Source organism: Chryseobacterium sp. RU37D (assembly GCF_900156075.1).
Classification (GTDB): domain Bacteria; phylum Bacteroidota; class Bacteroidia; order Flavobacteriales; family Weeksellaceae; genus Chryseobacterium.
This window is the reverse complement of record NZ_FTMM01000013.1, coordinates 1-89,616: the sequence shown is the minus strand read 5'-3', so window position 1 is coordinate 89,616 and position 89,616 is coordinate 1. Positions and strand designations below refer to the sequence as shown.

The 89,616-nt window shown below is 35.5% G+C and carries 82 protein-coding genes and 1 pseudogene; 29 read left to right on the top strand and 54 right to left on the bottom strand.

Annotated elements, in window-relative coordinates; translation table 11 throughout:
- The first annotated feature begins 547 nt into the window (after positions 1–547).
- Together BW926_RS08410 and BW926_RS08400 are read left to right on the top strand one after the other, a co-directional pair.
- A complete protein-coding gene (locus BW926_RS08410; protein WP_076446129.1) occupies positions 548–985 on the top strand; it encodes a DUF6526 family protein in 438 nt (145 codons plus the stop codon).
- Between the two features lie 210 nt (positions 986–1,195).
- Positions 1,196–2,299: a DNA topoisomerase IB gene (locus BW926_RS08400; protein ID WP_076446125.1), complete on the top strand. Its 1,104-nt coding sequence runs from the start codon at positions 1,196–1,198 to the stop codon at positions 2,297–2,299.
- Between the two features lie 22 nt (positions 2,300–2,321).
- Here BW926_RS08400 and BW926_RS08395 read toward each other — a convergent pair whose 3' ends face one another.
- From BW926_RS08395 to BW926_RS08335, 13 genes are all read right to left on the bottom strand, one after another.
- A complete protein-coding gene (locus tag BW926_RS08395; protein WP_076446123.1) occupies positions 2,322–3,212 on the bottom strand; it encodes a helix-turn-helix domain-containing protein in 891 nt (296 codons plus the stop codon).
- 133 nt (positions 3,213–3,345) lie between these two features.
- Complete coding sequence (locus BW926_RS08390; protein ID WP_076446121.1) at positions 3,346–5,592, bottom strand: TonB-dependent receptor; 2,247 nt, start codon at positions 5,590–5,592, stop codon at positions 3,346–3,348.
- Positions 5,593–5,634: 42 nt separating this feature from the next.
- Positions 5,635–6,516 (bottom strand): urea transporter, encoded by an 882-nt coding sequence (locus BW926_RS08385; protein WP_076446119.1) that lies wholly within the window; start codon positions 6,514–6,516, stop codon positions 5,635–5,637.
- Between the two features lie 63 nt (positions 6,517–6,579).
- Positions 6,580–7,281: a hypothetical protein gene (locus BW926_RS08380; RefSeq protein WP_076446117.1), complete on the bottom strand. Its 702-nt coding sequence runs from the start codon at positions 7,279–7,281 to the stop codon at positions 6,580–6,582.
- Between the two features lie 6 nt (positions 7,282–7,287).
- Positions 7,288–8,076 (bottom strand): urease accessory protein UreD, encoded by a 789-nt coding sequence (locus BW926_RS08375; protein ID WP_076446115.1) that lies wholly within the window; start codon positions 8,074–8,076, stop codon positions 7,288–7,290.
- Positions 8,077–8,715, bottom strand: a complete 639-nt coding sequence (gene ureG, locus BW926_RS08370) for an urease accessory protein UreG (RefSeq protein ID WP_076446113.1) — start codon at positions 8,713–8,715, stop codon at positions 8,077–8,079.
- 195 nt (positions 8,716–8,910) lie between these two features.
- Positions 8,911–9,609: an urease accessory protein UreF gene (locus BW926_RS08365; protein ID WP_076446111.1), complete on the bottom strand. Its 699-nt coding sequence runs from the start codon at positions 9,607–9,609 to the stop codon at positions 8,911–8,913.
- Positions 9,602–10,111, bottom strand: a complete 510-nt coding sequence (ureE, locus tag BW926_RS08360; protein ID WP_076446109.1) for an urease accessory protein UreE — start codon at positions 10,109–10,111, stop codon at positions 9,602–9,604. The genes BW926_RS08365 and ureE overlap by 8 nt, the downstream gene beginning before the upstream one ends.
- Positions 10,101–10,748, bottom strand: coding sequence for a hypothetical protein (locus BW926_RS08355; protein WP_076446107.1), 648 nt, complete (start codon positions 10,746–10,748; stop codon positions 10,101–10,103). Before BW926_RS08355 ends, ureE begins: the two co-directional genes overlap by 11 nt.
- A 110-nt stretch (positions 10,749–10,858) precedes the next feature.
- Positions 10,859–12,580, bottom strand: coding sequence for an urease subunit alpha (ureC, locus tag BW926_RS08350; RefSeq protein WP_076446105.1), 1,722 nt, complete (start codon positions 12,578–12,580; stop codon positions 10,859–10,861).
- Between the two features lies 1 nt (position 12,581).
- Positions 12,582–13,040: an urease subunit beta gene (gene ureB, locus BW926_RS08345; RefSeq protein WP_228403422.1), complete on the bottom strand. Its 459-nt coding sequence runs from the start codon at positions 13,038–13,040 to the stop codon at positions 12,582–12,584.
- A gap of 12 nt (positions 13,041–13,052) precedes the next feature.
- Positions 13,053–13,355, bottom strand: a complete 303-nt coding sequence (gene ureA / locus BW926_RS08340) for an urease subunit gamma (protein WP_076446103.1) — start codon at positions 13,353–13,355, stop codon at positions 13,053–13,055.
- 136 nt (positions 13,356–13,491) lie between these two features.
- Positions 13,492–13,854, bottom strand: a complete 363-nt coding sequence (locus tag BW926_RS08335) for a hypothetical protein (protein ID WP_076446101.1) — start codon at positions 13,852–13,854, stop codon at positions 13,492–13,494.
- Positions 13,855–14,250: 396 nt separating this feature from the next.
- Here BW926_RS08335 and pruA point away from each other — a divergent pair, with 396 nt between their 5' ends.
- The 4 genes from pruA to BW926_RS08320 all read left to right on the top strand — a co-directional run bounded on the left by pruA (position 14,251) and on the right by BW926_RS08320 (position 18,861).
- Positions 14,251–15,876, top strand: coding sequence for an L-glutamate gamma-semialdehyde dehydrogenase (pruA, locus tag BW926_RS08330; RefSeq protein WP_076446099.1), 1,626 nt, complete (start codon positions 14,251–14,253; stop codon positions 15,874–15,876).
- Positions 15,877–16,166: 290 nt separating this feature from the next.
- On the top strand, positions 16,167–17,333 hold the full coding sequence (locus BW926_RS08325) for a thioredoxin family protein (protein WP_076446097.1): 1,167 nt from the start codon (positions 16,167–16,169) through the stop codon (positions 17,331–17,333).
- A 111-nt stretch (positions 17,334–17,444) separates the two neighbouring features.
- Complete coding sequence (locus tag BW926_RS14365; RefSeq protein ID WP_179077992.1) at positions 17,445–17,621, top strand: hypothetical protein; 177 nt, start codon at positions 17,445–17,447, stop codon at positions 17,619–17,621.
- A 79-nt stretch (positions 17,622–17,700) separates the two neighbouring features.
- A complete protein-coding gene (locus tag BW926_RS08320; protein WP_076446095.1) occupies positions 17,701–18,861 on the top strand; it encodes a thioredoxin family protein in 1,161 nt (386 codons plus the stop codon).
- 184 nt (positions 18,862–19,045) lie between these two features.
- Here the strand turns inward: BW926_RS08320 and BW926_RS08315 are convergent, their stop codons facing one another.
- Positions 19,046–20,440, bottom strand: coding sequence for a hypothetical protein (locus tag BW926_RS08315; RefSeq protein ID WP_076446093.1), 1,395 nt, complete (start codon positions 20,438–20,440; stop codon positions 19,046–19,048).
- 704 nt (positions 20,441–21,144) lie between these two features.
- The gene (locus tag BW926_RS08310; protein ID WP_076446091.1) at positions 21,145–22,167 is read right to left on the bottom strand and encodes a 3-oxoacyl-ACP synthase III family protein; all 1,023 of its coding nucleotides are present in this window, start codon (positions 22,165–22,167) and stop codon (positions 21,145–21,147) included.
- A gap of 74 nt (positions 22,168–22,241) precedes the next feature.
- Here BW926_RS08310 and BW926_RS08305 point away from each other — a divergent pair, with 74 nt between their 5' ends.
- Positions 22,242–23,138, top strand: a complete 897-nt coding sequence (locus BW926_RS08305) for a magnesium transporter CorA family protein (RefSeq protein ID WP_076446089.1) — start codon at positions 22,242–22,244, stop codon at positions 23,136–23,138.
- Positions 23,139–23,593: 455 nt separating this feature from the next.
- Here BW926_RS08305 and BW926_RS14360 read toward each other — a convergent pair whose 3' ends face one another.
- The 8 genes from BW926_RS14360 to BW926_RS08270 form a co-directional block, all read right to left on the bottom strand.
- The gene (locus BW926_RS14360) at positions 23,594–23,776 is read right to left on the bottom strand and encodes a hypothetical protein (RefSeq protein ID WP_179077991.1); all 183 of its coding nucleotides are present in this window, start codon (positions 23,774–23,776) and stop codon (positions 23,594–23,596) included.
- Positions 23,777–23,948: 172 nt separating this feature from the next.
- Positions 23,949–25,190, bottom strand: a complete 1,242-nt coding sequence (locus BW926_RS08300) for an MFS transporter (protein ID WP_076446087.1) — start codon at positions 25,188–25,190, stop codon at positions 23,949–23,951.
- 79 nt (positions 25,191–25,269) lie between these two features.
- Complete coding sequence (rny, locus tag BW926_RS08295; protein ID WP_076446085.1) at positions 25,270–26,838, bottom strand: ribonuclease Y; 1,569 nt, start codon at positions 26,836–26,838, stop codon at positions 25,270–25,272.
- Between the two features lie 228 nt (positions 26,839–27,066).
- Positions 27,067–27,354 carry a cell division protein ZapA gene (locus BW926_RS08290; RefSeq protein ID WP_076446083.1) on the bottom strand — a complete coding sequence of 96 codons (288 nt, stop codon included), beginning with the start codon at positions 27,352–27,354 and terminating at the stop codon, positions 27,067–27,069.
- Entirely contained in the window at positions 27,354–27,656 is a 303-nt protein-coding gene (locus BW926_RS08285) for a hypothetical protein (RefSeq protein WP_076446081.1), read from the bottom strand. The genes BW926_RS08290 and BW926_RS08285 overlap by 1 nt, the downstream gene beginning before the upstream one ends.
- A gap of 139 nt (positions 27,657–27,795) precedes the next feature.
- The gene (locus BW926_RS08280; protein ID WP_076446079.1) at positions 27,796–28,578 is read right to left on the bottom strand and encodes a type IX secretion/gliding motility protein PorT/SprT; all 783 of its coding nucleotides are present in this window, start codon (positions 28,576–28,578) and stop codon (positions 27,796–27,798) included.
- A 3-nt stretch (positions 28,579–28,581) separates the two neighbouring features.
- Positions 28,582–29,313: a bifunctional demethylmenaquinone methyltransferase/2-methoxy-6-polyprenyl-1,4-benzoquinol methylase UbiE gene (gene ubiE / locus BW926_RS08275; RefSeq protein ID WP_076446077.1), complete on the bottom strand. Its 732-nt coding sequence runs from the start codon at positions 29,311–29,313 to the stop codon at positions 28,582–28,584.
- A gap of 3 nt (positions 29,314–29,316) precedes the next feature.
- Complete coding sequence (locus tag BW926_RS08270) at positions 29,317–29,886, bottom strand: hypothetical protein (RefSeq protein ID WP_076446075.1); 570 nt, start codon at positions 29,884–29,886, stop codon at positions 29,317–29,319.
- A gap of 101 nt (positions 29,887–29,987) precedes the next feature.
- On the opposite strand from BW926_RS08270, the gene BW926_RS08265 reads away from it, so the two are divergent.
- Both BW926_RS08265 and BW926_RS08260 read left to right on the top strand, forming a co-directional pair.
- Complete coding sequence (locus BW926_RS08265) at positions 29,988–31,055, top strand: 3-oxoacyl-ACP synthase III family protein (protein WP_076446073.1); 1,068 nt, start codon at positions 29,988–29,990, stop codon at positions 31,053–31,055.
- A 68-nt stretch (positions 31,056–31,123) separates the two neighbouring features.
- Complete coding sequence (locus BW926_RS08260; protein WP_076446071.1) at positions 31,124–32,329, top strand: metallophosphoesterase; 1,206 nt, start codon at positions 31,124–31,126, stop codon at positions 32,327–32,329.
- A gap of 62 nt (positions 32,330–32,391) precedes the next feature.
- Here the strand turns inward: BW926_RS08260 and BW926_RS08255 are convergent, their stop codons facing one another.
- Both BW926_RS08255 and BW926_RS08250 read right to left on the bottom strand, forming a co-directional pair.
- Positions 32,392–33,144 (bottom strand): polysaccharide deacetylase family protein, encoded by a 753-nt coding sequence (locus BW926_RS08255; protein WP_076446069.1) that lies wholly within the window; start codon positions 33,142–33,144, stop codon positions 32,392–32,394.
- An 84-nt stretch (positions 33,145–33,228) separates the two neighbouring features.
- Positions 33,229–34,194: an NAD-dependent epimerase/dehydratase family protein gene (locus BW926_RS08250; RefSeq protein WP_076446067.1), complete on the bottom strand. Its 966-nt coding sequence runs from the start codon at positions 34,192–34,194 to the stop codon at positions 33,229–33,231.
- Between the two features lie 90 nt (positions 34,195–34,284).
- Here BW926_RS08250 and ggt point away from each other — a divergent pair, with 90 nt between their 5' ends.
- From ggt to dctA, 6 genes and pseudogenes are all read left to right on the top strand, one after another.
- On the top strand, positions 34,285–35,970 hold the full coding sequence (gene ggt / locus BW926_RS08245) for a gamma-glutamyltransferase (protein WP_076446065.1): 1,686 nt from the start codon (positions 34,285–34,287) through the stop codon (positions 35,968–35,970).
- A 63-nt stretch (positions 35,971–36,033) separates the two neighbouring features.
- The gene (locus BW926_RS08240; protein ID WP_076446063.1) at positions 36,034–36,708 is read left to right on the top strand and encodes a response regulator transcription factor; all 675 of its coding nucleotides are present in this window, start codon (positions 36,034–36,036) and stop codon (positions 36,706–36,708) included.
- A 63-nt stretch (positions 36,709–36,771) separates the two neighbouring features.
- Positions 36,772–38,058, top strand: coding sequence for a sensor histidine kinase (locus tag BW926_RS08235; RefSeq protein ID WP_076446061.1), 1,287 nt, complete (start codon positions 36,772–36,774; stop codon positions 38,056–38,058).
- 69 nt (positions 38,059–38,127) lie between these two features.
- Positions 38,128–38,910 (top strand): phosphatase PAP2 family protein, encoded by a 783-nt coding sequence (locus BW926_RS08230; protein ID WP_076446059.1) that lies wholly within the window; start codon positions 38,128–38,130, stop codon positions 38,908–38,910.
- A 10-nt stretch (positions 38,911–38,920) separates the two neighbouring features.
- Positions 38,921–39,961, top strand: a complete 1,041-nt coding sequence (locus tag BW926_RS08225; RefSeq protein ID WP_076446057.1) for a sulfite exporter TauE/SafE family protein — start codon at positions 38,921–38,923, stop codon at positions 39,959–39,961.
- Between the two features lie 215 nt (positions 39,962–40,176).
- Positions 40,177–41,381: pseudogene (gene dctA / locus BW926_RS14740) on the top strand (C4-dicarboxylate transporter DctA).
- A gap of 349 nt (positions 41,382–41,730) precedes the next feature.
- Here the strand turns inward: dctA and BW926_RS08215 are convergent.
- From BW926_RS08215 to gyrB, 6 genes are all read right to left on the bottom strand, one after another.
- A complete protein-coding gene (locus tag BW926_RS08215; protein ID WP_076446055.1) occupies positions 41,731–42,582 on the bottom strand; it encodes a diacylglycerol/lipid kinase family protein in 852 nt (283 codons plus the stop codon).
- A gap of 43 nt (positions 42,583–42,625) precedes the next feature.
- Positions 42,626–43,420 carry an RsiV family protein gene (locus BW926_RS08210; RefSeq protein WP_083672285.1) on the bottom strand — a complete coding sequence of 265 codons (795 nt, stop codon included), beginning with the start codon at positions 43,418–43,420 and terminating at the stop codon, positions 42,626–42,628.
- A 215-nt stretch (positions 43,421–43,635) separates the two neighbouring features.
- Positions 43,636–44,454, bottom strand: coding sequence for an RsiV family protein (locus tag BW926_RS08205; protein ID WP_076446053.1), 819 nt, complete (start codon positions 44,452–44,454; stop codon positions 43,636–43,638).
- 48 nt (positions 44,455–44,502) lie between these two features.
- Positions 44,503–45,330: an RsiV family protein gene (locus tag BW926_RS08200; protein WP_076446051.1), complete on the bottom strand. Its 828-nt coding sequence runs from the start codon at positions 45,328–45,330 to the stop codon at positions 44,503–44,505.
- A gap of 386 nt (positions 45,331–45,716) precedes the next feature.
- The gene (locus BW926_RS14210) at positions 45,717–45,908 is read right to left on the bottom strand and encodes a hypothetical protein (protein WP_143756523.1); all 192 of its coding nucleotides are present in this window, start codon (positions 45,906–45,908) and stop codon (positions 45,717–45,719) included.
- A 465-nt stretch (positions 45,909–46,373) separates the two neighbouring features.
- On the bottom strand, positions 46,374–48,308 hold the full coding sequence (gyrB, locus tag BW926_RS08195; RefSeq protein ID WP_076446049.1) for a DNA topoisomerase (ATP-hydrolyzing) subunit B: 1,935 nt from the start codon (positions 48,306–48,308) through the stop codon (positions 46,374–46,376).
- A gap of 230 nt (positions 48,309–48,538) precedes the next feature.
- Between gyrB and BW926_RS08190 the strand changes: the two genes are divergently transcribed.
- On the top strand, positions 48,539–49,882 hold the full coding sequence (locus BW926_RS08190) for a cytochrome ubiquinol oxidase subunit I (RefSeq protein WP_076446047.1): 1,344 nt from the start codon (positions 48,539–48,541) through the stop codon (positions 49,880–49,882).
- Positions 49,879–50,883 carry a cytochrome d ubiquinol oxidase subunit II gene (locus tag BW926_RS08185; protein ID WP_076446045.1) on the top strand — a complete coding sequence of 335 codons (1,005 nt, stop codon included), beginning with the start codon at positions 49,879–49,881 and terminating at the stop codon, positions 50,881–50,883. Before BW926_RS08190 ends, BW926_RS08185 begins: the two co-directional genes overlap by 4 nt.
- Positions 50,884–50,948: 65 nt before the next feature.
- Here the strand turns inward: BW926_RS08185 and lysS are convergent, their stop codons facing one another.
- From lysS to BW926_RS08170, 3 genes are all read right to left on the bottom strand, one after another.
- A complete protein-coding gene (gene lysS, locus BW926_RS08180; protein WP_076446043.1) occupies positions 50,949–52,649 on the bottom strand; it encodes a lysine--tRNA ligase in 1,701 nt (566 codons plus the stop codon).
- A gap of 150 nt (positions 52,650–52,799) precedes the next feature.
- Positions 52,800–53,171, bottom strand: a complete 372-nt coding sequence (locus tag BW926_RS08175) for a c-type cytochrome (protein ID WP_076446041.1) — start codon at positions 53,169–53,171, stop codon at positions 52,800–52,802.
- Complete coding sequence (locus BW926_RS08170; RefSeq protein ID WP_076446039.1) at positions 53,171–53,398, bottom strand: hypothetical protein; 228 nt, start codon at positions 53,396–53,398, stop codon at positions 53,171–53,173. Before BW926_RS08170 ends, BW926_RS08175 begins: the two co-directional genes overlap by 1 nt.
- A 557-nt stretch (positions 53,399–53,955) precedes the next feature.
- On the opposite strand from BW926_RS08170, the gene BW926_RS08165 reads away from it, so the two are divergent.
- Genes BW926_RS08165 through lipB form a run of 10 tightly spaced genes read left to right on the top strand, consistent with a single transcriptional unit; the run spans position 53,956 to position 62,587 of the window.
- On the top strand, positions 53,956–55,377 hold the full coding sequence (locus BW926_RS08165) for an anthranilate synthase component I family protein (RefSeq protein ID WP_076446037.1): 1,422 nt from the start codon (positions 53,956–53,958) through the stop codon (positions 55,375–55,377).
- Between the two features lie 22 nt (positions 55,378–55,399).
- On the top strand, positions 55,400–55,990 hold the full coding sequence (locus tag BW926_RS08160; RefSeq protein WP_076446035.1) for an anthranilate synthase component II: 591 nt from the start codon (positions 55,400–55,402) through the stop codon (positions 55,988–55,990).
- A gap of 30 nt (positions 55,991–56,020) precedes the next feature.
- Positions 56,021–57,007, top strand: coding sequence for an anthranilate phosphoribosyltransferase (gene trpD, locus BW926_RS08155; RefSeq protein WP_076446033.1), 987 nt, complete (start codon positions 56,021–56,023; stop codon positions 57,005–57,007).
- A gap of 11 nt (positions 57,008–57,018) precedes the next feature.
- Positions 57,019–57,798 carry an indole-3-glycerol phosphate synthase TrpC gene (gene trpC, locus BW926_RS08150; protein ID WP_076446031.1) on the top strand — a complete coding sequence of 260 codons (780 nt, stop codon included), beginning with the start codon at positions 57,019–57,021 and terminating at the stop codon, positions 57,796–57,798.
- Positions 57,799–58,455, top strand: a complete 657-nt coding sequence (locus tag BW926_RS08145; protein WP_076446029.1) for a phosphoribosylanthranilate isomerase — start codon at positions 57,799–57,801, stop codon at positions 58,453–58,455. It abuts the gene before it with no gap.
- A gap of 31 nt (positions 58,456–58,486) precedes the next feature.
- Complete coding sequence (locus BW926_RS08140) at positions 58,487–59,059, top strand: hypothetical protein (RefSeq protein WP_076446027.1); 573 nt, start codon at positions 58,487–58,489, stop codon at positions 59,057–59,059.
- Positions 59,037–60,221 (top strand): tryptophan synthase subunit beta, encoded by a 1,185-nt coding sequence (trpB, locus tag BW926_RS08135; RefSeq protein WP_076446025.1) that lies wholly within the window; start codon positions 59,037–59,039, stop codon positions 60,219–60,221. Before BW926_RS08140 ends, trpB begins: the two co-directional genes overlap by 23 nt.
- 22 nt (positions 60,222–60,243) lie before the next feature.
- Positions 60,244–61,092, top strand: a complete 849-nt coding sequence (locus BW926_RS08130; RefSeq protein ID WP_076446023.1) for a GIY-YIG nuclease family protein — start codon at positions 60,244–60,246, stop codon at positions 61,090–61,092.
- Positions 61,093–61,824, top strand: a complete 732-nt coding sequence (trpA, locus tag BW926_RS08125; protein ID WP_076446021.1) for a tryptophan synthase subunit alpha — start codon at positions 61,093–61,095, stop codon at positions 61,822–61,824. It abuts the gene before it with no gap.
- A gap of 31 nt (positions 61,825–61,855) precedes the next feature.
- Complete coding sequence (gene lipB / locus BW926_RS08120) at positions 61,856–62,587, top strand: lipoyl(octanoyl) transferase LipB (RefSeq protein ID WP_076446019.1); 732 nt, start codon at positions 61,856–61,858, stop codon at positions 62,585–62,587.
- Between the two features lie 37 nt (positions 62,588–62,624).
- On the opposite strand, the gene def is transcribed toward lipB, so the two are convergent.
- The 8 genes from def to BW926_RS08080 form a co-directional block, all read right to left on the bottom strand.
- A complete protein-coding gene (def, locus tag BW926_RS08115; RefSeq protein ID WP_076446017.1) occupies positions 62,625–63,254 on the bottom strand; it encodes a peptide deformylase in 630 nt (209 codons plus the stop codon).
- A 152-nt stretch (positions 63,255–63,406) separates the two neighbouring features.
- Positions 63,407–64,279, bottom strand: a complete 873-nt coding sequence (locus tag BW926_RS08110; RefSeq protein ID WP_076446016.1) for a ChaN family lipoprotein — start codon at positions 64,277–64,279, stop codon at positions 63,407–63,409.
- A 201-nt stretch (positions 64,280–64,480) separates the two neighbouring features.
- Entirely contained in the window at positions 64,481–65,509 is a 1,029-nt protein-coding gene (locus BW926_RS08105) for a hemin-degrading factor (RefSeq protein ID WP_076446014.1), read from the bottom strand.
- A 120-nt stretch (positions 65,510–65,629) separates the two neighbouring features.
- Positions 65,630–66,400, bottom strand: coding sequence for a heme ABC transporter ATP-binding protein (locus BW926_RS08100; protein WP_076446012.1), 771 nt, complete (start codon positions 66,398–66,400; stop codon positions 65,630–65,632).
- Entirely contained in the window at positions 66,397–67,440 is a 1,044-nt protein-coding gene (locus BW926_RS08095) for a FecCD family ABC transporter permease (protein WP_076446009.1), read from the bottom strand. The genes BW926_RS08100 and BW926_RS08095 overlap by 4 nt, the downstream gene beginning before the upstream one ends.
- On the bottom strand, positions 67,424–68,302 hold the full coding sequence (locus BW926_RS08090) for a heme/hemin ABC transporter substrate-binding protein (protein ID WP_076446007.1): 879 nt from the start codon (positions 68,300–68,302) through the stop codon (positions 67,424–67,426). Before BW926_RS08090 ends, BW926_RS08095 begins: the two co-directional genes overlap by 17 nt.
- Positions 68,303–68,325: 23 nt before the next feature.
- Positions 68,326–69,444 carry an HmuY family protein gene (locus tag BW926_RS08085; protein ID WP_076446005.1) on the bottom strand — a complete coding sequence of 373 codons (1,119 nt, stop codon included), beginning with the start codon at positions 69,442–69,444 and terminating at the stop codon, positions 68,326–68,328.
- A gap of 12 nt (positions 69,445–69,456) precedes the next feature.
- Positions 69,457–71,559 carry a TonB-dependent receptor plug domain-containing protein gene (locus BW926_RS08080; RefSeq protein ID WP_076446003.1) on the bottom strand — a complete coding sequence of 701 codons (2,103 nt, stop codon included), beginning with the start codon at positions 71,557–71,559 and terminating at the stop codon, positions 69,457–69,459.
- Between the two features lie 95 nt (positions 71,560–71,654).
- On the opposite strand from BW926_RS08080, the gene BW926_RS08075 reads away from it, so the two are divergent.
- On the top strand, positions 71,655–72,461 hold the full coding sequence (locus tag BW926_RS08075) for a T9SS-dependent choice-of-anchor J family protein (protein ID WP_076446001.1): 807 nt from the start codon (positions 71,655–71,657) through the stop codon (positions 72,459–72,461).
- Positions 72,462–72,597: 136 nt separating this feature from the next.
- On the opposite strand, the gene BW926_RS08070 is transcribed toward BW926_RS08075, so the two are convergent.
- Together BW926_RS08070 and BW926_RS08065 are read right to left on the bottom strand one after the other, a co-directional pair.
- Positions 72,598–72,888, bottom strand: a complete 291-nt coding sequence (locus tag BW926_RS08070) for a putative quinol monooxygenase (protein ID WP_076445998.1) — start codon at positions 72,886–72,888, stop codon at positions 72,598–72,600.
- Between the two features lie 375 nt (positions 72,889–73,263).
- Entirely contained in the window at positions 73,264–73,671 is a 408-nt protein-coding gene (locus tag BW926_RS08065) for an RrF2 family transcriptional regulator (protein WP_076445996.1), read from the bottom strand.
- A 130-nt stretch (positions 73,672–73,801) separates the two neighbouring features.
- Between BW926_RS08065 and BW926_RS08060 the strand changes: the two genes are divergently transcribed.
- Entirely contained in the window at positions 73,802–74,230 is a 429-nt protein-coding gene (locus BW926_RS08060) for a DUF4268 domain-containing protein (RefSeq protein WP_076445994.1), read from the top strand.
- Positions 74,231–74,786: 556 nt separating this feature from the next.
- Here BW926_RS08060 and gldG read toward each other — a convergent pair.
- The 10 genes from gldG to BW926_RS08005 all read right to left on the bottom strand — a co-directional run bounded on the left by gldG (position 74,787) and on the right by BW926_RS08005 (position 89,520).
- Positions 74,787–76,457 (bottom strand): gliding motility-associated ABC transporter substrate-binding protein GldG, encoded by a 1,671-nt coding sequence (gldG, locus tag BW926_RS08050; RefSeq protein WP_076445992.1) that lies wholly within the window; start codon positions 76,455–76,457, stop codon positions 74,787–74,789.
- Between the two features lie 4 nt (positions 76,458–76,461).
- Positions 76,462–77,190 (bottom strand): ABC transporter permease, encoded by a 729-nt coding sequence (locus tag BW926_RS08045; RefSeq protein ID WP_076445991.1) that lies wholly within the window; start codon positions 77,188–77,190, stop codon positions 76,462–76,464.
- A gap of 100 nt (positions 77,191–77,290) precedes the next feature.
- Positions 77,291–77,842 (bottom strand): CopD family protein, encoded by a 552-nt coding sequence (locus tag BW926_RS08040; protein WP_076445990.1) that lies wholly within the window; start codon positions 77,840–77,842, stop codon positions 77,291–77,293.
- A 9-nt stretch (positions 77,843–77,851) separates the two neighbouring features.
- Positions 77,852–78,331 carry a hypothetical protein gene (locus tag BW926_RS08035; RefSeq protein ID WP_143756521.1) on the bottom strand — a complete coding sequence of 160 codons (480 nt, stop codon included), beginning with the start codon at positions 78,329–78,331 and terminating at the stop codon, positions 77,852–77,854.
- 184 nt (positions 78,332–78,515) lie between these two features.
- Entirely contained in the window at positions 78,516–79,712 is a 1,197-nt protein-coding gene (gene kbl, locus BW926_RS08030; protein WP_076445988.1) for a glycine C-acetyltransferase, read from the bottom strand.
- 152 nt (positions 79,713–79,864) lie between these two features.
- Entirely contained in the window at positions 79,865–80,530 is a 666-nt protein-coding gene (locus BW926_RS08025; protein WP_076445987.1) for a hypothetical protein, read from the bottom strand.
- A gap of 192 nt (positions 80,531–80,722) precedes the next feature.
- Positions 80,723–82,651 (bottom strand): M1 family metallopeptidase, encoded by a 1,929-nt coding sequence (locus BW926_RS08020; RefSeq protein WP_076445986.1) that lies wholly within the window; start codon positions 82,649–82,651, stop codon positions 80,723–80,725.
- An 85-nt stretch (positions 82,652–82,736) separates the two neighbouring features.
- Entirely contained in the window at positions 82,737–84,203 is a 1,467-nt protein-coding gene (dacB, locus tag BW926_RS08015) for a D-alanyl-D-alanine carboxypeptidase/D-alanyl-D-alanine endopeptidase (protein WP_076445985.1), read from the bottom strand.
- Positions 84,204–84,363: 160 nt separating this feature from the next.
- Positions 84,364–86,811: a replication restart helicase PriA gene (gene priA, locus BW926_RS08010; RefSeq protein WP_076445984.1), complete on the bottom strand. Its 2,448-nt coding sequence runs from the start codon at positions 86,809–86,811 to the stop codon at positions 84,364–84,366.
- A gap of 240 nt (positions 86,812–87,051) precedes the next feature.
- Complete coding sequence (locus BW926_RS08005; RefSeq protein WP_076445983.1) at positions 87,052–89,520, bottom strand: beta-mannosidase; 2,469 nt, start codon at positions 89,518–89,520, stop codon at positions 87,052–87,054.
- Between the last annotated feature and the right edge of the window lie 96 nt (positions 89,521–89,616).

Here is an 89,616-nt window from a genome sequence, read left to right as displayed (position 1 = left end):
GCTGGAAACTAGAGAGAATAATTTAACACTTTTTAAACTCATGTTTGATAGATGAAGGATTTGTTAGTGAACTGGTGAGTGAGTTGGGCGATTGAGCGTTGGCGAGTCTGCGACTGGAGGGTGGCAAATTTCTAAATCTTCAAGGTTTGAACGAGGATCGCTTCTAAATGCAGGCTGAGAAAGGCTTTCAGATTGCTTTAATTCAACAAAATCAGCACAGAATCAATGTGCTCTTTGCAATGATGTATGGTTTTCGTTAAACTTTTTAGAATGTTTTAAAATCAATTTATACATTTCAAAGAAAAATCTATTCCTAATTTATAATATGAATATGTAAATATGTTTTCGTTTTTGAAATAAAGGATTGCTTTATTTTCTCTGTCAGATTTTGCTGATGAAATGAATCACATATGAGCGTTTTAATATCTTATTATTATTTAAAAAATTTTAATTAGTTTCTGAAAAAATAACAATATTTAGTTACCACAAAAGAAAATTATTATTAAAAAATTAACATTTTGGAAAGGTTCTTGCTATATTATACAATATGGAAAATCAGAATTATAAAAATCATAGGAAATTTTATACTCCACACCATTTTATATATCTTCCGTTGTTGATTATAATGGAATTTTTTGGGATTTCACAAATTTTTAATGATAAAGGTAATAAGCAGGTCTGGATTTTATTTTCAATTGTTATTTTTCTGCTTTTCTATTTGGCAATTATGGTTAGACAGCATTATGCGCTGGGAATTCAGAACCGTTTGGTACGGCTGGAGTTTAAGCAGCGGTATTTTGAGATTTTCGGACAGAGATCTGATGAAGTCGATGAAAAACTAACATTTGACCAGATTGCGGCATTGAGGTTTGCTTACGATGATGAATTTAGGGAATTGCTGTATAAGGCACTTCATGAAAATATTTCAGGGAATGAAATAAAAAAATCAATCAAAAACTGGCGGGCTGACCATTATAGAATTTAGAATAATAAACACCAAAAAATAAATTATCATGAAAAAATGGAGCTTATACAGTATGACGATATTGAGTTTATTAACTCTTACAAGTTGTGAAGCGGTAGAGACAATCTTTAAAGCAGGAATGTGGTGGGGAATTATATTAGTAGTTGGCGTAATAGCTATTATTTTATGGCTATTTTCAAGGGGTAGAAACTCTTAACCAAATCAAATCTTATGGAAAATTCAGACTTAGAGATCATTTCCCATCTGAAACCCTCAAAGATTGTCAAGATTATGAAAGATCCGGAGGCTTCTGCAAAGGCGGTACATCTCATTTATACCTCCGATGCAGAAACGGCCGGTATCACTCGTAAGAAAACAGGAAAAAAATATTCTTATTACAAGAACGGCGAAAGAATTAAAGACAAAGACGAGATCACAAGAATCAACAAGCTGGTAATTCCACCGGCTTGGGAAAATGTATGGATCTGTGCTTTAGACAACGGGCATCTTCAGGCAACGGGATTCGATGTTAAAAAAAGAAAGCAGTACCGCTATCATCCTCTATGGAGTGCTTTAAGAAATCATACTAAATTTTACAGAATGCTTCAGTTTGGGTATGCGCTGCCTCAGATGAGACTTCAGATTGAGCAGGACCTAGCATTAAGGAATTTTGAAAAAAGGAAAATCCTGGCATTAATTGTAAGTTTAATGCAAAGAACCAACATCAGAATCGGGAATAATGCTTATGAAAAACTCTATGGCTCTTTTGGCTTAACAACTTTAAAGGATAAACATGTAAAAATTCAGGGACAGAAAATTACTTTTCATTTTAAGGGTAAAAAAGGCGTTATGCATGATATCGACCTTAAAAGTAAAAGATTGGCCCGTCTGGTTCAGAAATGTAAAGATATTCCCGGAAAGGAGCTTTTTCAGTTTATTGATGAGGATGGAAACCGCCATTCTGTAGACTCCGGGATGGTGAATGACTATATTAAGGAAATAAGCGGGGAAGATTTTACGGCTAAAGATTTCAGAACGTGGTCCGGAACCGTAAGCGCTTTAATTGCTTTTAAAGAAATAGGCTATGCGGAAACTCACACGGAATATAAAAAAAAGGTAAAAGAAGCCTTAGAAATTGTAGCTTCGCATCTTGGAAATACAAGTACGGTCTGCAGAAAATATTATATACATCCTTTGGTAATTAACCTTTATGAAAATAATACCATCAAAAAATATCTTGACGAGCTGGAAAAAATAGAAGAAAATGACGGTAAAGCCAACTTAGCCCAAGAGGAAAAGCTCGTTTTGAAAATTCTGGAAAATGAGAAGCTGTAAGTTTAATCAATTTGATTTTATATTATTTAGCCGGAATTCTCTCCTTTGAAAACTGTGTTCTGTACTCCTTCGGGGTTATTCCTGAAATTTTTTTGAAAAGCTGCGTAAAGTGTGAAGCCGTATGAAAATTAAGCTCATAAGCGATCTCCGCAATATCTTTACTCGAGAGAAGAAGTGCTTTGCTGTAATTAATATCAATTTCGTTTATCCATTGTTTTGGAGATTTTTGGGTGACATTTTTTACACATTTATTCAGATAGCTTTCCGTGACAGATAGTTTTTGCGCATAAAAAGCAACTCTTTTTTCATCTACATGGTACTTGAAAAGCAAATCCCTGAACCTTAGCGACAGTTCCATTGGGCGGGTGGCAGATTTATGATTCGAGTTGGCATCCATATTCAACATCTTTACCAAGATAAGGTGCAGCATGGTGATTACCACATCATTTACATTGAGATTATTCAGCCAGAGCTCCTGCTCCATGATGGGAAGAAGCTGGGTTACCATTTCGTACGTAAGGCTATTCATTTCCAAAAAAGGATTCATGAAGAAGATACTGTTTTTATACTTCGGAAGCTCCTGTTCAGATAAAATATTATTTTCGTAAGCCAGGAAGAAACCCTCAATATCATCGGAAAGCTCCAGTGTAGCAGTAATCGTTCCCTGTTTGATAAAAATAACTCCTCCTTTTTCGGCTACATACTCTTTATTTTCAAGATATTGTTTAATTCTTCCATTTGTAACAAAAATAATGAAATTAAAAGTCGTACGGTAAGGTATGACCGGCATCAGAATTCCTTTAAGGTAATTTTCTAGCCTGTAAAGCTGTATATCTGCATTATTGGCCAGAATCCGCTCCGTAATATTCGGAAGAAAAAGTTTTTTATACTGAAAATTGGAAAGTACCTCCATAAGTTTATTTAAATAATTGTGATCCTAAACAAATTAAGTGCAAAAAATCCTATTTTTTAAAATTTTAATTTAATTTTAATTTTAAGACTGTCAACAGGTTAGAAGAAGAGTCTTTATTTTAAGAATGAGAATTTTAAAACTTATAGTACAAGCCCACTTTTAGCCCAAGCGGGTTCCCGGGAGTATATGTAAGATCTGTAATAGGTTCTGCCTCATCTTTAAGGCGAGTTTCCGTAGCAAATTGCGCTTCATTCCATTTTACATTAAAAAGATTATTGATCTGAATATTGGCACCCCAGTTTTTATGGTTGTAAGACAATATTAAATCATTAACGAAATATGCTTTTGTTTTAATACTATTATCTTCAACAGCCGGTCTTTCACCCAGGTACCGATACTGCAGACCTAGAGAAAACCCTGGAAGAAAATCCCAATTTACAGAGCCTGTACTTGTCATCACCGGAGCAAGCGGAATATAATCCTCACCTTTTTGTTCTCCAATGAATCTTGCGTGAGAATAATTAATGTCTGCATTTACATAAAAATAATCCAAAGGCTGAAAACGGACTCCCAAATCAGCTCCGAAACGACGCGATTTCCCGGAAGGTTCCACCACTGCATCATCCCCGACATAGACAAATTCCTGCTGCAGGAACATATACCATAATGTGGGGGTAATAATCAAAGATTTAAAGGGATGCAGCCTTACACCGAAGTCTCCTCCTATAGAATACGGCAGTGTATTTTCATTTTTATTAGGTACAACAACACGAATATCGTTGGAATGGAAGCCCATGCCGGTTTTCAAAAACCATAAAACATGGTCATTTTGGGAAAAAGAAAAGTTTAATTTGGGACTTAATCTTGTTTTTTCCTTTGATTGCCCGGAAGGCAGCTGCTCCGTATTCATCAGATTATGAAAATTGAATATGAAATGGTCGATCCTTAAAGCGGGATTAATGATCCATCTTCCGGCTTTCCATATTAAGCCTGAGAAGGCATGGAGGTTGGTTTCCACACCAGTTGCATCTGCCATTTTCCCGACTATTAAATCTCTGTGATATACATGATTCAACTGCAATGTATTGATATCATCACTTCTGAATCCAGTACCTGAAACCCATTGTAATGAGCTCTTAGGAAACGAAAAGTTTTTCGTGTATTTTATTTCTGTGCCGTAAATATTTCTTCCATCAGTCTGCTGAATCTCGTCACCATGTTCTGGATCTTTTAAATAAAAAGTAAAATTTGAATATAGGTTAAAATTATACTTAGAATAAAATCCCATAATATCAATTTGTTCAGAATCTGAAATGATATGCTTAAAATTTATTTGAAGATTTGTCCTGGATGTTTTGCCTCCTTCCGTAGGATCTATACTCCCCCACCGGTCTATTATTCCTTGATCAACAGCCCTTTCAGGAATTTGTCCGGATGCATTCCATGAAGAATTAAAGGTGGAAAACTGAATATTAAAATAATCATTATCAGTAATCCATTGATTATATTTTCCAAAGATATTAATCCTGTTAAAATTTTGTTTTACATCAAATGGCCCGTCTGTATAGTTGTATTCCGCAGCTAAATACGCATTTTTTCTTCCTTTATCATCATCAAGAATATTGAACATTCCCAAAATTCTTTTTGAATTAAATGAGCCTCCCTCTATTTTTACTACACTGTTTTTCAACCCATTATAAGTTTGAAAATCAACATATCCAGCGGTATCAAAATCTCCTCGGTCCATATAATAAGCTCCTTTTCCGAAATCAATATTATTTACCGTTTCAGGTATCACAAAATGAAGGTCGGAATATCCCTGCCCGTGCGCATGAGAAACAATATTTACGGGCATTCCGTCAAAATTTACACTTACATCTGTACCGTGGTCGGCATCGAAACCGCGTAGAAAAAGCTGCTCTGCTTTTCCTCCACCTGCGTGCTGTGCAATAAATAATCCTGGAACTTTTCTTAATAAATCCTGAGCGGAATTAACAGGAAATTTATTAAGATCAACCTTGGTAATAGCCGCTAAAAAAGAAGAATGGCTTATGGAAACTTCAGAAATGTGATAAGGTTTGTGCTGCAAAAAGATTACTTTATTTTTATCATCTTCATTCTTAACTTCCAGTTTCATATCCTCATATCCCTGATGGCTGATTATCAGTGTGTCCGGATAAGATTTTACTATAAAATCAAATGAACCTGCCATATCAGAATGGGTATGATTGTTTCCGTGGTTATATTTTATTATTGCATCAGAAACAGGAAATTTATCCTCGGCATCTTTCAGCAGCATTTTTCTTTCTGTATCCTGAGCCCAGATTTTTCCACTGAAAACCAGCGCCAGAAATAGAGCTGCTTTTTGATTTCTCTTCATCTCAATTTAAAGTAAAAATAATTGATTTTATAAATGTATCTGCTATTGAATGTTTTTGTCAAATATTTTTTTAATTAAAAGGGTAATCCATGTTCCAGCTACAAAAGGAAAAGTAAGTACTCCGCCAAACTCAGCCAGCATATTATTATCTACTAAAAAATCATCAATAATTACTGTAATAAGCACGGAGATCACCACCCAAAGCCCATCGGTTTTCTTTTGTCCTGAAAAAACAATTGCAGAAAGCACCGCATTGAAACCAAATAACCCCATGTGAATTTTATCAATCGATTCACCATGAATATGAGAAATATACGCTCCTATCATAGAACCTGCAAAACCATACAGCGCACTAACGGGCGAACTGATATAAACAGCTATAAAAAAGATAACTCCGGATAAAATCCCTCCCTGGAAAATAACTTCTCCGAAAGCATTAAGACTGGTAAAAAATTCATCAGAAGGTCCCATTTTAGCAGAAATCATTTCTGATGGTGGAATCTTTGTAAAATGATGCACAGCAAAAATACATATCCATGTAATTATGATAAACGGAAATGTGAAAACAGGAATTTTTCTCCTGATAAAAAAATGCTGAATAACAGCTGCCAAAGCACTTCCCAGGCAGATAAGCACCCAAATCAAAACAGTCGTTTGAAATACAAAAGATAAAGCAACCCCTACAAGAGCTGCACTGAAACCATACAAACCGGCATTGATCTCAGACTCATCATATTTCAGCGTCATAGCGGTAAAAGTTCCCACTGCTGTTGCAAGTACGACCGCTACCCCGCCCTGCCAGCTTCCCATGAAAATCCCGATCAGGAAAAGAAGTCCTGTCCATCGGTTTTCCTGAAGCATAATCTGCCCGATACCTTTTAAAATATTATCTATAAAAGAGATTTTTTGAAAAAAATTATCCATAATGTGATTTAAAATTTAGGAGTTAGAGTTTAGAAGGTTGATTTAAATTATTATTGTTATTAATTACCATCCTAAAAAAACCATCCCGATTCCGCAGACCGTAACGACTGCACCACTTATTACACCCATATACCTTTCAAGTTTTTCAGTGTTGAATAATGCAGAATATCCGTAACGTCCCAAAAGAACCATTCCGAGCATGGTGAGGACTGTGGTTAAAGTAAATGAGGTGACCAAGACCAGAATTTCTGACGAAGAATGCTTTACCCCCGAATAAAATAACAGCGGGATCAGCGGTTCGCTCGGCCCCATTACAAAGATCATAAACAGAACCAATGGGGTTACTTTTATCCTTTTCTGAGGCATTACGACTTCGCTGTGATTGTGTTCGTAGACATAGACATCGTCGCCCATGACATCAAAATGTTTATGCGGCTTGTTTCTAATGGCCTGAACTAATCCGTAAATCAGATAAATTCCTCCGAAAATCAGCAAAGCCCAGCCAGAAAAATTTCCTCTCAAATTCTGAAACCATGAAATTTTATTCAGCTGCCACCCTAGGAAAACCCCGATAAAACCCAATATTAGAGAACTTAACACATGGCCAAAGCCGCAAAGCACTGTTAAAACAGATGTCTTCACTGCATTCCATTTTTTTGATTTTGAAATAACAATAAAAGGCAGATAATGGTCCGGCCCGGAAGCCGTATGTATAAAACTTATCGAAACGGCACTCAATAAAAGCGCCCAAACGGTAGTATTCATTTTTATTTAATTTAAATTCCAGAGAATATCCTGAATCTGCAGGAAGAAATGGTACATTACTTCACCGCCGTGTCCCAAAGCTCTTACGACAAATCCGCTCCCTTCCATCGCTGAAACACCTACTTCCATTTCTTCTTTAAACTGTTCTGATAATTCCACAATGGTTTCTATCAATTGATCTTTTTCAACAACAGATTTTGTACTGAAGAAAATCAAGGTTCCCTGATGGGTATAATCCTCAAGATTCCCGATCCGGCTGACAGGGATCAGATCCGGCTGAATCAGGACATTATCTTTTACAATCAGCCTATCATCATGATAAATTTCCATCAGATTCTGGAAACGTTTCAGCTTAAAAACTTCTCCGTAATGCTTTCTACCGCAGGTAATGATTTCGCTGATGATGATCTGGCTGTTTTTGCCGATATTAATTTTAGCTTTACTTTTAAAATTAGATTCTTCATGTGGCACCACCGGATGCGGAACATAGGCGAAAGATGTTTCATCTTCCATAGAAACATTCAGCTCCTGTTCTGCTTTATCCTTCATATTGAAAAGCCTTTGGTAAGACTGTGACTGGAGCTGCAGCGCGGAACCTTTTTCCAGACTGATGTTCAGATGATAATGATCCCCGTCTAAAATCCCGGGCGAAGAGCTCATTACCATCTGATATAATTTGTTGTCGTCCTTCCGCTGTCCCACAGATACTACTCTGAACGGCAGCGAAACATACAGGTCTTTTACATAAGACTTCCCGCTTTTGAATCCTGTGATGATTTTTAAATGACTATCCATTTATCTTACCAATTCCGGTTCTTCAATTTCTTCCAGAAGAGCATATTTTTTTATCCAGCCGATTACTTTTTCCAGTCCTTCATCCGTTTTAAGATTGGTAAATACGAAAGGATTTCCGTTTCTCATTCTTCTGGCGTCTCTTTCCATTACTTCGAGGCTTGCTCCTACGTGTGGTGCAAGGTCTATTTTATTGATAATCAACAAATCCGATCTTGTAATTCCCGGCCCTCCTTTTCTTGGGATTTTTTCACCTTCGGCTACGTCAATAATAAAGATAGTAACATCCGCAAGATCCGGACTGAAAGTTGCAGATAAGTTGTCCCCTCCACTTTCTATCAGGATCAGCTCTATTTCCGGGAAACGTGCAGCCATTTCATCCACCGCTTCCAGATTCATACTTGCATCTTCACGAATCGCCGTGTGAGGGCACCCTCCCGTTTCCACACCTATAATTCTTTCGTGAGGAAGGAGGCTGTTTTTGGCCATAAACTCCGCATCTTCTTTTGTGTAAATATCATTCGTGATCACGCCCAGATCATAAATTCCGAACATTTTTCTGCTCAATCGCTCTAATAATGCAGTCTTTCCTGAACCTACAGGCCCTGCTACTCCTACTTTTATGTATTTTCTGTTTTCCATTTTTTAATTTTATATAATTTTTATGTTATAGAGTTCACTTATAGAACCACCCCCGTCAAAATTTCTTTGAAATTTCGGCTGTCTCAAAAGGTAAACTAATGATGCTCTGAGAATCTCTTAAATGACAAAATTAGGAGTCCGAGAGAGGGCGTACTTTTGTGACAGCCTCAATTTTTGTCCCTTTTATATTTACCGTTACGACATATACAATCTTGAATATAACCTCTCATGCTGCATGCATCTGATGTCAAAAGAAGTGTTACAAAGCCCGATCAGATCTCTGTCAATTTCAATAGTTTCCAAAGCGGTCTTTTCCATGACCGGGTATAATGAGAATAAAATATCCTGCCCATCCAGCTGTCCGAGAGGAACGAGTTTTACTGCATTGGTAATCATTCCGGCAACCGACGTATAATAAAACCCCAATAAAGCTTCATACAAAGGAATTCTCATCAATGCTGCATACATCCCGAAAACAATGCAGTAATGCGAATTTGCTTCACCATTGTGAATGGCCTTCTCATAATCTTCCATTAGATGAAAATTTTCTCTTCTTTTAAAGATCTTGATTAAACGTAATCCTAATTTCTGACTTGCCTGGCGAATTTCTTTCGGACACTTTAAAGAATTACATTCGTTATCGAGATTTAATAATAATTTTAAATCATTATTCTCAACCGCTTCGTAGGCCAGTTTTACAAAAGCTCCGTCATTGTATTTAAGATTATACTGCAACATATTTTCAACAAATTCTTTAGCTGTAACCCTATCATGGACAATTTTCTTCTGAACAAAAGTTTCCAGTCCGTTAGAATGGGTATACCCTCCGATTGGCAGCGTAGGATCTGAAAGATGTAATAATGCTGATAAAAAATTTAAATTCGTGCTATTCATCTTTTGGGGCTGCCATTTTTAAGATTTTAGTAAAAATTGTTGAGCCTAAACTTCCGTGCCCATGCGGTTCCACATTGGATTTTAAAAGGTTTAAAAGCTTTACAAATTGTTTTTCCGGTTTGAAGCCGCTTGCTTCCAGCCATCTGAACATCGGCATTTCGAATGGAAGTAAAACTTTATCCTCCTGAATAAAGAGCGGAATATGCTTATTCCCGATTTCATAACAGACCGTTCCCATTTCCAGCAGGGATTTCGGGGACATTACGATGGCTTCAGTTTCCAGGACGTTGATGGCAATTATTTTCATTTCATCTTCAAAAAGGATATCTCCTTCCCTCAATCGTTGTCCTTCCTTCAGGAATTTTATGGCAATATCCGCCCCAAGCCTGGTTTTTTTCCGCTGAATTCTTTTTGTGGTTTCAAACCATTCAAGATCCAGATAATCAATGGGTTTTTGAGTAGGATATTCGGATAGATTACCTATTATCTGGTTAATTATCATTTTTTATCTTTTTTCTGAAATCAAAGTTTTTAGAAATCCCTACTCCAAAGGTTGATCCGCTGATTCCGGCAACAAAATTCTTTGTCCATCCCTCCTGCTTTGTTTTAGTCTGAAGCATGGAAAGTTCTGCAAATTTGAATTTTAAAGCCCAGCCTCCACCTAAAAGTATTCCTATTAAAGGATAGGCCCGAAGACGGTATCCGTTGAAGTTTTCCATCGATGACATTGCTGATGACAATTGCTGTCCCCAGACATAATGAGCATCAATCTGACCGATAAGCACAAAATATTTTCCGAGCATCACAGATGGGCTGTACCATATACCGGCCTCATTTTGTTTATATACAACACCATGATCTACAGAATTTTGCATATAAGCATAATTAATTCCGGCTGCATCATTATTGTTAAAAAAATACCCCAATCCTATTGGTGCGCTTGAAACCGTACTGCTGCTGCCTGACGGAGTCGTTAGTTTCGAATAATCTAGGGAGCCATAGACCATAAACTGTCCTTTTGGCCCGGATTCATCATTTTTCACCCTCATTCCTCCTAAAAACTGAGCATTTAAGTTTCCTGAAAGCAAAAACATTCCGGCTATAGCAATAGAAAAAACTATTTTATTTAAATATTTCATTTTAAACTTAGTTCTATAATTGTTTTAAATGTTGCCTGATAATCTTTTTGTTGTTAAAATAAATCTAACAGGTTTTTGAAACCTGTTAGATTTTATTAATAAGATTTATCTTAGAACAGGTAATATAACTGTGTTAAAGGCAGTTTGCTAGCCGGCTCACAAGTGACATATTCACCATCAACTGTTACTTTGTAGTTTTCAGGATTCACTTCAATTAGTGGAGTTTTATCGTTGTGAATAAGATCTTTTTTAGAAATATTTCTGCAATTTTTTACCGGAAGAATCATCTTTTCTAATTTGTATTCTGCAATCGTTCCGTTATCGATAGAAATTTGTGAAACGAAGTTGGCGCAGGTTCCATATTTGGCCTTTCCGTGTGCTCCGAACATATTTCTGTAAATCACAGGCTGTGGTGTTGGTATGGAAGCATTCGGGTCACCCATTTTTGCTGCGATCACAAAGCCTCCTTTTACGATCATTTCGGGTTTTACTCCAAATAATGCAGGTTTCCAGATCACTAAATCTGCTAATTTTCCCTTTTCAACAGAGCCTACATATTCTGAAATTCCGTGCGCAATAGCGGGATTGATCGTGTATTTTGCTACATATCTTTTTGCACGGTAGTTATCATTATCAGAATGTTGATCTTCTTCTAAAGTTCCTCTTTGATCTTTCATTTTGCTTGCGGTCTGCCAGGTTCTTGTAATCACTTCCCCCGGTCTTCCCATCGCCTGGGAATCTGAGCTCATGATACTGAAAACACCCATATCATGCAGAATATCCTCCGCCGCAATAGTTTCCGGACGGATTCTGGAATCTGCAAATGCCACATCTTCAGGAATATTTTTACTTAAATGGTGGCAAACCATCAGCATATCCAAATGCTCATCAATAGTATTTACCGTGTAAGGTCGGGTAGGATTCGTGGAAGCCGGAAGCACGTTTGGATACATGGCAGCCTTGATAATGTCCGGCGCGTGGCCACCACCCGCTCCTTCCGTGTGGAAAGTATGGATTACCCTGCCGTTAATCGCTCTCATCGTGTCCTCCAAAAATCCTCCTTCATTCAGAGTATCAGTATGAATCGCAACCTGGACGTCATATTTATCCGCAACTTTTAACGCTGCATCAATGACCGCCGGGGTTGCCCCCCAATCTTCATGAATTTTTACCCCTAAAGCTCCTGCTTCCACTTGTTCTTCAATCGGCTCCTCAGCTGAGCAGTTTCCTTTTCCGAAAAAACCTAAATTCATAGGGTATTCTTCAGCAGCTTCCAGCATTTTCTGCATATTGAACTTTCCCGGTGTAACGGTTGTGGCATTGGTTCCGTCATTGGGACCTGTTCCGCCTCCGATCATAGTGGTGATCCCACTGTAGAGAGAAGTTTCAATCTGCTGCGGGCAGATGTAATGAATATGGGTATCAATACCTCCTGCTGTCACGATGTAGCCTTTACCGCCGTGAACCTCCGTAGAAGCCCCGATAATCATGTTTGGTGTTACCCCATCCATAGTATCAGGATTTCCGGCTTTTCCTATACCTACAATTTTACCGTCTTTGATCCCGATATCTGCTTTTACAATCCCCCAGTGATCAATGATTACGGCACCGGTGATGCAAAGGTCAAGAACACCCTCGTTTCTTTTTGCCGTAACGTTCTGCCCCATCCCGTCACGAACGGTTTTTCCGCCTCCGAAAACAGCCTCGTCGCCGTAATGGGTGAAATCTTTTTCGATTTCGATGATAATTTCGGTGTCGCCGAGTCTTATTTTATCTCCTGCGGTAGGGCCTAGTATATTGGCATATTGTTTTCTATCTACGTTTAAGCTCATCTTATTGGTTTTTAAAGTTTAATTGTTCTGCTTTTGAAAGGCTAGCTTTTTTCTGTTCATCGGAGCTTACCGTACCATCCACAAGATTATTGAATCCTCTTGCCACTTTACTCCCTCCTATTTCTACCAATTCCACTTCTTTTTCTTCGCCCGGCTCGAAACGTACGGCAGTGCTTGCCACAATATTCAGCCTTTTTCCAAAAGCCTTTTCGCGGTCAAAGCTCATGGCTTTGTTTACTTCAAAAAAATGAAAGTGCGATCCTACCTGAATTGGTCTGTCTCCTGTATTTGTCACTTTAATTTTTACTGTTTCCCTGCCTTCATTGCAGATGATTGTTCCTTCTTTTACAAAAATTTCCCCTGGAATTACATTACGGTTTATTTCTGCTTTTTTTACTTCAAGATTCTCCAATTCATTATTGGCCGCACTTTGCTGTTTTGAATATTCTTCTGGTGTCATGATAATTGGTATTTAGCGGATTGGGTTATGTACGGTTACAAGCTTAGTTCCGTCCGGGAAAGTAGCCTCGATCTGAACGTCATGGATCATTTCGGCTACTCCGGGCATTACGTCTTCTCTGGTAAGAAGATTGGCTCCTTCCTGCATAAGTTCAGCTACTTTTTTTCCATCTCTGGCTCCTTCCAGCAGGAAATGGCTGATTAATGCTACCGATTCCGGATAATTTAGTTTAAGACCTCTGGCTTTTCTTTTTAGAGCCAGCTCTCCTGCCATAAAAAGCATGAGTTTTTCAGTTTCTCTTGGTGTTAGATGCATATTTTTTTATTTAAGATTGAACATACCTTATAGTCTGTCTTATTGGATAAGGCAAAAATAGATTCAAAAAAAGATAAGGAATCATGTAGATCTGCAGAGATTTACAAATCTGAATTCTTTAATTATAAGTTATAGATTAGCAGCCCGCAACCTGCAGTGAATGATACAAAATATATCGCGGTGTAGAAATATGAACATGGCTTTGAATAGCTGTAACCGATGCCTTAAAAGAAAAACCGGCAAAGAAATGCTTCAGCCACTCTTGTTCTAATACTGAATAATCAAATTTTACTTTTTCAAGATCATTGGAGTCCTGTATATCCGAAAGATCTGAAACAGCGTAAACTTCTGATGGGTCCTGATGATTAGATTTCTGTAGAAAGTGCTCCTTGAAAGAAACATCTTGATATGAACTGCTTTTCCCTTCATGCGCCAAAAGACCGGCACATAAAGTTGCGAAAAACAAAACAAAAGAAAACAATAAGAATCTCTTTTTCATATCATCATTGTAACAGTGTAAATTTAGAACATTGGAAAAATGTATAGTATCAAAAAAGACATTTAAAATGTTCAAAATCGGGACAAAATTTATCTTATTTTCAAATTAATATCAAATTAATCTACTCATTATCAAAACATAGCAATTAAAACAAAATATCAATTAATGCGTAATTAATATTTTATTTTACATTTTAAATATTATATTTTTCATCAGTAATTTAAATAATAAGAATAAAAGTCGTGGTTGATAGAAAATTAATCTTCCTTAAAACTAATACTAAGATCAAAATAATAACAAGTTTATTTTTACAAGAAGTATCTGCAGTTTTTTGTTTGCCTTAATTATCGTAAATTTGTATACCAACATATAATAAATAAAATAATACAACATAATATGTCTAAAGCAATTTCGCAAGTACCATTTGCAGTAAATGAACCGGTAAATTCTTATGCACCGGGAACTCCGGAAGTGAAAAGTCTTATCGCTCAATACAAAAAAATGTGGGCTGAAAAAGTGGAAATTCCAATGATTATCAACGGAAAAGAAGTAAAAACGGATAACAAAGTGCAGCTTCAGTCCCCTCAGGATCACGGCCATGATTTCGGGTTTTACTATCAGGGTACGATGCAGCATGTGGACGATGCTATCAATGCGGCACTGGCAGCAAAAAAAGAATGGAATGAGCTCGGCTGGGAACAGCGTGCAGCTATTTTCTTAAAGGCAGCTGACCTTTTAGCAGGCCCTTACAGAGACGTAATCAATGCAGCGACAATGATCGGGCAGTCTAAGAATGTCCATCAGGCGGAGATTGATTCTGCCTGCGAGTTTATTGATTTCCTAAGATTCAATGTAGAATTCATGACGGAAATGTATTCTGAGCAGCCAGTTTCTGATTCCGGAATCTGGAACCGTGTGGAATACAGACCATTAGAAGGGTTTTGTTTTGCAGTAACTCCTTTTAACTTTACCGCGATTTCCGGAAACCTGCCAACTTGTATGGCCATGCTTGGAAACGTAGTGGTTTGGAAACCGTCTGATAAACAAATATATTCAGCTAAAGTAATCATGGATGTTTTAATTGAAGCGGGGCTTCCTGCGGGGGTTATTAACATGATTTTCACTGACGGGAAAGATACGGCAGAGAAAGTTTTGGCCCATCCTGATTTTGCAGGGCTTCATTTTACAGGTTCTACCAGAGTTTTCCAGGGAATGTGGAAAATGATCGGGGATAATATCCACAACTACAGAACATATCCAAGAATTGTTGGGGAAACAGGCGGAAAAGATTTCGTAATTGCACATCCTTCTGCTAATGTAGAAGCTGTGGCTACCGCACTAGTAAGAGGTTCTTTCGAATATCAGGGACAAAAATGCTCTGCTGCTTCAAGGGCCTATATTCCTAAATCTCTTTGGGCTGATATAAAAAAAGTAATGGAAACCCAAATTAACTCGATAAAAATAGGTTCTCCGGAAGATCCTTCGAATTTTGTAAATGCCGTAATCGATACAAATTCTTTCGAAAAATGTAAAGGATATATCGACAGAGCCAATGCTTCAGGAGAGGCTGAAGTAGTAATAGGAGGAAAATGCGATAATTCTAAAGGATGGTTTGTGCACCCTACCGTGATTGAGACTACCAATCCTCATTATGAAAGCATGGTGGAAGAAATTTTCGGGCCGATCTTGTCTGTCTATGTTTATGAAGACAAAGACTGGAAAGAAACTTTGAAACTGGTTGATTCTACTTCACCTTATTCATTAACGGGTTCTGTTTTTGCACAAGATCGTTATGCTGTTAATGAAGCTTTCAAAGCTTTGGAAAATGCTTCAGGAAACTTCTATATTAATGACAAACCAACTGGCGCCGTGGTAGGACAGCAGCCTTTCGGAGGTGGAAGAGCTTCGGGAACCAATGATAAGGCCGGTTCTAAAATGAACTTATTGAGATGGACGTCTGTAAGAAGTATCAAAGAAACATTTGTTTCTCCTAAAGATTATAAATATCCATATCTTGGGTAATATATGAGTAATTATTGCCTTGATTAATAAATAAGTCCTGGATAATTCCGGGATTTTTATTTTATTAACGGATTTTAATCAAATTTATCATCATTTAGCAATGATTACAAAAAACGACAAATTCTAATAGTATCGGGATGAATGCAGATTCGCAGCCTCAGCATCTGTTAAGTAAATATAAAGTTTAACTTAAAAATGGAAAATCCACAGATGAAAGTTCTGTGGATTTTATATATATATTTCATCATATTCAATATTTATCTAAATTTGCAATAGTAAAAACAAAAAAAATGATAAAAAAAATCTTATTAACAGCTACCATTGCTGTAAGCTCAGCTATTTTCGGACAAGGTATCAAATTCGAAGAAGGTAAACTTTCTGATATACTTGCCAAAGCCAAAAAAGAAAACAAACTTGTATTTATTGATGGCTATACTTCATGGTGTGCACCCTGCAAATTAATGGTAAAAAAAATCTTCCCCCTGCAGACTGTTGGTGATTACTACAATACTAATTTTGTTAACGCAAAATTTGATATGGAAAAAGGCGAGGGCCCTTCTATTGCTAAAAAGTATAAAATCGTACAATACCCTACGTATCTTTTTCTGGATGGTGATGGTAATATAGTGCATACAGCAAATTCTTATATGGAAGAACCGGACTTTATCCAATTTGGTAAAGACGCCTTAGACCCTTCTAAACAAATTACCGCATTTACAAAAAGATTTGAAAAAGGAGAAAAAGATCCTGAATTTTTGAAAAAACTGGCTGAAATTACTGGTGATATAAGTTTAAAACAAAGAGTTTTAGATCGTTATTACACAGTAAATCCTAATATTACCAAAAGTGATTTTTTTAATTTAGCAATGAATATTAAAGGTACTGGAGATCCTTTATACCAGGTATTTCAAAATAAAAAGGCTGTATTTTTAAAAGCCGTTTCTGAAGAAGATTATAATAGCTTTGATAAGGGTATCAAAATAAGAGGAATAAAGGCAAAGGCATATAATAAATCAAATAATACATTAGATGAAAAATACTATATGGATGAAATGGAGAAAGTTGTTGGTAAGGAAGAAGCCAATAAACAACTTCTGGAGCTAAAAACAGAAATTGCATACCAAACAAAAGATTATGCAACTTTTGAAAAAGTAATTTTTGAAAAATATAAAGATTATACAAAAGCAAACCCTTCTGATTTAGGATATGTTGCAAGCATGGTTGCAAACAGCGACATTACCACAAAGTCTACACTGGAAAAGGCTATTCTCTGGGCTAAAGAGTCAAACACTAAAATGCCTGTTTTTATGAATGATTATACATTAGCAAAACTTTACAATAAAACAGGTGACAAGGCTAGCGCCAAAACATTCGCTGAAAAAGCCATAGAAAAAGCAAAAACTGAAGCTCCTGATGATGTATCTGAAATCCAAGAGCTTTTAGAAACCCTTAAATAAATTTACTAAGCATAAACTATTTTCCGCAGAATTATTTTTTGCAGGTTTTTTTATAATAAATTTTTAATTAATTCCTTATATTTGATTAACACAAATATGTAAAATAATATTATGAAAAAACTATGGATAGCCGCTTCTTTCGCTTTTTTTAGGCAGCTGCTCTCAGAAAAAAGAGAAGTATTTAAAGATGAAAACCAATACTATAAAAATCAAATAAATATAAAAACCGCAATTAGTGCGGTTTTTTTTATCATCATTTTACCTAAACTATCCGTAAAAAATAATTAAAGATATACTGTAACTAATTTTATACAACGAAGACTTATATCTCAACTTAATCATTACATTTGTAACCTATTAAAATATTATGAAAAAAACATCAATATTCTCCTTCCTTTTCATCGGAGCATTGGCTCTCGCACAAGGAATAAAATTTGAAGATTCAAATTTCACAACAATTTTAGCAAAGGCTAAAAAAGAAAATAAACTCGTTTTCATCGATGCATATACAACATGGTGCGGGCCGTGCAAGCTAATGTCTAAGAATATCTTTCCAATGCAGTCCGTAGGAGATTATTACAATGCCAATTTCATTAATGCAAAAATCGATATGGAAAAAGGCGAAGGTATCGATATTGCTAAAAAATATAACGTAAAAGCCTTCCCTACTTATTTATTTGTAGACGGAAACGGAGAGCTGGTACACAGAACATTAGGATATGTGGAAGAAAAAGACTTCATCCAGTTTGCAAAAGACGCGGGTGACCCAAGCAAAAGATTAACAGCACTAAAACAGAAGTTTGAAAACGGTGAAAAGGATCCGGAATTCCTGAAAAACCTTGCCAGCCTTACCATCTACAGCGACTCTGAATTTGCAGAAAAAGTTTTGGATCGTTACTTTAGCGCAAAAACTGAATTAGACAGAGAAGATGTGCAAATGCTGCTTTCCGTAATAAAAAATACGAGCAGCCCTTTGTATAAAACTTTCCAGTCTAAGAAAGCAGAGATCACAAAAATTCTGCCTGCAGAGAAGTATGACGGTTTTGATAAGAATATCAAGATCAACAGTATTTTTGAAAAATCTTACAATGCTAATACAAAAATATGGAACGATGGCTATTTCATGACTGAAGCTCAAAAGTTTTTAACGAAAGATGAAGCTGAAAAGATCCTGAAAAAAATAAAAGCCGGCAGAGCATTAAAAGATAAAGATCTTCCGACATACGAAAAACTGACCCTTGAACTTTACAAGGACACATCGGCCCTAAGCTCTGAAGAACTGAATTCTATAGCATGGAATTTCTTTGAAAATGTAAGTACAAAATCTTCCCTGGAAAAAGCAATTACGTGGGCTCAGGAGTCTGTAAAGAAAAATGAAAACTATGCCAATACAGATACTCTTGCCAACCTGTATAATAAAACAGGAAATAAAAAGAATGCAAAAATATGGGCCGAAAAATCTATAGAGCTGGCAAAAAAATCAGGCGAAGATACTACTGATACAGAAAAATTATTAAAACAGCTTTAATAAAGAATAAAATTAATTTATAAATTGTAACAGACATTATTTAAAAAAACTAAATCCGGAGTAAACATTCTCCGGATTTTTTATATTGTTTAAGCTTAATATTTATCTATTAAATGCTTTATTGAAGCAATAAAAAAAAACTGTTTCAGGATGAAACAGCCTTCTTATCATAAATTTAACTTGATTAGCTTCCTATTTTATAAACAAGTAGTTGAGTTGATTTACCAATTAAGTTCATACCAGGACCTGTACAGTTACCAGACTGACCTCTTCCCAAATGAATACTCCATTTTTGCCCAGCCGGAACTGTTGTAACGTATAGGATTGATCCACCATGGTTTGAAAGCCCATTTTCGTTATGCGGAGCAGTACTATGAACTCTTTGGAAGGATCCCGGTACAGGAAAATCTTCAAAATATGAGCTTACGTTGCATCCTGTAGCATTATGGGTAGACTCATAAACAAGAGTCATCTGATATGTACCCGCTGGGAATGTAATAGTACTGGTACTTGAGTCATAGGTAAGCCCTTCGATACCGTTTTTAACAACTGACATTGGAATTACTTGCTTTCCACCTATTCCTTGTGTGGTTAAGAAATCCGGAATAGTGGCATCCAATCTAAAAACAGCCGGTCTTGGAATTCCTAAATCATCGATTGATCCTAAAGATTTTACAACCCCGGTAGGATTTATTGCCAGAATCTTTTCAGTAGAAACATCACCTTGTCTCACGCCTTCCATAGTTAAAGGATCAACACTTTTTAAATGTAATAAGCTTGTAGGCGATGTAGTACCTATCCCAACAAACCCGCTGAGATTCTTGATAATCATTCTGTTGATATAATTGCCTCCATATGAAGACTTAAAAATAAAGTCTGCATTACCAAGCGTTGTTCCATCAAAAAATTCTGCTCCTATTCCCCAATGTGCATATCCTCCACCAACTGTATTTGGGTTAAATCCTATTAAAACTCCTTGCCCTATTGTAGGTGTAGCATTAGTTCCTGCTATTCTCAAGGCAACTTTAACAGCTGATCCGGATACTGGAGAAATTAAGTCTAAATCTGTAGTAGGAGCATTAGTCCCAACCCCAAGTCTGTGATTAGCCGCATCTACTGAAAGGGTTTTACCGTCAACAGAGAACGCATTCACCGAAGTACCTGTAAAAGCAAGAGTTTTGTTAGCCTGTGTTACGGTTCTATTTCCTGTAAGAGTACCATCAGAGTTGTAGATGTTTACAGATGATGCCGAACCAGAACTTGTGTTAAGCTTTACCCAAACTGATCCATCAAAATAGTAATATCCTACTGTATCGATATTTACTGCATTACCTGACTGTGTACCTTTACTTACACTATTTACATAGATTAGGGTAGAAACCGGAATTGAAACCATAGACTGGGCTCTTTCTCTGTCTACTCTCGGAACCAGTAAACCATCAACATTTTTAGTAGTACCTGTAGAATTTTTAGCAGTAATGTCTAGTGTAGAAGCTGGTGTAGATGTATTAATACCAACCTGAGCGTAGCCAAAAGTTGTAGCCGCCAAAATAATGACTGCTGATAAAGATTTTTTCATCACGATTGTATTTTGTTGTTTTCTAGGGCAAAAGTATTAAAAAAAAAATTACACAAACAATTTTTTTTCACTTTTTTTACTTTTTTTAACATAAAATTACAAATTCCTAAAAGCCAATTTAAGTTATTTTACTGTATTTACAGGGAATTTATAGATTTTTTTTTTCAACGTATAGTGACTTTATTTATGTCATACTTTTCCACTTTTATAAATAAATCTTTAAGATTAAACGATTAAATATGATTGCAATTTTAAATATTTAATAATAAATAATTTTGTAATGATAAATCCAACGAATAGTAATTGTTAAATTTTTTACCATTTTACAAATTATATTATTATCAATAAATTAGTCAAAGTAATAAAAATATGATAATTTAGAATTACCGCTTAATTTCAAAAAAAAATAATTCAATAATAACAATAAAGTCCCTATCCATAGTACTAAAAGCAATTTTTTATTTAGTATCAATTCTGTCAATCATTTTCATTTGAATAAATCTGCTTCAAGTAAAAATATCTTTGTGTATAATCTAATTGCAAAAAAAATTGTCTTTTTACACTTTTATACCAATGTAATTTATTGTCCTAAAGTCTATTTTTAGAAGTAAAATCCCCTTAAAATAAGACATCGACGTCTCTTACGAATTAAATAAAAAACCTCACCATAAAAGATGAAGTTTCAAAAAATATTAAGTCGGTTTTTAATATTCAAATAAGACACTGCCCCAAGTAAATCCACTTCCAAATGCTGAAAGAAGAACAAGATCTCCCCTTTTCACTTTGCCCATCTCAATCGCCTCAGCTAAAGCAATAGGAATTGACGCGGCGGTTGTATTTCCGTATTTCTGGATATTATTATAAATTTTTTCATCTGGCATCCCGAATTTTTGCTGTACAAACTGTGCTATTCTCAAATTTGCCTGGTGCGGGATAAACATATCGAGATCTTCAACCGTTTTTCCCGCTTTGCTCAATGCTTCAAGCATGGTTTCCGGGAATCTCGTTACTGCATTCTTGAATACGAAATTACCATTCATAATCGGGTAAACTTCTTTATTGGTGACATTTTCCGGCTCTTTTCTCATTCTGTCACTCCATCCGAATTTGGATCCCGGAAATTGTGTACAAAGCTCATCAGCATATTTCCCTTCAGAATGCATATTGACAGCCAGAATATCCCCGGCATTATCGTCTTCCGTAGCTGAAAGCACCACCGCTCCTGCCCCATCTCCAAATATTACAGAAACTCCTCTTCCTTCGTCAGTAAAATCGAGCCCGAAGGAATGAACTTCAGCACCTACAACAAGGATATTTTTATAAATGCCTGATTTTATGAAAGCATGCGCCACACTCATGGAATAAACAAATCCTGAACACTGGTTTCTCACATCCAGGGCCCCAATTGTATCACATCCCAGCATTTCCTGAAGCAAAACACCACATCCCGGAAAATAATAATCCGGTGAAAGGGTGGCAAAAACAATATAATCGATATCCTTAACAGTTAAGCCTGCATTAGCAAGAGCTTTTTCGGACGCTTTGAAACCTAGATAAGCGGTTGTTTCCTGAGGATCATTACGGTCTTTCCTATGTCTTCTTTCTTTAATACCCGTTCTTTCCGTGATCCATTCATCGTTTGTGGTCATTAATTTGGCTAGATCATCATTCGTAACAATGTTATCCGGAACATGAAATCCGATCCCTTTTATTGTACTTTTAATCATATAGTTTTTTTAATTTTGACAAAGATAGAACTTATTTAACACATCATTATTTTAAAATATTGCTATTTTTACTTATGCCAATTGAAACAATTTACAGAAACTCCCAATGTGAATGGATAGACGTAGAAGCTCCTTCTGAAGAAGATCTGAAGTTTCTTCACGAAAGATACGAGATCAACAATCTGCTTCTTGAAGATACCCTAGACCCGAACCACCTCCCAAAATATGAAGAAGACAGAGATATAAAATTTTTCCTTCTTCGTGAAAGCACTGAGCTGGAGCGCAAAAATCTAAATACCATTAGTGATATTAGTACAAAAATAGGGATCTTTCTTTTTGGGAAAACCATTATCACTATCCATAGAATGCGTACAAAATCTATTTCCGAGACCAAAAAGCAAACAACGGAAATTGAAAATGCCACACCTGTAAAGATTGCTCTAAAGATTGCTTTATTAATTATGAAAAGCTTCGATGACGAGTCTGTAAATCTTCTGGAAACAATGGATAACATCGAAAATGAAATTTTCCTTAAAAATACCAATCATACCAACCAGATTAAAAGATTATATAAACTGAAAAGGAAATCCGGACTGAATTCAAGGGTGCTTACCATTTCTACAGATGCGATCGACAAGTTTAAATTATTAGGCTTAATGGATTCTGAGGTGGTCGATTTGAAGGATAAACACAAAGATGTTGTGGCAGATTTTGATCACCTTAATCTCCAGATTACCAATCTTATTTCGATGTTTCTGGCCCTATCTGACCAGAAAGCGAACCAGGTTATGAAAGTACTAGCTATTTATTCGGTTTACTTCTTACCGATCACCTTTATTGCAGGAGTTTACGGGATGAATTTCGACAATATGCCGGAACTTCATCATAAATATGGCTATTATGCAGCATTAGGAGCTATGGCTCTGGTGGTCATTTGTACCTTTATATATGCAAGGAGAAAACAATGGTGATTTTCCGCATGAGTTATCGGGAAAACCCTATTGATTTTATTTATAATTAATTTAAACTATAGAATTAGTACATAAAAACGCGGTATTTTTATTATGTCAAATAGAAGCAACAGAACTGATACATTTGAAGCCCGCTAGCTATGATCATAATTCTCTTTAAATGATAGAGTACCAACATAGTTCCGATAGGAAGAGCATTCTTTTTGTTCCGTCCGGAGCAAAGTGGAGGCCATAACAAAAAGATATAGTGGATGTTAGGAAATAGACTCTGATAACTATTCTTAATCACCCGTGATAAAAAATTGTTCCAATTTTTCGTTCATACTCCAGAGAAGGAGATTTTTTAATGATGTATTTATAAATAACAAAAACCCTTTGACAAACAAAAGGTTTTTGCGTATTAAATGTGGAAATGTTTATTTCGAGTTGAAATAATACTTTTGATTAGCAAGTAATTACCTGCGGTCACGCGATGTATTGAACACAGTATTTCGGGCCTGTAACAGCTCCGTGCAGCTGCATCCGCAAAGGTAAAGATAGGGAGTTCCCAGAGATCCACCTCCGCCTACACCTCCTACGATGTTTTTAAGATCGTCATTTCTTAATTTCTTGGCATTTTTTAAAATATTGTTTTCCATGTGATTTGGTTTTTGGATTAAACAATATAGTTTTAGTTACTTTTCAAAGTTAAACAAATATTAACCATTCAACGCATAATTTAATATTAAATTTTATAATTAATTTATTTTGTTCAGTTTAATTGCTCTTATAACGGAAAGTGATATTTAAATATTTCTTAAACAGTTTTAATTATTCTGTAAATTCTAAATCTTTGTCGTGAGTTTCCGAAATGGTAAAGGATGAGTAAAAAGCCAGTCCAAATACGATGATTCCTACAATGGCAGCACTAATAATGACAGAAAAACTGGTCTTAAAAAAATCAAAAGCGAAAATCATCATTGGAACTAATCCGCGCACCATATTAGGAACGGTTGTAGTAGCGGTATTCCTAATATTGGTACCGAACTGCTCTGCTGCTAATGTGACAAACATTGCCCAATAGCCGGTTCCCAAGCCGAGCCAGACACAGAAAGTATAATATTTCGTTTCCGAATTGGTATTTCCGAAAAGCATGATAGCCACGCCAATTATGGTGAATACCAGCATGTAGAAAATAGCCATCTTACGGGACTTTAAAAGATGAGAGATGAAACCACTCGCCAGATCACCGACAGAAATACCTACATAAGCCCACATAATTGCTTTTCCGGGGTTAAGATCTATGATGCCTAATTCCGGTGCAAACTGATTCGCTAAAACGGCTAAAATCCCAATACAATACCAAGTCGGTAATCCTACAGCAATACACTTTAAATACCTGATTAAACGATCTTTATTGGTAAAAAATGAAAGAAAATTTCCTTTTGAGACGGATTTGTGTTCAATATTCTTATAAATTCCTGACTCCGAAACGCTGATTCTTAGAAATAATAATAAGATTCCTAAAATCCCTCCAATGATGTAGGAAATATTCCAACCGCCGGCTAATTCTACTGTTAGTTGAGCGACTACGGCACCCATCAATCCGAAACCAGCTACAACAGAAGTTCCGATGGCTCTTAAATTCTTGGGTAAACTTTCAGAAACGAGGGTAATTCCTGCTCCAAGTTCTCCGGCAAGCCCGATTCCTGCAACAAATCTCAAAGCTGCATATTGATACACCAAATGTTCTTTCGGAAAATAGGGTAAAAATCCGCAGGCAATATTCGCCAAAGAATACACTAAGATTGATCCGAATAATACAGATAATCTTCCTTTTTTGTCCCCAAAAATCCCCCAGAAAACACCACCGATGAGCAAACCGACCATCTGGCAATTGAGGATAAATGTTCCATCTACGTCCGGATTTAAGCCTAAAGCCTTTAAGCTTGGAATTCTCACAATACCGAATAAAAGTAAATCATAGATATCTACAAAATAGCCTAAAGCTGAAATAATAACAGGGATTGAAAAAATGTACTTCAGTTTTGAAGACAGAGAAAGTTCTTGCATTTTGGATTTTTAAATTGGGTAAAAATAAAAAACCTTCCAATTTCTTGAAAGGTTTTTATGAAATATCTTTATTCAGTTATTATCTTGCAATGTTTACAGCTCTCGTTTCTCTGATCACTGTTACTTTTACCTGTCCGGGATATGTCAATTCATTCTGGATTTTTTCTGAAATATCGTAAGATAATTGAGAAGCTACTTCATCATTTACCTTTCCGCTTTCTACCATTACTCTCAACTCTCTACCCGCTTGGATAGCATATGCTGAAGAAACTCCATCAAAGCTTAATGCAGCAGATTCAAGATCTTTTAACCTTTGAATGTAAGATTCCAATACTTGTCTTCTTGCTCCCGGTCTGGCTCCTGAAATTGCATCCGCTACCTGAATGATCGGTGATAACAATGAAGTCATTTCTACTTCATCATGGTGGGCTCCGATTGCATTCACAACCTCTGCGTTCTCACCATATTTCTCTGCCCACTGCATTCCTAGTAAAGCGTGAGGAAGCTCAGACTCCTGCTCTGGCACTTTCCCGATGTCGTGTAAAAGACCTGCTCTTTTTGCTAGTTTTACATTTAATCCTAATTCAGCAGCCATTGTTGCAGCAATGTTTGCGACTTCTCTCGAGTGCTGTAATAAATTTTGTCCATAAGAAGAACGATATTTCATTCTACCTACGATTTTGATTAATTCTGGATGTAATCCGTGGATTCCTAAATCAATGATTGTTCTCTTACCAACCTCAATGATCTCCTCTTCGATTTGTTTTCTTGTTTTTTCAACAACTTCTTCGATCCTTGCAGGGTGAATTCTGCCGTCTGTAACCAATCTGTGAAGGGATAATCTTGCAATTTCTCTTCTTACTGGGTCAAAACATGAAAGAAGGATGGCTTCCGGCGTATCATCAACGATAATTTCCACACCTGTCACAGCTTCTAAAGCACGGATATTCCTACCTTCTCTACCAATAATTCTACCTTTAACTTCATCAGATTCGATATTGAAAACAGAAACTGAATTTTCGATTGCCTGCTCTGTTCCGATTCTCTGGATGGTCTGGATAACGATTTTTCTGGCTTCGCTTTTAGCATTAAGCTGGGCTTCTTCCATGATGCTCTGAACATGCGCCTGAGCCTTGGTTTTTGCTTCTGCTTTCATGGTTTCTACCAATTCTACTTTTGCTTCCTCTGCAGTATAGCTAGCTATTTTTTCTAAAATTTCAACTTTTTTAGCCGTTGCAACGTCTAATTCCTGCTGCTTTCTTTCTAAAACTTCAGTTTTCTTAGCATAATCTGCTATCTGTTTGTCTAAATCCTTCTCTAGCTTTCCTGTTTTGCTAAGCTCATCGTTAAGCTTATGTTCTTTATCTTTGATTCTTTTCTCTGTCTCCTGCATTTTTTTTTCACGAGCCTGAATATCTGCATCATGCTGAGATTTCAGCTCCAAAAACTTTTCTTTAGCCTGGAGGTTTTTTTCTTTCTTTATGGATTCAGCTTGTACGGTAGCTTTTTCTATAAGGTTTTCGGCATTCTTCTTTGCATCATCTATAATAAATTTTGCCTTAGTATTCAGTGAACTTCTGGAGAAAAATATTCCTATCACCGCACCTATAACTAAGCAAATAACGCCGACTATAATGGCTGTTGTCATAATCTATATTGAGTTTTAATTGTCTTATTTAAATTAAATAAAAAAAGCCCACAATAATCCAGAGATTGAGAGTAAACTCCTAATCAACACGATTTGAACTGATTTCCACTGTCTGTAATCCGGACGAACCGGCACGCCATTCAATGGATATTTGTTCGGTAATTGTTTAGCGTTGAGTTTACCTTTAATGTGTTAGAATTATTGTAGGCAGCCTTGTGGGGAAAAAATCTATTTCCCAGTTTCATTCAACGATTGATTGATTTTTGCTAATCTTTCGTTAGTAGAATGTATTGTTTTTTCATAGTTCATAGACACCACCTCAGCATTGGTCCCTAGTTTTAGGGCACACATGGCTAAAGCATCCTGTTTGTCTCTCACATCGAAATTTTGTTCAAAATCTTTAATCATATTTTCAATTTGCTTCCCTACCTTACGCAAAGTTTCTTCCTCTGCTGCCGGTACATTCAGCGGATATACCCTTCCTGCAATATTGATGGTTATTCTTCTTACCTCCATTATAATCCACTGTTTTGAAGCTGGGCAATACAGAAATCAATTTCCTTTACCAATCTGTTGATGTGATTTTTCATCAAACGATTGTGCTCCGGGTTTCCTGATATTGCGGAATAAAGTTTTATATTTTTTTGCTCTTCTGCTAATACCTGATTTTTCTTTCTTTCCTCATCATATCTCTCCTTCAGCTCTTCATGCTCAATATTCAGTTCTGAGAATTTTCCAGCAAGATTTTTATAGTTTTTTTGTAATAATAAAATCTTTTTCTCTAGTTCTGAAAAATTGTTTTCTAAATCTTGAAGCATTTCAGGTTTGTATATTCTAACTATTAGCAAAAATAACAAAATATTAATACTAACAAAAATAAAACGCTCTATATTTTGACATTTCCAATAAAAAAGGAGATACAAAACGTATCTCCTTTACATATTTAAGTTTAATTTCTTATTCAAATTTAAGAACGAAAAATATTGCTCTTGTCTGTAAGGTAGACATTGCAGCCGTCCAGTACGGTGGTGTAGTTGCATTATCCGCCACGATCTCGTTATTCATGATAAATGTACCTCTTACCGCCGGAGTCAGCTTAAATTTATTAAAGTAAAACTGTATCCCCATTTCAGCAGACCATGCAAAATTGTGCGTTGTTGACCTGAAAACCTGTTGAAGGTTATCATCTGTAGAATTTGAATTAGACTGAAGGTTTACGATATAATTCACCCCTGCTGCAACATACGGTCTAGAGTTGTACCATCTGTTTCCGTGGAACTCCAATAGTATAGGTACATCTACCAAAGTGGTTTTAATGTCTCTTACTTTGTCTTTTTCCGTCAATGGCCTCGGAATAAAAGGATCATTTGTCAAAGTACCGGCAGCATATTGGTCATTTGATTGCGTATTGAATGTCAGTTGTCTCTGACCAAATTGTAACCCTGGTTCTAATCTTACATCCAAAAAATCATTCAGTCTCCATTTTGCGATCAAACCGGCACCGAAGCTATAGCTTTCTTTAGAGGTAACAAGATTCTGATTATTATTCATCCCGTATCTAGGATTCAAAACGATACGGTAGTCTAGCCTGTTGCCACTTAAATAAAAACCCCAGCTAAATTTCTGCTCGTCAAAGTCTTCCAACTTATCCATTCTGTTTCGGGTTCTGAATTGCGCGTTTGCCAACATTGCAATACTTACTGAGGCTAAAACCAGTGCTTTTAATAAAAATTTATTCATAGGTTACTTTGTTGCTTTATAAATTGTGGCTATACCTAAACTTAGTTTTTTATATTCAACTTTTTTAAATCCTGTATCTAAAAGAATTTGTCTCATCTTTTCCCCAAAAGGAAAAGCATTTACAGAATCCGGAAGATATGTGTATGCCCTATTATCTTTAGAAACCAGCCTGCCGATGGCAGGCAAAATGTTTTTGAAGTAAAACATGTAAAATGGTCCTAAGAAACCCTCAACCTTTGAAAACTCCAGTATGTAAACACTCTTGTTACCTTTAACCACTCTTCTTAATTCTGCCAAACCTTTGGTAAGGTTCTCAAAATTCCTTACTCCAAATGCAACGGAAACAGCATCAAATCTATTGTCCTCGAAGGGTAAATTTTCTGCATCTCCTTTTTGCATGGAAATTTTGCCGTCTAATTTAAGTTTTTTTATTTTAATAACGCCAACATTTAACATTTGTTGCGATAAATCTAAACCAATTACTTTAGCATTGGTTCCTTTTTGTATTGTAATGGCAAGATCTCCTGTTCCTGTAGCCACATCCAGCACTTCCTGCGGATTGTCACTTTTCATCCATTTCACCAGAGTATTCCTCCACAAAACATCAATTTTCAGAGATAATACACGATTCAGAAGATCGTATTTCAGTGCAATATTGTCGAACATATCCTCTACCTGGCTCTTCTTCGTAGCTTCTGAGTTGTAGGGTGTAATTTTGGTAATATCTTTTGTCAAAACTTAAAACTTGTAATATTCTTTATAATAATTAAGGTAATCCTGCTTTCTGAAGATTTTTGATCTTGATTCTACTTGCTGTATATTTTTGATTATCCTATCATAATCTTCGTTTACATTATAGTAAAAATCATCAGTATACAATTTGTTGAAGTGTCTCGCTCCTCCAAAATATGTTTTGCCGTCAATCATGGTTTTATCAAGCGCCAAAAGTAATGAATCTTTTTTAAGATTGTATCCGTAAAACTGATCATTAATATAATAATCCTGATGAGCAATATTAATCAGCCCTCGAATTTTATTCACTTCAAATGCAGAATCGAAAAGTATTTTTTTATTATGGTCGAAAACTTTAATTGAATTTTTTCCTTTATTCAATTCTACCTTTACGGTTTGCCCCCCGGCGATCGTCCCTTCCGAACCATTATTTATTTTATAATAAAATATATTCGGAGTAGGATTATCCACTACATAATAATTCTTTTTGGCTAAAAAAAGGAAGTAGATCCCAAAGGCGATTATAAATGCCACAATTGCAATAAGTAAGCCTTTTACGGACGGATTGTTTTTCATAAGATTGTAAAGTACAATTTTTGCAAATTTAATAATATTTTTAATTCTCGGTTATTAATATTAATTATTAACTTTGCATTTTTAAAAAATCATTTAAACGAATGCCTAATACGATCATTATTGGTTCTGGATCTTACCTTCCCGGCAGAATTATCGGGAGAGACTATTTCTTAGGTTCAGAGTTTTATACAGAAGACGGGGTCAAGATTGATAAGCCTGCTGAAGAAACTATTGCAAAATTTGTAGAAATTACGGAAATAGAAAACAGAAGGTTTATTGAGAATGACCTTTCCAACTCACAGATCGGTTACGAAGCTGCAAAAATTGCTATTGCAGATGCAAAAATAAATCAGGAAGAATTAGACTATATTATTTACGCAAGTAATTTCGGTGAAGTTACCGTACACGGATACGCAGACTTCATGCCGACAATGGCTGCAAGAGTAAAGAATAAATTGGGCATTAAAAACAGAAAATGTGTAACTTACGATATGCTTTTCGGATGTCCGGGATGGGTGGAGGCAATGATTCTGGCTGATAATTTGATTAAAGCTAAAGTGGCAAAAACCATCTTAGTAATTGGCGCAGAAACACTAAGCAGGGTAACGGATCCGCATGACAGGAACAGAATGATCTTCGCAGACGGTGCCGGAGCAGTTGTGGTAAAAGCTACTGGCGAAGAAAACGTAGGAATTATTGCCCACAATACGATTTGTGACAACGGTATTGAGATGGATTATCTGGCAAACGGACCATCCATCAATAAAGAATCTGACCAGACCCGTTTATTTGTAAGAATGCAGGGAAGAAAAATTTACGAGTATGCTCTTAAAAACGTTCCTGCTGCCATTAAAGAGACTATTGAAGATGCAAATCTATCTATCGAAGATATCGACAAAATCCTGATCCACCAAGCCAATGCTAAGATGGATTATGCCATGATCGAAAGACTCCACAAGCTTTATGACGTTAAAGACTATGACCACTCTATCTCTCCTATGACTATTCAGAATTTTGGAAACTCTTCTGTAGCCACTATCCCTACTATGTATGATTTAATAATTAAAGGAAAAATGGACGGTCAAACGTTTAAAGAAAAGGGTAACATTGTGATGACTTCGGTAGGTGCCGGAATGAACATCAATGCTATCGTTTATAGATTTCCTTAATAGTATTTTAATTTAAAATATAAAAAAGCACAGGGAAATTATTCTTTGTGCTTTTTTTAAACTTAATTATGCAAAGAAATTTTTTAATAATCGCATCTGTATTTCTGTTATTAGAATTTTATATCTATCAGGCTATAAGAACATTAACGGATAATTTTTGGATCAGACTCGGATATTGGGTTATAACTTTAGGCGTTTACGGGCTTTTCGCATACGAAATCACACATATCCAAAAATCAGACAGAAGTACGATGAGAATGCAGATTATGATCTCGCTGTTTTTGGTATTTATTTTACCTAAAATTTTCGTTGTTTTGTTTTTATTAATTGATGATATTTTCAGAACGGGAAGATATTTAGTAGGATTTGCAAGCCCAAGAGAAAATTTTTTTCCTGAAAGAAGAAAATTCCTGAGTCTGGTAGGATTAGGCTTGGGAGGTGTACTTTCTGCTCTTTTCATCGACGGAATCACATTTGGTAAATACCGCCACAAAGTAAGAAGAGTAAGAATTAATTTTAAAAATCTTCCGAAAAGCTTCAAGGGCTACAAAATCTTACAGATTTCAGATGTTCACAGCGGAAGCTTTTCTGATCCGAGTAAATTAGAACACGCGATTAGTTTAATTAATGAACAACATCCTGATCTTGTTTTATTCACAGGAGATATGGTGAATAATGTCGCTGAAGAATTCAAACCGTTTATTCCTCTATTTTCTAAAATTAAAGCGAAAGATGGCAAATTTGCTGTACTTGGAAACCACGATTATGGTGATTACGTAACATGGGCTTCCCTTGATGCAAAAAAGAAAAATCTAGACACCCTGATCAATTACGAAAGACAAGCCGGTTTTGATATGCTCCGAAACGAACACCGAATCATTGAGAAAAATGGCGAAAAACTATACATTCTTGGCGTTGAAAACTGGGGGTTGAAGCCTTTCCCACAATTCGGGAGATTGGATGAAGCTTTAAAAGATGTGCCTAAAGACGCCACAAAGATTTTGATGAGCCACGATCCTACCCACTTCGATTACGTGGTTAAAAAACACCCAACAGATATTCATTTAACGCTTTCGGGTCATACACATGGAATGCAGTTTGGTCTGGATTTGAAAAATGTAAAATGGTCCCCGGTACAGTACAAATATCCAAAATGGGCCGATTTATACGAAAGCGAAGGAAAAATGCTGTATGTAAACCGAGGTTTCGGAGTGTTAGGATATCCGGGAAGAGTTGGTGTTTTGCCAGAAATAACGCTTTTTGAATTGGCTTAAAAATATAGGGTTCAGAATTTTTAGGTTTAAAGTCTTTACCAAAAAAACCTAATTCCTGCAACCTAAAAAATATAATCTTTCATACGGGAAGTAGCCATTTCTTTCTCGTTGATCCAAGTAAGGAGGGCATCTAATTTGTCCTCCATTTTTTTGCCTGAATTCAGGCGTCTGTATAAAGGAATATTAAATTTATATTTGCTGAAATCTGTAAACTGCCAGGAATTCAAATAAATCAGTACAAAATCATCTTTCTTCAGGGTTTCAAAAACCATACTTTCATAATAATTCATTGGCAGCATCTGGAAAACAAAGTCATTATACGGCAGCTGGCTATACGGCGAAATACTTTCCGGAACAATACTTATTCCTTCTTCTTCGATGATCTCTGTATTTCTTTTGAGACGTTTAAAAGGAAAAAGAATATTCGCATTATCGATATTAGAAACATAGTTAAATTCTAAAAATTTTAAATCCTCATGATTCAATTTCACATCTTTCTGGCGAATCCCTTTGATCTGTTTTTCTAACAATTCCTGAACAGATTTCTTGGCATTTTCAATTTCCTTACTATTTGAATTTTTATTGTAAAAAGCAATTTCATGCCCCTTGGATGAAATTGCTTTTATCAGATCATGAAGTTTTTCTGTTAAAGAAATTTCAACAAAAAAGCTCACCTTTATATCATGAATATCTAAAATTCTTAGAATTGCTTTTGTGTTATCAATGGTAATTTTCACCTTTTCATCATTGGAAATTCTCACTTCATTTTTACAATCAGCATTTACATTTATTATATTGAAAGTCAACAACACCATTTAAACTTAATTTTAGATAAATAATTAAAATAATTGATAATCAGAAGTTAAACACAAAATTAATTAAACATTAACTTTAAATTGTTAATTTTTCCTTAATTTCACTTTAAGATTTTTGATCATATCTTTTGTCATTTCAGAAATCCCAAAATCATAAGCTAATCCCCAGTCTTTTTTCGCTACAGAATCATCAATCGAAGCCGGCCAAGAATCTGCGATCTGCTGTCTGAAATCAGGTTTATAATCGATCTCAAAACCTGGAATTTCTTTCTTGATCTCTTCCGCTAATTCTTTTGGAGTGAAAGACATTCCGCCCAAATTATAAGACGAACGAACCGTAAGACTTTCTTTCGGAGCCTCCATCAATTTCAACGTTGCGTTGATGGCATCATCCATGTACAACATCGGCATTCCTGTATTTTCTGAAATGAAACTTGTGTATTTTCCTTCTTCAATAGCTTCATAGAAAATCTCAACCGCATAATCTGTCGTTCCTCCACCTGCAGGAGTTTTCCATGAAATCAAACCAGGATAGCGGATACTTCTTACATCTACTCCATGCTTATCGAAATAATATTCGCACCACTTCTCTCCTGCCATTTTTGAAATTCCATAAACCGTTGTAGGATTTAAAACCACGTCCTGTCCCACGTTATGCTTTGGAATACCCTTTCCAAATACGGCAATTGAACTTGGCCAGAAAATCTTTTGAATAAGCCCTTCCTTTGCTAATTCACAAAAATGAAGCAATGGTTCAAGATTTAATTTCCAGGCGAAAATAGGCTGCTTTTCTGAAGTACCCGACAATAATGAAGCCAAATGATAAACCGTCGTAATCTCGTAATCTTTGATCACCTGCCTTACCAATTGGGAATTGGTAACGTCCATTCTTTCATAGTGGCCTGCAGAAGTAATTCCCTTTTGCCACCTGTCGAGACCGGATGCAACCACATTATCTGCGCCATGAATTTCAACAAGCCTGTTCGTAAGTTCGGTGCCGATTTGTCCTAAAGCACCTGTAATAAGTATTCTTTCTGTGTGGGATTCCATTTTTACTTTTATTAGTTGATGAAAAGCAAAAGTAAATATTTTGTACACTATCTTAAAACAAAATTGTAAATTCGGATACAAAAATTCCAAATGAAAAAGATTATTATTTCACTAATTCTAATTTCTACCACATTATCAGCACAATACACTGACATTACTATTGTAAAGGAAGTAAAAGTAAAGAATAAAGGTGTTGTTGTTTCCGCACATCCGTTAGCCAGTGAAGCCGGAGCAAAAGTTTTGAAAATGGGAGGAAACGCCTACGATGCAATTGTTGCGACACAATATGCTTTGGCGGTAGTTTATCCTCAGGCTGGAAACATTGGCGGCGGCGGATTTTTAGTGGGTGTAAAAAATAACGGAGAAAAATTTACCATTGATTATCGTGAAACCGCTCCAAAAAAAGCCACACACGATATGTACGTGGACAAAAACGGAAAAGCCAATACAGATCTTTCCCAAAACGGAAGGCTCGCAGTGGGAGTTCCTGGAAGTGTGGCAGGATTTTTCGCAACTTTAAAACATTGCAAACTTCCTATGGATCAATTGATTCAGCCTGCGATTGATTTAGCCGAAAGAGGATTTGCCATTACCGAGCAGGAAGCGAGTTTACTGAATTCAAATAAAGAATATTTCCAAAAGCACAATCAATCTTCAACTGTTTTCGTTAAAAATATTCCGTGGAAAGCGGGTGATCTTTTAATTCAGAAAGAACTGGCGGAAACTTTAAAATTAATTCAAAAATTAGGTTTAAAAGGATTTTATGACGGAAAAACTGCCGATCTTTTGGTTTCTGAAATGAAAAAAGGAAACGGAATTATCACTTTGGAAGATCTTAAAAACTATAAAGTAGCTGAAAGAAAACCAATTGAGTTCGATTATAAAGGAAATAATGTCGTTTCTATGCCACTACCTTCCAGTGGCGGAATTTTACTGGCTCAAATGCTGAAAATGGCGGGTTATGAAAATTTAGAAAAATATCAACAGAATTCAACAAAAGCAGTTCAGATTATGGTAGAAGCCGAAAGAAGAGCTTACGCGGACAGAGCTGAATATATGGGTGATCCGGATTTCATCCAGGACAAAACTTCCTATTTAATTTCTGATGATTATCTGAAAAACAGATGGAAAAATTTCAGTTTTAATAAAGCTACACCAAGCTCGGAAGTAGGTAAAATCATTAAACAGCCTAAAGAATCTACTCAAACGACTCATATTTCCGTGATCGACAAAGATGGAAATGCAGCGGCAGTTACCACAACATTGAATGGTTTATACGGAAGCAAAGTTGTCGTTTCCGGAGCCGGATTTTTCTTAAATAATGAAATGGACGATTTCTCCATAAAGCCAGGTGTTCCGAATATGTTTGGAGCTGTCGGCGGTGAGGCAAATTCTATTCAGCCTAATAAAAGAATGCTTTCTTCGATGACTCCAACAATTGTATTGAAAAACGGAAAACCGTATATGGTTGTGGGAACTCCGGGCGGAACAACAATTCCAACTTCTGTTTACCAATCGATTGTAGATGTTGTTGATTTTAAATTGAATGCCAATATTTCTGTTAACGCTCCTAAATTCCATCATCAATGGCTTCCTGAAACAGTTGCTTTTGAAAAGAATTTTCCTGAAACAACCATTAAAGATTTAGAAAAATTAGGCTACAAAGCTGAAAAATGGAACCAGATCGGAAGAACGGAAATCATCCTGATAGATGATAACGGAAATATTCATGCGGTTGCAGATGGCCGTGGAGATGATTCTGTGGCGGTGGAGTAACAAGGTCAAATAATAAAAACTGTATTCAAAATTTCTTCAAAATTGTATTAATACATTAGCAATATGAAAATTTTAATTATAGAAGACGAGTCGGAACTATCTAAAAGTATTGCTGAATACCTATCTGAAAAAAGCTATTTATGTGAATTCGCTTTTACTTTTCATGAGGCTATGAACAAAATAGAGACGTTTGATTATGCCTGTATCATTTTAGATATTATGCTTCCTGATGGAAATGGTCTTGCTATTTTAGAAGCTTTAAGAAAAGAAAATAAACAGGATGGTGTCATTATCGTTTCTGCAAAAAACGCACTGGATGATAAAATAATGGGACTGCAAATGGGAGCCGATGATTATCTTACTAAGCCATTCCATCTTTCTGAGTTAATGGCAAGAATCTACTCTATTATCCGTAGAAAACAATTTAATAATTCAAATACAGTCACTCAAAATGAGTTACAGATAAATCTTTTAGCCAAAACGGTTTCTATTAACAATCAAGTAATTGAGCTTACCAAAAAGGAGTTTGATCTGCTTATTTACTTCATTGGAAATAGAAACAAAGTCATTTCCAAAAGTACTTTAGCAGAACATTTGTCTGGTGATTTCGCAGATATGCTCGACAATCATGATTTTGTGTATGCGCACATTAAAAATTTAAAAAAGAAGCTTTATGATGCAGGATGCAATCATTATTTAAAAACAGTTTATGGAACCGGATACAAATGGATTTCCTAATGAAAAATTAACAAAAAAATCTATTTCAAAAAATCATAACTTATATTATCTCAACATTTTATTTTGAAACCATTATTAAGCAAAGCGACAAAGCCTTTTATCATTTATGTACTTATCGTACTGATAATAAGTATTCCTATTTATTATCTGGTAGTAAATACAGTTTGGGAAAGTGAATTGGATGAGCATAATAAAACCGTTGCAGAGAAAACCGCTTATGAATTTAACTTACTAAAGCTTTCCGATGCTGAATTACATGAAAGTATAAGGCTTTGGAACCGTATTCAACCTGAAACAAACATTGAAAGTATTCCCGAAGATGTTTCGCATAAAGACTCATATTTTACGATAAAAAAGCAAAAGAATTTTGCCATAAAACACGAAATAGAAAATTACAGATGCTTAAAAAAAACTGTTTATATTAATAATAGACCATTTCTGTTTACGGTACAGACCAACATTGAAGAGTCACAGGAAACTATCTCTGTGATTGCTGTAACAACTATTTTTTTCTTTATTGTCATTGCTTCAGGTTTATTATTTATCAATCGAAAACTCTCTGTAAGTATTTGGAAACCGTTTAGAAATACATTAGAAAAACTTAAAAAATTTAATCTGAACAACCACTATCACATTGAGTTTGAAAAAACAGATACCGTCGAATTTGAAGAACTTCATGAGTCATTACAAGAACTCATAGAACACAGTGTATCTGTATATAAGGCTCAAAAAGAGTTTACCGAAAACGCTTCGCATGAGCTACAGACTCCATTAACAATCATTAAGCACAAAATAGATCTACTGCTTCAAAATGAAAGCTTAACGGAGGAACAGTATTTGATTGCAGAGGATATCAATAAAGCTTTAACACGTAGTTCGAGAATTAACAAAAATCTTCTTCTTCTTGCCAAAATAGGTAACAGTCAGTTTAATAATTCAGAGAAAATTGAGTTTGATGTTTTAGTAAGTCAAAGTCTTGAAGTGTTTGAAGAGCATTTTAATCAGAAAAATCTTACTACCCATTCATCAATTCATCCGAAAATTGAAGTTCTTGGAAATAATGGACTTTGTGAAATTCTCATCAATAATTTATTAATTAATGCAATCCGTCATACGCTTCCCAATGGTTCAATTTCCGTACTCTTAACTGAATCTTTTTTTGAAGTTTCAAATTCCGGAACAGAAAAACTTAATACAGATTCTTTATTCAAAAGATTTTCAAGGCTGTCTTCTGATAATAACGGAAGTGGTTTAGGATTAGCCATCATCAATGAAATCTGTAGATTTCAAAAGTGGGAAATCAACTATACATTTGAAAACCACCACCATATTTTCTCTATAAAGTTCTAAATTCAAAGTTTCTCCTAAATTGGGTTGCAATTTTGTGTCATCATTAACCTAAAAGACATAAAATATCATATGAAAGGTTTAGTATCAAGCATACTCATTATTATTGTATGCTTTCAGAAAGTTTACGCACAAGACAGCTTAGAAATCAACCAAACTCAAGACAGTATAGTTTCAAAATTTAACTCAGAAGATAAAACCCATCAGTTAAGTTATAAAAAACTAATTGTACCTGCAGCTTTAATCTCTTATGGAGTTGCGAGTTTGACTATAAAAGATTTGAAACAGCTTAACTTTTCCACTCAATATGAAATCAGTGAGCATAAACCGGATCACATAAGACTGGACAATTATACGCAATATGCTCCAGGAGTTTTGGTATATGGCTTAAATGCTCTTGGAGTAAAGGGAAAACATAATTTTAAAGAAAGAACTATTATTTATGGTACTTCATTAATGATTACAACTGCCTTCATCCTTCCTCTTAAACATATTATAAAAGAAGAAAGACCTGATTTTTCTAATAATTTATCTTTTCCTTCCGGTCATACTGCCATGGCTTTTGCTTCTGCTCAGTTTATGTTCCGAGAATATAAAGACACCAATTTTCTACTAGGAATTTCCGGCTATTCATTTGCAGTTTTTACGGCTGCATATAGAATGTTGAATAATAAACATTGGCTCGGGGATGTTGTCGGAGGTGCAGGTTTCGGTATCTTATCTACAGAATTAGCTTATTGGCTATATCCTAAAATCAATCATTTTTTAGGTAGTAAAAAAGAGAAAAACCAAACCATGATTATGCCTTACTACCAAAATGGGAATACCGGAATTAGTCTTGTAAAGAACTTTTAAATCATTTGTCATGACCTTAAACATCATACTTCTATTTTTAGGAACCGTAATAGCTTTTTGGATCAGTGCAATCTGTGGTGGTGGGGCAAGTCTGATTTTAATTCCTATTTTAAATTTGCTTTTGCCAAGTTCAGTCGTTCCCTTTTCATTAACGATAGGTACTTTTACCAGTTCTGTATCCAGAATTTCTGTTTTTAAAAAGCATATTAAATGGCATATTTTCTTTTGGTTTGTTCCTTTCTCGATTCCGGCCGTATTGCTAGGAGCTTATCTTATTAAATATGTCAACCCTAATTATCTTCAATTAATTGTTGCATTTTTTCTTATTGCCAATTTACCGGAACTATTTAAAACTAAAAAATTGCAGAAAGAAAATCAAAAACCATATTTTAAATTCCTCTTAGCTGTTATAGGTTTTTTTGCAGGTTTTATTTCTGGAATTACAGGTGCAATTGGTTTATTATTCAATCGATTTTATCTTAGATTCGGGCTTAAAAAGGAAGAAATCGTAGCAACAAGAGCGGCAAATGAAGTTTTTCTCCATTTAATTAAACTCATAATTTATATTTCTCTTGGCTTATATTCTTCTACATCACTATGGTTGGGACTTACAATTGCTATTGCAACGATCCTCTCGTCTTATACAGTAAAATATATTCTTCCCTATTTAAGTGAGTTTTTATTCAAGAAAATTGGTTACGGGGCAATGGTTTTGTCCGGAATTTTATTATTACTGGGAACCTCAGATAAAATAATACAGCAAGACAAGATTTCTTTATCTACAGTTCATAAAACCTCTGAATCAGAATCTATCATTTCATGGAGAAATACTGATTTCATTATAGAATTTGCTTTTGATGACGGTTTTGAAGTAGAACGACCTATTAAATCTGATGAATTGCCCAATATTCTTAAGGAAAAATATAATGGGATAAAAAATCAATACGATACCATTTATATAGAAAAAGTTTTCTCTTTTGGCCAGCAGCCTACTTATGAATTTTACTGTTATAAAAACAATCTAATGATCAAAAAATTAGAAATACAATAGGGATAAAAGCTAAAAAGGCAAATTATTACACGTAGTTAATATTTTCGGCGCGGCTTTCAGCCGCGCCGAAACTTTTCCTGACTTTTGTCATATTTAAAGGTAAATTTCATTAATTTTCGCCTTTTAAAATCAATAAACTTTTGAAAGCAAAACAACTTTACAAGCAGCTTTATTTTCAGGTAATTATAGCCATCATTGTGGGAATTCTGTTGGGAATGTTTTATCCTGAGCTGGGTGAAAAAATGAAACCTCTCGGCGACGGATTCATCAAACTGGTAAAAATGATTATCGCTCCGGTGATTTTCATTACCCTGACTTTAGGAATCGCACACATGACCGATCTTAAAAAAGTTGGAAGAATTGCCGTAAAAGCAATGATCTATTTCTTAACGTTTTCAACTTTAGCATTAGTTATCGGTTTAGTCGTAGGAAATATTCTGCAGCCAGGCCATGGTTTGAATATCGATCCTTCTACCCTCTCCGGAGACGTTTCACAATACCAGCAGAAAGCTCATGAAACCACACTTACAGGTTTTATCATGAATATTATTCCTGAAACTCTCTTCAGTCCGCTGGTTGGAGAAAACATTCTGCAAGTGCTTTTGGTTGCGATTTTAATGGGAGTTGCTTTGGTTTTAACAAAAGAAAAAAGTCAGAAAGTAACCGAATTTTTGCAGGATCTTTCCACTCCGGTATTCAAAATTGTTCACATGCTGATGAAACTGGCACCCATCGGTGCTTTCGGAGCATGGCTTTCACTATCGGAAAATACGGGCTTCATTCTGTTCTGAATCTCATCTTTTTAGTCGGAACTTTTTACATTACTTCTGCCCTTTTCGTGATTTTGGTTTTGGGAGCTGTAGCATGGTATAACGGATTCAATATTTTCAAATTATTATATTATCTGAAAGAAGAATTGCTTTTAGTTTTAGGTACAAGTTCCTCAGAATCTGCACTTCCCGGAATTATGGAAAAGATGGAAAAAGCAGGTTGTTCCAGAGCAATTGTCGGTCTTGTTGTTCCTACTGGATACTCTTTCAATCTCGATGGAACCAATATTTACATGACATTAGCCTCACTTTTTATCGCTCAGGCTTTGAACATCCATCTTCCGATTGAAAAGCAAATTATGCTGCTTTTGGTAGCGATGTTAAGTTCCAAAGGTGCTGCAGGGGTTACAGGAGCCGGTTTTGTGACATTGGCTGCGACTTTGGCAGTCGTTCCCGAAATTCCCATCGCCGGAATGACCCTGATTTTAGGAATCGATAAATTTATGAGTGAGTGCCGTGCCCTTACAAATGTTATCGGAAATTCTGTAGCAACAGTTGTTGTCGCAAACTGGGAAAGACAGTTGGATAAAGACCAGCTCAATTATTGTTTAAATCATCCGAATAAAGTTGAGAAAAAACTGGAAGTTTAATTTTGGGAAATTTTTAATTATATCAAATTGTATATATAATTTTTTAAAGAAGCTATCTCCCGCTCTCCGCACTCGTTATTTTTATATTTTTTGGCGCGGCAGCTTCGCTGCCGCGCCAAAAAATATAAAAATGAGCTCAGACAAATGCTGCGATCAGGGCTAGGGTTATAGTAATCCCTTATTGAATAACAATTACTACATAAAGTTTTTGTCATTTCGTAGAAATCTCGACAAAGACATTAAACAAATTGCTACAAAATGAGTCTGGATTCTTATGGAATGACAAAAGTGTATATTTATTTGCTTATGGAATCCCTTTTCTCCTCCAGAAATATTTTATTCTCATTACCTAAACCAAAATATTCAGGCTCGAAGGCTGCACTTTGATATGAATTGGAGATTTTAGTTTATTGAATTCCCCGTCCAGATGCCAGTTTTTTGTATTTACTTTAAATTCGATTTCAGAAACAGGAAGATAAGTAACGTAGCCATCATCTTTCAGTCTTTTTGTAAACATTCGGAATGCGAAAAGTGGAGAATAGGTCAGCGGAAACTTTTTCACTAAAACCATATCAACCAGGCCGTCACTTTTACTTGCCTGTGGCGCAATGTAAGCGTTATTTCCAAATTGACGAGTGTTCGCAATATTGACCATTAAATATTTTCCGTTGTACTGCTGATATTTTTCATTAAAAAACTTAACCTTAATAGGTTTATAATTGAAAAATGTTTTCAGAGAAACTTTAATATAATTTTTAAATCCACGATCTGTTTTTTCAAATTCTTTTACCACTTTCCCATCGAAACCAGTTCCGGAAACATTAATAGAAAGTTTGTCATTCACCGTAAAAGTATCTATTTTTCTTGAGTTTTTTAGCCTGATTTTCTCTAGTAGCTCATCTAGATTTTTACTGAATTTAGTTTCATTAGAAAAACCATTTCCTGAACCGGCCGGAAAGATAGCCAGGATTTTATCTGTATTAATAAGATTTGAAGCAATGGTTGAAATAGTTCCGTCACCTCCTATTGCTACAAAAATATCTACATCATTAAAATGCTTTTGAATAAATTTGTCCGTTCCCAAAATCGATTCTGAAATATAATACAAAGGATTTTGCACTTTAGTTTTCAGCTCATTAAGAAACGACTGATAATTTTTTTTGGCCGAAAAAGGATTGATGATAAAAGCTACTCTTTCCATTATTACAAAAATAAAAAATGCTTCCAAACCGGAAGCATTAATATTATTTAATTTTCATTCTTTCTTTAAACGCTGGGGTAAGATCCGCTTTCAATTCCTCCAAAGGTACCGGAACCACAACATCTCCCATTGGGTAACCCGGCATAAAAACATCCAGGTTATAATGGAAATAAAGGTTCTTATCATCAAAGTAAAAATTGTTATTCGGAGAAATTTTCTTCATCGTAAGATCAGCAAACTTTATTTTTTTCTCATTTTTATCAAAATTCTTTTCAAGAAGCTGAGATAATTTTTCTTTTGATGCCGTAGTGATATCGCTTAACTGTACTTTTGTATTATTCTTAATATCAAACACCCTGTCCTGATATTCTAACGTACTTTGCGTTTTTCCGATAAGCACTTTTGTAGAATACTGGATGTGCAGGTAATCATTTACAAAAGACTTTTCCGTCATTTTAGAAATGCGTTCCCAAGTCTGTTTGTAATGAGTATCGGCTTTTTTCTGGTTGTTTTTTACAGAACCAAAATAAGCATCCGTTTCTTTTCCGAAGACATCCGTCAATCCTTTTTTGGAGAAATCGGCTAATCCTTTTTTGTCAAAATAAATACTGTCTAACAGTTTTTTATCTTTCAGACTTGGAAAGATCAACAATTTTGATGAATAATTCATCGTAACAGAATCGAAGATTTTTTCTGAATCATTAAGAGAAATTGAATCAATAGGAAAACCTTCCATCTTCCCTTCTTGCGTTTTCTGTTCTAAATTTTCTTTTTTACTGCATGAAAGAGTCATAAGCAATAAACCCGATAATAATGTAGCTTTAGTGTATTTTTTCATTTGTGAAAGTATATTCTGTAGTATTCGTGAACAAATATTATTCCATTAAAACAATAAATAACATTCTGGTTATCAATAAAAAAAGTACTCAAAAATTACTTTCTCCATATCATCAATTTAAATTAAAACTATTATCAATTTACATATTTTTATATTTCTATTTTTAACTTAAATCAACCTTTAGCGAAAACGTTAAAAAAATGAAAAATTTTCACTTAATTAATTTTCATTCTTTTCTGAAATTCAGGGTTTAATTTTCCTTTCAACTCTTCCCAGGAAATCGGGATCACAATATCTCCGATTACATAAGGTGCTACTTCTTCCTGACTGTAATGAAAATAAAGGTTCTTATCATCAAAGTAGAAATTATTCAACAAAAGCTTATTTTTTGTATCATATAATTCGTCAAAGACCATCAACGGTTTATTATTTCCGTCATTTCCTTTGCTTATCGTCTTTGATTTCTCTTTTAATAATTTTTCGATCTCATCACTAGGCATAGAAGTAATGTCAGAAAGCTCTACTTTTTTATCATTTTGTAGGTCAAAAACTTTATCTGTATAAACGTAATTGCTGTGTGCCCCACCCCAGAAAGACTCAGAACGGTATTGAATGTACATATAATTATTCTGATTGGATTTCACTTTCATTCCAAAGTCCTGCATCCAACTTTCATTATTATTAAGATAATTTTCATCATCCTTATAAAGATCTTTTAGCTTTGCATAATAATTATTTTTCTCGGTCTGTAATGCTTTTTCAAGTCCGTTTTTTGAAAAATCTTTATTTCCTTTATATTTAAAATAAATGCTGTCCAAAACTTTTTTACCCTCGAGCTCAGGAAAGAGACGTAATGATGATTTATAATTAAGCTTAACTGTTTTGAAAAGCTGCGTAGAATCTTCTACAACCAAAGAATCAATTTTGATGCTAGATTGAGATACTTCAGGTGAATTTCTTAAGGCATCATTTTTTTTACACGAAAAGAAAAAAAGAAGCATAGAAAATGCTCCAGTGGATGCGATTTTTTTCATTTTTTGTTGTTTTTGCTTTAGCAACAAAATATATACCACAAGTCACTATTATTTGATATTCATCCTCTTTTGAAAGTCAGAATTCAACTTTCCTTTCAATTCTTCCCAAGAAATAGGAATCGTAATATCCCCAGCCGCAAAAGCCGTAATTTCATATGGGCTGTAATGAAAGTAGAGATTTTTTTCGTCAAAATAAAAATTCTCTGTTACCGGAATTTTATCTACCAAAAGCATATCAGAGTTGTTTACTTTTCCGTTTTTATCGGTTGCACCGCCGCCCATTTTATTGATGTTTTTCATTAATAATTTTTCAATATCATTTTTAGGCATCAAAGTAATATCTTTAAGCTCAACCTTTTTATTGTTTTTAAGGTCAAAAACCCTTTCTGAAAACCCATAATTGTTATGGGCTCCCCCTTCATAAGAACCCCATCCGTACTGTATATGGAGATAATCATTAAGATTTGATTTTACTTCCATTCCTTTATTAGAATACCATTCCTGAGCGTAAGTCATGTCTGCGAGCCAGTCTTTTGAATCTTTTTTTACGGTATTGAAATATTCATTTTTATTCTTTTCAAGTAAAGCCTGAATCCCTTTCTTTGAAAAATCCTGAATTTTTTTATCTCCAAAATAAATACTGTCAAGCAATTTCTTATCTTTGATTGTAGGAAAAACCAGCATTTTTGAAGTAAACCTTAATTTTAATGAGTCGGTAAGTTTTATAGAGTCATTCATCTTTACAGAATCAACTGTAAATTTTGCGGGCTCCGAAATCTCGATTTTTTGATTATCTATGCTATTATTTTCAGGCTTTTTACATGCTGAAAAAGTCAGTAACGAGGAAAACGCGGCAGCGGCAATTGTATTTTTCATAAATATGATTTTCCTTTTTATATGCAAAAACCATTCAAAAATGAATGGTTTTGTAAATTATTTGAAATTTATAATCAAATCGTACTCCTATAATGATTTTTTTACAAGGCTGATCACCTAGTTTTCATGCTTTGTCGCCACACCTCAAATCTGTTTAAAGGCAGGACGGATAATCCGGACTTGAGATTGTAGTAGAAATCACTTCCAGCTTATTCGCTTTCTGCTCTATATTTCCTTTTTCGGTAGGAACCATTAAAATGTCATGATTTCCACCATTTTCAGAAGATCCTTATCAAAAGAAACCGGCGAAGTGCTTGAATTTATCACCGAAAATAGCACGAAATTTTCGCCTCATCCAGCAGGGTTTTCATATAATTAGTCAATCCTTAGCAGTCTGCATATCCTTTTTTATGAACCTCATCGTGAAGCATCGGTGGCCACTCACTAATACCTAGTGCTACAAAAATATATCTTGTTTTTGACTGCATATGCTGGTATAGTTTTTTGATTTTTTCTTCTGTCGTTCCTTGTAAATTTAAAGCTGCAACTTCCACCTTGATCGCAGATGTGGAAAACAAAACTGGCTGTAGAATACTGTTCTAATACCATAAATCACTCCAATTGCTCATGCTTCCCTGCTTTCATTCAAGATGAAATTTTGTCAAGGCAAAACTCACTTTTGGTAAAATTTTTACAGGATAAGGCAATAAAACAGCATCATCGATAGCGGGAACATTTTATATGCATATATTTTTTTCCGACATTGTCAGCTTCTGTGACGGATAGTTGTATTTTGAAGGATAAATTTTTGTTTTAAGTTCAATTCCTTATTTGTTGATGATTTTCATCTGGAAGTTCTCAAGGGAGGCATTGGCTAATGTAAACGGAACAAAATCCTGAAGGAAACCATATTTTAATCATTTTTTTGTATTTAAACAAAAAAAAAATTAAAATTTAATTATATATTTTTTAACACTTTTTGATATTTTAAAATAAAAAAGACTCCATTTCTGAAATCTTTTAATTATAATTTAAACAATTAATTATGCGTCAATTTTAGCATATTTTGCATTTTTCTCGATAAATTCTCTTCTCGGCGGAACCTCATCGCCCATCAGCATTGAGAAAACACTATCTGCCTCTACAGCATTGTCAATTGTTACCTGCTTTAGAATTCTGTGTTCGGGATTCAGTGTTGTTTCCCAAAGTTGCTCAGGATTCATCTCCCCAAGACCTTTGTATCGCTGAATTTCAACACCTTTTCCATCCGGAGACATTTCTAAGGTAAATTCTTCACGTTCTTTTTCGTTGTAGGCATATTGCTTTTTATTTCCTTTTTTCAATAGATATAAAGGTGGTTGAGCAATATAGATATATCCATTCTCAATTAATTCCTTCATATATCTGAAGAAGAAGGTTAAGATCAAGGTTGAGATGTGAGATCCATCGATATCGGCATCGGTCATGATTACGATTTTGTGATATCTTAATTTAGACATATTCAATGCCTTGCTGTCTTCTTCCGTACCTACAGAAACCCCAAGAGCTGTATAGATATTTTTAATCTCCTCGTTATCATATACTTTATGAAGCATAGATTTTTCAACATTCAGGATTTTACCCCTTAAAGGAAGAATAGCCTGAAAAAATCTGTCACGTCCCTGTTTTGCAGTCCCCCCCGCGGAATCTCCCTCTACCAGGAAGATTTCAGATTCAGCAGGATCTTTTGATGAACAATCGGAAAGTTTTCCCGGAAGTCCTGAGCCTCCCATCGGAGATTTTCTCTGAACCATTTCACGGGCCTTTTTAGCAGCTTGTCTGGCTTTTGCAGCCAATACAACCTTTTGAACAATAATTTTCGCTTCGTTTGGATTTTCTTCCAGGAAATTGGTAAGCATTTCCCCTACAATTTTATCTACAGCACCTGAAACTTCGGAATTTCCTAATTTCGTTTTTGTCTGCCCTTCAAACTGAGGTTCCATTACTTTTACAGAAACCACAGCCGTAAGCCCTTCACGAAAGTCATCCCCTGTGATTTCCACTTTTTCTTTTTGAGGAATCCCCAAATCATCTGCATATTTCTTCAAAGTTCTCGTTAAAGCACGTCTGAAACCAGCCAAGTGAGTACCTCCTTCATGAGTATTGATATTATTTACATAAGAGTGAAGATTTTCGTTGAATGATGTATTGTAACGCATCGCTACCTCAACAGGAATATCGTCTCTTTCACCTTCCATGAAAATTACATTTTCCATGATAGACTCACGGTTTCCGTCGATAAATGCAACGAATTCCTTTAGTCCGCCTTCAGAGTGAAAAACTTCAGATCTGAAAGATCCGTCTTCTAATTTTTCTCTTTCATCCGTAAGGGTAATCGTGATGCCTTTATTAAGGTAAGAAAGCTCTCTTAAACGAGTTGCCAATGTGTCGTAGTTGTAAACTAATTCCGTAAAAATAGTATCATCCGGCTGGAAAAACTGCTTGGTTCCTCTGTGATCGCTTTCTCCGATCTCTTCAACATCGGTCTGCGCTTTTCCCCTTGAATATATCTGTTGGTAGATTTTCCCATCTCTGTAAACGGTAGTGACCATTTCGTTGGAAAGTGCGTTTACACACGATACCCCAACTCCGTGAAGACCTCCGGAAACTTTATAAGAATCTTTATCAAATTTACCTCCGGCTCCAATTTTAGTCATTACAACCTCAAGAGCGGACTTTTGTTCTTTTTCGTGGAAGTCAACCGGAATACCTCGACCATTATCCATAACCTCGATTCCGTTTCCTTCTTTAATAGCAACGAAGATCGTGTCGCAGTACCCTGCCAATGCCTCGTCAATAGAGTTATCTACTACTTCATAAACCAAATGATGGAGACCTCTTACTCCCACATCACCAATGTACATTGAAGGACGCATACGCACGTGTTCCATTCCTTCCAATGCCTGAATACTACTAGCTGTATATTGTTTCTGACTCATATCAAATATTAAAAATCTTGCTGTATGCAAAGACTTACAAATATCGTGATTTTTTTCGAGGTATGAAAGTTAAAATATGTCAAAAAAAGCGGATTTTATCCACCAAAATACCAAAGAGTTTTAATCTAAAAGATCAAAGTTAAAATCTATTTCCCAAACTCATACTGTTGTAAATCATACCGAACATCTATAATTTATGCTTAAATTTATTTACTCAAAAATTGATATTTATGGACGACTTTCTTGCAGCTCGTGCACAAATGGCGATGTCACTCGGTTTTCACATCATCTTCTCTTGTGTTGGTATGGTAATGCCCTTTTTGATGGCTTTTGCCCACTGGAAATATTTAAAGACAAAAAATGAAGTCTACAAAGGTCTTACCAAAGCATGGAGCAAAGGTGTCGCAATACTTTTTGCAACAGGAGCTGTTTCCGGAACGATGCTATCTTTCGAACTCGGACTTCTCTGGCCTGAATTCATGAAACACGCAGGACCCATTTTCGGAATGCCATTTTCGTTAGAAGGGACTGCATTTTTTATTGAAGCCATCGCCATCGGATTTTTCCTTTACGGATGGGACAGATTCAATAAATGGTTTCATTGGTTTTGCGGATTTTTGGTTGGTTTAAGTGGTTTAGCTTCAGGGATTTTGGTTGTTGCAGCGAATGCCTGGATGAATTCACCTGCCGGATTCGATTATGTCGACGGACAATATGTAAATATAGATCCTATAAAAGCTATGTTTAATGAAGCTTGGCTTCCACAGGCTTTGCATATGACGGTTGCTGCATTTTGTGCGACAGGATTTGCGGTTGCTGGAGTTCATGCCTATTTAATTATGCGAAAAAAGAATGTTGAATTTCATACCAAAGCATTCAGAATCGCTGCTGGTTTTGCATTGATAGGGGCATTTGGAGCACCTTTAAGCGGTGATATCGCTGCAAAATCCGTTGCGGAAAGACAGCCGATAAAACTGGCTGCCATGGAAGCTCATTTCGAGACTGAAAAAGGGGCGGCTTTCGTGATCGGCGGAATTCCTGATGAAGAAAAAGGTGAAATAAAATATGCTGTAAAAATACCGAAGATTTTAAGCTTTTTAGTGAGTAATGATTTTAATTCTGAAGTAAAAGGTCTGAAAGATTTTCCTAAAGATGAATGGCCTCCAATTGCCGTGGTTCACTACTGTTTTCAGATTATGATCTTCTTTGGAGTGGTGATGATTATCATTGGAATGGTTTATTTTTATGCATATTTATTCAAAAAAGAATGGCTGAATAAGAATTGGTTATTAAAAACCTTTTTAATAGCCTCACCTTTTGGATATATCGCTTTGGAAGCAGGCTGGACAGTAACTGAGGTTGGACGCCAGCCGTGGATCATCTACGGAATCATGAGAACCGCAGATGCAGTCACACCAATGCCAGGAATTCAGTATTCTTTTTACTTTTTCACTGCTGTTTTCGTTTCATTATCGCTGGTTATTATTTTTCTTCTGACAAGACAGATAAGGATGGTTCCGAGATTGTATGATCCTACCGACCCTCAGTTTAACGCTAAAAATAAAAAATCATGATATACGTAGTTATAGGTTTTCTGTGGCTTTCCATATGTTTATATGTAATTTTGGGCGGAGCAGATTTCGGGGCAGGAATCGTGGAACTTTTCACCAAGAAAAAAAACCGTCCTAAGACAAAAGTTATCATGTACGAATCTATTGCGCCGGTTTGGGAAGCGAATCATATGTGGTTAATTATTGCAATTGTGATTTTGTTTGTCGGTTTTCCGGAGATTTATACCACACTTTCCACTTATCTTCATATTCCTTTGGTATTGATGCTTATCGGGATTATTGCGAGAGGAACAGCCTTTACTTTTAGACATTATGATGCAGTAAAGGACGAATGGCAGCAGGTTTACACCCAGATATTTTATTTCTCAAGTTTACTTACACCATTTTTTTTAGGACTGATTGCCTCTGCAACGATTTCAAGATCAATCAATCCAAATGCAATGGGATTTTTAGATTTATATATTTTCAGCTGGCTAAACTGGTTTGGAGTGGCTGTCGGATTATTTACCATTGCCATCTGCGCTTACCTTGCATCTGTATTTGCTTTAAGGGAAACGGTTGACAGGCTGGAACTCAATTTAATGATCAAAAAATCAAAACAAACGATGATTTTTGTCGTTATCACAGGAATTCTGGTGTTTCTTACAGCTTATCTATCTGACATTCCTTTACTGATGTGGGTTTTCTCTAAACCTTTGGGAATAATGGCTACCACGTTTGCTACCATTTGCCTAGCCCTGATTTTAAGAGCAATGAATCGCCAGAAACTGCTTCCTGTAAGAGCATTGGCAGGATTTCAGGTGATCATGATTTTGGTGGCTGCAACATATCAGCACAACCCGAATATCATATTATTTGGAAACGGACAGCATTTATCTTTATTAGAACATATTGCCGCCCCGAAAACCATTTCTGCCTTGGGATGGGCACTGATGCTGGGTTCTGTTTTTATTCTGCCGTTCTTGTTTTATTTAATGGCTTCATTTAGTAAGCAGAGGAGATAATTTTCAAAAAAAGTTCCGGCGGAAGCAAAGCTTCCGCCGGAACTAAATTATATATTTAATAAAACTTAAATTAGTTTCATCGAAAGATTTTCATCAATTTTTTCAACCTTTACTAAATTATTTTTAGTAAGATTCTTTGAAGCCTTATCCCATTTTTTACCGGACAGTTGGCTTCTTTCCTTTACTTCAGCAAGAGAAAACGGCTCTTGATGAGAATTAAGGATTTCGAGAATTACTTTTTCATCTTCGCCTAATTCTATCTGGGGAATTGTTTTTTCAGGTCTCATTTGAGGGAAGAACAGCACTTCCTGGATGGATGCGTTGTTCGTTAAGAACATAATCAGCCTGTCCATACCGATTCCTAATCCTGAAGTTGGCGGCATACCGTATTCAAGAGCTCTTAAGAAATCTTCATCAATGAATTGTCCTGCTTCATCATCCCCTTTTTCAGATAACTTAAGTTGATCTTCGAAACGCTCTCTCTGATCAATAGGATCGTTAAGCTCAGAATAGGCATTGGCAATTTCTTTTCCGCAAACCATTAATTCAAAACGCTCTGTAAGACCTTCTTTGCTTCTGTGCTTTTTCGTAAGAGGTGACATTTCAATAGGATAATCTGTAATGAAAGTCGGCTGAATGAAGTTTCCTTCGCATTTTTCACCAAAAATTTCATCAATTAGTTTTCCTTTACCCATCGTTTCATTAACCTCAATTCCGATAGATTTTGCGAAATCGAACAATTCCTGCTCCGTTTTTCCTGTGATATCAAAGCCTGTGAATTTCAAGATCGCATCCGTCATGGAAATTCTTTCGTAAGGCGCTTTGAAATCAACTTCATGCTCTCCGAAAGTGGCTTTTGTAGTCCCATTTACCTGAATAGCGCAGAATTCTAGCAATTTTTCAGTGAAATTCATCATCCAGTTGTAATCTTTGTAGGCTACATAGATTTCCATTGCGGTAAATTCTGGGTTATGAGTTCTGTCCATTCCTTCGTTTCTAAAGTTTTTTGAGAATTCATAAACTCCGTCAAAACCACCAACGATTAATCTTTTAAGGTATAATTCGTTGGCAATTCTTAAATATAACGGAATATCCAAAGCATTATGATGAGTGATAAACGGCCTTGCTGCCGCTCCTCCCGGAATTGACTGTAAGATCGGTGTTTCCACCTCAAAATATCCTGCATCATTGAAGAAAGTTCTCATGGCATTGAACAATTTTGTTCTTTTTACGAAAACCTCTTTCACCTGAGGATTTACGGTTAAATCTACATAACGCTGTCTGTATCTTAGTTCCGGATCGTTAAAAGCATCGTGTACTACTCCATTTTCATCGGTTTTTGCTAAAGGAAGAGGTCTTAAAGCTTTTGTTAGAAGCGTGAAGTTTTTCACCAAAACAGTCTGCTCTCCTACTTGAGTAGTAAATAATTCTCCTTCTACACCGATAATATCTCCTATATCCAAAAGGTGTTTGTAGACTTCATTATATAAAGTTTTGTCTTCACCTGTACAGATTTCGTCTCTGTTAAAATACACCTGAATTTTTCCGGTAGAATCCTGCAATTCTGCAAAAGAAGCCTTCCCCTGAATTCTTCTGGACATTAATCTTCCTGCAATTTTAACCTGTTTATTATCAGCAAAATCCTGTTTTATAGATGCCGTAGTATCTGTAATTACATATTCATCTGCAGGGAACGCGTTGATCCCCATTTCAACAAGCTTGTTCAGCTTTTCTCTTCTGATAATTTCCTGTTCTGATAATTGCATTATTTCTGTATTTCAATAACGTGCAAAGATAAAGGTTTGTACGTAGATGTCAAAATTCTTTGTTAGTATAGTAACACATTCATGACTTGGATAATAAAAAAGCCGTTTCCCGGTTAGAGAAACAGCCTTTATATTTTATAAAATGAAGGATTATTTTTTCTTTAAAGTTAAAATATACTCCACCATTTTTTTAGCATCTTCTTTGGATACCTGAGAATGTGGTGACATCGGCACGCCTCCCCAAACTCCGCTTCCGCCTTCTAAGATCTTGGAAGCCAGCAGTTCAATATCCTTTTCAGAATATTTATCTGCAATTTCCTGATAAGAAGGTCCTGTCATTCTTTCATTTGCCGCATGACATCCCGAACAGTCCATTGTTTCAATAATTTGGTCTCCTGAAAGATTCGTTTTTGCTGCTACAGCTGTATTTTCAGAAGAAGAGATGTCAACAGGTGTATTTTCTTTTTTGGAGCAGGAAAAAATCAGCAGGCTGATACATCCCGTCAAAAATATGTTTCTCATTATTTTTTTGTAAGAGTATCTGCTTTTGCTTTGTTTGCAGGTACTGATACCGCCGCATTTACATCTGCTTCAGGCTTATTTCTTGTTGTTGCGCTAGAATCCACTACAGTGGGTGCATCCGGTTCCGATAGCATCGTATTGCTGTCTTGTAAGTCATGATTAGGCTTTTTTGAGCAGTTAGCTACCAATAAACCTCCTATAAATGCAATTGTTAATACTTTTTTCATTATTTTTTCTATAAATTATTTAAGGCAAAAATATAAAAAATAAACTTTTAAAATCATGATAAATATCCAATTTCCCCGGATTTTATTAAAAGTTCCATAATTATATTATATGTAAAGATAATTTTAATTTAAAGCTATAGCTATCATTTCAAAATTTCTGCTTTTTACAAGTCACATAGTTTTTATACAGTGATTCTTTTTGTTTTGCTTTTCGGCTTCTTTCGGCTTCCGCTAAGAAGTGGTCGTGGAAGTTTAAGATGAGCTTGTATATAAAGCTAAGCATGAAGGATTGAAAAGAAAAAATAAGATATTCTCAATTTTAAGTTCGCTTAGTTTCATACTTTTTATTTTTTGTATTAAAAAATTACCTATATTTGTCAAATGTTTAATATAAGCAGCAATATCTGGTGGTGGCTTTCAAACTCTTCGTCGGGTCTGGAAGTGTTGTCACGTTGTTAATTGCACAATCGGGATATATTTAAAAAACAATATAATACAAAGACTTTGACGTAATCCGTTGAAGTCTTTTTTTGTTTAAATTAAAAATAGAACTACAAATGTTTAATAAAAAAATTAAAATAAAAACCGTATCCAAAATAACACTCGGAGACCTACAAACCCCAATGAATATTTATCTGCAGGTACGCGACAAATTCAGGGATACGATCCTTCTAGAAAGTTCGGATGCTAAAAATATCGACAATAATTTTTCTTTTATTGCCATCAATGCCATTGCCGGAATCGAAATAAAAAACCTTAACGAATTCGAAATCAAGTTTCCCAGACAGGAGCCTGTAAAACAATTCATTATCGAACATAAAATTGCAGATGTTTTCGAGCAGTTCTCCAAAATCTTCGAATGTGAGCAAACTAATAATCCGATAGAAAAAACAGCACAGAGCCTCTTCGGGTATACCAGCTTCGAAGCGGTACAGTTTTTTGAGAATATCAGCTTTAAAGCTCAAAGTCCGGAAGTCGAAATCCCGATTCTTCGATACAGGCTTTATCAATATGTCATTGCGGTCAATCATTACAATGATGAAATGCATATTATTGAAAATCAGATCGAAGGAATTAAATCCGAACTCTATCTACTGGAAAGCATCATTAAAAATAAAAACCCGGTCATTTATCCATTTGGTAAAAACGGAAATGAAATCTCCAATATTACCGATGAAGAATATATTGAATTGGTAAAAACTGCGCAGAAGCACTGCATGAGGGGTGATGTGTTCCAATTGGTTTTAAGCAGGAGGTTTGAGCAGAAGTTCACAGGCGACGAATTCAATGTTTATCGTACTTTGAGGAATATTAACCCCTCCCCTTACCTTTTTTATTTCGATTATGGAAATTATAAATTATTCGGTTCAAGCCCTGAAAGCCAATTGATTATAAAAGATAATAAAGCGATCATTCATCCCATAGCCGGAACTTTCAAACGAACGGGAAATTTTGATATTGATTTACAATCAATCGAGTCCCTGAAAAATGATCCGAAAGAAAACGCAGAACACATCATGCTTGTTGACCTTGCGAGAAATGACCTTGGTAAATTAGGTAAAAATATTACGGTAACGAAACTAAAGGAAATCCAACTTTTTTCCCACGTCATCCATATGGTGAGCGAAGTGACAGCCGATGTTCCGGAAAATATAAATACTTTCGAAATGATGGCCACCACTTTTCCGCAGGGAACTTTAAGCGGTGCACCAAAACATCAGGCCATGCAATTAATTAACAAATATGAAAAAAATTCACGCGGCTATTACGGCGGATGTATCGGAATGATCGGCCTTAACGGGGATTGCAATCAAGCAATAATGATCAGAACATTTTTAAGTAAAAACAATACTTTATATTACCAGGCCGGAGCGGGATTAGTCGCAAAATCAAACCCTGAAAGTGAACTTCAGGAGGTAAACAATAAGCTCAATGCCCTGAAAAAAGCAGTAGAAAAGGCAGAAAAGCTAAGCCATTAAACATAAAATAAATCATAAAAAAATGAACAATAATATACAACTAGCCAAAGTTTTGGTCTTTGACAATTACGACAGCTTCACCTACAATCTCGTTCAGATCATCGAAAGAATCCTGAATGAAAAAGTAGATGTGGTAAGAAATGACGAAATTACTTTAGAAGAGATAGGCCGGTACGACAAGATTATCCTTTCCCCCGGGCCGGGAATTCCCGAAGAAGCGGGTATTTTATTAGATCTTATTAAAGAATATGCCCCTACTAAAAGCATTCTTGGCGTTTGTCTTGGCCAGCAGGCTATTGCGGAGGCTTTTGGTGGCAGCCTGATCAATCTTTCAGAGATTTTTCATGGAGTTTCAACTCCTGCAGACCTGGTGAAAAGTGACACCAAACTTTTCAAAGATCTTTCCGGCGGAATTGAAGTTGGAAGATACCACAGCTGGGCCGTAAACCCAGAAAATTTCCCAGAGGAACTGGAAATAACGGCAGTAGACAAAGACGGGATGATCATGGCCTTGCAGCATAAAAAATATGATGTGCATGGTGTTCAGTTTCATCCGGAAAGCATACTAACCCCAAAAGGAGAAATTATCATTAAAAATTTTCTTTTAAATTAAATAAATCCGTCCAAAATAAAAAATCAGCGAATGAAAGAAATTCTGCAATACCTTTTCAATCACCATACTTTGTCAAAATCTGAAGCGAAGTCGGTCATGATTGAAATTGCTCAAAATAAGTTTAATGCAATGGAAGTCACTGCATTTATTAGTGTTTTTCTCATGCGGAATATCACTTTGAAAGAACTTGAAGGTTTCAGAGACGCTTTTTTAAAAATGGCCGTACCCCTGAATGTAGACGCAAACGATGCCATAGATATTGTAGGAACAGGTGGCGACGGGAAAAATACGTTCAATATCTCTACAATCACAAGCTTTGTGGTAGCCGGAGCCGGGCAAAAAGTAACGAAACATGGCAATTACGGCGCTTCAACCCAAACAGGATCATCTAATGTTTTGGAAGAAATGGGATATCAATTCAAAAATAGCTCGGAACAGCTACAGGAAGACCTCGAAAAAGCTAACATCTGTTTTCTGCATGCTCCTTATTTCCATCCCGCTCTCCTTTCGGTCGGTTCATTGAGAAAATCTTTGGGACTACGTACTTTTTTCAATCTTCTCGGGCCTTTGGTGAATCCCGTAAAACCTCAATATTCAATGATTGGAGTTTACAATCTGGAAATTGCACGGCTTTATGAATATTTATTACAATCTGATAATAAAGACTTTATGATTGTCCATTCGATGGATGGCTATGACGAGATCAGCCTTACCCATGACACGAAGATTATTACAAAAAAGGGCGCGGAAATTTATTCAACAGAAGATCTGGGCTTTGATTCCGTAAATCCGGAAAACCTGAATGCTGGTAAAACCACTGCAGAAGCAGCAAAAATTCTCAGAAGCATTTTACAGGGAGAAGGTTCTAAGCAGCAAAATTCCGTAGTTATCGCAAATGCTGCCGTAGCACTCCATCATACCAATAAATTCGGGAATTATGATGATTGTCTTCTCATGGCGCAGGAAAGCCTGTTTGAAAAAAAAGCATTAAAGTGTCTCGAATTGCTTTTAGAATAAAATTTAGCATCATGAACATTTTAAATAAAATTATACAAGAAAAAAAAGAAGAAATTGCATTCTCAAAATCTAAAATTTCTATTGATCAATTAAAAGATTCTGAATTTTTTAAAAGAGAAAGTTTTTCGTTAAAAAAGAGTATCAATAATAAAAGCGGGATTATTGCGGAATTTAAAAGGAAATCACCTTCCAAAGGGATCATCAATGCCAAAGTTTTACCTTTAGAAGTCACATCCGGTTACGAAAGTTTTGGAGCAAGCGGAATTTCAATACTTACAGATAAAGATTTTTTCGGAGGAAGCTCTGATGATATTTTAAATGTAAGAAATCATATAAAAATTCCGATCCTGCGAAAAGACTTCATGATTGATGAATATCAGTTCTATGAAGCAAAAAATATGGGAGCAGATGCTGTTTTATTGATTGCTGCGTGTCTTTCAGCAGAACAGGTTTTAGAATTTACGGAACTTTCGCATGAGCTTAGCCTTGAAGTTATGCTGGAAATTCATACAGAAGAGGAGCTGGCCTATTTTAATCCAAAAATAGATCTGATAGGAATTAATAATAGAAATTTAAAAAACTTCGAAGTAGATCTGGACCATTCCGTAAGGCTGAAAGACCAACTTCCAAAAGACGTTGTGTCAGTTGCAGAAAGCGGCATTTACAGCATTAAAGATTTTTTATATCTAAAAGAAAAAGGATTTAAAGGATTTTTAATGGGAGAATATTTTATGAAAAATGAAAATCCGGTGCGCGCATTTGAAGAATTTATTTCAAAAACTAATAGATAAATGGAAGCTCAAAAACAGAACAATCAGCTAAAACTTAAAATTTGCGGAGTGACAAAATCAGATCAGATTCAGGAATTGGTTTCCATCAAAATAGATTTTCTGGGCTTTATTTTTTATGAAAAATCGCCAAGGTATGTTTTAAAGCATTTGCACCTGAAAGACATACTAAATATAAATCACAATTGCAAAACAGGGGTTTTTGTTAATGAAAATGTTAATAAAATTGTAGAAAATTCACTGCAGGCAGGTTTAAATTTTGTACAGTTACATGGAGATGAAAGTGAAAATTTTATTGCTGAATTAAGAAAAGAATTACCTCCCAAAACAAAAATTATTAAAGTCATCAGGATTGGAAATCAGAAACTTGAATTAAAAACTTTAAATTTGGGCAACATAAATTATCTTTTGTTTGATACAGACTCAAAAACTTTCGGGGGAACAGGAAAACAGTTTGACTGGAATATTTTGAATGAAATTAACATTCCTCTGCCTTATTTTTTGAGCGGAGGTCTTTCAGATGAAAATATAGATAAAATTAAAATGTTAAACCAAAAACCTTTTGCGATAGATATTAATTCAAAATTTGAAATTGATTATGGAGTAAAAGACATAAATAGAATCAAAGCATTTAGAAAAAATATTATAAATAGAGATTAAAGAAATATTTCATAAAAACACAAAAACAATAATGAAAAAATATTATCAGAAGAAAATCAAACTTCTAAAAATAAAACGGAACCTCAGATTTTTAAGACGAACCGTAAATTCTGCTTTATTCCCCATAAAATTTGAAAATAAAAAGATAGAAAACCTTCACACTTTTATATCTCAGTATGACAAAAGCTCTGAACATTGGCAGATTGACGGATTATTAAGCGATTTTATAGATTTAATTAAAGTTTTCAACAAAGAAGATATACAGTACTTTTTTAAAAATATTGAATTATGGGACAGCTATCATCTTGTTATTATTGCAGATAAGTTATTGGATAACAATGTAAAATCAAGTGTAAATTTTGATTTTGGTTTTGTTTATTGCAAAATTTTCTGCCTGTATGAGAAGCTGGATTCTTATTTTTTAGTTGATAATATTGAAATAGCCGTTAAAATGTACAATTCAAAGCTCAATCTAAACCTTATTGTAGATCTGACTGCGAAAATTCATTTATTATTTCAAAATAAGCAGATAACTAAACAACAATTTGACTATAACCTTTCATTCATAAATAAACTACAAAATGAATTACAAAAACCCCGATAAGTATGGATATTATGGAGAATTTGGCGGTGCTTTTATCCCGGAAATGCTTTATCCGAATGTAGAGGAACTGCAAAAGAAATATCTTGAAATCATAGAATATGAAAAATTTCAACAAGAATATCAATATTTATTAAAAAACTACGTAGGACGTTCGACCCCATTATATTACGCCGAAAATTTAAGTGATAAATATCATACTCAAATTTACCTAAAAAGGGAAGACCTGAACCACACAGGAGCCCACAAAATCAACAATGCTTTGGGCCAGGTTTTGCTGGCAAAATATTTGGGTAAAAGAAGAATTATTGCAGAAACGGGAGCCGGACAGCATGGCGTTGCAACAGCTACAGCATGCGCTTTACTCGGAATGAAATGCATTGTTTATATGGGAGAAATAGACATCCAGAGACAAGCTCCGAATGTTGCAAGAATGAAAATGCTGGGTGCAGAAGTCGTTCCCGCAACATCCGGCTCAAAAACTCTAAAAGATGCTGTAAACGAAGCTTTAAGAGATTGGATAAACAACCCCGTAACGACACATTATGCCATTGGAAGCGTGGTCGGCCCACATCCTTTTCCGGATCTGGTGGCGAGATTTCAAAGCATTATTTCAAAAGAGATTAAGGAACAGCTTCTGGAGCAGACCGGGAAGGAAAATCCTGATTACGTAATTGCTTGTGTTGGTGGCGGAAGCAATGCTGCAGGCGCTTTTTACCATTTTGCAGATGAAGAAAATGTGAAACTTCTTGCGGCAGAAGCTGGAGGATTAGGTATTGGCTCAGGAATGTCCGCAGCTACAACTTTCCTTGGAAGCATAGGTGTTTTACACGGAAGTAAAAGTCTGGTGATGCAGACTGAAGACGGGCAGGTCATAGAGCCCCATTCTATTTCCGCAGGGCTCGATTACCCTGGCATCGGACCTTTTCATGCAAATTTATTTAAAGAAAAAAGGGCAGAATTTTTCAGCATTAATGACGATGAAGCATTAAAATCAGCGTTTGAATTAACAAAATTGGAAGGCATCATTCCCGCTTTGGAAAGTGCTCACGCCCTGGCGGTTTTAGACCAAAAAAAATTTAATGAAAAAGACATTGTCGTTATCTGCCTAAGCGGCCGAGGAGATAAAGACATGGAAACGTATTTGAAACATCTTAATTATTAAATTTGCAAAAAGCTATTTAATCATGTTTGGAAAAACTATTAAAATATTTCTCATAGACGGAGAACCTAATGGAAGATTGACTTGTGAACTTTCAAATTGGACTGGAAAAGCATTTAAAATTCCCAGAAATAAAATAAAAGTTTCTATTGATCGAAAAGAATTGGAGAGCACCGGAGTGTATATTTTATTCGGAAAATCTGCTGATAATAAAGATTTGGCTTATATTGGGGAAGGAGAAGAAATATATAAAAGAATTACTCAACATATTTCAGGCAAAGACTTTTGGAATGAAGCAATTATTTTTATAAGTAAAGATGAAAATTTAAATAAAGCCCATATAAAATATTTAGAAAATCGTCTTTATGAAATCGCTAAAAAAGTAAGTAGATATAATTTAGATAATTCAAATATCCCAACAAAACCAAGCATTTCAGAACCCGATAGATCCGAAATGGAAGAGTTTATCGAAAATATTAAATTATTGACAAATACTTTAGGATACAAGATTTTTGAAGAATTAATACATGAAAACCAAACACTAGAAGAACAAGAAAATAATACATTCTATATTAGGGCGACGAGGGGAGCAAATGCCCAAGGACAAATTACTAATGAGGGCTTCGTTGTCTTAAAAGGTTCCGAAATTGCAGATTCGGTTACTAATTCTTTAAATCAATCAATCATAAATTTTAGACAGAGGTTAATTGATGAACAAAAAATTGTAAATATCAATAATAAATTAGTTTTTTCTGAAGACTATTTATTTAGCAGTCCATCAACAGCTGCAGCAATAGTTATGGGAAGAAGCGCAAATGGATTAACTGAATGGAAACTATCTGATGGTAGAATTTTAAAATCTATTGAAATTTAAATGAAAAAGCTCAACATATACTTTACAGCAGGAATTCCTCAGCTTGAGGACACAGTAGAAATCATAAAAATTATTCAAGATTCCGGTGCAGATATGATGGAAATCGGGATGCCTTACTCTGATCCTGTTGCCGACGGGCCTGTAATTCAACAAGCTCATGAACGGGCTCTGAAAAACGGAATGACCATTTCAACGCTATTTTCTCAATTAAAATCAATTAAAAATGAAATTAAAATTCCGATAATTCTGATGGGATATATTAATCCGGTTTTGAGTTTCGGCTTTGAAAATTTTTGCAGAGAATGTTCTGAAAGTGGCGTTTCAGGTTTAATTATTCCTGATTTTCCGCCTATTGAATTTGAAAATTATCAAAAAATTTTAGAAAAATACAACCTTAATTTCACTTTTCTCGTGACCCCGGAAACATCTAATAAAAGGATTGTATACCTGGATTCTTTAAGCTCAGGATTTTTATACGCCGTAAGCTCGTCATCCACAACAGGAAACGGAACCTCCGTTTTGAAAAATGAAGATTATCTCTCAAGGCTGGCTTCCTTATCTCTTAAAAATCCGGTAATGATCGGTTTTGGAATTAAATCAAAAGAAGATTTTGAAAATGTCACCGAAAAAGCAGACGGCGGGATCATCGGAACTGCATTTGTGAATATTTTATTACAAAATAGAGATTGGAAGAAAAATGTGATAGATTTCATCCATTCCATTAAAGAGTAAAAATCACTAAATTTGTACATCAATTAAAGGTATGAACACACATCAAAATAAGGTAGTAGAATTTGAAGATTTAGGAGTAAAAGAATATCAGCCCGCCTGGGATTATCAGGAAAAACTGATGAAGGATATTATTAATCTGAAAATTAAAAACAGAGACCTGCCTTCTGAACAGCATATGACTACCTCGAATCATTTTCTTCTTGTAGAGCATCCTCATGTATATACTTTGGGAAAAAGCGGACACGAAGAAAATATGTTAGCCGGAATAGAAAAACTAAAGGAAATTGATGCCACTTTCGTAAAAGTAAACCGGGGTGGAGATATCACCTATCATGGCTACGGACAAATCGTAGGCTACCCTATTCTTGATCTTGAAAATTTCTTTACAGATATTCATTTATATATGAGGAATCTGGAGGAGGTAATCATCAGAACGATAGCGGAATACGGATTAAAAGGAGAACGCTCGCAGGGTGAAACCGGCGTATGGCTGGATGTAGGAAAACCTTATACCCGAAAAATCTGTGCAATGGGTGTAAAAGCTTCCCGATGGGTAACACTGCACGGTTTTGCATTGAATGTGAATACCGATATGCGTTATTTTGAATACATTATCCCTTGCGGAATTAAGGATAAGCAGGTGACTTCCTTAAAAAGAGAGCTCGAAAGAGAACTTACTCCCGAAGAAATGGAAGATATTAAGACTAAGATCCGAAAGCATTTTGTAGATGTTTTTGGGGCGGAGCTAAACTTCAAAAAATAAGCTCAAACCCCATCGTTCAATGGGGTTTATCTATTTTTTATCCCGTCACAGAATCACTTTTCTTGAAGGCATCCACCTTTTTATAAGAATCGTTTTTTTCTTTTTCTTTTTTATCCGAAATTAAAATTCCGAAAAGATGGTCGATTTCATGCTGGAAAATAACAGCTGTAAAGCCTTCTACAATTTCCGAATATTTCTGTCCTTTTAAATCAACATATTCTAATTGAATCACTTTGCTCCTGTAAAACTGGTCTCTGAAATCAGGAATTGATAAATCGCCTTCCGGGCCGAGATTCTGCAGTTCTGACCTCCAGACAATTACAGGATTAATGAAATATTCCAAAGGTTCGCCTTCTTTATCAAAACGCTGAACCCAGATAATTTTCCTGTTAATTCCGACCTGAGGCGCCGCAATTCCCACTCCGCCGTCTGTTGAAAGCAGAGATTCTTTCATCCTTTTAACCAAAACGGCCGTGTTTTTATCAAGCGGATTAATTTCTGTGGAAAGGCTTAATAATGTTTTATGCTGATTTTCATCGGTTGTCTGATAGATCGGTAGTGCTGAATTTACATCTCCCTGATTAATGAGAGAAATTTCGTTCTGAGATAATTTCTGAGCATTAACAAGACCGATAAAAAGGATGAATAAAAGAGGTAAATTTTTCATTTATTTTGAATGTTGTACAAATATAATTAATGTAATTATGTTTTGGTTAAAACCAATTTGAATTTTTGACCTTAAAAAACGGGCTAAAGCCCGCCCCTATTGATGTTATTAAAGTTGCTATTCCCAAACTTTATTCTTTTTACTTGGCTCTTCTAATACGTTTTCGTCATATCACTTGGGATAATCAGATTAAAATTCGTGGGCTTATACTCTTTTTCAGGCACTTTTAACTTTGGGTCTTCTGATTCAAAAACAGAGATTACCGCCATTTTCAGATTTGGATTTTTCTGCTTAATATACCAGTAAATTCCGCCAAATTCTTTGCTGTGATAATTTCCGTTGTAATGAATGAATGTTTTCCCGGTTTGGAGGTTTTTCATAATAGATTCTGCCATTGTCGCATCTTTTGTTGCCTGAGCAGAAATAAAATTCATCACTTTTGTACCGTCTGCGTGATCTCCCATCATGGTTTTCATTTCAGGATAACCGGGCGTATCTAAAGTAACTTTAATAGGTAATTGAGCAATATAAACTTTCTCTTTTTCCGTTAAATTATTTAGAGATTCCAAGCCCTCTTTTGCGGTTTGGGAAGCATATTTTCTGGGAATATTGGTTGCAATGAAACTCAGTTTTTTAGCTTTCGCAAAATCGACCAGAGGCTTATAATCTGTTGTAAAATTATTCCATAAACGGGCTGAATCTTTTAACGTTTTAGCATCAAATTTTCCGCTCAAATATTGATTTAATTGTGATTGGTTATCCCTTTCAAACATTTCCGCTCCCAAAATAATCTGTCCGTTTTTCTTTTCATATAAAGTTTCCGTAATCTTCAGCTGAAGCCAGTGGTTGATGGAATTATTATGATTTTCACCAAAGAAAACCACGTCATAATCTGCTAATTCCTTAACCAGTTTTTCAATTTTGATTTCCTTTCCTTTTTGATCGTAAAATTGATACGCTTTAAAGTTTTGTGCATGTAATGAACAAAAGCCAGCAAGCAATATCGCGATGAAAATATTTTTCATTTTTATTTTTTAACACTAAAGTTTTCACAAATATCACAATATAATTTTATTTTTTGACCTTAATTTAAGTTTAACCATTAACAACTTAATGTTTAACCAAAATCAATTGTGTCATTCGTGAAAAAAATTCGTGCTATTCGTGTTTAAATTAAAAAAAGCCGTCTGCAAAAAAACAAAACGGCCTTAAAACTATCTAACTATTTATTTCTCTAAATTCGCTACAAGGTCTTTCCACTCTTGCAATTCCGGGATTCCCGGCTTTCTTTTTCCGAAAAACTGCACGATGAAATCCCCTTCTTTATTGAATACTTCGATTGCCGTTACTTCACCATCTTCGGTCGGCTTTTTTACGATCCATGCTTCAGCGATTTTTGTTACGTCAAGGTGAAGGTTGAAATCCGGATCCATTACATTGAACCACTGCTGATGCCAAAGCGTTTTTTTCACATTTCCAGTATGAATCTGGATGATCCCTCTGTTTCCTACAAAAATCATGATCGGAAGCTCTTTTTCAGAAGCATCTTCCAGCACATTTACCACTTTTGCGTTGTCGATTTTTTTAGCAAAACCTTCAGGAGCCAGCCTCAAAGCCTGCGTTCTGCTCACCCCGAATTTTCTGGTCATCATGAAGAAATCGTGGGTATCTTTCAATTCTGTCCATGCTTTTTGGAAACCTTCCACATCGATTTCAGAATCTGCTTTTTCAGGAGCTTTTGGAGCTACGGTTTCAAATTCCAACGTCTGGTTCTGATCTTCCGCCTTGAATTTTTCAACAATTGGTTCAAAAGCCGCTTCATTGCTGTCTTTTGTTAAGTAAATTTTATGCAATGCCAATCCGTCTTTTCCGAAAAACTGTAAGCTTTTTTTGTCACCTTCCACCACAGCAAAAACAAATTTCCAGTGGTTTAAGAAAATTCTTAAATCGATATCTTCTCCTACGAAAAGCTGTGCGTGCGGACTGCTGAAATCGCCGTTCAGATAAGTTCCTTTTCTTTCGTGAACGCATTCATCATTACGGGTAAGAGCCATCACTTTTCCTAACTGCTCAACTTCCGTCAGAATATTCTGAAACTCAGGCTTCAAGATAGTTACTCCTTCTCCGATATTGGTTGCTAACAGCTCAGCTTCGCTTACTCCAAGTTCTGCAGCTGCATTTCTGATTCTCATATGTGGATTCTGAGCTTTTAAAGCTTCCCATTTTTCTTTTAAATCATTAACTAATGTGTTCATTATTTTATTTTTTTATGGTTAAATTCTATAATTTTTGTTATTTTTTTTTCCTTTTTTTATTTTTCCTCCACGTGGACTGGTGAAGTTTTAAGCTCATATTTTTAAATCTTGTCTTTCATATTATCCAAAAACAATCATTGGGTTATTGGTAATTGGATGGTCACAAATGATGCAGGGAAAATTGTAGGCTTCACTGATATTTTCAGCCGTGAAAACCTCTTCCGGGGTTCCGTATGCGGAAACTTTTCCTGATTTCATTAGTAAAATTTTATCAGCAAACTCTGCCGCCAGATTTAGATCATGAAGAACAACAATCGCTGAATTGGCTTTTTTAGTAAAATTTTTAATTATTTCTAACGCTTTGTATTGATGTTTTACATCCAAATTATTTAATGGTTCATCCAAAAAAACAAGTTTATGGGCAATTTCATTCTGCAATTGAGCCATTACTCTTGAAAGATGCACACGTTGTTTTTCCCCGCCGGACAATATATTATATTCTCTGTCTTTTAAGTGAAAGACATCTGTTTCGTACATCATACTGTTCATGGCTTCATGATCTTCCTGTCTAGGTTGAGCATCGAAATACGGGTAACGCCCCATCATCACGACATCCTTCACCTCAAGCGGAATATCATTGCTGTTGTGCTGGGAAAATTTTGCCTTATGCTTCGACAAATCCCGGATTTCCCATTCTACTATGTTTTTATCTTTAAATAAAATCTTTTGCTTTGATTTCACCTCATTCGCAAGAACACTCAACAGGCTTGACTTTCCGGCTCCGTTTGGACCGACAATGGCTAAAAATTCACCATACTCTAGATGAACATCAACAGAATCCAGAATATGGAATTCTTTGTGTTTGTAACTAATCTGATGCGCCTTTATCATGACAATGATTTTTTGAACTTAATTAAAATCGCGATGAAAATAGGACCTCCCATCAAGGCCGTCAGAGTCCCGATCGGCAGTTCCGAAGGTTCAACAATGCTTCTGCTGAATGTGTCGGCTATTAACAGCAAAATACTTCCGCAAATCGATGATAATGGGAGAATAAACGCATAATTTGATTTAAACAAAAGCCTTAAAATATAAGGTACAATAAGGCCTACAAAACCAATGGTCCCCGAAAATGCAACGGAACTTCCCACCATTAACGCTGTGATGATAATAATTTGTTTCTTTAATCTTTCGACATTGATGCCTAAATGCTGTGCGTCTTTTTCACCTAACATCATTGCATTCAAAGCTTTACCTTTCGGCAATAAAATGATGTATGAAATGATCAGAACGATTCCTAAAATAATATTCTTCGTCCAGGTTGCGGCCGCCAAACTTCCTAAATTCCAAAAGGTTAAGTCTCTTAACTGGTCATCTTTAGAAATATAAATCAAAAAACCAGTAATAGAAAAACCGATGGCTGTAATGGCAACTCCCGTCAAAAGCATCATAGCAACATTGGTTTTTCCACCGCTTGTTGATATCCTGTAAACCAGCAGCATCGATAAAAAAGAGCCGATAAATGCCGCAATACCCACCAATGCAAATTGCACAGCTTCAGGAAGATACTGCTTGAAATGCCCTCCCAACACAATAACAATGGCTGCCAGTAAAGTTGCCCCCGAAGTCAATCCTATCAAATCTCCCGTTGCAAGAGGGTTTTTAAACAGCCCCTGCAGGCTCGTGCCTGAAACAGCAAGCATACTTCCGATAAGTATCGCCATGATAATTCTGGCCGCTCTTACGTCCAAAATCACGTATTTATCACTCAGAGACAAACCTGGGTCACCTTTTATTATTTTTCCTAAAATTTTAAACGCAGATTGGCCACCGAAGTCATAAACTCCAGTGTTAAGTGACCATACTGCTATGATAATCAGCAGTATGGCACTTATAATGATGTAAACGTATAATTTACTTTGTGTTTTCAATTAAAAGTTTGTTTAGTCCTACAGCAGCCTCCCCTAATCTTGGCCCAAAGCTTGAAACCAAGCCTCCGTCCATAGCAATGATCTTTTTATTTTTACCGGCATTGGTTTGTGATATGCCCGGCATTTTCAAGGCCCCTTCGTTTCCGCCGACACCCTCTAATCCGCTTGTGAAGAAGAATAATACATCAGGATTTGCTTTTACCACCGCTTCCGGAGTTAAAGGTTTGAAGTCTTCAAAATCGTTGACTGCATTTTCGCCGCCTGCAATTTCGATCAGGGAGGCCATTGGTGTGTTTTTGCCCGAAACCATCAGCATATTTCCTCTGGCGTAGATGAATAATACTTTTGGTTTTTTAGTGATTGACTGAATTTGTTTTAAATCTTCATCAATCTTATCGTTAAGCTTTTGATAATCTGTACTTCCGATAGCTTTTGCTACGTCTGCGATTAATTTCTTGGTTCCGTCAACAGTAAATTCCTGCTTAAAAACTTCCGTCTGGATTTTTGAAGCCTGGATTTTTCCCATTAATTCCGGGTTGATGTCTTTATCTGAAGCTAAAATCAGCGTTGGAGAAACTGCCATAATCGGCTCAATAGTCATTGATCTTACATGGCCAAGATTTTTTGCTGTAGCCTTCAGAGATTCCGGATACGTGCTGGTAACGTCTGTTCCTACGATTTCTTTTTCGTGACCTAAAGCCGCTATGATTTCGGTAATTCCTCCGTTAAGGGTAACGATTTTATTGTTGGATTTTGGTGTTTCTGAAGACGTTTCTGTATTATTTTCAGCCTTTACTCCTGTTTCTTTTTTGCATGAATATACTGCCACCAGAACAGAGGCCGCCAAAATGAATTTTTTCATGATATACTATTATTTGATTTATTTTATAAAGGTTCGAATTCAAAATTAGGATAACCACGCACCCCATCTTTTGTCATGGCATTGAATCTTACTTTGTAGTAGAATCCTTCTGCGTCTTTTATGACAAAGAACCTGTTGCTGTAGGGCTGAGCACCGTTCGGACCGGTTGTTGTACGCCATTTGTCGCCGATTGCCCTGTGATCGTTGAAGATTAATTTAGACTGATCAACATCACTTAATCTAAATGCACCATAAGCCTGATCCAATGTCTGGTTTGAGGCAATATCCACCTGATAGGCACCTACGCCGCTTACCATATTGGTGAGGATAAAATCTGCATAGAAATAGCTTCCCGCGCTTTGTCCCGGGCCTAAAAACACTTCGTTTGTAAATGTGGTAAATGCAATATCCCAATGATCTTTTTTAGGCTGAATTTCTACAGGCGCCCCGTTTTTAAGACTGAAAAAATTAAAATTGAAATCAGAATTTTTTGTGATGGTATATTCTTTATATTGGGGATCATCTAAATCGGCATATCTTAATTTATATCCGTTATTAGCTCTTAAAACCTGTATTTTTTTCCATCCTCTGGATTCTCCGGTTAATGAAACTGATCCCGCTGCCACTGTCCCTGTTGGGATTGTTTTTCCCATATTCACAAGATATACGGCATTTTCTGCATCATTAACCTTGATTTCTGCGATACCTGTAGTTTGGGTTAGGAAATTTCCGTCCGGATTATCAACATATTGCAGATTAGAAGCAGTGAATGTTCCGATTTGTACAACACTCGTTAAAGCGGATACATCGGCTGCTTTCACAGTATTAATATTGGTGGCATTAGGAATTTTTGCTACTGCCATCCCAATGGCTCCATTAATCACCACACGGAATTCATTCCCGTTGTAAAATCCTAGTTCCCAATCGGTTCTGAGATTGGTTTTCTGTGGTCTTAATTTCTGAGTTGTAGGATCAACATCACTTAAATCAATCCAAATCTGATTGGGCTCAGTTGCTCCTCCCACGAAAGGTTCCGCCGTAGCCCCGGTTGCAGGCGGAACAGCTACAGGATCTTCATCTGCAGAAAAGCAGGACTGCAAAGCAATAACTAAGGAAAGGGAAAGTATTTTTAAATATTTCATAAGGTTAGTTTTTTAAAATTGATACATTAATCTTGCGAAATAGCTTCTTCCGTAATACAAATTCAGGCGGTCGGTTGCCACATTGTGAGCTGAAGCTGTGCTGTTTGTACTGTTGATCGTGGTCACATCAAATATATTTTTCACCCCTACAGACAATTCAAGGCGATCTTTCCAGAAAGGCTGGCTTACGATAAAATCCATCATGTGGAAACCGTCTGTTTTGGCCAATCTAAGAGTTTCATTTTCAATGATATAAATTCTTGAAGGCCCTGTAAATTTGTAATAAAGGTTGAATACTGTTTTTGTTTTCTCAATCTGATAAGAAGTATTAGCACCAACCTGGAAATTATACTGAAATTCATTGGGAGTTTTTACATCCATTTCCTGCTTGGAAACAGAAATTCCGTTCAGGGAAGTTCTTACTCCTAAAGAAAATCGGTCTTTTACGATATTGGCATTAGCCCCGAATAATAAGCTTCTGTATTTATCCAGGTTCATATATTTGTAAGTGGAAGGCCTTACCACCATTACATTTTCAATTTTATCATCGAGGTCAACATATAATGTCTCCAGATTATAATTGAATTTCCAACCGCTTCCCATATCAAAGCCCTGATCCCAGAATAGACCTGCGGAATATCCGTTTTCCGGCTTCAGATTCGGATTTCCCTGAATATCATGATTGACATTTACGAAATATGTGAATAATTCATCATAAGTCGGATAACGGTTTGCTGTACCGAAGACCCCTCTTAGATTAGAATTTTCCGATGTTTTGTATCTTGCTGAAAGTGAATAATTAAACTGATTGTCAAAACTGTTGCTCACCGATAACCTGACTCCCGGTCTTAATGAAAATTGATCTGAAACATTCCATTCTGCGGAAAGAAAAGTACCGTATGTGAAGATTTTTCTCTTTACATTATTTCCGTCAAATTCCCCGGCAATTAAAGCTGCGTAGCCATTGGTATGATCTAGTTCGTAACCTAACTGGAAATCAAAAGTTTTACTGTCAAGGAAATTGCTGAACATTCCTCTGGAATAGATTACATCGGTTTTATAATAGGATTGTTCGTTATAATTTGGATCTTTTGTGCGGTTGGGAATGTCGTAGTTGTAATCATAGAATTTCCTGTCCTGATTTTGATAAGAAAAATCCCCGATATATCTTATATGGCCAAGATTCGTCTGAATATTGAACTGATACAGCCATCTTTCTGTATTATAATTTCTGTCTAAACTTTGGTAAGCAACCCCTCCCTGACCGTCATTTAAAGGAATTCTGTCGACTTTCGGGTTGTAATAATTGAATGTCTCATTTAAATAGGAAACCTTATAGAAAAGTGAAGTCTTATTTTTAGAATATCTTATCAGCGCATTGGCTTCGTACTGGTCTTTGGGGTTCCATTCGTATCCTCTCTGGTTATCCTGCCCGAAGTATTTATAACCTTGCTTTTCACCTTCATACCCCATGAATTGGTTATGGTTGAAACTGATATTCGTGAACCAGTTTTCATTAAAATTATACACTACATTTACATTCTGAATATGTCTTCCCTGTCCTCTTTTCCTAAGATTGTAGTTATCCCTTACCGTTTCTTCTTGTAAAGCTGCTCTGATACTTAATTTTTTTGTATTGCTTTTTTTCGTAATAATGTTGATAACACCGGCCAAAGCTCCATTTCCGTATTCAACACCCATGCTTCCCTTTACGATCTCAATTCTTTCGATATTGCTCAAGCTCAGCTTGGTAAGGTCAATATTACTTCCTAATCCTGTATCGCCAACCACTGGAATATTGTCTATTAATATCTTCACATAGTCCCCACCCAATCCCATCATATTAGCCGTAGAATTTCCTGAGTTTGTGTCCGGAGTGATCTGTATATTCAAAGATTGATTTAAAACCTCAGCTGCATTGGTAGCTGCCATATTTTTAATCTGTTGTGCATCAATGACCTCAACTTTATAAATGGATTTATTAATTGATTGCTGCATATATTGCCCCGTAACGACAACTTCTTCTATTTTCGTCTGATTAAGAGTATCTTTTTCCTGCGCATTCATCCACAAAACTCCGAATAAACTGAGAACGGAAAGTACTTTCTTCTTCATAGATTCAAAAAATTTTTGACAAATATAAAATTTTATTTAGAACAATTAAAAATAAATTTATACTTTTGTGGAATAATTCTAAATAAAAATAATATATGAAATTAAAACTACTTCTAGGAACATTGATGTTTGGTGCTATTACGGCTCATGCACAAGTAGCTGCAATTAATGAAAATTTTAATAGTTTTACTCAAGGTCAGGGACAAACTGTTTTTCCGCAAAACCAATGGACTGCCATTTATCCGACTGCCATGGGAAATCCACCCCCAATGATGAACGTAGTAGCCAACGGAGCTGCTGATAATTTTATTCAGGCTTATTCCGGGGGTAACCAAAACACTCCCCAATACCTTATTTCTCCACAAATCGTAGCACCGGTAGGAGATAAAACATTAACTTTCAAAGCAAGAAGAAATACAGGTTCTGCACCCGGATCCGTACAGGTAGGTCTGGCATCGAATCCTGCTGATATGAGCACTTTCGTAGCATTGGCGAATGCAACTACTTTAACGGGTGATGCTTTCCAGACAATTACTGTTCCTGTAATTGCATCTGCTTCTCAATATATCGTTTTTAAATTTGTGGGGGCTTTTGCACCGCATACGGTATTGGAGATTGATGATGTGGTGTATGCTAATCCTTCTACTTTGGGCGTTTCAGATAATGCAAAATCTAAAGAAGAGATCAAATTTGCCGCGAATTCGGAAAATACGGCTTTGCAGTTCGTAACGAGAAAAGATCCTAAAAATATCCAGATATATTCTGCAGGAGGAAAAAAAGTGGCAGGAGGGAAATTAAACGGACAAAAATTTGACATCAGCATGCTTCAGACTGGAGTTTATTATATCCTTATCGAAACTGCTGAAGGAACTCTGACAAAATCAAAATTCATAAAAAATTAAGATTTAATAGATCTAAATTTTAATACTTTCTATTTTTTCTAATAAAGGCTGCTCGCAATAGTGAACAGCCTTTTATTTTCGAGCCATAGGATAGAAAATGGATGCTGTAAGTTTCAGAATACTGCAAACTTACAGCCTATAAAGTTTTATACCCTTTATAAACTAATGTTGTACTTTCAAGCATTTTTGCAACATCTCTTCTGAAATTCAATAAATGATCCTGCCCATTATGACGGTTCAGATGTTCTTCACTTTCCCATAATTCTACCATAAAAAAAGTGCCTTTATTATCTTTATCTTCAATAAGGTCATATTGCAGGCATCCTTCTTCTTTTCTGGTTTCTCTTACCAAAATCTGAAAAAGTTCCACAGCTTCCATCAGGTAATTTTCATTGAACCTGAAAAGAGCAACTACATATAGATTCATATTATTTTTTTAGTGGTGTAAATGTAAAATATTTTAAAAGTAGAAAAGATATTTCACTCTTTTATTTTTCCACAATGAAGAGAATTTATACTAAAAAACAGATTTATAAATAGTTATTAAAGTCATGACAACGACAAGCGTTCCGATGGCGATAAATACTCAACATTATCCTAAGTAAGGACAATCGAAATTAAAAAAACAAACCCTTTCGACAGTTTTTTTGAAATAAATTTCAATCCCTCCTCTGCCGGAAGCTGTTTCAGTGATTCTACATCTTCTTTTGAAATCATTATTTATTCATTTGAAATACTGCAAATATCTAATAAAATAATTATCCTATTAAACTGGTAAACTAATTATTAAAAAAGGATCAGATCAATCGATCAAATCCAGCAGTGTCTTTCTTTCCAAAATATTTAATGATGCATCCCTCACTTCTATGAGAACATCATGCAGACTGCAATGCTCTTCATTACAATCTTCGCATTTTTCATAAAAATTTATGCTCACACACGGAAGAAGTGCAATGGGTCCGTTCACGAGACGAATAATTCTTGTCAGTTTTACATTTTCAGGGTTTTCTTTGAAAAAATATCCTCCTCCTTTTCCTTTTTTACTGTCCAGAATATCCGCTTTTCTAAGCTCAAGCAAAATATTTTCTAAAAACTTCAAAGGAATTTTCTTATACTCAGCAATTTCGGAAATAAGGACAGGGCCATCATTCCTTTTCTTCACAAGGTATGAAAGCGCTTTAAAAGCATATTGAGATTTTTTAGACAGCATTCTTACAAAAATAAGAAAAAATTGTTTCTATAACACAAGAGCAAATAAAACCGATTTGCTAATAAACATATTTGCCGTTTACGATTTAGCTTTCTTTGTCATATTACCTATTAATCATTAAGTTTGTCCTATGTTCAGTAAACAAGAAGCGCAACAGCTAAAAAAGGAATTTTGGACGGCTTTTGGAAAGTCTTTTCCCAGAAAATGGATTTTATATGACACAAAAATTAAAGATATGTCGTTCAAGTTTTATGCGGATAATAAAAAAGCAGAAGTTTCATTAGATATAGAAATGAAAGATGAAATTTTCAGGAATGCTTATTATGAAAAGATCTGGTCTTTGGAAGATATCCTGAAAGATTTCATCAGAGATTTCAATAAAGAAGAATATTTTACATTAGAAAATGGAAAAGTAATCGCTAAAATCTGGGTTGAAAAACATGGAGTTTCTATATTCAATAAAAATACATGGCAGGAAACCTTCAGATTTTTTGTTGAGAAAATGGACGGGTTCGAAAGATTTTATTATGAATATGAAGATTTTATAAAAGATGTGTAAATGATGTTTATGCAGAACATTTTTATGAATGCCAGTTTTTGATCCCGAAAAAAACAAGTTACGAGCTTAATGATAAGTTTGAGGAAGATCTTTACTATATTTTGAAGGCAGAAAACTTGTTGGAAAATGGAATTCTTTCTGTAAAGACCATCACCAAACAGATGAATATTTCCTTAAATTATTGGAGACCTTTGCTGCGAATCATACCCGGAAAAGTGCGAAAAAGTATATTCTCCTTGAATCAAAAAAAACAGGTAATTCAAATCCTAAATAATATCAACTAGAATTACATCTTGAAAAACTAGATATGTTCTGAACAGCAACTATAAAATTATTTATAAATTTATAAAGTGGATTGTCAATACATTATTATCAGTAACGTTTTTTGATATAAGACAAAACCCAATTAAGACGATTTATGAAAAGCGAAATACAAAATAAAAAGAGGCTGTCTCAAAAAGTACTACTCTCTCGGGATCCTGCCTGACAACCTTTGTCATTTAGGAGACTTTCAGAGCATTATTTTACCTTTTGAGGCAGCCTCTTTTTCGATATTCTATCCAAACTTCCTCTTCCTCAACCAGAAGAACAACCCTCCTAAAACTCCGATGATCACTAAAGGAAGCAGCAAATTAAACCACTGCCAGTTGCTTTTTTCTTCGGTGATTCTTTGTCGGTCAAGAAGCCTTTCTTCGATGTTTCGGTTTCGTAGTTCCATTAAATTACTATCGTCCAAAAGATAGTCTAATGCATTTCTCAAGAATTGTTCGTTTCCAAACTGTTCGTTCGTCAACAAGTCTACTCCAAGAGGCAGTGCTTCACCTTTCAGAACTTTATTTCTGCCTACGTCTCCGTCAGCAATTACAATCATTTTGTTTTCAGGGCTTGAAGTCTTGAAATTCGGGTAAGATTTTCTTTCAATTCTTGATGCATAAGCCGAATTGAACTTCCCTTCCAAAGATACTGCATAGATTTTTGGAGTACTTGGTTTTTCCATTTGTCCAAGGCTGTCGACGCTGGAAATTTCTTTTAAATCAACATAATTTGGAACCTGCTTCAACAACGTTCTTTCGCTTGATTCAAAAAGAACATTGGTTTTAATATTTTTTCTTCCGCCCAAGGTATCGATTGAAGTCGGGAATTCAAACTTTACAGGATTGATATTTTTCGTGATCGGATTGTTTTTTTCTGCAATTCCAAGCGGATAATATGGCCATGGAAGACTTGTATACTGAGGATTTCCGCTCACTTCTCCGGTAACCAGCCTCAATAAAGCAAACTTTTTCACATCCTTTACCAAAGCCGGATTGATCCTGATTCCATAATTAAAGAAAAAGTCTGTCATATTAATGTCTACAGGGAAAGGCATTACTTTTTGAGACCTCATCAGCGTATCCATTTCTGCATTTACAGCATCGATCATCCAAAGTGTTTTCCCGCCATTCATGATATATTGGTCAAGGATCACTTTTTCGTTATCTGTGAAAGCTTTTCTTGGCTTTGCAATCACTAAAGCGCTCATTTGCTTTAGGGCTGGAATGTCAGCTAAAGTCAGTTCCGTTTGATTTTTAGGGATAATCGGTCCTGCATCGTAGCTTTCCGTTGCCAGTTGCATAAAACCTTCGAATTCTTTTGGGTTAAGTTCATCCTGATTGATCAGAATTCCGATTTTCTTTCTCTTACTTGCTGCAATATTTTTAATGTTTGAAACAAGATTATATTCTAAATTTTCAATAGATTTTGTTAATTGCTGGTCGGCATCCAATCCATTCTGCTGCACTACTAAAGGAATTGAAACTCCCCTTTTATCGTACTTTACAACTGCATAAGGAAACAAATAGATCTGCGAAACCTTTCCATCTTTAATATCAGGAAGTACGGAAGGCTGCATTCCCATTGCCATCAAAGTGTCCTGAGACATTTTTGTTTTTACGGGATCAATAAATTTAAAATCAATTTTCGGATTAATTTTTCTGAATTCTTCCAACATGAATTTTGTTTCGCTCTGGAGCTGTTTGAAACTTGCCGGAAAATCTCCTTCCAGATAAACATCAACGGTTAAAGGCTTCTTTACAGATTCCAACACTTTGATTGTGTTATCAGAAAGAGTGTATCTTTTTTCTTTGGTTAAATCCAACCTGATTCCTGAAACTGCCAAAATAATCACCAATGGCAATACTACGAAAAGTAAAATTGCTAACGGAGACTTAAACTGTATCTTCTTCATAATTCTACTTCTTTTTATTAATAAAATGATTGGACAAAACTAATGTAACACCAATAATGAAAGCAAAATAAGCAACATCCTTAAAATCAATAAGGCCTCGTGTAAAGCCTAAAAAATGTTGATAAAAACCTATATTCTGCAAAATAAAGTCTACACTTCCCAATAATTTATAGCTTGCCAGCTGCTCGATTCCAAAATACATGATGAAACACATGAAAACGCCCAGCAAATAAGCCATAATCTGGTTTTGAGAAAGCGAAGACGCCAAAATCCCGACTCCCGAAAATGTTGCAATTAAAATAATTAAACCGATATAACTCCCGAAGGTCATTCCCAAGTCAATATTTCCGGCCGGAACGCCTAAAACATATACGGTATAAAGGTAAATCAACGAAGGAATCAAACATAAAATCCCAACGATCCAAACTGAAAGAAATTTCCCAAATACCAAATCCGAAACTTTCAAAGGTTGAGAGAATAACCAGTTTAATGTTCCGGTCTGCTGCTCTTCCGCAAAAGTTTTCATCGAAAGCGCCGGAATGATGAACATTAATAACCAGGGAACCAAAACGAAATAACTTTGTAAAGAAGCCATCCCGATTTCGAAAATATTAGAATCGTTGTCGAAAAAAAACAGAAAAAGAGTCGCAATCAGACTGAAAGCCGCAATGATTACCCATGCGCTCCAGTTTCCGAAGTAACCCCAAAGTTCTTTTTTTAAAATTGCAAGCATTTTTTTTAGTTATGAGTTATAGGTTTTTAGTTATGAGTTTTTGGTTACTTGTTCAGTTCTATTTGACCAACTTATAACCCATCATTCATAACTTATAATTTTATTTATTTTTCTTTTTTTTATTAACCAATTTCACAGTCATCATGATCAAAAATACCAGAACGAAAAATCCAGTGATTAATTGCCACCAATATTCAATAACCTGAGATTTCAGGATCACGGTAAAAACAACTAGGAACAAAATGAAAGTTGCAATTTCGTTCGCCTGCCTTAGCTTTATATTGGCCGTTTCGAGAGTATTTCCGTTGATTTCTTTAAGCTTTAACACTTTTTTCCAACACCAGTAATGATAAATCGCCAAACCAATCAGGAATGTCAGTTTTAAATGAAACCAAGGCATTTTCATTAAACCAGGATTCAGAAAAATCAGAGTTAATCCACAAACAGCCATAATAACTCCGGCCGGGACCGTTATGATATTCCAGAGCCTTCGGGCCATGAAGGTGTATTGTTCCCTTAAAATTTTCTTTTTCTCTTCCGTAAATTCGTCGGTATCTTTATAATAGACAAAAATTCTCACGAGATAAAAAATTCCCGCAAAATAGCTTACCATAAAGATGATATGTAGTGCTTTTATTATTGTGTAAAGCATGAATTAATTCTATTTTTTACCAGGAATAATTTTACTATAAGTATCTAGTTTTTTTAAATATTCAAAAAAATTATCTTTTGCGTTATTAACCCGAACACGACTGGATAAAACAATCAAAATATAAATGATTATCGCAGCAATCCAAAAATAATTTTCCTGCTGAAAAAGTACGATTGCAAATATCAACATAACTATTGTTCCAAAAATATTTCCAAAAATGGAAAAAAAACCATGATATACGGTTAATCCAATAGTTTCCGGTTTATCTTCTTTTGCAACAAACTTTCCCTTAAAATAAGGAGACATTTTATCATAAGAAAACTTAATGTCAAAACTATTCTCAGATACCTTTCCTGCGAAACATTTGTTCCAATCAAAGAATTTTTTAGATAAATTTTTGTCTATATCATTTAAAATTTCCTCTTTTGGTTTTGAAAATTCAATTATATACTTGGATTTAAAAAACATTTCATTGAAAATTATGCGCAAAGATAAGTTTTTAAATAATTTTTAAAAATAAAATTCCTTTGATTTGAAAAGATAATTTTAAGAGAGAGATGCTTCGACAAGCTCAGCATGACAACTCTAATACTAACTGGTATTTTAACTATGTTTTTGTAGCGATGTCATACTGAGCTTGTCGAAGCATCCATATTTTATAATAATTTCAAAACTAAGAAATTACGCCCAATTCTTTTCCAACCTTTTCAAAAGCAGCAATCGCCTTATCCAAATGCTCTCTTGTATGCGCCGCAGAAAGTTGTACCCTGATTCTCGCTTTTCCTTTCGGTACAACCGGATAGAAGAATCCGATTACGTAAATCCCTTCATCCATAAGCTTTTCTGCCATTTTTTGAGCCAAAGGCGCGTCATAAAGCATTACCGGAACAATTGCAGCGTCACCATCAGGAATATCAAAGCCTTTGGCTTTCATTTCTGCTCTGAAATATTCTGCGTTTTCCATCACCTTATCACGAAGAGAAGTGTCTGCAGAGATCATATCTAAAACTTTCAATGCTGCACCTACAATCCCCGGAGCCAGTGAATTGGAGAATAAGTAAGGTCTTGAACGCTGTCTCAGCATATCGATGATTTCTTTTTTACCGGAAGTAAAACCGCCTAAAGCACCGCCTAAAGCCTTTCCTAACGTAGAAGTGATGATATCTACTCTACCCATAACTTCATTCGCTTCATGTGTTCCACGACCTGTTTTCCCGATGAATCCTGTGGCATGAGAATCATCAACCATTACCAAAGCATCATATTTTTCTGCAAGATCACAAACACCTTTCAGGTCCGCAACGATTCCGTCCATAGAGAAAACACCGTCTGTAACGATGATTTTGAAACGATGATTTTTCTCTGAAGCAGCAATTAACTGCGCTTCCAAATCTTCCATATTGTTGTTTTTATAACGGTATCTGGCTGCTTTACACAGACGAACTCCGTCAATAATCGAAGCGTGATTCAATTCATCAGAAATAATAGCATCCTCTTCTGTAAATAAAGGTTCGAAAACACCTCCGTTAGCATCAAAACAAGCTGCATAAAGGATCGTATCTTCAAGGCCTAAAAAGTCTGCAATTTTTTGCTCCAATTGCTTGTGAATATCCTGAGTCCCACAGATGAAACGTACAGACGACATTCCGTAGCCATGAGACGCTATCATATCTTGGGAAGCTTTCATGACTTCCGGATGATTTGATAATCCCAAATAATTATTGGCACAGAAATTCAGTAGCTTTTTGCCGTTGGCTTCGATTTCTGCGCTTTGTTGGGAAGTGATGATTCTTTCTCTTTTGTAAAGCCCGTCGTCATCAATATTTTGTAGTTCATTCTGTAAATTTTCAAGATACTTTTTAGAGATCATTTCTAGTAATTTTTGGATGCGCTAATTTAATAAAAAAAGCTGTTTCAATTTTATGAAACAGCTGTATTATTTATTATATCCTTGAATGAGTCTTTAGAATTTAAGTTTATATGGAAAATAATAAATTCTAATTAATCCTTTGAGTAAGCTTCTTAGTTGGCCGGTACGGCAAAGAAATAATTTTCTCCATTATTACCAACTTTTGTCGCAGGAGGGGTACCAACAACATCACAATTTGCAATCCATAAATATATATCAACTGAAGGGCTCGTAACATTGATAGGAATGACACCTGTCAGCATACTATACGCGCCAATACTTGCTATGGACGGTGCCAGCCAGCCAGACACAAGTTTGCTGCCTAAAAGCGTAAATCCTGTTGTAGATATCGCGCTGTTACTACTGCTAATCGTAAGTCTCGTCCACATATTATCTGTTGAGGAACTTGCATCAGTGGATTCTAATAATTCCCCCACATATATCAGCCATCTTCCAGTGGTTAATTTTATTGAATGTCCAATCAATTTGTTTGATGTTACAGTAACTGAGCTATTATTTAAGGTTCCAAGAACAGCAGATTTTAGTGCATTACCACTTATCCACATTGGGGCTGCCCCCGGACCATTTGAAGAAAGGATTTGCCCGGCTGTTCCGGCTGATCCGGCAGTTTTGGCGTTTCCTCCTACACTCAATTCATTTGTAAGTTGAACGGCGCCGTTTACATGTAAAGTTTTTTGAGGTGTTGGTGTGTTAATTCCAACCTGCGCATATCCAAATGCAGAAGAAGCTATAAAAGCTAATAGGGTTAGTTTTTTCATAATTTGTATTTATTAAAAAAGTTAATTTTTGCCCAAATATAATACAAAAAAACACAAATCAAAAAATACAAATAAGCCTGCTAGAGCAGGCTTATTTGTATTTTTTAATAAAAAGCTAAAATCAAATTAAAATATTAATTTAATATTTTAATATTAATAGTTCTATCTAACAACTTCTATTAAATCTAGAAATTAATATTTTTTAATAAACTTAATATTCTTGTCATTAATTTTAAAAATATAAGCTCCAGGAACCAATTCTGAAATATTGATTGGTTTTTCCGGCTGGTAAGCTCCTTTACTTACTAATTTTCCATCAGTGAAATAAATAGAGAAATCAGTTGGTTTATTAATTCCTTTAATATTCAATTCATTTTTTGTCGGATTCGGATATAAGGCAAACTCTTCTTTGTTTATATCTATGCTACTTAATGTGTTGTCCTGAGTTACGGTTGAACTTTTCTCTAAAATCTGATATTCATAATTAAATTCTATACTTGCAACAGGAAATCCTACATTTTGAACAAAATATTGGTTGTTCATTGTATTATTTAAAGCAAAGTATGCAACCTGACCGGCAGTTCCGTTCACTTTTATGGGTAACGGCATTTCGAAAAAACTTACCGTCGGGCTGCTTTGTGTTTGTATGGCTTTTATGGTAAGTGTATTTCCATTTTGTTTCCACCTGATATTGTAAGTGGGATATCCTTCACCATAGATCCAATCATTGAAAAACTCTGTAAAATTAATCCCTGTTGACTGAAGCAACGAAGTATTGAAATCTTGGGTTTTAACATAGTTATATGCCAGATTCGGTCTTGAATGATAATCTTGAATTGCTTGATAAAAAGCTGTATCTCCTAAAATCCATTTCAACATCCTCAAAACATATCCACCTTTTGAATATGATAATCTTCCACTGAAAATAGAATTTATATTACTCAAATTAGAATCAGCAACGTAAACACTTCCTCCCGGCGCACTTGTAACATAATTTTTCTGATCCAATAAGTAAGCCATAAACTGAGCATTGGTCATCAATAGTTTTTCGTTGGCCAAATGTTCTCCAAAAGTTGCAAAGCCTTCGTTTAGCCATATATCGTTCCAGGCTCCACAAGTTACTTTATCTCCAAACCATTGATGAGCAAGCTCATGCGCTATTGTTCCTTTTCCCCAAGAGCTCATAGAGGACATTGTCTGATGTTCCATACAAACTCCATTGTACTGATATTCCATGTGTCCGTATTTTTCATTCCTGAAAGGATATGCACCAAAATAGGTTTCAAAAGTATTCATCACATCTTTAGTCCAATTAATATTAGACATAATCGTCGAATTGGCTTGTGATGTAGGATAAATATAATTTACAAAAGGAAACGGAGGATTTCCCATCGTGTCATTTAATTTTACAAAATTTGTAATCGAAAGAGCAATTAGATAAGCAGCTGTTGGATACATTGTTCTCCAGAAAGTCAGTTTCTGATTGTTTGGAAGATTTGTTTCAGACATGAATTTTCCATTTGCTGCAACACTGTACTGAGAAGGTGTCGTGATTTTAAAATCAAATTTATCGATCTTATCATTCATGCTCTGTTTCGTTGGAAACCAGTCCTGGGCTCCATAAGGTTCATTTAAAGTAGAGATTATCGGAGTTCCGTTTTGAGTTCCCGCTCTAAAAGCATCATTATCCGTTGCAGGAGGCCCGGAATAAGTTATCGTTAAAGAATCCAAAACATTAGCAGGTAAAGCACTCTGAAAATCAATCCTCACTTCTTTTGTCGGAAGTTGCTGAAAAACAAGCATATTTCCATGATATTGAACCTGAGAAACCGTCAATGTATTGGCTAAATCAAAATAGATGCTGCTCATACTTTGATTAGGCTTAAAATGGGAGGTTACCGAACCTGTAATATTGTATGTTGGAGGATTCAAAGTGACGTCCATTCTCTGGTACTGAAGGTCATAGTTCTGCGTATTCGGGTTCAGGTTTCCGACTGCCATTTTATTAGTAAAAGATTTCATTTCTTTGGAAATCAAACCTTTCTTTTCAAGATTATCGTTCTGAGCAAAAACTTGTTGGAATATCAGAATGCCCAAAATCAAAAAACAAAATTTCTTCATATTCAAGTTGTATAAGCGTCAAAGATATAAAAAACCTTCTAATCATTGATTAAAAGGTCTTTTTATTAATAAAATTTTAATAATTCTATAATTCTAATGCAGGCTCCAGAATTTTTTCCATTCTTTTCTTCACCATATCTACTGATCCTGCATAATTATTAACCATTAACGAAAAAACTAAAGTCTTCCCTGTATTTGTTTTCATATATCCTGCCAAGGTTTTTACTTTATTTAAAGTTCCTGTTTTAGCAAAAACCTGTCCGTTTCCTGTCCCGATGAACATTCTTTTCAATGTTCCGGACTGGCCTCCTACCGGTAGTGAATTAAAATATGTCTTATAATATTTTTCATCCATTAATGAAGTTAAAAATTTTACCTGAGAGATAGGTGTTACGTTATTGCTCCTTGAAAGCCCGCTTCCGTCCATATAATTTAAGCCCATCATATCGAAACCTTCATTTTTAAGATGCTCGGTTACCACTCTTCTTCCAGATTCAGCAGTCTGATCGCCTAAGCTTTGGAATCCTACAGTTTTCAACAATGCTTCCGCTAAGCCATTATCACTGTGCTGATTAGTATAATAAATAATATCACTTAAAGTAGGTGATTTATATGCTGAAACCAGTTTTCTATTTTCAGGGCTGGCGTCTGTCATTTTAGAAATTACTTTTCCTGTTACTCCGATTCCACTTTTTACCAGAGTAGTTCTAAAAGAATTGGCCAGATAAGCCGGCGCCTCCGGTAATTTTGTCGTTAAAATAGCATCACCTTCGTATTTATCGGCATATACCATTTGTTTGTTGTAAGGAGATACATAGAAAAACTTCTTATTTCCGGAAAAGCTGTTTCCTTTTACGATCAGCTTTTCGTTGGCCGGGTTGATTCCGTTTGTGGTACCAGCAGGCAGATAATAGTTGTTATTTTCTAACCAAACAACATTTTCCGGAAGTTTTGAAATATTACCTTTGAAAAGCGCTGTCTGAATGATGATATCACCATTTACCTTTTTGATACCTTCACGGGAAAGCCCACCGATGAAATCTGAAATGATGTCTCTGTAAGACCAGGCCCCTGCCTTATTCGTTCCTAAAGACGGATCACCGCTTCCTTCGACATAAAGATTTCCATTTAAAACTCCATTTTCATCAATACTTCCTGAATATTCCAACTGGGTTATCCAACGATAGTTCTCACCCAACAGGTTCATTGCTGTTTCAGTGGTAAGCAATTTTGTTGTAGAAGCCGGAACCAAAGGAGTATTTTCGTTGTACGAAGAGATTATTTTCTTCGTTTTAGGGTCATACACTACGAATCCCCAGTCTGCGTTTTTGAGCACCGGGTCAGTCATCATTGTGTTTACATTAATGTCTACAAGTTCTTTAGCCGACAAAATAGTTTTCTCCACCGCCGAAGTGATGGGAGAAGGTAAGTTTAAACTTTTCTGATTGTCGTAAGCCGGAGAATATAGAACTGTAGAAACGGTAGTCTGTGCAAGGAAAAACCCTGAAGCCAGTACCGTCAAACCTGAAATATATCTTCTGAAATTTACCATCTATTTTTTCATTTTGCTATTGTTTGGATAAAGTAAAAATCAACGGGTTAAATTGAAAATTAAAATTCCAAACATATAATCAACGGTCAAATGTAGAAAATATTGCTATAAGTAAGTTCGGAGGCTAGTTATAAAACACTATAAAGTTTGTTAAAAATTGTTAAAAATCTACAAAAATGACTTTTTTAATGCTTTGATAAGCAGTAATTTCGTCAAATTCTTTTAAACTTATCAAAACCAGTTTTTTATACTCTTCATATTTTTTTCCGCGAGGAAGTTTAAGCATAATCTGAAACTGATAGAGGTTATTAAGTCTTGCAATCTGAGCTTTTTCCGGACCCAAAACACAGTCTTCCGGAAGATATTTTCTAAAAATGGATCCTAAAAACTGAGAAGCGCGGCTGGCCTTATCTTCTCTTCTGTGCTTCAGCTCGATCATGATTAATTTAGTAAATGGCGGATAATGGAATTTCTGTCTTTCTGTTAAAATATATTTGTAAATCTTTGCCGGATTATTCATTTTAATTAATTGAAAAACAGAATGCTCCGGATTAAAAGTCTGAATCAGGATTTTCCCTTTCCCGGAAACCCTTCCCGCCCTTCCAGACACCTGAGTGATCAGCTGATACGCTCTTTCTTCTGCCCTGAAATCCTGTACATATAATAAAGAGTCAGCTTTCGGAATGGCTACCAACTCAATATGATCAAAATCTAATCCTTTGGAAATCATCTGAGTACCGACTATAATATCCGTTTCTCTCTCCTCAATTTTTTCGTATAATTTTTCGTAAGCAAATTTCTTCCTCATAGAATCCACATCCATTCTATCTACCTCATTTTCAGGAAATAATTTTGAAATTTCTTCATAAATCTGCTCCACACCCACTCCTCTTTCATTAAGGTTTTCAGAATGACATTTTGGGCAGATCTTCGGTTTGGAAGCTCTCTGGCCGCAGTAATGACATTTCATTTCATTGGAAGATTTATGATATGTCATCACAACATCACAATTGGAGCAGTAGTTTACATAGCCGCAGGTCTCACATTCTACGACATTGGCATAACCACGGCGGTTATGAAGTACAATAATCTGATTTTTCTCTTCTAAAGTTTTTTTAACTTCATCAATCAACCGTAAAGAAAAATTCCCGGAGGCTTTTTTGGAATCCTGAGCTTCTTTAAGATTAACCAATTCATATTCTGGCAGCCTTACATTTCCGAAACGCCCCTCAATGAAAACATATTTTAATTTAGCTTTCCGGGCATTGTAATAACTTTCAACTGAAGGCGTTGCAGATCCCAGAATTACTTTAGCTTCATAAAAATTTCCAAAGACCAGGGCAGCATCCTTTGCATTAAAATAAGGTAAAACCTCCCGCGGTCTGTATGCAGAATCATGCTCTTCATCCACAACGATTAATCCCAGATTCTGAAATGGTAAAAATAAAGCATTACGAGTACCTATAAGAACTTTAATATCGTTCTGCCTCACTCTTTTCCAAACTTCAACGCGTTCAAAATCAGTGAGCTTCTGATGATAAAATCCCAACTGGCTGCCGTATTTTTTTTCTAATCTTTGCGTGATCTGCTTGGTTAAAGATATTTCAGGAAGTAAGAGCAAAACGTTTTTCCCTTCCTGAATGCTCTCTTCAATTTTTTCTAAGTAGATGTGCGTCTTTCCGGAAGAAGTCACCCCGTGAAGCAGCACATTTTTTCCTTCTGCAAAAGCTTCATCCACTCCAGATTTTGCTATTTTTTGAGACTCGGAAAGCTTCTCGATTTCTTCAATTTCTCCTTCATAGCTTTCAATCCTGTCTTTTTGCATGTAATATTCTTCGACCAAGTTTTTCTCTGCCAAAGCTTTAAAATGAGAACCGGCAAAATATCCATCCTCAAACAGCTCAGATTTTTTAATATGAAGATCAGGATTTTCCGTCTTTTTTTCAAGAATGACAAGAAAAAGCTCTTTTTGCTTTTGAGATCTTTTTAGTGTTAAAAGAATCTCCGTAAAGTTTTTATTTTTTAAAACTTCGTCATTAATTTTAACATAAGCAACCTCTTTAGCCTTATATTTTTCTGCAATTTTTTCATCAATTTCGATATACTGCAGATCAATCAGTGAATTGATGGTTTTAATAATATCCTTTTTAGGAATAAAAGCCTCAATATCCGTCAAATTAATAAGCTGGCGAACTTCCAGTGCCTGAATAAGATACATTTCATTTACATCCAGGTTTTCAAAGTCTACCGTAATATTTGGCTTTAATTTTAGATATGTCTCACTCTCAAGCTTCAGGGAAGATGGAAAGGCAAAACGGTAAATTTCACCCAGACTACATAAGTAATAGTCTGAAAGCCAGTTCCAGAACTTAATTTGCTCCTTCGGCAGAATTGGTTTATCATCCAAAATGCTGATCACTTCTTTGACTATAAAGTTTTCCGGAGCATTCCCGTGAAGCTCGAAGACTATTCCCGTATAGATTTTCTTTCCTCCAAAAGGCACCAAAACCCGCATCCCAGGCTGAATTTCAGACTGTAATTCTTCGGGAACTTTGTAAGTGAAAGAACCTTTTAAATTTAATGGTAAAACGATTTGGGCGTAGTTCAAGAGAAATATTTAAAGTGTAAAATTAGATTTTTCTTTACAGAACTGCAATACTTTGCTTTCATCATTGAGAACATACTGCCATTTCTTAGGTAGCTGAGGCACTCGAAACCACCAGCACTAACATCCTAGCCCGGATTGCAGCGGCATCCTTCTGGGTTGCGGCCGGAGCGAAGCGAAGGCCGTAACCCAAAAGATATAGCGGAAAGCTGGAATAGCTTCTAAAAAACATTGAAAGCATAATTAATTCATCGTATCAAACAAACTGATTACCTCAATTTTTTCTAAAGGTTTTGAAAGCGTAATTTTTTTCGAAGTTTTTGGTAATAAATCGAAGAAATTATCGCTAAAATGGGTATCCCCGATCAGATAAATATCTTTGGCCAGAATATCTGTAGAAATTTCAATTTCCGTGGGGGATATTTTTCTTATTTTAATTTCAGGTTTTGGAAGTTTTAAATCTTTTGGCTTATTGAAATAGAATAATTTTTCTGCATTATGCTCATTATTGTTAAAGCTGATTTTTAAGAAAACCTTCGATAAATCAAATTTTGCAAAATCTGCTTTTTCTATTTCAAAATGTTTTCGTGATGAATTGGCTTCCAGAGCATTCGCCGCATTAATTGACCATAAAATTTTTCCGTTAAAATCTACCAATTCCACTTTCGAACGACCATCGAGATCGGTTAATAAATCATTTATAAAATAAATATCGTACGTTTTTTCTTTCTCTTCTACAGAAATTAAAATATTTTCAAAGCTTCTTTTAACCTGATAATGCAGCGCTTTCCAATTACCCAAATAATCAATCGAAGACCATGAAACCACTGACCAACAATCATTTAGCTGCCAGTACAAAGATCCCATATTATAAGGTTTTGCGCGACGGTGCGCTTCAATGGCAATCTGCATCCCGCGGGCCTGAAGCAATTGAGAAATGTAGTTATATTTCACAAAATCAGTTGGAATTTTGTAATCCCTTTTCATATAATTATCAATAATTTCCCAACCTCTGGAATGCTTTTCGTGTGCTTTGATTGTGCCATTTTGTAAGCTTAAATCAGGTATTCCTGAAAACATAGCTTTCGTTGTTTCCAGGGTAGCCATCCCTTGAAAACCATATTCCGAAGCAAACCTTGGAACTTTTTCGTTGAAAACCTCGAATGGCTGCTCACCCCACCAAACTCCCCAATAATGAGAATCTCCTTCTGTAAGGCTTTCCTTATGCCCCCAACCAATGGAAGGCGAGCTTGGCCAATATATTAATTTGTCATTTGTCGCATATTTTTTTATGGCATTTGGAATGATTTCATGAAAAATTTTCTTGTAGTCTTTCCAAACTTGTAAAGAATCTGTTTTTGAATATTTTAACTGCTTTTGATATCCCCAATTGACAATTGCTTCATCAATTTCGTTATTTCCGCACCATAAAGCTAAAGACGGATGATTTTGGAGCCTTTCGATTTGATCTTTTACTTCAAACTCAACATTTTGTTGAAAATTTTCATCTGACGGATAAAAAGTTCCGGCAAACATAAAATCCTGCCAGACAAGAATTCCGTTTTCATCGCAAGCCTTGTAAAACTCATCATCTTCGTAAATTCCGCCACCCCAGACACGGATCATATTCATGTTGGCATCTTTAGTGTCCTTGATAAGCTTTTGATATTTTTCTTTCGTAATTCTGGGTGTGAAGCTGTCGGATGGAATCCAGTTCGTGCCTTTAGCATACATGGGATTTCCGTTTACTTTAAAATAAAAAGATTTTCCTTTTTCGTCTTTTTCCCGAATTAATTCAATCGTTCTTAAACCAATTCTTTCATTTTTTTCAGCCAGTGTTCTTGTATCTTTTTGCAGCAAAATTTTTACATCATATAAATTGGGTTCGCCCCAGCCGTTTGGCTGCCAAAGTTTTGGATTATTAATCGTAAAAGGAAACTGAGCTGTATTTTTTCCTTTTTTCAATTGAATATTGTTAATTTTATCATTGATACACAATGAATAATTTCCTTCTTTATCAGCTTTGATTTCCGTAAAAATCATAAGATCCGCTTTTTGACCGGATAAAGATCTTTGCTCAATTTTTGCATTATTAATTTTTGCATTTTTCCAAAATTCAAGCTTTACATTTTTCCAGATTCCTGCCGTTACCAATCTCGGGCCCCAATCCCACCCGAACTGATATTGTGCTTTTCTCACAAAGCTTCTCGGCGATTCCGGTATGGTAAAAGGAACTTTCTTTGCCAGCTCTTTCCCGACATTTACTGAAGATTTGAATTTTACCAACAACAAGTTATCACCCGCTTTCAGATATACCTTAACAGGGATTTCCCATTTTCTGAACATATTATCTGTTTTAATCAACAACCTTCCGTTTAAATAAATTTCCGAAAAGGTATCCAACCCATTAAAAATCAAATCAATATTCTGATTTCCCAGTTCCTTTGGAGATATTTTAAAACTCGTCTGATAATCCCAATCTTCATTCTCAACCCATTGCACTTTTTTTTCATTTTCATCTTTAAAAGGATCAGGAATGATTTTATTTTTCATCAAATCCAGATGAACTGTTCCCGGGACCGTGGCGGTCAGCCATTTATTTTCTTTGGCATTTTTGAATTGCCATTTTTCGGTGGATAAATTCCGCTCGGAAAATTGGGCACTAATTAAAATTTGAATGAAAAGTAAAATAAAAAGTATGGATTTTGTCATCGAAGTTGTTTAAACTTTTAATTTTTTGATTAATCTTAAAGAAAATGCTAAAAAATGCAGATTCTTCCAAGTAATATCCAACGTTTCAAATCTTAT

Coding starts and splice junctions, on each gene's coding strand:
- BW926_RS08410 (WP_076446129.1), top strand. CDS start 548: ATGGAAAATCAGAATTATAAAAATCATAGGAAATTTTATACTCCACAC.
- BW926_RS08400 (WP_076446125.1), top strand. CDS start 1,196: ATGGAAAATTCAGACTTAGAGATCATTTCCCATCTGAAACCCTCAAAG.
- BW926_RS08395 (WP_076446123.1), bottom strand. CDS start 3,212: ATGGAGGTACTTTCCAATTTTCAGTATAAAAAACTTTTTCTTCCGAAT.
- BW926_RS08390 (WP_076446121.1), bottom strand. CDS start 5,592: ATGAAGAGAAATCAAAAAGCAGCTCTATTTCTGGCGCTGGTTTTCAGT.
- BW926_RS08385 (WP_076446119.1), bottom strand. CDS start 6,516: ATGGATAATTTTTTTCAAAAAATCTCTTTTATAGATAATATTTTAAAA.
- BW926_RS08380 (WP_076446117.1), bottom strand. CDS start 7,281: ATGAATACTACCGTTTGGGCGCTTTTATTGAGTGCCGTTTCGATAAGT.
- BW926_RS08375 (WP_076446115.1), bottom strand. CDS start 8,076: ATGGATAGTCATTTAAAAATCATCACAGGATTCAAAAGCGGGAAGTCT.
- ureG (WP_076446113.1), bottom strand. CDS start 8,715: ATGGAAAACAGAAAATACATAAAAGTAGGAGTAGCAGGGCCTGTAGGT.
- BW926_RS08365 (WP_076446111.1), bottom strand. CDS start 9,609: ATGAATAGCACGAATTTAAATTTTTTATCAGCATTATTACATCTTTCA.
- ureE (WP_076446109.1), bottom strand. CDS start 10,111: ATGATAATTAACCAGATAATAGGTAATCTATCCGAATATCCTACTCAA.
- BW926_RS08355 (WP_076446107.1), bottom strand. CDS start 10,748: ATGAAATATTTAAATAAAATAGTTTTTTCTATTGCTATAGCCGGAATG.
- ureC (WP_076446105.1), bottom strand. CDS start 12,580: ATGAGCTTAAACGTAGATAGAAAACAATATGCCAATATACTAGGCCCT.
- ureB (WP_228403422.1), bottom strand. CDS start 13,040: ATGACACCAGAAGAATATTCAAAACAGCAAAGTGCGGCCAATAATGAA.
- ureA (WP_076446103.1), bottom strand. CDS start 13,355: ATGCATCTAACACCAAGAGAAACTGAAAAACTCATGCTTTTTATGGCA.
- BW926_RS08335 (WP_076446101.1), bottom strand. CDS start 13,854: ATGAAAAAGAGATTCTTATTGTTTTCTTTTGTTTTGTTTTTCGCAACT.
- pruA (WP_076446099.1), top strand. CDS start 14,251: ATGTCTAAAGCAATTTCGCAAGTACCATTTGCAGTAAATGAACCGGTA.
- BW926_RS08325 (WP_076446097.1), top strand. CDS start 16,167: ATGATAAAAAAAATCTTATTAACAGCTACCATTGCTGTAAGCTCAGCT.
- BW926_RS14365 (WP_179077992.1), top strand. CDS start 17,445: ATGAAAAAACTATGGATAGCCGCTTCTTTCGCTTTTTTTAGGCAGCTG.
- BW926_RS08320 (WP_076446095.1), top strand. CDS start 17,701: ATGAAAAAAACATCAATATTCTCCTTCCTTTTCATCGGAGCATTGGCT.
- BW926_RS08315 (WP_076446093.1), bottom strand. CDS start 20,440: ATGAAAAAATCTTTATCAGCAGTCATTATTTTGGCGGCTACAACTTTT.
- BW926_RS08310 (WP_076446091.1), bottom strand. CDS start 22,167: ATGATTAAAAGTACAATAAAAGGGATCGGATTTCATGTTCCGGATAAC.
- BW926_RS08305 (WP_076446089.1), top strand. CDS start 22,242: ATGCCAATTGAAACAATTTACAGAAACTCCCAATGTGAATGGATAGAC.
- BW926_RS14360 (WP_179077991.1), bottom strand. CDS start 23,776: ATGGAAAACAATATTTTAAAAAATGCCAAGAAATTAAGAAATGACGAT.
- BW926_RS08300 (WP_076446087.1), bottom strand. CDS start 25,190: ATGCAAGAACTTTCTCTGTCTTCAAAACTGAAGTACATTTTTTCAATC.
- rny (WP_076446085.1), bottom strand. CDS start 26,838: ATGACAACAGCCATTATAGTCGGCGTTATTTGCTTAGTTATAGGTGCG.
- BW926_RS08290 (WP_076446083.1), bottom strand. CDS start 27,354: ATGGAGGTAAGAAGAATAACCATCAATATTGCAGGAAGGGTATATCCG.
- BW926_RS08285 (WP_076446081.1), bottom strand. CDS start 27,656: ATGCTTCAAGATTTAGAAAACAATTTTTCAGAACTAGAGAAAAAGATT.
- BW926_RS08280 (WP_076446079.1), bottom strand. CDS start 28,578: ATGAATAAATTTTTATTAAAAGCACTGGTTTTAGCCTCAGTAAGTATT.
- BW926_RS08270 (WP_076446075.1), bottom strand. CDS start 29,886: ATGAAAAACAATCCGTCCGTAAAAGGCTTACTTATTGCAATTGTGGCA.
- BW926_RS08265 (WP_076446073.1), top strand. CDS start 29,988: ATGCCTAATACGATCATTATTGGTTCTGGATCTTACCTTCCCGGCAGA.
- BW926_RS08260 (WP_076446071.1), top strand. CDS start 31,124: ATGCAAAGAAATTTTTTAATAATCGCATCTGTATTTCTGTTATTAGAA.
- BW926_RS08255 (WP_076446069.1), bottom strand. CDS start 33,144: ATGGTGTTGTTGACTTTCAATATAATAAATGTAAATGCTGATTGTAAA.
- BW926_RS08250 (WP_076446067.1), bottom strand. CDS start 34,194: ATGGAATCCCACACAGAAAGAATACTTATTACAGGTGCTTTAGGACAA.
- ggt (WP_076446065.1), top strand. CDS start 34,285: ATGAAAAAGATTATTATTTCACTAATTCTAATTTCTACCACATTATCA.
- BW926_RS08240 (WP_076446063.1), top strand. CDS start 36,034: ATGAAAATTTTAATTATAGAAGACGAGTCGGAACTATCTAAAAGTATT.
- BW926_RS08230 (WP_076446059.1), top strand. CDS start 38,128: ATGAAAGGTTTAGTATCAAGCATACTCATTATTATTGTATGCTTTCAG.
- BW926_RS08225 (WP_076446057.1), top strand. CDS start 38,921: ATGACCTTAAACATCATACTTCTATTTTTAGGAACCGTAATAGCTTTT.
- BW926_RS08215 (WP_076446055.1), bottom strand. CDS start 42,582: ATGGAAAGAGTAGCTTTTATCATCAATCCTTTTTCGGCCAAAAAAAAT.
- BW926_RS08210 (WP_083672285.1), bottom strand. CDS start 43,420: ATGAAAAAATACACTAAAGCTACATTATTATCGGGTTTATTGCTTATG.
- BW926_RS08205 (WP_076446053.1), bottom strand. CDS start 44,454: ATGAAAAAAATCGCATCCACTGGAGCATTTTCTATGCTTCTTTTTTTC.
- BW926_RS08200 (WP_076446051.1), bottom strand. CDS start 45,330: ATGAAAAATACAATTGCCGCTGCCGCGTTTTCCTCGTTACTGACTTTT.
- gyrB (WP_076446049.1), bottom strand. CDS start 48,308: ATGAGTCAGAAACAATATACAGCTAGTAGTATTCAGGCATTGGAAGGA.
- BW926_RS08190 (WP_076446047.1), top strand. CDS start 48,539: ATGGACGACTTTCTTGCAGCTCGTGCACAAATGGCGATGTCACTCGGT.
- BW926_RS08185 (WP_076446045.1), top strand. CDS start 49,879: ATGATATACGTAGTTATAGGTTTTCTGTGGCTTTCCATATGTTTATAT.
- lysS (WP_076446043.1), bottom strand. CDS start 52,649: ATGCAATTATCAGAACAGGAAATTATCAGAAGAGAAAAGCTGAACAAG.
- BW926_RS08175 (WP_076446041.1), bottom strand. CDS start 53,171: ATGAGAAACATATTTTTGACGGGATGTATCAGCCTGCTGATTTTTTCC.
- BW926_RS08170 (WP_076446039.1), bottom strand. CDS start 53,398: ATGAAAAAAGTATTAACAATTGCATTTATAGGAGGTTTATTGGTAGCT.
- BW926_RS08165 (WP_076446037.1), top strand. CDS start 53,956: ATGTTTAATAAAAAAATTAAAATAAAAACCGTATCCAAAATAACACTC.
- BW926_RS08160 (WP_076446035.1), top strand. CDS start 55,400: ATGAACAATAATATACAACTAGCCAAAGTTTTGGTCTTTGACAATTAC.
- trpD (WP_076446033.1), top strand. CDS start 56,021: ATGAAAGAAATTCTGCAATACCTTTTCAATCACCATACTTTGTCAAAA.
- trpC (WP_076446031.1), top strand. CDS start 57,019: ATGAACATTTTAAATAAAATTATACAAGAAAAAAAAGAAGAAATTGCA.
- BW926_RS08145 (WP_076446029.1), top strand. CDS start 57,799: ATGGAAGCTCAAAAACAGAACAATCAGCTAAAACTTAAAATTTGCGGA.
- BW926_RS08140 (WP_076446027.1), top strand. CDS start 58,487: ATGAAAAAATATTATCAGAAGAAAATCAAACTTCTAAAAATAAAACGG.
- trpB (WP_076446025.1), top strand. CDS start 59,037: ATGAATTACAAAAACCCCGATAAGTATGGATATTATGGAGAATTTGGC.
- BW926_RS08130 (WP_076446023.1), top strand. CDS start 60,244: ATGTTTGGAAAAACTATTAAAATATTTCTCATAGACGGAGAACCTAAT.
- trpA (WP_076446021.1), top strand. CDS start 61,093: ATGAAAAAGCTCAACATATACTTTACAGCAGGAATTCCTCAGCTTGAG.
- lipB (WP_076446019.1), top strand. CDS start 61,856: ATGAACACACATCAAAATAAGGTAGTAGAATTTGAAGATTTAGGAGTA.
- def (WP_076446017.1), bottom strand. CDS start 63,254: ATGAAAAATTTACCTCTTTTATTCATCCTTTTTATCGGTCTTGTTAAT.
- BW926_RS08110 (WP_076446016.1), bottom strand. CDS start 64,279: ATGAAAAATATTTTCATCGCGATATTGCTTGCTGGCTTTTGTTCATTA.
- BW926_RS08105 (WP_076446014.1), bottom strand. CDS start 65,509: ATGAACACATTAGTTAATGATTTAAAAGAAAAATGGGAAGCTTTAAAA.
- BW926_RS08100 (WP_076446012.1), bottom strand. CDS start 66,400: ATGATAAAGGCGCATCAGATTAGTTACAAACACAAAGAATTCCATATT.
- BW926_RS08090 (WP_076446007.1), bottom strand. CDS start 68,302: ATGAAAAAATTCATTTTGGCGGCCTCTGTTCTGGTGGCAGTATATTCA.
- BW926_RS08085 (WP_076446005.1), bottom strand. CDS start 69,444: ATGAAATATTTAAAAATACTTTCCCTTTCCTTAGTTATTGCTTTGCAG.
- BW926_RS08080 (WP_076446003.1), bottom strand. CDS start 71,559: ATGAAGAAGAAAGTACTTTCCGTTCTCAGTTTATTCGGAGTTTTGTGG.
- BW926_RS08075 (WP_076446001.1), top strand. CDS start 71,655: ATGAAATTAAAACTACTTCTAGGAACATTGATGTTTGGTGCTATTACG.
- BW926_RS08070 (WP_076445998.1), bottom strand. CDS start 72,888: ATGAATCTATATGTAGTTGCTCTTTTCAGGTTCAATGAAAATTACCTG.
- BW926_RS08065 (WP_076445996.1), bottom strand. CDS start 73,671: ATGCTGTCTAAAAAATCTCAATATGCTTTTAAAGCGCTTTCATACCTT.
- BW926_RS08060 (WP_076445994.1), top strand. CDS start 73,802: ATGTTCAGTAAACAAGAAGCGCAACAGCTAAAAAAGGAATTTTGGACG.
- gldG (WP_076445992.1), bottom strand. CDS start 76,457: ATGAAGAAGATACAGTTTAAGTCTCCGTTAGCAATTTTACTTTTCGTA.
- BW926_RS08045 (WP_076445991.1), bottom strand. CDS start 77,190: ATGCTTGCAATTTTAAAAAAAGAACTTTGGGGTTACTTCGGAAACTGG.
- BW926_RS08040 (WP_076445990.1), bottom strand. CDS start 77,842: ATGCTTTACACAATAATAAAAGCACTACATATCATCTTTATGGTAAGC.
- kbl (WP_076445988.1), bottom strand. CDS start 79,712: ATGATCTCTAAAAAGTATCTTGAAAATTTACAGAATGAACTACAAAAT.
- BW926_RS08025 (WP_076445987.1), bottom strand. CDS start 80,530: ATGAAAAAACTAACCCTATTAGCTTTTATAGCTTCTTCTGCATTTGGA.
- BW926_RS08020 (WP_076445986.1), bottom strand. CDS start 82,651: ATGAAGAAATTTTGTTTTTTGATTTTGGGCATTCTGATATTCCAACAA.
- dacB (WP_076445985.1), bottom strand. CDS start 84,203: ATGGTAAATTTCAGAAGATATATTTCAGGTTTGACGGTACTGGCTTCA.
- BW926_RS08005 (WP_076445983.1), bottom strand. CDS start 89,520: ATGACAAAATCCATACTTTTTATTTTACTTTTCATTCAAATTTTAATT.